The organism is Pseudomonas sp. MRSN 12121, from assembly GCF_000931465.1.
Lineage (GTDB): Bacteria > Pseudomonadota > Gammaproteobacteria > Pseudomonadales > Pseudomonadaceae > Aquipseudomonas.
Window position 1 is genome coordinate 3,954,113 of sequence record NZ_CP010892.1, and the last position, 109,547, is coordinate 4,063,659.

Sequence of the window (109,547 nt, forward strand, 5' to 3'; positions counted from 1 at the left end):
TCCCTACACGTCCAGCAGCGGCCTGTGCTTGATGTGCCGGGCGAAGACCTGCATGAACTGCGGATCGACGCGAGCGCCCCACACGGCGAGCGAGTGGCCGACGATCCAGAGCACCAGCCCCGGAATCCACAGTTGCAGCCCCAGGCCCACGGCGGCGGCGAGCGTGCCGTTCGCAATGGCGACGGTGCGCGGCGCACCGCCCATGAGGATCGGTTCGGTCAGCGAGCGGTGTAGCGGCACCTCGAAGCCCGGCAAGTCGTTGGCGGTGCTCATACGACCGCCCCGCCGGAGAACGAGAAGAACGACAGGAAGAACGAGGACGCGGCGAACGCGATGCTCAACCCGAACACGATCTGGATGAGCTTGCGGAAGCCGCCCGAGGTGTCGCCGAAGGCCAGCGCCAGGCCCGTGGCGATGATGATGATGACCGCGACGATGCGCGCGACCGGCCCCTGGATCGAATCGAGGATGGATTGCAGCGGGCCTTCCCACGGCATCGAGGAACCGGCGGCCTTCGCCGTGCCGGCCGTCATCAGCATGACGGCGGCCAGCAGCAGGCCGTGGTGCGTCGGCGCGGCCAGCCGCCGCAGGCGGGCGAAGGCCGAAGCCGGATTTACGGAAAGGCGCAAAGCATGGGCGTTCATCTGCGTCATAGCAGTTCTCCAGGTTGGTCAGGGGACGAGGAAGAAAGCGGCGGCAGCTCGGGAAACGGCGTTTCCAGCACGTCCGCCAGGCGATAGCCCGCAGCGTCGAAACCGACGACGCGGACGATGGTTTCGACATGGCGCTTGCGGCCACGTCCGGCGATGTGGATGACGACGTTGACCGCTTCGGCGATCAGTGCCCGCGGCGGATTCACCGCGACTTCGAGAATCAGTTGCTCCAGGCGCAGCAGCGCGCCCAGCGCGGAACCGGCGTGGATCGTGGCAATGCCGCCTGGGTGGCCGGTGCCCCACACTTTGATGAGGTCGAGGGCTTCCCCGCCGCGCACTTCTCCGACGACAACGCGATCCGGGCGAAGGCGCATCGTGGCGCGCACCAGCTCCTGCATCGACACCACGCCGGCCCGCGTGCGCAGCGGCACATGGTCGCGGGCCGCGCATTGCAGCTCGATGGTGTCTTCGAGCACCAGCACGCGGTCGCCGGTGGCGGCGATCTCGGCCAGCAGCGCGTTCGCCAGCGTGGTCTTGCCGGTGCTGGTGCCGCCGGCGATCAAGACGTTCTGCCGCTCGCGCACCGCGCGGCGCAGGAAGTCCGCTTGCCCGGCGGTCAGGATGCCATCGGCCACATACTGATCCAGGCCGATGATGTTCACGGCGCGCTTGCGCAGCGCGAACGCCGGGCCGGGCGCGGCAGGCGGCAAGATGCCCTCGAAGCGTTCGCCCGTCTCCGGCAGCTCGGCGGTCAGCAGCGGCTGACCGCGATGCACTTCCGCGCCGACGTGGGCCGCGACCAGGCGGATGATGCGTTCGCCATCGGCTTCGGGCAGTTCGACGCCCAACGGCGCACGGCCCGACGACAGCCGATCCACCCATAGCGTGCGGTCGGGGTTGAGCATGATTTCCACCACGTCCGGGTCTTCCAGCGCGGCGGCGATCAGTGGCCCCATCGCTGTGCGCAGCATCTGGATGCGGCGATCCAGCGACGTGGCGGCGGACGAACGAGGCTCGGGCGGAAGTTGGGGAACGGCGCTCATGAGGCACGCTCCTGGGCTTCGGCCAGCGCCGCCGCGTCATCCATCCGTGCGGTGTCCGGGTGCAGTTCTTCCACCACGTCGCGCACGAGGCTGCGGCCGCGCAGCAGGTGCCGGCCGAGCTGTTCGACGAATTGCTCGAAGCGGGCCTTGCCTTGGGCGCGGGCCGCGTCTTGGTGCGCTTCGGGAACTGGCGTGCTGACGGTCAGGAAGTAGCGGACGAACAGCGCCAGCGTTTCGATCTGGATGTTCTGGTCACGCTCCAGGCGTTCGGCCTGCCGCGACAGACGATCCAGCCGCTTGGCGATGGCCGCCTCGCGCTGGTCGCCGGCATCGGGCGACAGCCACGATGCGAGCGCCGCCGCGACGATGCTGGATTTCGACACGCCTTTCTTGGCGGCCAGTTCTTCCAGGCGCTTGGCGTGCTCCTGCTGGATGAACAGATTGAGTCGGTATTGGCTCATAGCTCGATTCCGTCGTGTTGGTCGAGGGAAGCCAGCCGGGCCATGCGCTGCATGGCCGGGTCGAGCTGGCCGGGAAGCGGCAGCGGCAGGTCGTCGTCATCGAGCAGCGCCAAGTCGTTGGCGGCTGGCGCTTGTTCGGGGTGGTACTCGGCGACCTCGGGTAGCTCCGGTTGCCGGCGTGGGCCCCCGTCGTCGGCGCTGCCCAGGTCATCGACGGATGCCGTGGCCAGTGCGGTGGGAACGGCGGGAATCGCCAAGCCGCTCCAGTCGTCGGGACGAGTTGGCGGCACGTCGGCGTAGCGCCCGGCGGCGAGCGCAGGCGGCGACAGCACGCGCCGCTTGAAGTTGGCGTCGGCGTAGTAGCGCAGCTTCTTCGCCTTGATCGGTGGCAGGCTGGATACCATCACCACCGACTCGTCGGGCGGAAGCTGCATCACTTCGCCTGGTGTCAGCAGCGGCCGGGCCGTTTCCTGCCGCGACACCATGAGATGACCGAGCCAGGGTGCGAGCCGGTGGCCGGCGTAGTTGCGCTGGGCGCGAAGCTCGGTGGCGGTGCCGAGGGTTTCGGAAATCCTTTTCGCCGTGCGTTCGTCATTGGTCGCAAACGTCACGCGAACGTGGCAGTTGTCGAGGATGGAATGGTTCTGGCCGTAGGCTTTGTCGATCTGGTTGAGCGACTGCGCGATGAGGAAGCTGCGGATGCCGTAGCCGGCCATGAACGCCAAGGCAGTCTCGAAAAAATCCAGGCGGCCCAGCGCGGGGAACTCATCGAGCATCAGCAGCAGCTTGTGGCGGCGCTGTATGCCGTCGCTGCCATCGAGAGATTCGGTCAGCCGCCGCCCGAGCTGGTTGAGGATCAGCCGGATCAGCGGCTTGGTGCGGCTAATGTCCGAAGGCGGCACCACGAGGTACAGCGATACCGGGTGCTCGGCGGAAATCAGGTCGGCGATGCGCCAGTCGCAGCGCGAGGTGACTTCGGCCACCGTGGGATCGCGGTACAGGCCCAGGAACGACATGGCCGTGGACAGCACGCCCGACCGCTCGTTGTCCGACTTGTTGAGCACTTCACGCGCAGCGGACGCGACAACCGGGTGTGGTGCATCGCCCAGGTGCTTCGTCGTCATCATCCGATGCAAGGTCAGCTCGAACGGGCAAGCCGGATCGCTGAGGAAGTTGGCGACGCCGCGCAGCGTCTTGTCTTCGCCCGCGTAAAGCACATGCAGGATGGCGCCGACCAGCAGCGCGTGCGAAGTCTTTTCCCAATGATTCCTGCGTTCCAACGCTCCGTCAGGATCGACCAGTATGTCCGCCACGTTCTGCACGTCGCGCACCTCATGCGCGCCGCGCCTAACCTCCAGCAGCGGGTTGTAAGCCGCCGACTTCGCATCGGTTGGGTTGAACAGCAGGCAATGCGAGAAGCGCGATCGCCAGCCGGCGGTCAGCGTCCAGTTCTCGCCTTTAATGTCGTGGACGACGACGGACGCGGGCCAGCTCAACAAGGTGGGAACGACCAGGCCGACACCCTTGCCAGAGCGCGTGGGCGCGAAGGTCAGGACGTGTTCCGGGCCTTCGTGCCGCAGGTACTGGCCGCGATGCAGGCCGAGGAAGATGCCGGCGGGCTGTGTCAGCCCGGCCTTGCGAATGTCGGCGGCATCGGCCCAGCGTGCGGAGCCGTAGGTGGTGACAAGGCGCGATTGCCGCGAGCGCCACACCGACATGGCAATGGCGACGATCACGGCCACCAGGCCGCTGCCGCCCGCGATGGCGCCGCCTATGTCGAAGACATGCGGCGCGTAGGCATCGAAGAAGAACCACCACTCGAACAGCCGCCAGGGGTGATAGACCGGCGTTCCGAAGAAATCAAACCAGGGCGAGCCAAGGCGTACTTGATAGGCCAGAGCGGCGGCTGTCCATTGTGTTGCACTCCATACACCGGCGATCACGATGCCGAAGACGGCGGCGATCTGCCCGAATAGCACGCCCTGAGCTTGCATGACTGGCCTCCGATTCCTGCGCTGATTCCTCGTTCACGCGCGGCACAAGGACGTGCCGCATAGCGTGAGGATCAGTGCCGGGTCAGTGCCGGTCAAAGGCCGTTTTCAGAAGAAAGGGCGAGAAAAAAGCAAGATTTCGCGCAGGAGCGCAGGCAGAAAAAACGCCACAAGCGATGGCGCGTTGCGGCGTGTCAGGCAAAAAAGCCGAAAATTTGTGTCGAAGTGCCGACGATCAGAACTTAGGCGGTTCCTTCCGTGGCGTATAGGGCGTGTTGCCATCGCCATAGAACCGTTTGCGCGTGGCTTCCGCCACGCGGTTGCACAGCACGTCGCCCAGCGTGGCGCGATCGGTCTTGCACTGTTGGCGCAGTTCTTTAAGCCGCTCGGGATTGGATGCCAGTTCTTCAACTGTCAGGATAGCTGTCGTTTGGGGCGTTTCGGATTGACCGCAAGCCGTTAATGCCACGGCCAGCAAGAAAGGAATGGTCTTCTTCATGGCCTGAGTTCCTCCTGTGGTTCGGGATCAATACTCGGGAAGTGCCGGCTGATTTCGGGGGACTCGATGGCCTGTACCCGCTCGATGAAGCGAAGCAACGTATCCGATGGCTCCTCGTCCAAATACAACAGATAGGTCGTAAGCATTGGCGAGCGGCCAGTCAGTGGTCGTGCCACGATGCCCTGTTCTCGGCTGGCCACGATGTGCGCGGCTCCAGTCAATCCTAGGGCGAAGCCTGCGGATACCAGCGCCATCATCAGATCACAGGAAGTGACTCGCTCGGCAACGATCGGCTCCATGTCCACACGCCGAAGGACTCTCTCAACCTGCTTCGCATGCCCCTCGCACGCTTGTGGATCGCATAGCACCAGTGGATAACGCAGTAATTCGTCCAAGGGGATGCGCTTATGGATCAGCAACGGATGACGGGCCGGCACAGCCACCATCATCGGGTCGTTCCAGGCAGGCAAAGCCGTGATGACTTCCCCAACTTCGTCAGATTGAGCGAATCCTACGTCGTACAGGTCTTCTTGTAGCCCCTTGAGCTGCTGAGAAAGTGGCACCTCAAACAGCCGGATTTCGACTTCGGGTTCTTCTTGTCGGCAAAGAGCCAACAGGGCAGGCAGGCGCGACGGTGTAAAGCCATCGGACAGAGCGATACGCAACTGACCGTGAAAGCCATTAGCCGCTGCTTTGACGCTATCGCGGGCCTGCTCCAAAGTGGTAAACACACGCCGCACATGCTCTAGAAAAAGTCGCCCGGCGTGGGTCAGTTTCGTACTGCGTGTGGTTCGGGCGAACAGCACCGCGCCAAGTTCTTCTTCTAGCTCCTTGATGGCACGCGACAGAGCCGACTGATCGACGTGCAATCTCTCGGCAGCACGGGCGAAGCGGAGTTCTTCGGCTACTGCCAAGAAGCAGCGAAGATGCCGAAGCTCCATGAGTCACCCCCTTCTTGGGTATCGTTTCCAATTAACAGGCAGAAGGCATCGTCAAGGATTGAGAAATATTTATAAAGCTTCTCACTCACTCTTCTCGCCTCTTTTTAATATAAATACTAGCGATAACATCGCTAGCGATGTATATGCCCTGCACTAACCTGCATCAAATATAAATACTAGAAATTCTTTACACGCATCGCGTACGTTACCAGCAGGATAAGCGCGATCTGAGCTATCAATGCGATCCGCCGGATGGCGGTTTGATCTTGTTTGGTGAAAGTCCGTTTGGACACAGTAGCAGCGATGCCATGAAAGACAAATACCACCAAACCCACGTAGGGAAATATCATGGTTCGCCAGGGGCCAATGAACGTAATTGCCAAACCGGTAATGGCTACTAAGCCGGCGACTGCCCGGTGGGAGATGTAGATCGCTTTCGCTCTACTATTCATACCGCGACTACCAGTAGCATCCCCCTTCCATGCCAAGAGTGACCAAATTCCCGTCATCAGTATGGATAAAACGGCGGTTAAGATGTGCAAGTGTTTGAAGGCGATATACATGGAATTTCCTATCTTTTCATCGTAGGTGGTCTTCATTCGGATGAGCGCTTAGAACTCAACGTTGAATTTTGGTATCTCTTGTTGGTCAGGACACCAACCAGAGACTTCACGGCATTTCGCAATTCCGCACCAGCGACTTCATCAATACCCAACTGACGAGACAGCATTTCTGGAATATGTTTTGCAGCATGACGCAATTCATCTCCATGTGGTGTTAGTGCAATAAGCACCCGTCGCTCGTCTCCAGGGTCACGTTGTCGAGTAATGAATCCTCCATGCTCCATGCGTTTAAGCAGGGGGGTTAGCGTGCCATTTTCAAGATGCAAACAATCGCCCAAATCCCCAACTTTGACTGGCGATCTTTCCCATAACACCAGCATGACAAGATACTGTGAATAGGTCAGCCCCAAAGGCTCCAGCATGGGTCGATAAACTCGCGTCAGCAGGTTCGTCGCAGCGTAAAGTGGGAAGCAAAGCTGGTGATCTAGCAGTAGTGGATTATTTTCTGTTTTGGGAGGTTTGGAGTTCATGATTTAGCACCAGCTCTTGGATTTGGATTGGCTACTGTTTAACAGATGGTCGCTGTCCGCCAGATCGGACAAGTTGAGCATGCTGTCGAGTAAATATTGGTTCCAGGCAAGATCCAAGAATTATGCCTTTCTAGCGATTATATCGCTATCCAACAAAAATTCAAGAACAGAAACTTTTCTTCGGCCCTGCTAGAAGCCAGATTGACCAAAGGTACTTCAATAGCCAAGGCTGAGGCTCCAGCACAAGGAACAGCCTGAACCCGCGACAAGAGAGCTTGCGCTGCGGGACAGGCCACAAAAATCCTCCTGCTGGAGACTGTTCACTCCGCCTGCAATATCACTTTCATGGCTTTCTCACGCGCTGCGTTGCCGAACACTTCATAAGCTTGGACTACGTCATGCAGAGCAAAGCGATGGGTGACAAGTTGCTCCGGCTTCACCTTGCCAGCCTTCACCGTCTGTAGGAGCATCGGCGTGCTGTAGGTGCTGACCAGACCAGCCGAGAGCGTGATGTTGCGACTCCACAACTTCTCCAGATGCAACTCCACGGGCTTGCCATGCACGCCGACGTTGGCAATACGACCACCGGGAGCGATGATCGACTGGCAAGTGTCGAAGGTAGAGGGAATGCCCACCGCTTCCACCGCCACGTCCACACCCTTACCGCTGGTCAATGCCAGGACTTGCTCCACCGCGTCTCCGGTACCAGCGTTGATGCCGTCGGTTGCGCCGAAGCGGCGTGCAACCTCCAGTCGAGCCAGATCGGTGTCGATCATGATGATCCTTGATGGCGCATAGAACTGTGCGGTCAGCAGCACCGCCATGCCGATGGGGCCGGCACCGACGATCGCTACCGTGTCGCCCGGCCGCACCTGGCCTGCCAGCACACCGATCTCGAAGCCGGTGGGCAGGATGTCGCTGAGCATCACCAGCGCTTCGGGGTCTACGTCTTGCGGTGCCGGATACAGACTGTTGTCGGCATGTGGTATACGGACGTACTCGGCTTGGGTGCCGTCGATCTGATGGCCGAGAATCCAGCCGCCATCCGTGCAATGTGCGTAAAGTTGCTTCTTGCAGTATTCACAGCGACCACATGAGGTCACGCAGGAAATCAGCACCTGATCACCTTTTTTGAAGTTGCTGACAGCCTCGCCAACTTCCTCGACGACCCCTACACCTTCATGCCCCAGAACCAGGCCATCGACCGCCTCGGGCAGGTCACCTTTGAGGATATGCAGGTCGGTACCGCAGATGGTGGTGTGGGTGATGCGGATAACCGCGTCAGTGGGATGAGAGATGGTCGGCTGGGGCTTGTCCGCCCACTCCTTTTTGCCTGGGCCACGATAGATGAGCGCTTTCATGAACAGACTCCGTAGAAATGTTGAAGGTAGTGAAACCGCCGCTGCTGATTTCAGCCCAGCCGCCGTGCAACGGCGGCTGGATTGACGGCACAGAAAGAGCCACTGACCACAGCGGTACACCCGAAACGGCAGGCTATGTTCCGACCTGAGCGGCAACAGGTCAAGCCGTGAGGGCACACAGTCGCGACGACAGTCAGCGTGTATGCACCGAAAGCGTGACGTCGATATTGCCTCGGGTCGCATTCGAGTACGGGCATATCTTGTGTGCCTCGGCCACAATCTCCTCGGCCTCGGCTTGGCTGACGCCAGCGATGGTCACGTCCAGTGCGACACTCAAGGCGAACCCGCCGCTACCGTTCGGAACCATGCTCACAGTGGCGATCACATCGATGTCGTTGTCGCGGATCTTGGTCTGCTTGTTGCGCGTGCCGTGAATGACGGCATTGCCGAAGCAGGCCGCGTAGCCGGCCGCGAACAGTTGCTCCGGGTTGGTCGCACCACCCTTGCCGCCGAGTGCTGAAGGCAGGGCCAGAGGCAAGTCCAGCAAGCCATCGTCGCTACGCACGGTGCCGCTACGGCCGCCGACGGCGGTGACTTTCGTGGAATACAGCGTACTCATAGTGTTTCTCCTAGATGATTGATCAAGTCCACATGGACGCTAGCGATTATATCGCTAGCTAACAAATAAGCAACAGGCTTGATCGAAGTGTTCAGATCGACAATCTCCCCGACCTCCCACCTGGTGCGACCCGCCCACCGCAGATGTGCTGCCATCTTGGTGGCCATCGGCACATCGGCTTTATTCCGTATCCAGCGAACCTGTGTTCGCCGTCTGAGTGTTCGTTGGAGCAAGGATCGGAAATCCTAGGAGTACTAAATCAGCCTATGCTGGGGCCTCTTGGCCTCCCCAGTTCCCAGGACACGGCGCTAGCACTCACGGTTGCGGCGAGCTGCTGCCCTAGCCGCCGTTCGATCACCGGACGCCACGGCACCAGGCTGAAACCCATGCCGTCATCGAGCATCGCGTAGCGCCCGCTGGCGAGCATGACCGAGCGCCGGTAGATGCCGGCCACGCGCTGCCCGTCCGTGACGGGCCGATGCTCCAGGCCGGTGTCGGCGGCAATGTCCTTGGCGGCCTGCGCCAGTTCCCGGTTGCGCAGCGTCCCCAGCAGATTGCGGGCGAGGATCACGCGCTGCCCGCGCCGCTGGGCCAGCCCCTGTTCTTCGAGGAAGTCGGCGCGCTGCTGCAAGGCTGCCTTGGCATCGCCACCAAAGCCCAGGTCGCCCAGCCCTCGGCCGCCGCCGATCAGTTGCTGGTCGAGCCAGGTGGCCCCGATCACGCGCGCCTGCCGTTCGATGGGTAGATGCGATTTCAGCTCCACCGCCACGCCGCCCAGGCGTTGTGCGTCGTACTGGCGGCCACGCTCGGCCAGGTCGTCCGGCACCTTCCATAGTCCATCGGCCACGCGCTCCACGATGCCAGCCCGGCGCAGGGCTTCCAGCCGGCGAACGTGCGCCGCGACGACTTCCTGCGGATCGCGTCCAGCCGTGGCCCGGCCTTGTTCGATGGCAAGGTGATGATCGGCGCGATACAGGCCATTGCTCGCCAGCGCGGCGATGTTCTTGTCGGCCGCCCGCACCTCGGCGGAACCGCGCACTTCCACTACCGCGCCGGTGGGGTAATTCGCCAGCTCGTCGCGGGCGTTCAAGGCGACGTAGTGGGCCTTGCCGTCCACGCCGTCGATGACCAGATAGCCGCGGTCGTGCAGCTCGTCGGCCAGCCCCTTGCCGGCCACGCGGCCGACAATGGCGCGGCCGTCGTCGCCCGGCTCGAACACCGCCAGCTCGCGCGGCTGGCCGCTCATGGCACGCTGCATCGTTCGGATAATGTCGCCACGCTCGCCCAGGGCGCGCAAGGTCTTCTCGGCATCGGCATGGACGGCCCAGGTGCCGGGCTGCGTCTCGTCGGCCAGGCCCAGGCGCTGCAAGCGTTGCAGGCGGCCGATCAGCAGCAGGCGCTGGCGCTGCAACGTCGGTTCGTTGAAGCGTTCGATCTGCACCCGGCCATCCTCGCCGGCCTCGCGCTGCAACGCGCGGTCGAGGCTCGTCCACCGCTCTTGCTCCACCTCGCGCTGCAAGGTCTGCTGGATCTCCAGTTCGGTGCGCGGCCCCAGCCATTCCGTCGCCAGTTCGGCGGCACGATGGCGGAAGCCGTGGGCGATGTAGTCCCCGGCGATGATGAGGTCTTTGCCGGTGTCGTCGCGCCCGCGCACGATCAGGTGGGTGTGCGGGTTGTCGGTGTTCCAGTGATCGACCACCACCCAATCCAGCCGCGTCCCTAGGTCGGCCTCCATGCGGTTCATCAGGTGGCGGATGTAGGTGCGCAGGTCGTCCAGCTCGGCCCCGTCCTCCGGGGAGACGATGAAACGGAAATGGTGCCGGTCGTCCTGGCAGCGTTCCTTGAAGGCATCCAGGTCGGCTTCGTCGGCCTGCGGCCCGTAGGCCCGGCCAGGTTCGCCATCGCGGCCCGCGCCGTCGCGCTCGATGTAGCGCAGGTGCTTGGCGAGCGATTGCGGGCTGGCGTTGCGCTGGTTGACCAGCAGGGTCTTGATGGTCACGCGTCGCGACATGGGCGTCAGCTTCGCGCCGGCGAAACGCGCCGCCGTGTGGCCGCGCCCCAAGCGTGAGCCGGGCCGCTGGCCGGCGCGCTGACCGCTGCCGCCAGCGATAGGACGGTGTACCGCTGACTTGCCGCTGCTGGCTTTGCCGGCCTGCTTGAGCACCTTGGAAACGAAGCTCTGGCCCTGACCCTTGCCCCGGTTCTTCGGGGCGCTGGGGCGCACCCGGAAATCGTCGTCGCGGCGGTCGGTCATGGCCGCGCTCCCTGTAAGCTCTGGCGTGTCCTGTCGTGCGAAGCACGCGGACATGCCTGCATTGGCGCGGGCCTCGCGCCGAACGCGGCACGGCGGCGAAGCCGCTCCGTGCCGCGCCCCCCCCATGTGCAGACTGGCTTTGCGTTCGGCCGCGTGCCGAACCCTTTTGTCTTGCCTTCCGCCTTTGCCCTTCGCTCCCGCTCCGGGCCTCGGCGGCCCGGCGGCGCTGCTGTACCCGCAGCCAGCCCGCCGGCGAACGCGCCGATGGCCGCAGGCCAGGCACGTTCGAGGCAAGACGCCTGCACGTTGGACGGCTGCGCCGGATGTTGCGCGAGGCGCGGCGCGAATGCGCCCGCGCTGCACGCGCGACGACACGGCAGCAGCAGCGAGAACGACATGCCCGATGGCACGCCGGAGCGCAGCGAATCGGCGGCCATCATGGGCGTGTCTCCAGCCAAACCGGGTGCGCAACGCCGATCACGGCGGATGCGCTGACCGGGCCGAAATACCGGCTGTCGAACGAGGCCGGATTCGTCACGCTCAACAGGAACAGTTCGCTAGCTTCAAGACGGCGGCAAAGCTGCAACGATGGCAGCGGCCGGCCCAGCCGGTCGACAGGCAGCGCGGCGGCCGCAGGCACGCCGTCGATGCGAACCTGACCGGCGACGATGCAAACGTGTTGCGGCGCGACTGCGCCCACACGTTTGAGCAGCGGCACGCGGGCCGGCAGGTAGCCGCGCTGCGCAGCGAGCGCGGCAGCGTCGGCAGGCAATCGGGTCAGGACGATGCTGCCGACCGGCAGCGAGGCCGCCCGATGGTCGAGCGGCTGCACGCGATACCAGCCGACCGCCACGCTGTCGGACGGGTTGTAGATCAGGCGCGGCAGCGGCTGCACGAACGCCGCCCAGGCCAGCGCAGCGAGGCCGGCGGCGGCGAAGCCCGCCAGCACGATGCGAGCGCGCAAACCTGCGCGGGGCGAGCGAGGACGCGGCGCGGGGCCACTCGTGGAAATCGCGGTCATGGGAATGTCCTCCCGGCCAGCCAAGCGGCGTGCCGTTCTGCGGTGTATTCGGGCAGCGGCGAGCGCGCCGCGAGCCGGTTGGCGAGCGTGCGCCAGTACGCGGGCGACACGTCGATGGCGGCGATGCCCTGCGCGTCGATTGCGTCGATGCGTTCCAGCACGGCACGCACCGCGTTCTCGCCTTCGGCGTGCAGCAGCAGGCGTGCGCCGGGCCGCACGCCGGGGATGCGCTGCACGGCATCGAGCGGCGTGGCGGCCTGCATCACCATGAGCTGCCAGCGCACGGTGCCGTAGTCGTTGGCCTGCCAGCGGATGCGGCAGAACATCGCGCCCGGCAGGAACACCGCGCAGCGCCGCCAGCGGTCGAGCCGCAGCGTGCGCGCCGGCTCGCCGAAGCGCAGGTAGAGCTTGAAGTGCGGTTCGATGTAGGCGAGCGATACGCGGGTCAGCGGTATGTCGCCGGCCTGGCCGGCGAGCGTCGAAAGCGCAGGCAGCGGCGCAGCAGCCGGTGCAGCCGTCGCCGCGTGAGCGGCAGGCAAGGCGGATGCGTTCATGGCAGGTTCTCTGGGCGCTTGTCGGGAAACTCCCGCTCCAGTAAGCCGCGCAGCAGTTCGGCCACGGTCACGCCTCGCGTGAAGGCCGACACCTTGATGCGCGCCCGCATGGCGGGCGTAATGTCGAGCGTCAGGCGAGCGGTGTAGAGGTCGCCCTTGTTGAGCGCATCGGCGTCGCCCTGGCGAATCCACGCCTCGGCGTGCGGATTCGTGGGCGGACGCGCGCCGATGCCGACGCGCTTGCTGCGTGGGCTGCTCATGTCGGCCACCGCAGCAGTTCATCGGTGAGCGCGGCAATCTCGCGGGCGGCGGTGCTGTCGGGCGCGGTTTCGCGGGCGAGCCGGCCAGCGGCCACGCTGTCGGCGAAGACGATGCGCTGGTGGATCTCCGAGCGCAGCGCCGGCAGCGGCTGTTCGGCCAGCGATTGCCGCGCCTCCCTGCCGATGATGGTGGTGCTGACGCGCCGGTTGATGACGAAGGCCGCTGCTAGCTGCGGCCGGAACACCTGCGCTTCGCGGATCAGCGAAACCATCTCGGCGCTGGCCCACACGTCGTAGGGACTGGGCTGCACCGGGATCAGCACGCGCTCGGCCGCCAGCAGCGCGGAGCGCGCCAGGGCGGCGATGCGCGGCGGGCCGTCGATGATGACGTGATCGGCGCGGCGGGCCAGCTCTGGCGCTTCCTGATGCAGCGTTTCGCGGGCGAGGCCCACGGCGCTGAACAGCCGTGGCAAGCCTTGCTGGCTTCTGCGCTGCGTCCAGTCCAGCGAGGAACCCTGCGGGTCGGCATCCAGCAGGATGACGTGCAGGCCGCGCATCGCCAGCTCGCCGGCGATGTGCGTGGCGAGCGTGGTCTTGCCGACGCCGCCTTTCTGGTTGAGAAACGCGAAGATCATGGCGCGGCCCTCCGAGCTGGAAAGCCGGCCTGGCCGTGCCGTTTCGTGGTTGTCCACCGAAACGGCGCGCTTCTACCAAAAGTTATGTATTTCTTGTTAGGTAAGTTAGAGGGAACGCAAACCCGCGCTGTTATTGGCTTTGCGGCGTTTTCGTACTCCTGATAGCACGAGGGTCGTACTCCTGATAGCACGATACCCGGTACTCCTGATAGCACGAGGCCATTCACAGGTTTTCCCGCAGTTATCCCCGTGCCGTGGGCGGCACGGGCCGGAAGGTCAGCAGTTCGGCGTTGTCGTCCGGCATCCGCTCGATGCCGAGGACGTAGCCGGGCAACGACTGCCGCGCCACCAGGGCGCGCAGGTCGTAGGCGAAGTCCGAGAAGCGGGCCGCGCTGCCCGATTTGCGGTACAGGTGCCGGAAGTCGAATTGCCAGCCGTGCTCCTGCCGCCCGCCGTGCTTGCGCACCAGTCGGTAAAGCCACCGCTCGATGCCGCCTTTGAGCCGGAAATACGCGGGGTCGATGGTCAGCACCAGGGCGGCGTCGAGCACGCCGGCATAGAACCAGTCCGGCAGGATCAGTTCGATGCCCAGCGGCGTGCCGCTGGCATCGGCCAGTTCCTTCCATTCGTTGATCCACGAGAAGCGATGCAATCGCCTTCCCGTGGTTTCGCGGATGGACGTGGCCACCGTGGTCGATTGCAGCCGGTCGAGCGCGGCTTTGAGGCGCAGGTAGTCGTGAAGCGACGTGCCGCGCCCGATGAAGCGCAGCACTTCGTAAGGCGTGGCGCGTATCCAGCGCGACGGGCGCAGGCCCGCGTCGCGCGCCTCCACGATCTGCGAGGCGGCCCATATCAACAGGTCGGCATCCCATATCGTGGCGATGCCGTGCTCCTGCGTGCCCTCCACGCGGATGGCGATGTTCCCGCTGCGGAAGTCGATCGGCGCGACGCGCCGCGACTTGGCGAGCGAGAAGAACGGAAAGGCCATCAAGTCCTGGCTGTCGCGGGGTGCCATGTCGCCCGGCAGCGCGCGGAACAGGTCGAGCTGTTCGCGCTGCAAGGCTTGCCCTGGCGGGCTGGACATGGCGACGGCCACCCACGCGCCAGCGATCAGCGGCCATCACGGTAATCGCCCGCGTGGCGTTCGGCATATTCCGGGTCGGAAGTCGCCTCGTAGCTGCGCTGGTCGGCCCAGGCATCGAGGTCGGCCACCGCGTACATGACGCGGCGGCCGAACTTGCGGAACTTGGGGCCGCCGCCGATCACGCGCTGCTTCTCCAGCGTGCGCGGCGACAGCCGCAAGTATTCGGCGGCTTCGTCGTTGGTCAGGTAGCGTTGGGGCTGCGCGGGCGCAGCGACAGCAGCGGCGGCAGGCCGCAAGGGAGCGGGTCGCATCGGATGTACCTCCATCAAGCCCGGCAGCACCACGCGGCCGGATAGAGGCACTTTCGAGAAAGCGAGGCTTCTTGCTAAGGGACGTTCTTCAAGGGACGCGAAACGTCCCCCCTAGTGCAAGGGTGGCGGAAGCTGTGCCAGGCGGCGGTAGCCGCCGCGCATCAGCGCATCGCCCCGGCGCACCAGCCGACGTACACGGGCACGCAACGCGCTGTCCTTGTGCCAGTCGGCCGCGACGGCATCCGCGCCGAACAGCCCTTCGGCCACCACACGCAAGGACGCGCCCGCGAGGGTCGCGTCGAGCGCCTGCAAGGTGTGCAGTTCCAGCAGCGCGGCAGGCGTGGGCCGCGAGCGGGTCGCCGCCGTAGGCGCGGCTCCGGTTGCGGTGGACAGCGCATCCAGCCCGGCCGCCAGCGCGCGGTAGCGCGCGCAGGGCGTGGCGCAAGCGCGGATGGCATAGAGGTAGGCCATGCCGTCTTCCAGGCCCGGCGCAAGTGCGAGCCGCACGCAGCAGCCGGGCCAGCGCGATACCAGCACCAGGCGCGTGCCATCGTGGATCAGGTGTTTGCGTCCTGGGACGTTCCAGAACTCGAAGGCATCGGCATCCGGCGGCGGGTCGGCATCCGGGTAGAGCTGCACCACGCCATCGTGATCGGGAAACCAGGCCGGATGCGCGTCGCGCGCATCCAGGGCCGGGTCTTCCAGCAGGCGCAAGCCCCACGCCTGCGCCACGTCCGGTCGGCGGCGACGGCGCAGCCAGTCGCGGCGGTAGTCGGGATTCCTGCGCAGATACTCCCACGCCAGCGCAGGGCCGTCGAGGTGCAGCGCGTAGAGATACGCGGCGGTTGGATACCAGTGTGCGGCGCTCGGTTCGGCCATGACGCAACCTCCTGACGATCAGCAGGAACGTCGCCACGGATTCCGCGGTGCGGGAGCTATCGAATCGCCATCAAGTCGCCATCGAAATCGAGGTAAGCTGTAACTGCTGGTATCAAGACCGATTCGCTCCGGGGCATTGCTGAAATCGTCTGAATGCGACGGCTGAAACGCCGAGGGATCGGCGTGCAGCATCGAACACCCTGCCGTATCGCGCACCAAGCATCATTGCCGTTTGCGCCAGAAGTGCACCGCTTTGGGGCAAGAGTGCGGATTCAGGACGAATGGGTCTGGAGTAAGGCCGAAATAGCCACAATGCGCTCTCTTTCGCTTCACGCGCCTTTCACGGCCGCCGATCAGTCCATGATCGAGCCGTTCTCCTGCGCCAGTCGGACGTATTCCGACAGCGGGCGCACCGCCTGGAAATAGCGATCACGCATCACGGACTGCTTGTGCAGCCCGACGATGGACGCCAGATCGGACAGCTTCACCGTTCCCAGCGCCGGCATACCAATCCCGAGGTCGATCAGTCCCCAGGCCGTATCGCCATCGGTCGGATCGAGCGTGGCTAGTAGCCAGGTCACATGCGCGTCGGGGGTGAACAGCCGCACCACGGGCAGCGGGTCGAGGTGCTGGCCAGCGGCGAGCGCCGCTCCGTGGGCGAGCAGCCGGGCGCGTTCGTCAGCGGTGACAAGTGGCAAGGTCATGGCCGGAACCTCCACGAAACCAAGGATGCGCGGATGCGCTTCTGCGTCGAAGCACGGAACCGCCAAACCGTCTCCGTGCTTTCGTGCGCAAGCACGGATGCGCAAGCCATTGCATCCTTGGAAGAACGCAAGCGCAGAAGCGGAATTGTAGGAAGCCGGAAAGACACGGATGCGATTCCCCGGTTCTGTTTGTATCCGTAGATACGGATTTCCGTAAATGTCGTTTTCCGTTAAAGGCTGGACTGAGGAAAGCCACGACTCCAGTTTTTTCAGTCACTTACGGACCTTCATGATTTCCGTTAATTCTGGAATCAGGCCGAAATTTCCGCTGAAGCTGGACTGGCTGAACAGCCAACCAGCCGGCGGCCTGACCGCCTTAGACCAACCACCACGTCTTCGAACGTCAATCATGAACACCCCTTCATGGCACGGTTCTGATCCCGCACATCGCTCGCATCCTCGCCCGGAGTCCGGGAATTAGCGGGCGAGTCCAGCTTTAACGGGAACAGTCCAGCCTTTAACGGAAAACGACAGTAAAAGCACGGAACAGCGTTTTTTCGCCAATGAGTTAAATATAACGTGGTTTTAATTGTCCTTAGATTCGACGCTTCTGTCTATGCAGAAGCGAACTGTCCAGCCCGGCCGCCCGGCCGGCTCCGCCACCTTCGATGCCGAGCTGGCTCAAGCCTTCGGCGCGGCGGTGCGTGTGCTACGGATGGAGCGAGGGATTGCGCAAGAATCGCTGGCGCACCTGGCTGGTATCGAGCGTTCGCACATGGGCAAGGTCGAGCGTGGCGAACACATGCCCACGCTGGCGGCCATCTTCAAGATCGCCCGCGCACTCGATTGCAGTACGGCGGTGCTGATGGCCGAGACGGAAAGCCAGATCGCGGCGTCCGAGACATAGCCGCAAGGGAAGCGCGGAGCGCCGCCAGGCGCGAAGGCGTGAGGGATTGAAGCCGCATGGCCGTGACGACGAAGGCGGCACGGGGCGAAGCCCGAAAGCCCGGCGGCGCTTGCAGCGCCGACACGCCATCTTGGATTTGCCTCTACGGACGCAAAATCCGCCAAGCATGGCGACTGCCATACCGGGTCTGAAAACGATCAGGCAAGAGCTGAGGCCGATGGCCTCCCGCTGCCGTGCGTTCGGGGCCGCGATGAACAGCATCGCACCCCGCCGCAATGGGCGGGGAGCGGTGGGCGGCCGTCAGGCCGCCTGGGGCTTGCTGCGCGACCAGATTAGGTCGTGCGTGCCGTCCTCGCCTTCGATCAGGCGGGCATAGACCGTCGCCGGGAACGAAGGATCGTCGAGGGTCACGGAGACGTAGGCCCGCCCGGCCTCGCTGGTCTTCTTCCACGCCGCGCCAATGTCATGGCCTGCCGCCTGAACGCGGAAGTCGGGGGCTTTCTCGTTGTCGCCCTTGTCGTTGGAAACCAACTTGACCTTGACGTTGAGGGTCAGGGTGCGGAGCTGGCCGGTGAAGCCGTCTTTCTCTGCGGTGAAGGTGCCGATGTTAGCCATGATGATTCTCCTTTCGGGTTGAACAAGGTCGCGCCTATCGCGTCCTTGTTGTGAACCGGCCGGCGGGGGATGGGCTGGCCGCACCGCTTGCGGTCGAAGCGCAGCGGAGAGCCTGGAAGCGAAAAGAATTTGTCCCGCGAGGAATGCGCGCAGCGCAGGGGAAATTGTTTCCGCTGCAAGGTTGCGGCCATGAAGCCCAAGGCGCAGCCGTGCCCTCGCCAGGATTCACGACAAGCCAAGGACGCAGGGGCCGCCCGCTCCCGAAAGGAGATATGGCCGACCTCGACATCCCCGCATGACGGCTGCGCCGGCCTGTGCCCTGACGCGGGCCAGGTCAAGCACCAGCGACAAGGCAAGAACGCCCCTGCCGCAGCCTTGGGCGGCAGGGCGCGGTGTGGAAGCTCCATAGCAAAGCCGGGCGGCGTATCCGTGGCCCGTCCTTCGTGACGTGGTTGCTCTGAACCGCCAGCGTCAAGGACGGCACGCTTTCGTGCAACCTGCCGCAGCAAGCTGGGGCGTAGCCCCACAAGCCCCGCTCATTGTGGCGGGGCGCTGTCGGAATGTCGGCGGCGCGTGCGCCGCCGCACTTGTGCGGCTTCAATGGTTTCTGCGCACAAGGCGGCTTGTGCGCGGCCCCTTCGCCGTCTGACCGAAGGCGGCGAAGGGGCGTTTGGGATTTGAGCATTGAAACCGGGCGCGGCCATCGCCGCGCCCGGATTTTTGGCATTCCCCGCGCCCAAGACGGAACGACTTGGGCGCGGGGCTGCTCCCTATTCTTTGGTTTCGATAATCCACCACACGGCACGCGGCAAGGCGCGGCCCGTGATGGGGTGCAGGTCGGTCAGGTCGGCGCGAGCTGTCCAGCCGCGAGGCGGGCGGTAGCCGCGCACGTCGCCATCGCCATGCCAGCGTCGGGCGCGTACCGTGTCAGGGGCATAGGTCGCGGCCATGCGGGGGCGGTTCGTGGTGTCGTGGCTCATGGGGGGGAATCCTCGGCATGAAGCGCCCCGGTTCGGAACCGGGGCGCTATCTGTGGGGCAAGGTCACGCGGCCAGTACCTCGGCCTGCGGCTGCTCATCCGCCACGGCGGCGACTGCCTCCGGCGCTTCGGCTTCCTCGTCCGTCGCTACCTCCTGCGTGGCTTCGGCGGCGAAGATGGCGGGCATCCAGCCGGTGCCATCGGCCAGCCGTTCGGCTTCGCTGGCAATGTCGCCCTTCTTCAACTTCGCCAGTCGGGTGACGTTCGATGGTGCGAACGCGCCCACGGCTTCCAGAATCGCGGGCTTGGCGATGTGGCGGAAATAACCCTCGGCGGTCGGCTTCCACCATGCGGCCATGTCCAGCCCCACGGCCTGCGCCAGTTCCGCGCCCGGTTGCTGCGCCGTAGCGCGGGGCGTCACCACGTCCACCGTGGACGCCACGCACACGGCCAACAGGCGAACCAGTTCATCCTGCGGCTTCGCCAGCAACGCGGCGAACAGTTCGGCGCTGTCCTCCGGCAAGGCTTCGCCCGCCACCTGTTGCAGTTCGCGTAGTGCCACGGCGGCGGGCGATTCCGGCCAGTCCGGGGCCATGCTTTCCAGCCGATCTTGCAGTTTCAGGCCCACGCCCAGCGGCAAGTCGTGGCCGTAGTGGCTTTCCTGCAAGACGGTCTGCACCATGCCATGCACCACGGCGGCCAGCGCGGCCTGCGGATGCCTGGCAACTTCGATTTGCAGCGCGGCGGTGCGGTGGGCGCTTAACTGCTGCGCCAGCCTGTCGGACATGGCGGCGGTCTTGGGCTGCACGGCGTCCTCGCCTTCGTCGTCGTTCCCGGCTTCGCCTTCGCTGCCGAAACCCTGCCGCAAGCGTTCCAGTGTGCGCAGCGCCTTGGCTTCCGCTTCGCGCAGCAGCCCGCGATGAATCACGGCCTGCCCGTCGCGGTCGATGGTGACGATGGCACCGGCTGCGGCCTTCACGTTGGCCGCATAGTCCAGCAAGCCATCTTCCAGCGCCTGCAACTGCTCGCCCAGGCGTTCGCCTTCTTCCTGCAAGGCATCGGCCTTTTCTTCGTCCTCGTCGTCCAGCGCGGCATCCACGGCTTCGGCCACTTCCTGCATCTTGGCTTGCAGTTTCTCGATACGCTGTGCGTCGCGCTTGTTCGGGCTGCGGCGATCCCTCGGCGCACGCTGGAAGGCTTGCAGGTCGGCATGGGTCATGCCCGGCGTGGCATCCACCCACGCCCAGCCTTCGGCTTGCACCTCGGCGGCGATGCCTGCCAGCTTGTCTTGCGCCAGCCGTTCCAGCAGCGCGGCATCGGTCAGATATACGCCCTTGTCGCCTTCCGCGAACAGGTCGCGGCGGATGCCGCCGCCTGCCTGCTGGTAGCTGTCCATCCCGACGAAGCGCACCAGCGGATGCCGGTGTGCGTCAATCTCGCGCTCGGTGAGGCGGTCGCGCAATTGGGAAGGGTTGCGCTGCCACGTCGGCGCATCGTAGAACGCGGTTTCCTGCGCGGCGTGGTCGTCGGTGATGGCAAGGGCCATCAACTGGTCAAGGCTCACGGCTTCGGCGCGGTAGTCGGCCAGCAGTCGGGGCGAGACGTTCGCCAGCTTCAAGCGGCGCTGCACCACCAGCGGGGACACGCTGAAATCCGCCGCTATGTCCTCGATGGGTCGGCCTTCGGCCACCAGCGCGGCGAATGCCTCGAACTGGTCGGCGGGGTGCATGGCTTCGCGCTGCACGTTCTCGGTGAGGCTGGCCGTGCGAGCGGTGCCATCGGCCACCAGCAGGCAAGGCACTTCCCATTCCTTGCTGATGCGGTGCTTCTTCGCCAGCAGTTTCAACGCTGCGAGGCGACGGCCACCGGCCACCACTTCGTAATGTTCACCATCGGCGGACAGGATGACGATGAGGTTTTGCAGCAGGCCGACACGCTGGATGCTGGCGGCGAGTTCGGGAATGGACATGCGCGGGGTCTTGCGCACGTTGCGGCCTGCGGGACGCGACACCAGCCGCGACAGCGGAACCAGAATCAGGTTCTTGGTCGGGTCGGCGGCTTCCAGCGGGATAGCGGCGGCGGTATTGACGGCGCGGGCTTCGGTTTGGGTAATGGCGTTCATGGTGATAACTCCTATCGGTTCAGGGATGCAGCAGCGAAGAAAGCGGCAAGGGCTGCTGCCTGCCCCTGCCGCGTGGGGAATCAGGCTTTCAACTGGCGCATGCCATCGGCCAGCAGCCAGAGGGCGCGATTCAGTCGGATGTTTTGGTCGATGCCCTGCACCGGGCGGGTTTGCTGGCGGCGACCGTTGGCGCTGCGGCCATGCAATCCGCCTTGGGTCAGGTTTTCTTGCGTGCGGTTGAACACGCTCCACAAGTCCGGGCGGCGGTCGTCGAACCGGCGCGGCATCAGGATTTGCGATTCGGTGATGGGCGCGGGCTTGTCCGGGTCGTCGTACTTGAGGGCCAGCGCGGCGCGGGCGAAAACTTCGGATTCGCCATCATTCAAGGTGATGCCGCGCATGGCATCGCGGGATTCCTTCACTCGGTCGAAGCCGCTCAACACCTCGTAAGCGCCTTCAATGACCAGCCCGGCCACGTCGCCTTTGTGGGGCACGCGCACATCGGCCACGGTGTCGCCGCAGACAAGGCCATTGCTGCAAACGAACCGGAACATTCCGGCCAGCATCTGATAGCTGCTCGTCCCGTCATGGGAGTTCAGCAGCACGATTTCGTTAGCCTCCGCGCCGTTGATTTGGCTGGCGTGGCGCAGGCGCAGCATGTGTTTGGTGTGTTCGCGCTTGCCTTCGTCGCGCACGCGGGTTTGCGTCACCATGAAGGGCTGGAACCCTTCTTTGCGAAGCTCGGCCAGCACGGCGGCGGTGGGGATATAGGCGTACCGCTGCGAACGGCTCTCATGCGGCGCGTCCGCGAAGATGGATGGCGCTACGCGGTGAATCTGGTCATCGGACAGCGGGTAATCGCTGCGCAGCGAGGGGGAGCGGGAAGCAAAGCGGGATGCGAGTTGCATGGTCGTTTCTCCTGACAAAGAAAAAGAGGTTTGCTGTTCACACCGCACCGGATTCCTAGATTCGGAAGCCCAGCCTTTGACTTCCGGTGCGGTCGGCGCGAAGAACCCGGTCGGCCTTGTTGCCCCGTCTTTCCTGAGTTCATCGCCCGCGAAAGCCGGGCGCGTGCCGAAGGGCCGTCAAGGAAGAAGTGCGGGGTTGGTGCGGCCCGCAGCCGCAGGCGAGGACACGGCCACGCACGCCTTGACGGCACGCAGGCACGCGCTACGGTCGCGGGAATGGCGATGAAGGAGAGGAAAGACGAAGACAGGCAACGGGCGACCCTGTGCGCAGACCGCACGCAAGCGAAGCGCGCAGGCCCGAAGCTGGAAGCCGGGCCGTAGGCGTCAGCCGAGCGGAGCGAGGGAACGATGGAAGCCCGTCAGGGGCGAGACTCGCGCAGCGAGGCTCGATGCGCAGCACGACAGCGCGACCGGCCATGTGTCTTGGCCGGGGACGCCCATGCAGTTGTGAAGATGCGGCGTGGATCTCCTGCACTGAGCGGTGAACTGCCACGGCTTCGGTAGGGCCGCGCCGGCGCAGCCGGGGCGGTGGGCTTGCAGGGGCGCCAAGCAAAGCGCGGCGGGGATGTGCCGAAGGCACTTCCCCTGGAGTGCAAGCGCAGCGCGCAGCGCCGCAGGCGCGAAGTTTCGGCACCAGGGCGCAGCAGAAAAAAGGTGCGCCGCCCGCAAGGGGCAGCGCACCGGATGGCACCAGGCGCGATCAGTTCGCCGGTGTCATCGTCTGCAACTGCTCGATCACGCCCGGTTCGACGAAGACGCACGGCTGGTCAGCCGCGATCGGCACGTTGAATACCTGCGCGAAGGCTTCGCGCTTGAGGTGCGCCAGGCGGCCCGTGCGGTACGCCTGCTCGGGCTTCATGCGGGCAGCACCCGCCGATGCGTCGCTGCGCTGCGGGTCGCACTCGACCAGCGCGACAAAGCCATCGTCGGACAGCTTCTGGTGTTCGGCGCACAAGCCCCAGCCGGTCGCCGTGTGATGCTCCATGCTCGCGCGCAGGCGGCGATCCAGCAGGATGGTGCCGGTGTCGAAGCGAGTGCCGCAGACAAGGCAAACGTGTTGTTCGAGAGAAACATGCGATTTGTCGTTCATGACGATCTCCGGTTGCACGGGCGGAATTGCCCGGAACCGTCGCCAGCACGGCGCAGCGCAAGCCGTCAGGGGGCGCAGCCGGCCACGGCCGCAAGCGCCGAAGGCGCGCAGCCCTTGACGGCGAGAACGCCGTGGCACGATGAAGGGGACAGCAAGACCGCCCCATACCTCCATGCAGGCCCATGAATTTCCGAAACGCTGTCTCGGATTTCCGAGGCAGCGTTTTCGCCCGGCCCGCGCCGGGCGCAGCAAAAAGGGGCCGAAGCCCCTTGGTCAGATCAAGCCGCGTTCGGCAAACGATGTGGTGTCGGTGCCTGCGACGATGACGTGATCGAGCACGCGCACGTCCACCTGCCCCAGCGCCTGCTTGATCTGCGAGGTCAGCGCCCGGTCGGCCGCGCTCGGCTCCGGGTTCCCGCTCGGATGGTTGTGCGAAACGATGACTGCCGCCGCGTTGAGCCGCAGCGCCTCCTTGACCAGTTCGCGCGGATACACCGATGCGCCGTCGATGGTGCCGCGGAACATCTCGGCGTATTCGATCAGCCGATGTTGCGTGTCCATGAACAGCACCGCGAACACCTCATGCTCGAAGCCGGCCAGCTTGGCGCGCAGGTACTCCTTGACCGCCGCCGGTGAAGTGAACGCTGTCCCGCGCTGCATCTTGCGCTCGATGGCCTGGCGCGCGGCTTCCAGAATCTGCTCGGCAGTCGCCAGCAGATAGCGGCCCTGTGCGTCACGCACCATCAGCGAGGAATCGAACGAGGAAAAGGACAGTTGCGACATGATCGTGCTCCGGTTGCTCGGGCGGAATTGCCCGGAACCGTGTTCAGCACGGCGCAGCGCAAGCAGTCAGGGGTCAACGACGGCCGCCAGGCCGCAAGCGTGCAAGCACGCGCAGCCCTTGACGGCGAGAACGACGTGGTACGGTGAAGGGAACAGCAAGACCGCCTACACCCGCCTAATGCACATACCCGCCTTTGGCAAGCGGAGCGCGCAGGCCCACACGGGCCGAAGGCGTCAGGGGTCAAAGCCGGATGGCCGCGATTCGGCACGAAGCGCGGGGCGCAGCCCGCGAACCCGACGGCGGCACGCCGGGACGCACGGATGCTGCTGTCAGGACTTCTCGCCAGGCTCCCGCTGCTCGATCTGCAACCGCGCCCGCTCGGTCGCCTGCTGCAACTTCTCGCCCAGCACCGCTCGCGGCGGCAAACTGGTCAGGTACTCGGCGACGTGGATGCCTGACTTGTCTAGCTCCAGCAATTCGATCTGTTCGCGCTTCTTGCCGGTGCAAAGGATAATCCCCAGGGGAGAGGCTTCTTCCGGCTCTCGCTCGTGCTTGTCCAGCCAGCGCAAGTAAAGCTCCATCTGTCCCTTGTAGGCTGCCTTGAACTCACCGATCTTCAACTCCACCGCCACCAGCCGCCGCAGCTTGCGGTTGTAGAACAGCAGGTCAAGGTGGAAATCCTCGTCGTCGATCTGGATGCGTTTCTGACGGGCGACGAAGCAAAAGCCCGCGCCCAGCTCCAGCAAGAAAGCTTCCATTTCGCGGACGATGGCAGCCTCCAAATCGCTTTCCTGCCAGCTATCCCGCAACCCCAGGAAGTCGAGGATGTACGGGTCGCGCATGACCAGCGCCGGCGTCATGCGCTGCGCATCGCGCAGTGCCGCCAGCTCCTGCGTGATGGTTTCCTCTGGCTTCTGAGACAGTGCTGTGCGCTCGTACAACATCGAGTCGATGCGCTCGCGTAGCGTCCGCACGCTCCAGCGCTCGGTGCTCGCCATCTGCGCGTAATAGTCCCGCTGGAGCGGATCTTTCAGCGGCAGCAATGCCACGAAATGCGACCAGCTCAATTGTCGTGACAGCGTCACGACAATTGGCTCTTCGGGGTAAGTGGCCGCGAACTGCACCATCCGGCGCAGGTTCTTATCCGCGAAGCTGCGCCCGTAGTCGCGGACAAGCTGCTCGGCCAGGGATGGCATGATTTCCTCGCCGTACTCGGCCCGCTGCCCGGCCAGCACCTCTGTATGGATACGCTGGCCGATCCTCCAGAACAGCAAGGTCAGTTCAGCATTGACCGCCGAGGCGGTGCGCTGGCGCGCAGCCTCAATCAGTGCCCGAATGTCACCCAACAGTGCCTTCGGCGCTGCTGGTGAAGGGGTGGACACCTTGCGCCTGCTCATGCCGTCACCTCCGCAGGGGATTTCTTAGCGCCGGTGATCGCCTTGCGCCGGTTCGCCACCAACTCGGCCGCCTCTCGTACCGGCTTGTCCTCGGTGTGGACATAGCGCATGAACATCGCTACGGTCTTGTGCGCGGTCAGCGCCATGCCGACCTTGACCGGAACACCCGAATTGGCAATGTCGGTCGCCGAGCGGTGGCGGATGCCGTGCGTGCCGACATGCGGCACGTCAGCCGCCTTGAGCGCACGGCTCCAGCCGCCGTAGTGCTCGCCATAGGTCAGGTGCTTGGCCGGGTCATTGGGCGACGGCAGGACGTAGGGGCAGCCTTCCCGGCGAGGCGCAGTCGAAAGCAGCCGGTGGGCTTCTTCGCTCAAGGGCTTGGACATGCCGCCGGTCTTGCTGTCCGGCCATACCACGCGCCGGTTCCCCAAGTCGATCCAGTCCCATTCGAGCGCGCAGATTTCGGAGCGGCGACCGGCGAACTCGAATTGCAGCCGGATCGCCAGAGGGATGACGTAGTTTTCCAGTCCCTCGGCCTCCAAATGCTCCAAGTGGCGGAAGATTCGCGTCATTTCCTCGTCATTGATGAGACGGGTGGCCTTGCCCGCCGGGAACATGGGGACATGCCGGCAGGGATTGGTGCCGTCCGGGCGGAAGCCCCACACTTCGGCCATGTTGAACATCTTGCGCAGCACGCCGAAGGTGTGATTCGCGTCGGCCGGCTTGTAGGCCAGCTTCTCCATCAGCCCGGCAATGTCAGGGCGCTTCACATCCTGAACCTTCTTGCGGCCCAACAGCGGGACGATGTTGCGGTCGATGACGGCCTGATAGCCTTCCTGCGTGCTCGGCTTGTTGCGCTTCTTGGAGTAGTCCTCCATGAACTTCTTGCACAACGCTTCGACCGTCGGTGCTTTGCGCGCCTCGGCCTTGGCACCGCCAGGGTCGCCGCCCCGACGAACCTCGGCCAGCCAGTCCTGCGCCATGACGCGGGCCTGCTCCACGGTCAGCTCGCCGAACAGGCCCAGGGCGGGCTTGCGGCGCTCTCCGGTGTTCGTCCGGTACTGGAGCATGAACACCTTGCGGCCCGCCGGGGTAATCTTGCACAGGAAGCCGGGCACCACGGTATCCCGTAGTTCGACAGCCTGCGCCTGGGGTTGCGCCGCATCCACGGCGGTCTTGGTGAGCTTGATCTTAGCCATGATGACTCCTCGAAAAGACCCGTTTCCAAGAGCCACATGGGGGCCAAGCGGACGGAAGCCGGGTCAGGTTTCAGAAAGCACCGGCATATGTTGAACCCGCGTAACCTATTGATAAACCTGCTGTATCGGGTCTGAGCGCAGTCCAGCGAATTTCGGTGCTGGAGTCATCGTGAAATAAAAAAACCGCCTCTCGGCGGTTTGGATGATCATGCTACAGGCACGACCTCACTGATTTTTCAATCGCTGAACGCCCCATCATGGCCGACCAGGGCATCCTTTGTCGGAGAACGACAGAGCTGCCATCTGGCTTCGCCTCAATATCGAGTAGTTCGTCTGTCATGCTATTACTGGCGACCCACAAGCGGTATCCGTTTTCCGTTTCCACCATCGATGAATCAGCACGCGCGGCCTGCCATTTTGGGAATACGCACAGCGCATACCTCTTCGGGTCCTTGCCAGTCTTTGCAGTAATTGTGGGCTCATTGCTCTCCAGGTCAGCAGGAGATACACACCCGGCCAGCACAACGAAACCCAAGGCCACCATCAGAATTCGCATGTCATCCCTCCCTTGAAAGGGCCGAATGTATCACTTGGCGCCTCGATGGCGCAGCACCAGGCGGGCGCGCTCTTGCCAAGGTCCGCCGAAAACGATGATCTCGCTGGGTCGCCCGTACAGGTGGTGCAGCAGAAACGGCCCGGGGCCGAACACCTCGGAAGACTCCCCAGGCAGCTCCGGCTCGACGCCGAGGTAGATCCCGGCATGGTTGGGGTGCGCCGTGCGGCCCACGGCCATGACGATCATGTCGCCGCGCTGGGGCTGGTCCACCTGGTAGAACCCGGCCGCCTCGTAGGCCTGTTCGTAAAGGCTCGGGCTGGCCGGGTCCTCCCACCAACCATCCGTGCGCTGGAATGCCTCGAACTCAAGCCCCCATGCGCGCTTGTACCAGTCCGCGCAGACCTGCCAGCAGTCCCAGGCGCCATGTAAGAATGGCCGGCCCAGCAGCGCCGTCTCGCCGGTCGGCGTGATGGTGCGCAGGTCCCCCTCCGGCCAGGATAAAATGTGCCAGGGCAGCGCCGTGGCCTCGCACATTGCCAGATCCCGCGGCGAGGGCCGACTGGTCGCGTCCGGGTGCGAGTGAACGATGCCGATCACCTCGCCCTGGTCTTCCGCTTCGGCGTATTGCTCGGCAGCGATGCGAAATTCCTCCGTTGGCTCAGTGGCCGCGTTGGCGCAGGGGTAGTAGATCTGCTTGCGGCCGACCGCCAGGATCAGCCCGCAGCACTCGCGCGGGTACTCCACCGCGGCGTGCTGCTGCACGGCGGCAAGGATGTGTTTCAGCATGATCAACTCCTGGCGATCAGGGAGACACCCGGGAAGCCCCCGAATGGCAAGACGTTCCTTTCGCCAAAGCGCGGTTCGCAGCCGGTCCCCAGGCACCCATCGCATTCGTCCAGCTCGGGGTTGTCTGTGAGGTTGCCGTCCTTGTCGCGGTATGGCCCTGTGTATCCGCAGTTGGGCCCGCGGTAGCCATTGGTCATAGCCCAATGACACAGCGTGGTCATCTGCCGACCGATGGTCTCGCCACCCACGTCGCCGGGGCTGGCCAGCTCCCAGGTCACTGTCTGGCCGTTCTCCGACATTTTCTGGTCGATATACCAGACCTCGATGCTCTCCTGGGTCGGGTCGGCCTCAGCGTTGCCGCCTGGGAAGTTGGCCGCGTCCAGGAACTGGCCGAGCGTGTTGCGGATGGTCAGCTTGAACTCGAGCAGGTTGTCGAAGGCGAAGCACAGGGCGGTAATCCGGCCATTTACGTTGCCGACCGATATCGTCGGGCGTACAGCTGTGCCGTCCGAATTCGCCTCGATGCCATCAACCTGCATCGGCCAGGCGCCATATTCATTGCCCTGCCACCAGATCGACTTGGCCGGAAGCTGGTCAGCATTGGCGCCGGCCGCGGCCAGTTCAGCGGGCGTGTGCGGAATCGCATGCCCGTGGAAGCGTAGGATATCGGCCCCGAACTCCGAGCCGTCGAGCTCGAACAGCAGCACCTCGGAGCCCGGTTCGAGCTTCTGGATCTGTGAAATCAGGCTCATGGGTGATACGCCCTCTCGAAGGTCAGGTTGATGACGACAATGCCGCCAGGGCGGCGCTGCTGGCGGATCGCTTCGCAGCGATACAGGCCCAGCTCGCCGCCGGGCGGCGTCCACAGGAACGAGCGGAAACCGCGATGGCGGCGGATGAAGTCGACGATGGGCTGCACCTCATCGGCAACACCGCCGAATGACAGTGTCCAGCTGTCGGTCTCGGCGTTGATCCCGTCGCCCACCACCTGGACGTAGTTGTCGCCAAACTGCGACTTGCGGGTCCTCAGCGTGCTCTCGCCGCTGGCCTCATCGTCAGGCTCCCAGGTGAATGTCTCGATAGCCACGGCTACCTCCCTTTCATGTTTCGATAGCTGGAGCCGCCTGGGCGCCAGGAGGCCGCAATCGCGCGATCGGCAACACCCTGCATTTGTTGCTGTAGGTTCTGCTCAAGCGCGGCCGTGTCGAGCTGCATGCCCTCTGAACTGCGGTCCTCCACAGTGATGTTCATGGGGGCATTGACCTGCACCACCGTTCCGCCGCCCTGGCTTCCGCCGACGACCTGCACGCCGAGCGATCCGTCGGAACCGCGGGCAAGCGGCATGATTGCCTCGGGCCCCGCCTCGCCAGCCACGCCCAGCCCGCCGTTAGCCATGGCAAATGCCGTTGGCTGGTTCAACACGCTATTGGTGAAGGCGGCACCCTTGGCAAACATCTGCACCCCGCCCTGCCAGGCGCCGCCCAGCGCCTGCGGGAAGTAGGTGCTGGTGTATCCGGCCTGAGACGCCCCCAGGCTCGACGACGATCCGCCACTGAAGGCATTCACCCCCACCCCGATTAGGCCGCTGAGCAGAGAGCTGGCGGCCCGCTGGCTGGCTATCCTGGCCATGTCGGTGATGACGCTGGTGGCGAAATCCCTGAACTTCATCTTCCCGGTCATGGCGAAGTTCGACAGGGCCGTGCTGGCTGAATCGAAGCCTGCGGAAAGAGTGCGATCCGTCGCGCCGGCGATGTCCGCGGCATCGGCCTGGATGTTGGCCCAGGCGCGTTTGGCGCCGTTGCGGTAGTCGCGCTGCGCCTGGAGCCTGGATTCGTGACCGTCCACTTCCATCTGCAGCTCGCGCGCCTGGTAATCGGCCAGGTCGGCCAGCCGCTGCTCGTAGGCGGACTGGCTCAGCCGGCGAGACACGTCTTCCTGCTGTTCCTCGAGCTGCCGGCGGGCATCGGCGTACTTCTGCCGCACAGCGTTCAGGCGGTCGGCCTGCTCGCGCTGATCGTCGCCCATACCCACACCGGCCACATCCGCATTGATCGCGTCCTGGCGGGTCTGCAGCACGACCTCCATGGCCTTCCGATAGGCCTCGGCGCTGTTGCGGCGCTGCTCGGCCAGCTTGCGCTCCTCCTCAGCACGCTTCTGGAGGGCCGGCTCGGCGTAGGCCACGTTCAGGTTCTTGATGCCGAGTTCCATCTCGGCAGCAGTGATCTTCCCCTCCGCCTGGGCCTTGCGCAGCCCCTTCATTCCTTCGGTCAGGTCCTCGAGGCGCTTTTTCTCGGGAAGCGCCCTGTCGATGATGGCGTCCAGCGCCTTGATCTCGTCCTTGAGAGACTTGGCCCTGTCCTTGCTGCCGTCGGAGGCGTCCTTGTTGGCTTTCTTCTGCGACTCGATCGCGTTGGCCGCCGACAGGATTGCCAGCCGGTCGGTCTCATTGAGGCTGGTGTTTTCCGCGATATGCCGGTTGGCGATCTTGATCGCGTCGCCGTTGTCCTGCAGGCCGGCCAGCTGCTTCTGCAGGGTGTCCAGGTACGACTGACCCGAGGTCGTCATGCCGGCCTTCGCCGCATTATTCGCCTGCGTCGAGGCCGTATTTTCGTTCGTGACGCCGGTCAGCACCCGCAGCGTTTCGGCAATCAACGCAGAACGCTGGTCGGCATCGCTGACCGCGCCGGCCTGGGTAATCCATTGCTGCACCGTGCTGGACGGCAGGCTCAGGCGCTCGCCTACTTCGCGAAGCACTGGCGAAAGGTCTGCACTGGTCGACCTGGCCTCTTTCAGCTTGTCGACCACCTCCTGGAAGGCGCGCAGCTGCTGCCCATACTGCCCGCCGGAGTCGCGCGCCGGAGCGGTGACCATTGCCTGGCGGATCGATTGGGCAAGCTCGCCGTAGGCGTCCTTCACCTTGTCGGTCGCGTTGACTTGCTCTTGTTGCCACTTCACCAGCGACGCCTCGCGCTGGTCGCGGTTCAGCTTGGAGAACTCTTCCCGCAGCTGAGCAACCGGCTTCTGCAGGTCTTCGACGCTGACGCTGGCCTTGTCGGCGTTGTCACTCAGCAGCAAGAAGCTGGCGGCCGCTGTACCGGCAAGCAAGGCCAGGCCCATCGGGCCACCCAGGGCGGCCAATAGACCGCCAGTCGCAATGCGCGTCAGGTTGCCCTGGGCAATGGCCAAGGCATCCGTGGAAGCCTTGAGTGCCGCTTGCTTGGGGATAAGCTGGGTCTGCACCAGGGACAGTCGCTGTAAGCCGGTGGCGGACGCCACCGAGGCCTGGGCCTGCATCAGCTGCGCCTGTGCGTAGATGCGTTGGGCATCTGCGGCACGCAGTGCGGCGCGGGCGTTCTCGATCTCGGCAGCACGCTGGGCCAGCGCAGCCTTCAGGGCCAGGCCAGCCTTCGCGACGTAGTTGGTCAGGGCAGCAGCCCCCACACCACCCATGGCGACGGCGACCAGGTCGACGTTGTCCGCCAGGGAGAGCAGCACCTTCGACAATCCCCCGACGATACCTGTGCGCTCCTCCATGCCGCCCAGAAAGGTGCTGATGGCGTTGTTGATGTTGACCATGGCGTCTTGGACGCTGGTCGACATATCGGCGGCCGCCTTGCGGTTGACCTCGACAGTGCGCAACAGGCCGGTGTTGAGGTCATCCAGCGAAAGCTTGCCCTCGACACCGAACTTGCGGATTTCCTTGGCGCTCTTGCCGGTCGCACTGGCGATCGCATCGACAATGGTCGGCATGGCCGTCTGGATGGAAATCCAGCCGTCGGCCTCGACCTTACCTGTCTGCAACGCCTTGGAGTAGGCGTCCAGCGCCGAGCCTGCCTTGTCGGCCGTGGCGGCGTTGGTCACCAGCAAGAAGCTGAAGCTGTCGGTGATCTCCAGGGCCTGCTGGGTGTTGAAGCCCAAGGTCTTCATCACGTCCGCGGTGCGAATGTACAGCTCCTGGGCCTCGGCCAGGGGGCGATAGGTCTCCTGGGAGGTGCGCAGCAGGTGCTCCTGCACCACCTGGTACTCGGCGGTACTCCCTGCAGCTGCCTTCATGCGGTCGGCCATCTGCCCGTAGGCATCGACCTGCTTGATGATCCCACCGATCAGGCCGGCGCCGGCCACCGCGGCCATCGCGCCGCGGATCAGTGTTCCCGCACCTTGCGCGGCAGCGCCTGCCTTGTCGAAGGCCGAATCCACGGTTGCCAGGCTCCGGTCGATCGCCTTACTGCTGCGCGCTACAACCTGTTCAGCGCCTGCCAGCTCGCGGCGCAGTTGGGCGGTTGTCGCCTCGATCTGAACCAGCATCCCCTGGACTTGTTGATCGGCCATGCCTTTCTCCACGCACAAAAAAACCGCTCAGGGCGGTTGATGGTCACTCTTTCGGTCGCCCTCGCAGGAAGGCTTTCAGCTTGTCCGCAACGCCTTCGCGCTTCTGGGGGGCGGCCTGCGGTGTGGCCTTTCCGCGCCCCGTCCAGTCAAGGCGCGCATCGAGCGCCAACATGATCTGCGGAACTGGCGTGCGCCATGCGGTTTCGGGCGGCCAGCCCAGCCAGCCAGTCGCCACGCCGAACAGATAATCGACGTAGCTGCCATTCTTCACTGCGCTGTGCTGTCCGCCTCGGGCTTTCCCCGACCGGCAACACTCGGCGGCACCGGGTTGAGCAGCACAGTGAGGTAGTCGGTCAGCTCGGCCGAGACCTTCGCCACGCCAGTCTGAAACACGCCAGTCGCCACCTCGGCGTGCTGATCAGCCTTGAGCCCGGCGCCGGCAACGATGATGTCCGCGCTGGCCGCAATACTCATCAGGCGCATCGACTCCAGCGCCCCGCGCAGGCCGCCAAAGCGGGTCTCGATACGCAGCGCCGCGTCCAGGGTTGGCTGCAGGGTGTAGGTTCGCGCACCGACCACCAGGGTGGTGGTGCCATACAGGGCTTCACTCATGAGGTTCTCTCAACAGAGGATGGGGCCGAAGCCCCACCGATCACGGGGCGGCCGGGCCGGCCAAGATTTCGAGGATGGCAGTGTTGATGCCGAGGGTGATGTTGCGGCGCACCACGTTGTCAGCGGAGCCCGCGGCCACGGTGTTGTTCATCACCTTCACCGCGAAGTAGAACGTGGTCGGCAGAATCGCCGGCGTCGCGCCAGGGTCGCCATCGTTGAGCGTGACCTTGATGTTGTAGTTGCCCTTGGTACGGTCCTTGTGCGCGGCAGCGACGGCCTTCTGGCCGAGGTCGCCGTTATCCAGGCCCACGGTCAGGGTCATGTTGCCGGCGTCGGCAGTGCCCTTGTACTTGCGCACCCGGCCGTCGGCCAGGGAAGTGAAGTTCACCGGGTTGAAGGTGTCGCCGAACTCGCCCAGGTCTTCGATCTCGCCCACATCGACGTAGGTGTCGGCCTTGTACTCGGTTTCGGTGTCGGCACCGGTCTTGCCGCCAATTGCGAGGCGGCAGCCGGCGGCTGTGTTGAGGTTGTCATCGGCCATGGGGGTTCCTCCAAAGGCACATTGGATTGAGCCGCGGCGCGGCCGGTTGGGTGGATCAGTGGGTGGTGATCACGCGAACGGTGATCGATCCCTGGTAAGTAATGCCGTCAGCGTCTCGCTGGGCATCGGCTTGCTGTACTCGGACGGATACGGCGCGCCCTTCCGCCAGGGGCAAGCGGCGCTCGTCCAGGGCGGCGATCACTTCGCCGTTGATCCGCTTCACCTCGGCCTGGCCGACAGCATCGGACCACACGGACAGGTACAGCAGGCGCTCCTCGCGCTTGCGTCCTGCAATGGGCCGCATATTGGTCGAGATCTCGCGATCGATCGACACATAGGGCTTCGGGGTGTTGATATCGGCGCCGTCATGGACTGGACAGCTGACCTCAGCCCGAAGCCGAGCAAACAGCGCAGCCTGCAGCGCAACAGATGGATCAGCCATTGCCTACCCCCTGACTCGCCTTGCGCAGCGTTGCCCGCACCGCGGCTTCGATATCGGCCATCACGTACTCCCTGTTCACATCAATAGACGGGCGCAACCACGGATGCGCCGGCCTGGCCGGAATGTCCGGGTACTTCCCGAAGAAGTTCTGCCCGTCGGACTTGTTCTTGGTGTCGCGCTGGCGAAGGGCATTCCGGCGCCCGCGCAGCTGCGACTTGTCGCGGTTGTTGGTATGCACGCCGCCTACCGCATTGCGATCGGCGCGCTGGTACATGGAGCCGGAGTACCCCTTCGTGCCGTACTCGATGAAACGCAGGTAGTAGAAACGTCGGTTGTCCCGCTTCCCGCGTATGCCGATCTGCGCATCCAGGCCGCTGGGAGCGACGTACACCTTCAGCGCCGCGGCAGCGGCCCCTGTGTCCTTCGGAATCAGCCGCTGCTGGGCGGCCAGCACGCGACCCGCTGCCTTTTCCATGGCGGGCTTCAGTTCGTTGTCCATGAACTTGTGGATGTTTCGGAGCGTCCGGCGCAGTCGGATATCGCCCCGAATGCTCGAGCGTCTGGCCATGGCCTATTCCTTGGACGGGTTGGTCTTGCCTGGCTTGCCAGCCTTCTCCGTGGCGGCCTCTATCACCTCCACGGCATAACCGCGGGCGATCAGGCCCAGGCCGTACTCCCTGTCGACAACAAACTCTTCGCCTTTTTCACGATCGCCAGAGGCGCCGGTAAGGACGCCCAATGCTCGAATCTTCATGGTTCACCTCATGGGTTTGGGACGCTGGAGCACAGCAGGCGCAGCATGTCCCGTTCGTTATTGAGCAGTGCCGCCTCGACCTTGTAGGTCACGCTGGTGCTGATTTCAGTGAATCGCCAGCCTGCTGCAACGTCGGTTCGGGGCCTGATGCGGATCTCTGCGCTAACCACTGCTTGCAGCTGTTCAGCTACCGGAGAGACCCGGCCAGTGGGCATGGTGATCTCGGCCCAGACCTTGCCGACGTCCAGCCACGTCTCATCGAAGCCGCCTGTGTCGTTTTGCTCTCGCTGAGGCTTGCTCAGGCGGCCGCGGTGGCGCATCGGTCCTGCTCTCATCAGAAACGCTTCCTGTACCAAAGCAGCCTTTCGACTGCGAGCGGAACGGCCGACGGCGCGGCGCCGATCACCACCGCTTCGCGGTTGGCGTACCAGTGCCCGACCAGCAGCAGGATGGCCTGCTCGACATCAGGGGTAAGCCCCATCTGTTCGGGCTCCACCGGGTCGGCCTCGACCAACACCCGGTCGCAGTGCATGGCCACGTGAGACTTGGCCGACTCGAGGTAGCCCCCGATGAGCTGGTCCTCCTCATCGTCATCCACCTTCAGGTGGATCTTCACGCGGGCCAGATCGAGCATTTACTTTCCCCCTTTGGGCGCTGCCGGCTTGGTTTCCTTGGGCTTGGCTACCTTTGGCTCGCCACTGGCGTCGACCTCGACGGCCAGGCCCTTGCCGATCAGGGTGTGGGCATACTCATCGTCGGCCTCGTCGAATACCACGTTGGCCTTGATCTTGTTCGAGTCAGCGCCCAACAGCGCGCCATTGCCGACGAAGCCCCACAGAGTCTTGATTTTCATGCTGCCTCCAGAAACGAAAAGGCCGGCGATGTGCCGGCCCTCAGTGGGTTTGAATTATGGAGCGACCGGGAAAGTGCCCTTGACCAGCGCTTCCTTACGACGCACACCCAGGCCCAGGCGCTCCTCGACCAGCAAGGCGCGTTCGTTCTTGATGAATTGGTCGTTGATCAGGCCCATCTTGAACACGAACGACATGCGATCGAACAGCGTGGTGGACCGCGCAAAGTTCGCCACCAGGAGCTCGCCGCCAGTATCGGCATCGCCCTCGTCCATGCTGTCGGAGGTGATCACCGGACGGCCCCACAGGATCGGGGTTACCAGTCCCTGCAGGTTGGCGAACAGGTAGCGGTTCTCGCCGTCTTTCTGCAGCTCGATGTTCATCCAGTCGAGTTCGGTCATCACCACGCCATCGGCCGACATCTGCGATTGCTTGCGCACCTGGTAGACGGCGCGGCGCACCATGTCGATGGCGGTGTCACCGGCTTTGCTCAGCGCAGTGTTGTAGGCGGTTGCCTGGGTCATCAGGCCATTCAGGTTCTCGCCGGTGCCGTCGCCCTTGAGAATCTGCGCCTCTTCCTCCAGCTTGAGGTCGTAGCGCAGCAGCTGCTGCAGGTAGGCGAACATCTGAGGAACGTCATCCAGCGCCTCGTCGGTCACCGGCATCCAGACCGCAAGCTTTTTCACGCGATCGGTAACAGTTTCGAACGTGACGTTGCTGGTTGGCTTGAGACCGCCTTCGGCAACCGGAGCGGCGCCGCGAGTGTGCAGCTTTTCGCGGAAGTAGGTGTACTGCTGACCAGTGACCGGGATCGCAGTCAGCAGGTCGCGGATGCGCAGCTCCTGACGAATGCCCGGCTGGATCACCGGATCGTAGTTCGGCGCGACGATGCCGGCGCTGGTGACCTTCATTTCCTTCATGCTAGCCATGTCGGACTTGGTCACATCGAGCTCAGCGACACCGCCGCCCTTCTTCAGCGCCTTGTAACTCTCATCACCCTTGATGAGATCGATAAAGCTCTTGCCCTCGCCCGGCTGGCTGCGGAGCTTAACGCCCTTCTGCTCCAGATCCTGGACCTGGTCGATGACTCGCTGCAGCTCGCCCTTCTGGTTCTCGATTTGAGACTTCAGGTCAGTGGTGACCTGGTTGCCTTTCTCGACTTCTGCGATGGCAGCGTCGTACTTCTTCTGCAGGCCGTCGAAGCCGCTTTTCAGTTGCAGCTCCAGAGAGTCTTTCAGTTCTTTCACTTCGCTCATGGCGATACTCCAAAATGGTGGGTGAACAGGGTGGAAATTTCTTTCAGCTCTTCCACGATCACCGTGGCCTCGCTGCCGCCATCACGGCGGAGCGCGGAGTAGCCGAGCGAAGCGACTGCCGCCGCCTCCTTCTGCGAGAGGCCCATGCGTTCGCGCAGGGCATTCTCGAAAAGCCTGATGTCCGACTTGACGCTGAGGACCTGGGCCTCGGGGTTCATGCCGAACGGTACGATGGAGGCCTCCCACAGCTCAGCCTCCTTGATGAGGCGCACGCGCCGCCCGGCGCGGTCCTCGAAATCTGCTTTGATGGTGTTGAAGCCGATCGACATGCTGTCGAGAACGTCATCCTTCATCAGCTCATAGGCATCTCGGGCGTAGCTGACATTGAGGTTGACCTTTCCCTTGAGGTGCAGGCCGTGATCGTCCTGGGTGTAATCTGCCTTCCCGATCAGGCGGGAGAGGTCGTGATAGATCGCCAGCTTGAGCTTCCCATTGCGGGTAGCCTTCACCCGGGTGAAGGCGCCAGGCAGGATCACGTCGTCGCCCAGGTCAACGTTATTGAAAACCGCGGCGTAGCCCTCGAAATTGCCGGCTTCGTCCACGGCTTTAAGCTCGAACGGAACTTCAAGACTCGCCATTTTTTTCCATCTCCCACCGGGTGACCCGGTTGTATTCGTCGCCTTCCAGGGGAGGCAGGTTTTCTTTCTGGCGGACTTCATTGATGAACATCCAGCCGGATCCACTAGAGCCGCCAAGAGCCGCTTGGTAATACGTGGCGCGGCCGGCGCTATCAGCGCGCAACAAACCCTCGACCGCGAACTCCACGAAGCGGGCGCCGGAGCCGAACAGCTTGTTGTTGAGCTCGTCCTCGACAGTGTCGATGTAGGGCTTGAGGCCGAACGTGATAAAGCCGGTCAGTTGCTGCTCCAGGTTGGAGCCCATGATTGAGGTCTTGCCGGCGCGGTTGGCCAGCCACAGCGGAACGCCGTAGATGCCCGCCAGGGCCTCCTCCTGGAACTGCTGAGACTCGATGAACTGGGCATCTTTCTGGCTGATGCCGGCCGGGACGATCTTGGGGTTCCCTTGCAGGATCGCCATCTTGCCGATGTCGTCGGCATCGGCTTTGCGCACATCTGGAAACTTCTTGAGGATCTGGGTCTGCTGGGCATCGGTCAGGAACTGCTCGTAGATGACGTAGCCGCCAGTGAACCCACCCTTGCGCATGAAGCGCGCCGACCACTGCTGACCGGCCTTGGCCAGGCCCATGGTTTCGGCCTGGTGCTCAATCGGTGACAGCCCGACGACGCCGTCCAGACTGAACAGCTTGAAATGCAACATGTTTTCCGGGGATACCGGGAATGGGTCGCCCTCGCTTGGAGTAACCAGATAGAGCAGGTCGCCATCGGTATCGATCTTCACTGCCCTGCCATCCAGCGGCACCAGACCTATCGGTTCGCCGTGAATGTTGCGCTCGATCAGGGCAAACGCATTGCCGCGCAGCGCCATGTTCACGACCACGAACTTTAGGAAGTTCAGCATGGTCATGTAGGGGTTTGGCTTGCGCAGCAGCTTAAGCATCCGGTCAGCACCGGCCACCAACTTCCGCCCGCCCTCCTTGTCCTCGTACAGCTTGAGCGGCAGACCGCTCAGGGACTCGGAGAGGATCTTGACGCAGGACCAGACCATGCTGATGGACAGGGCCGTCTTGACGGTGACACGCACGCCGGCTTTGGTGCGCCTGCCACCGACCTCGAGGTCAACCTCGACATAGTCGCCCGTGGTCGGGTCGGTGTAACCGAAGAAGCCCCAGGTCATGGGGTTGTACCATTTGAATGCCATGGTCAGCCTATAAGTCCAAAGAACCCGTTATCCAGGTAGTCAGCCATTCCGCCCTGGGCTTCAGGGTTGAGAGCCAGGAGCGTCACGGCGTTGAACAGCGCCATCAGCGGGTCGATCTTTGCCGAGCCGCTGGCCTGCTTGGTGATGAGGATTGCGTTGCCGCGAGGCTCGACGCGGGCATTACCACAGCACCACGCCATCATCGGCTGGCCGCCATGCCACAGGCCGCCTTCGGCCAGCTTTCGCTCGGCGGTCTTGATCGCACCGCCCAGCGTGTAGCCCTGTTTCACGCCGCCGATCTTCTCGCGGGGAATGCCCCGGGCTTCCAGGGCGTCGAGAATGGCGCCAATGCCGACCGGGTCGAGCCCCACCTGATCGAGCAGACCGGCCTCCTCCACCAGGGCAACCAGCTCGGCGATCTGGTCCACGTCATCGCCGATGCGCTCAACCAGGGTCAGGTGGCCGTCGTTTGCAAAGTCACGGATGCGCGGCGCTTCGGCTTTCCGACGTTCCAGCACGGACGGGTGCGCCCAGGCGTGCGTCCATGCCAGCCAGCGCCTGGTGTCCCGCTCGCGCCCAACAGCGGCGAAACCAAGCAAGTCATCAAGACCACCACCGTCGATACCGATGTCGATCACCTCGCAGCGCTCGAGCAGGTCCTGCAAGGTCCTGCAATCGGCCGATACCTGCTTCTCCCAGAAGTCAGCGCCGGCCCAGCGGTCCGACAACAGAGCCAGGCCGATCTCGACATTGAGGTGTTTGGCCAGGAAGCCGCGGAACGACTCCTCGCCATCCATCTGGGCCTGCGCATACCCGCGCTCGAGGAACGGCTCGTCCACCGACAGCCCCAAGTTGGGGTTGGTGATGTAGGCATTGGCGAAGTCCCGGTGCGCGCCGGCATCGAGCATCGCTTTCGGAAACTCGTACAGCACCGGCAGGAACGACTTGTCGACGATCTCGCCGTCTCGCACCTTGCGGGCGTACAACAGCTTCTGCCGGAATACCCCAGCGGGCGGCGCATCAGACTGGGTCGTTGCCCAGATGATGAAGCCCTCAGGGCGAGAGGCCAGGCCGCCAGTGGCCTCCCGCAGCATTGCCTCGGCGTTGGCACGTTTGCCGAACACCCAGAGTTCGTCGATGAATACGCCGATAGCCTTCTTGCCGGACACCGTCTCACTGTCCGCCGCTACCACCTTCAAGGTGGCGTTGGTCTGGTAATGGGTCACCGTGCGCAGGTGATCCTGCACCTTCAGCAGCGCCGAAAGCTCGTCGTCGGCGCGCACCATGTCCCGGATCGGGATATAGGAGTTGTCGGCGATCTCCTTGGTCGGCGCCAGGATGATGAACTCGCCCGACGGGCGCCAGTTGAGGATCAGCGCCGTGAGCATAATGCCCGCGGCAATGGTCGACTTACCGTTCTTCTTGCTGATCAGCAGCATGAACTCGCTGACCATGCGCCGCCCTTCGTCCGGGTCATAGGCGCCGAAGATGGCCGCCACGAACTGGTTTACCCAATCGCGGACCGTCTCGCACATCAACGGGCTGCCGGTGGCGTCCACCATCCGCAGGGCGCCGAATACTTCCAGGGCCTCCTCGGCCTCAGTCGGGAACAGCGGGTCGAACGGGATCAGGCCCTGGCGCGCGACGATGCGCCGCTCCCAGTCCGGGCATGCAGTGGTCCACTCCATCATTTCACCGATCGTAGTGGGCCGCGGCGGGCACCGAATTTACCGGACGCTGCATCGGCAGCCTTCTCTTTCGCCTGCTCCTTCTTCCCGTTATCCCCCTTCCGGGGATGAACAAAGGGCATCAGGGCCTTGGCAGCATCGACGCGCAACTTGGCATCCGTCTCCAGGTCGTTCATCACCGCGAGGAGGAAGTCCTTCGGGTCCTTGTGGGACAGCGCGCGGGACAAGTCGAAACCGGCCGGCTCCCACTCGCCTTCCAGGCTCTGCGAGGCTTCAGCAGGCTGAGCGGACGGCGTTTCATCGGTAGGTGCTGGACCACCACCTTTAACACTTTCTTTAACATCAGCTTTAACATCGCCGGGCAGTTGGCCGAGAGCCCGCTGCTTATTCAGCTCGGCGACGACATCGGGGTCCTTAGCCAGTCGCGACCCAGCTGCGGACGCTGATTTTTCTGGGCATCCGGCCGCAATGGCTGCGTCTCGATTGGACGCACCTCCCCTGAGCGCCGCGATGAATGCGCGCTTCTTGGGTGTTAAAGCCATTTAACAAAAATCCTATGAGGGAAAAAAATCTGTGCGTGGGGTCGAGGGCGGTCTAGCTACGCGGAAGCTCCAAAATTTTTGCCCCCCCCGGGTCCGGCGCCGAAGCGCGCACCAAGTCGGTGCAAAGGCCATCAGGCGAGTCCTGATGCCTCCTCGGCCTGCTTGACCGAGTCGTGACAGGGCTTGCACAGCGGCTGCCAGTTCGATTCATCCCAGAACAGCTCCTGATCGCCGCGGTGCGGGATCTTGTGGTCGACCACGCTGGCCGCGGCAGTAACGCCTTGCCTCGCGCAGTACACGCACAGCGGATGGTCGAGCAGGTATCGCTCTCGCGCCTTCTGCCACTTGTAGCCGTAGCCGCGCTGCGTGCTGGTCTTGTCGCTCCTCCAACTGCCCGGGGTGATGACCTTGAGGCGAGAGCCCGCACTCTCCTTCATTCGGGAGCCAAGCGTCTTGAGCCTGGCCATCAGCCTTCAACCCGGCGAGCCGCTGCGCGCTCGTAGTAGCCGCGCACCTTCTCCACGCCAAGGAAGCCAACGGCGCCGCCGGCAAAGGTAGCCATGCTCTGGGGAAGGCCAAGCCATTCGAGCAGCGGCACCAGAGACAGCGTGACCAAGCCGCAGAGGGCTCCTTCCAGGTACATCTGACGACGCGTACCGCCGCCATACATGACCCTCAGTACGGCGATGCCGACGGACAGGCCAGCGGCATAGAGTTGAGGCTGATGCATAACCAGCCAGGCGAGCACAGCGGCCCACAGACCAGGATCCTTGTCAGGCATGTTTGGCATCTCGATTCCTCCCTTTCGGGGAGTGCATTAGGTTCGGCCCCAGCAGCACACCCAGCTCGGAGCAATGGGCGTGGTGGAGCCGAAAACGAAAAAGCCCCGGCGGATGCCGAGGCTTGGTATGGGTGCAGATGACCGGTGCTGAACTCCGGCATAAGGCTCATGAGTACGAATCGCTAGCGCATCAGCCTACGCATCCACCTGCATTGCAGAAAGCAAAAAGCCCATCGTGGCGACGGGCTTTGCACGCGGAAAAACCGCAAAGTAACTGAAATCTATAGGCAGTCCCCGGGCCTGTCAAGCGGCCTGACGTCGAATGTCGAGCGCACCATCAATCCAGGCTACTCCGGCCTTCCAGAGCTGGCGGGTCTTCTCTTCGCCGAACTTCATCTTCTTGCCGACTTCCATCAGCGAGGTATCACGACTGGTGTAGTAGCGCATCAGCACCTGGCCGCACTCGGGATAGCGCTTCAGTAGCCGACCCATCATCCCATCGATCATTAGCGCGTCATCATCGGTAATCATCGGCGACAGGATCGTGTTCTCGCGGGAAGCGCAGCAGGACACGCCAGAGCCCAGCACGACCCAACGACCCCAATGCTCCAGCAGATCCTCGGCAGTGCGCTCTTTAAATGTTGGTGTGAAGGCCATGGCTCAATCCTCCTTGGCGGCAGGTGCCGCCGAATGAAAAGCACGGCGCCCTGCCCGCCCGAGGATCTTGTCCTGGCATGCATGGATAGCTGTGCAAAACTCTTGGCGCTCCATCGGGTGCTCGACGGGCAGTTTCACGTATGCATTCCAGGCATCGCCGAGCATCTGCGCTACCTTCGCTTCTTGTTCGGTCAGTTCTGCGATTCGCATGCTCAATCCCCCTTGAACGACGAGCCACCAGGCCCGCGCGAATTGGTTTGCTGGTACAGCTCTGCCATTGAGGTCGGCGCGCCTGGCGGCAGAATCGCAGGCCGGCCACCCTGCCGAACCAGCATGCCGAGCTGGACGATCAACTCATCCACCGGCAGCGGCTCCAGCGTCTCGGCATGTACCAGGCCAGATGCATGGCAGCCGATGCAGTCGAGCTGGTGAAACACGCCCTTGATCAACCCCTTCCCGGTACAGGACGGGCAGTCGGTGAGTGGGATCTGGCGGCGCTCAAAGGCGGGGCCATGGCTCTTTTTGGTCATTTTGAATCCTCGCCTATGGTTGTTTCCTGAATCTCGCTGCAGCCCTTGTACTGCGTGGTTTGTGGGCCATTACCAGAATCTGCGTTTCTACCCTCCTTCATCCCGTGGATTCGCTCGAACCCCTTGGTGTCGAGAAACGCATGCCACTGCTCCAGTGCGGCACGCTTACGCTCCTCGGCCGTGGTCTGGATGTACACCTGCACGTTGTGGCCCATGGCGTGATTGATCAGCAACTCTCCGATTAGGAAGTCGATGCCCTGGTCCGCCCAGCAGCCCCTGGCCAGTTTGCGCAGGTCGTGACTTGTCCACTCGCCTTGGCCCAAGCGGGTGAAAACCTCGGCTGCTTGCTTCTCGCTCAGGCAGCGCCCAGACCTGCCCGGGAATAGGAAGCGCCCGGTGTAACCCTCGGCCTGCTGGATCTCGCGATACCGGGCCAGCAGCGCGCACACCTGGGCGGTCAGCGGCAGAGAATGCTCCACCCGGGTCTTGGTGTTCTCGGCCGGCAAGTACCAGCGCCTGGTTGCCAGGCTAATGTGCAGCCACTGCGCCATGCGGGTCTCGCCGACACGGTTTCCATGACACAGCATCAGCAGGGCGAGCATGGCGTCGGCGGGCGCCTTGGTGATGGATTCGGCCAGCGCGGTCAGCAGGTCTTCAATCTGCTCCGTACGCAACCGGGCCGCCTTTGGCTTAATACGCGCCTTGGTGAAGTCGCCAAAGCGCATCCCCGCCATGGGGTTGGTCGCGACCAGACCCAAGGACCGGGCCTTCTTGAACGCATCAGCCAGCAGGCCAAACACCAGACGCACGTATTCGAGCGACAGCTGCTCCTGCAGCGGCCACACCAGATCGCGGTCCAGCGCGCTGCGGCTCACGTTCGCCAAGGCCATGCCGCCCAGGCGCGGAATCAGGTGACGGGTGATGGCCGACTTGGCTGTGGCCTTGCGCTTGGCCGACAGGCTGCGGTTGCGCTCCAGGCGATCGACGAACCAGGCCAGCATCTCGCCAACGTGCTCCCAGCCCGAGACGGTGGCTGCACTGTCGGAGGCCAGGCGCTGGCGGATACCCGGCAACGCGGCCAGCACCACCTTGGCGGACTGGTCGGGGTAGGCGCCGATCCGATGCCAGCGCTTGCGCACCACCAGGTACCAAGTGCCACGCGGGCGGGCTTCAGTGAAGCGGAAGCGCAGGCCGGGATAGCGCGGGTCGCGCAGCAGCACGGCAGACAGATCGTCACCACGACGGCGCAGTTCGGCGTCGGAGAACGCGATAACCGACGTCATGCGGCCACCGTGGCGGGCTGCAACAGATAGTTGCGGATGGTCTGCACTGCGTCGATGCTGCCGCGGCACACCACTGCCAGGTAGCCCTCGCGGTGCAGCTTCTGCAGGTAGGCGTCCTGGCTCGGCGACACCGGGGCATCGAACGGCGGGTTGGCCTTGAACTCGATGTACAGGCCGAACCAGCCGCCGCGGGCCATTGGCAGGACCAGATCCGGGATGCCTGCCTTCACCCCCTGAGCTTTCAACTTCGCCGCAACAGCCTTCACCCGGTGCCCGCCGTTCGGCACGTGATAGATCAGGTCGGCCACCGCCGGCAGACGAAGGCGTAGCTCGGCCATCAGTGCAGCCTGCTCCAGCCCCTCGCGGTCGATTCGTGGCGCACGGCGTGCCGGCGCCTTTAGCACCCTCATGGCCTGCGGCTTCATTCCAAAACCCTCGCTTTCTGCTCGAGTTCAATCAGCAACTCAATGAAGTGCTTGGCCTTCTCCAAGTCAGCTATGCCGCCCTTGTCACGCCACCGGGTCACATACTTAATGACACTTCCCTCGGCGAAGGGGATGCCGTTTGCGTGGATATACTCGATTGGCTGAATTTTCAGCGCTTTGTAATGACTTCCAGACACTTGCTTTTCGAGCGCACTCATCAGATTTTTTCCTTTTTCGCATAGCGTTCAGCGAGGGGTCTTGCGACAGACGCAGGCGCCTTCACTGGGGCGCTCCAATTGGCAGAGAGGTTTTCAAAGCGGTTGTACTGCCCCAGGAAAGCGGCGCGCACGGTGCCGGTCTCAATGTCCCGGCCCTTGCCGATGATGATCTCGGCCACGCCCTTGAATTCGCTGTTCTCGTGATAGACCTCGTCGCGGTAGACGAACATGATCACGTCGGCGTCCTGCTCGATAGCGCCGGATTCCCGCAGGTCGGAGTTCACGGGGCGCTTGTTGGGGCGCTTCTCGCACTCCCGCGACAGCTGGCTCAGCAGCACGACCGGAATGCCGAGTTCGCGAGCAAGCAGTTTGCAGCCACGGCTGATGCTGCTCACTTCTTCTGTGCGATTGCCGCCGACGCCATCCATGAGCTGCAGGTAATCGATCATCAGGATGTCGAGGCCGTAACGCAGCTTGTGCCGGCGAGCCAGCGAACGTATGCGCCCGACAGAGGCGGCGGCGCGATCAGCAATGAAGAGATTTGCATGCTGGATCTTCCCGGCCGCAGCGCAGAGTTCGGCGCCATGCGACTGGCAGGCCGAACCGTCTTTGATCAAGTTGAGCGGGACCTTGCCCGTCGCCGCTACAGCCCGATCCATCAGCGCGCCCTTGCTCATCTCCAGGCTGATGACCAGACCCGACTTCTTCTGGCGCACCACAGCATCCAGAACGAAGCCCATCGCCAAGGTGGTTTTGCCCATTGCTGGACGACCGGCCACGATGATCAGTTGCTCTGGCTGCAGGCCGCCGGTTTTCTCATCGAGATCCGCCAGGCCCGTCGAAAGGCCAATCAGGGTTTCACCGCGCATCAGGCGGTCGTGGCGCTCTTGCCAGACCTCGAGCTGTTCGGCCATGAGATCACCGGCTTTCACAATCTCCTCGCCATCGGCGCCCGAGTCGATCGCCATCGCCGCCGCCTGCACCGCGGCGATTTTTTCCTGGATGTCGCCACCACCCTGCACAATCTCCAGCGTGCGATCGCTCAGGTCGTACAGGGCGCGCTCCACTGCACGCTCTCGCACAATCCCGGCGTAGGTTCCGGCACTGGCAACACTCGGCGTGTTGTTCACCAGCGCTGCGCAGTGGCCCAGGGCGCGGTCGCCGTTGTCGAGCATGCCGATGTGATCGGCCACGGTCAGCATGTCCACCGCCTTGCCTGCAGCGCGCAGAGCCATGATTCCGCGGAACACCTCAGCGTTCTCGGCGAAGTAGAACGACTCCGGCGACAGGTCGTCCGACAAGGTGTCGATCAACTCGGGGCGCTGCAGCATCGCGCCCAGCAGGCCGTGTTCGGCTTCGAGGCTGTAGGGCTCACGCATGGTAGTTGCCTTCCACCACTTTCACGAAGTTGGTCGGGGCAATCAGCCAGTCGAAGGTCGCGCGGAATGGCGCGCCACCGAACTTGCCGGCAAGGCGCCCCATCAGGAAATCCGACTTGGCAACTGAGGCGAAGTAGTCAGCCCAGAATTCCAGGCTCTGGTGAACATCGCTCTGGCTCCACCGGGCCTTGAGTTGTTTCTTGCGCACCTCCGACACCAACACGACGGCTGGGAGGGCTGGAGTGAGCAATCGGTTGAACAACTCGACGATGTCCTGAACCGGGCAGGACGGCGAACGCGAAACGCGATCGCCATCAGGTGACGGTTCAATTGATGGTTCCTTTACGGTTCTGGGGGCACCTGGTGCCGGGGTGGGGGGCATTTCCTGCCGGGGTGATGGGGCATCTGGTGCCGGGGGGCATATCGTGCCGGGGGCATATGCTGCCGGGGTCAGGGTGTACCAGGTCGAACGGCCGAAGCGCTGATGGCTTGTCAGTAATTGCACTTCTTCAAGCCAGCGCAGTGCGTTGCGCACAGCTCGCTCCGAAAGGCAGGTGCGTGCCCCAATAGTCGCGATGGAAGGCCAGCAAACGCCGTCGTCGTTGGCATTGTCGGCAAGGGAGATAAGAACCGCTTTCTGCGCGGGGCTCATGCCCTGGAGCGCCCAGCATGCAGTCATGATGATGGTGCTCATTGATACGCTCCAGACGGAAGGCCAGGACGCGACAGCTTTTGGCTTACAGCAAAATCTGACGCAATAGGCTGGGTGTTGCGTGCATCGATCGCGGAATGCATAATCGACCTCGTTGTTGTTTCAGAAGACCGCCCTGCCAGGCGGTTTTTTTATGCCTGCGATTTTTCCCTACTGGTTAAATTCACAGCCAATTCAAGTGGCTACTGGCAAGACATCAGAGGGCGGACAATTCATCTCACCCCTTGCCCCCCTTCTGCTGCTCGAAAGGGTTAATCGGCTGGCTTCTGGGATGGAAACGGGCGCTGCTCTTGTGCTGACAAGCTGCCATCCTCTTCGATGGTCACGTACACATCACGACCTACGCGTATCGCCTTGCTTAAGGCGCCCTGAGTACAGCCGAGAAGCTGCGCGGCCTTTGTGTGTCCGCGCTCCTTGGCAAATTCGGTAAGTGGGATTCGGCGCATTGCGGCGGCCTCTACATAGATTTCGCCACAAGTATGACCGGCGGTATTGTTTGCAGTCAATACCGGCGATATTGGTTAAGTAAATACCGTGGGTAATAACATCACTCAATGAAAAAAGATTCCCGACGGCTACCGCTATCAGACTGGCAGCTGCAAGACAGCGTCCGCCTGAAAACCCTCTTCCAAGCAAAACGCGGGGAGCTGAAGCTCACTCAAGAGAAACTTGCAGCCGAACTCGGTGATGGCGTAACCCAAGGCGCTGTGAGCCACTTCATGAACGGGCGCACCGCGCTCAGCGTTAACGCAGCGGTGGTTTTCGCAAAAGCGCTTCAGGTCCCTGTGTCAGATATCAGTCCGACTTTGGCCGCCCAGATCGAGAAGATGGCCGCATCGCTCCCTGATGTGCGACCCTCCTATCAAGGGGTAGAGGAAATCCGCATTCCTCCGCGAAGTTTCGATCTTCGGAATGATCCTGGCTATACGGGCGTACTGCAGTTGACCGCGAGAGGATCTACCGGTGATGGAGATGACAATCCCCACGTCGAGATTCGCGGCATTATGGCTTTCAAGTCTTCCTGGCTGCGCGCCAACAACCTCAACCCGCGCCACTTGGACGTCATTTATGCGAACGGCCACAGCATGGAGCCGACCATCAATGACGGTGACGTGCTACTAGTGGATGAGTCGAAGATTGAACCGAAAGACGGGCAGATCTTTGCAATGCAGAGCGAGTCGAAAGGGACGATTGTTAAGCGCCTGGTGAAGTCCGACTTCGACGGCTGGATAATTCGAAGCGACAACCAAGATAAGGCGCGCTACGGAGATGAGATCCTGAGAGACGGGGAAATAAACGAGATGCGCATCATCGGTCGCGTCGTCTGGCGCGGGGGAATGCTTTGAGAATGAATCTTGCTAAGTATTGTTCACCTGCCAATTTGAAAGGGATTTCGTAATGACTGTGGAAAATGCCAAACCTAGAATCAATATAGGGAAAGTCGCGGATTGGCTGAGTGAGCGCGCCACCACTACCAAGTGCCCGTTCTGCGACTCCGAACACTGGTCGGCTGTCAATGGACCCGGCTTCGTCGGGTCTGCCCTGCCCTATGGAGATGGCAAAGGTGACATGTATATGGGCGGATACCCGGTGTTAGCTCTATTGTGCAGAAAGTGTAACTTTGTCCGAAATATTGCTTTAACTCCGGACTTTCTAGAGCAAGTGATTGAGGACGCCCCAGTTGCTGCAGAATGATGGGTTAGCTGTAAAAGCCGCAGACCTAACACCGTGGCGCTCTAGAAGAGCAGCTTCGTCCCCAGACTGGACTGGGCTTGCTCTTGACGACTCACAGTTAACCGACTTACCGGCCTATACTAAAAAAATGAACGACATAACTCGCGAAGAATTCAACGCAAAACTCGAGACCATCGAAGCAAGGATGGATGCTCGGGTTGAGTCTGTGTCATCAAAAATTGATGCGTTTCTTGCTACCCAATCTGCTGTTCAGATTGAGCGGGATAAAGCGCAAGCTGAGCGCGACAAGCGGTTCGAAATTCTCGCCGAGCGCGCCACAAAGGCTGCCGAGGGTGCCGAGGAGGCTGCCAAGCAATCGGCGACCGTTAAAGCAAACTACTGGGCCGCGGTCGCCGTCCAGCTTCTGGCGGTCGTAGCGATTCTGGTTGGTGCTTACTACGCGAACCAAGCCAACGTTTTTGGTGCGATGCAAACGACTATGTCTGCATACCAGGCTGGCAAGGAGTCGACCAAGGCAGCAGAGGCGTCACCGTCATCGCTGCCGAAATAGCCATCCAAAATCATCGAGCCCGGCCCAGCGCCGGGCTTCTTGTTTATGCTCCCCCTAACAGGTCTAATTTCCGAGCAATGCCAAGGAATGCCATGAGGATAACTCTCACGCACGCAATTATGGTTGCCGGCTTCGCCGGTGTTTGCCTGTGCATAATCTACGTAGGGCGCGAAATAAATTCCGGCCTCAGCCTCGTCTACAAACAGATCGACTCTCAGCCCAAGCGAATCGCGGACGAAATCAAACTACCCCTCGCCAGCCCAATCCCTGCCGAGCGTCCTGATCTGAATGACCTGCCGCCACAGTTGATCCAACGAATAATTCAGAAGCGCTGACCCCTTGGCGCCCCATCTCTAGCCCGCAACTGAGCGGGCCTTTTCTTTTCCTTCAAAAATACATGACCGGCGGTATTGACCGCAAACAATACCGGAGGTATTGTTCATCAAAGGCAGCGATGAACCGGCCTCAACGGTTCAGAGGGTTGGCAACTGACCCGGGTGCGCAGCGTAAAGCGCCACAACCAGTTTTCCGGCGGACAGGGGTCGCGGCCGGAGAAACAACACGAAGATGGCCGGCGAGAACGAAGCCAGTAGCTGATCGCCGGCCGCCAACACGGATCTTTTCACTTCTGCCACCGCATCGGTGGCAGCGGGAAAACAACCGGGAGTCACAACGATGGAAGCCACACTCAACAGCGGCGCATGGAAGGGTCACCTCGGACGCGGCCTTGCACCGCGAGAACTTCAGTTCCTGCTCTGGGTTGCCCAGGGCTTCACCGCAAAGGAGATCGCCAAGGAGGCTGGCATTGCGCCGGGCACGGTGGTCAAGCGCATCTCCAATGCGATGTTCAAGCTCGGCGTGACGCGGCGCACCGCACTGGTGGCCGAGGCCATGCGCCGCCAGATCATTTCGCCGATGTGCGTCTTCCTTGCGGCGCTGATCGCCATGCACTCGATGTTCGACGACAACTCAATGCGGCGTGATCGTCGCGTGCCGGAGCGCCGAACAGCGCAAGTGCGCATCGTCCGGCGTGCCGAGGCGCCCGATCTGCTTTCTTGATTCACAACCCAGAGGAACACCCCATGGAACACGAAGCCGCCATTGCAGACCTGGACAGGTTCGCCACCACCGCCGAAACCAACGCGCCGATCCAAGAGGCCGAGGGCGACCTGGAAGGCGCCGAAAACAACCGCAAGAACGCGGCGCACTACCGCACCGCCATCGCCCTGCTTGAAGTCGCCTGAGCATCACCTCTGCCCGTTCGTGTAGCGGGCTTTGGGATGCGGATGAGCACACACCGGCAGAGCCGCCCCCCTGCATCACAACCAGCTGGAGAATCCAATGTTCCTTCTAATTCTGAGGGGCTGTACCAGCGGGGTCGCAGCGCTCTGACGCGGCTTCCCCGCCCAAAAACCCGTGTGGCGTAGTAAGCCTGAAGGCTACGCCCATCACCTGGACAGGCAGCGGAAAGTGGGCCGCCGATGTCGCCGCGCATCAACCGGGTAACCGGTAGGCCACCCCAGCGTATACGGACAATTTGGCGCAACAAACCCAGGCTGTCGCCAGAAGCGGGCCTGGGTGTCGCTCACGTAGGGTGGTGCCAGTGAGCAACAGGAAAGCCCGGTCAATGATCGGGCTTTTTTTCACCTGCCTTTACTCGCCAGCACTCTCCCCTGCGCCCAACGGCAACCGGCAGGCGGCCAGAGTGCTGACGAGTGAACGCAACCCCACTACCGAGGGATAAGCCATGCACCCTGCAATGCAAGCTCGTATCGACGGCAATATCGCACTTCACATTCGCGCAACCGCGGCCACTGCCGAGTTCTACGCCATGATCGGCAAGGACGCACCCGCCAGCAAAGTTCGTTTCCAGGTGATCACGAAAGGCCCGAGCGCCTACCACGTGATCGAGCGGTCCACCGGAAAGGTGAAGGGGTTCCGCTTCAGCTGGAAGGCGGCGATCAACTTGGCCCAGGTGCTGGAGGCGCGCGCCGACGGCGCAAAGGTCAATTTCGAGGGCTGGGCGAAATGATTGGGGAGCCAATGCCGCATCCGCGGGACAGCATCATCGACGACCTGAACCGCAAGCTGGACCAGTTCTTCGGCCGCGGCGGAGTGGCGCAGCAGATTGCACAGGGCGTCAGCGGCGAAACGATGGACTACGGCGCGAAAGGCCATCAGGAGCGCCTGCGGATCGAACGCGCTCGCCTGGCGCCAGAGGTTCGCAAGCACGCCGAAAGCGGTCTCAGCTCCACGCAGATCGCCGCGGCGATGTCCATCAGGGTGAAGCGGGTGCAGATGATCGCAGCAGAGAACAGCATCCAGATCAGAGGGCTACCTTGAAGCGCTCAGAAGAAGCGCGCTAATTCAAGGTTATACCCACACCACAATCGCGCATTGCTACTGTCGAGCAAGTATGCAAGCTCTTTCCATCCATAGAGATTCGCAAAGAGTCCTCGTCTCCCTGCAAGAAATATCCCTCGAATTGCATGTCGATTCGTTCGATAGAGATTGCATGCGGAGGTATTGCCCGGACCTGCAGCGCTATGTCTCCAGGGCCACGCCGAATTGTTATAAGAGGTCCAACAACCTCTACATCCCAATTGCTGTCGCCTGCAGACCACACGTTATCAACGATCTTCAGTGTGGTTGCGCCGGTTGCATCGGCAAGAAACCCCGAGAGCAGAAATGGTGCGCCGGGCTCCTCAGGGGGGCTAACCGATAACATGTCGACACCACGGACCTGAACAAGAACTTTGCAATTAATGAAGCTCACGCCCGCAAATTTCACTTCAATTGGTTCAGGGCCAAAATCAAACAATTCCGAGGCAAAGCCCTGCTGTTTGCACTTTGGGTTCTCGTTCGCCCTGGCAACAGTTGCAGCTGACAAAGTCCCGCGCGCGCGCTTCTGATTGCACTGCATGCAAAGTAGAGTCATTCCATTTGGATTGTGTTCTTTGGCGTCCTTGAAGTCAGGGTCGAAGTGCTCGTAGTCATAGTAAGCCAAACCACACTTAACGCATCCAAACCCGCAACGTCTTCGAACTTCGCGGCGGACATCCTGCGGTACGTACCGACCAAGTCCGTACTGGTTTCGCTCGGCCATAGCTCCTCCTAACTGCCTATACCGACCCCATGCCGGTCATCCGTAATACCCCATCCAAACCCAAATTGCCACCATGCCGCCACCAGTACGGAGGGCGGCGCATGCTTGGAGAAAGCCATGAGCAACTACAACTGCGACTACGTTCGCCGCCACTACGACGTGCCCGCCGAGATCGGGCGCCGCGTGATCGCCAACGGTGAGCCCGGCGTCATCATGGCAGACCGGGGCCAGTACATCGGCGTCATTCTGGACAGCGACCCGAAGAAGCGCATCCGCAACTACCACCCTACCTGGGAAATGCAGTACGGCGAGATGGCCAAGAAGCTGCCGCTGAAGCGCTACCAGGTGCTCGTCGCGGGATGGGACTGGTGGGACATCACCAATCGAGCCATTGTCGATGTGTTCGCCAGCACGCCGTCGCAGGCCAAGTACAAGGCCTATGAGCGCTGCGAGTACCACGACATCGAGTGCATGTTCGGCTTCAAGGTTCGCCGGGCCTGACCCTCCGGCGCTGCCCGCCAGCGCCTTCCCCTCTCAAACGATGAACGCCAGCCAGACCAAGCCATCGGCTGCCCGGAGAAAACCATGCACGCAATCATCTATGCGGGTCTGCGTAATGGCGCCCGCGACCAGCAGATCCACGACGCCCTGACCTACAAGCACGTTGCCGAGGTTGCCCAGGACTTCAAGCTCTCCCCGAACACGATCCGCGCGGCGTCGAAGCGAATCGCCAATGCCACTGTGTACGAACTGAGCCTGTTGGGGGGGGGGGGGTAGCCCGATGTCGATTGGCCGGGTCGCCGCCGACTCGTTCCGGAAGGCAACGCTCGGCGCATACCGCAGCTACCACGGCACATTCCGCAACCTTGAGCTGCCTTGCTGGGTGATCACCGATGGCACGCAGCGCATCGAGGTAATGGAGCTACGCAAGATCGACACAGGCGAGATAGACCTGTAGTCGCCTCAGTACCTTGCTCCTCCTCCAAATTTCAACGAATCACGCCACCTAGGCGAGGACCGCCCATGTCTGCATTTCGGAAAAAGAACCCTCTCGACTTCAAAACCCAGTACGGCCTTGGTTTCGTTCCACAAGACGACGAAATCGTGGTGGACTTCTTCTGCGGTGGCGGCGGCGCTGGCACCGGGCTGGAGATGGGCCTGGGCCGCGCGGTGAATGTGGCGAAGAACCACAGCCCTGCGGCGATCAGCATGCACACCGTGAATCACCCGGGCGCCGTGCACTACACCACCGACGTGTTCGACGGTGATCCGGATACCGAGTGCGGCGGCAAGGCCGTTGGCTGGTTCCACATGTCGCCGGACTGCACGCACCACAGCCAGGCCGCCGGCGGCCAGCCGCGCAAGCGCGAGATCCGGAACCTTTCGTGGATCGGCTTGAAGTGGGCCGGAAAGAAAAAGCCCCGGGTGATCAGCCTGGAGAACGTGAAACAGATCCTGCAATGGGGGCCGCTGGTTGCCAAGCGCGACAAAGTCACCGGCCGCGTGGTGAAGCTCGACGGCGGCATTGCGGCACCCGGCGAGGTTGTGCCGGTCCACCAGCAGTTCCTGGTGCCCGACCCGAAACGCCGCGGCCAGACCTGGGCGGTTTTCGTCGCCGAGCTGCAGCGCCTCGGCTATGCCGTTGAATGGCGGGTGCTGAAGGCCTGCGACTATGGCGCACCGACCAGCCGTGAACGCCTGTTCATGATCGCCCGGTGCGATGGCCAGCCCATCGTGTGGCCAGAACCGACCCACGCCAAGAACCCGGCCAAGGGCCAAAAGAAGTGGCGCACCGCCGCCGAGTGCATCGACTGGACGATCCCGAGCAAGAGCATTTTCGACCGTCCGAAACCGTTGGCCCCTGCAACCCTGCGCCGGATTGCCAAGGGCATGAAGAAATTCGTCCTCGATACCGCCGACCCGTTCATCGTGCCAATTGCGAACTGGTCCGGCGACAGTGTGCAGTCAGCGCATGAGCCTCTGCGTACAGTGACCTCATGGCCCCGCGGCGGATCGTTCGCCATGGCTAGCCCGATCATTGCACCGGCCACGCATCAGGGCAGCGACCGGATCAACGACCCGACCGCCCCGCTGCCAACCGTCACCTGCGCGAATCGCGGCGAGCTGACGCTGATCAGCCCGACCCTGATCCAAACGGGATATGGCGAGCGCACGGGCCAGGAACCACGTGTACCGGGCATCGATCAGCCTCTGGGTACTGTTGTCGCTGGAGGGGTGAAACACGCCCTCACCGGCGCGGTGCTGGTTGGTGCAGGTGGCCCTGAGTATTCCGGCAAGCCAGCCGCCGTAGATCAGCCTGCCGGGACGTTGATGACCCAGAACCACCGCGCAATCGCTGCGGCGCACCTGGTGAAGTTTCGGTTCGAGGACGAAGGCAAAGCGCTCGACAAGCCGCTGCCGACCATCACCAGCGGCGGGAACTACCAGCGCCCAGCCGGCGCGGCCCACGCAATGGGCATATCCACGGTGTTCATGGCCCAGATGAACGGCGGCTTCACAAACACCGGAAGCCAGCAGCAGCTGGTGACAGCCACACTGATGACCAACACCACCGGACATAGGCCGTCCTGCGTTGATGGACCGGTTCCAACACTCACTACGGGACAGCAGCAGACACTGGTGAGCGCCAATCTGGCGACGTTGCGCAAGCATTGCGTTGGCCGGGCGATGGGTGAACCGGTGCCAACCATGACCGCCGGCGCCGAACATCACGCACTGGTCCAGTACACGCTCTCGCAGGAGCATGAAGCCAGTGCGCTGCGTGTCGCCGCTTTCCTGATCAGTTACTACGGAACCGAAAACATCAGCGGAGCCGACGCACCTGCTCCGACCATCACCACCAAGGACCGCCTGGGTCTGGTCACCGTAACCATCAAGGGGACCCCTTACGTGATCGTCGACATTTGCTTGCGGATGCTGCAGCCGTCGGAACTCTACAAGGCCCAGGGCTTCCCGGCCGACTACATCATCGATCGTGGCGCCGACGGAAAGCCCTTCACAAAGACCCAGCAGGTGCACATGTGCGGCAACAGTGTGAGCCCACCTCCTATGGCAGCGCTGGCCAGGGCCAACGACCCATGGCGCGCAGCTGATCGACAAGCAGAAGCCGCATAACCCCCCCTCAACGCCGGCCTACCCGGCAAGGACTCACCATGCCCGAAGTAAAACGCGTGTCAGCTAACTGGAATATGCAAGAGTTCTACCCAAGCCCGCACGGCACTCACGTAGCAGCTGAAGACTTCGAGCACGTAAAAGCCGAGCGCGACGCCCTACAGCAGCGCCTGAACGACCGGGATCAGCGCGTAGACGAGCTGGAGCAAGAGCGCGACAGCCTACGCGACCAGTTGGCAGCATGGCAGGCTCTGGCGGCTGAGCGCCTGGAGTTAATGGCCGAGCGGGATGCGCTGATGAATCGCGCGGTTCAGGCATGGGCGGCGGCGGACAACATCAAGGATATGCACGCAGCAATGGCCGCATTGCGCGACGCCCTATCCGCCAGCGCAGAGCATATGTGCAGTTTCTGCCAGGGGCGCCTCAGCGTGAGCGCTGACCACATGAATATGAGGCCGTGCCCTAAGTGCAGCGCAGAGCCGAGCACGCCGGAGTACCCGCGAGTGCAGATGGTCAAAGCTCATTCCTACACCTGCGCCAGCGTGAAAGACGGCGACGCCTTTGGGCTGTGCGACTGCGGCGCTGTGGTTGACGGTGTGGCTGTAGAAGTCAAAACCGCCGTTGACTACGCCGAGCCAGGGACCGAGATCCGCACCGTAGGAGCGAAGCCATGAGCAACCAGGACGCTAGTCATTGCCTTGGGCGTCTCAAGATGCCTGAAGGCTACAAGCTGCTCCAGCTAGACAGCGGCCACTTCATGTGGCGGCACGATGAAAGCGATGACGAGTCATGCATCCACTGGAGCAAGTGGGCCATATATCACGGCGCTCATGCCGACAGCAAAGAACGGAGTAAGCCATGAGCAATAGCGAAATGATCAGCGTGCCGCGTGAGCTGCTGGAGCGCGTTGCAAACGAGGCAGACCGCATGCTTGGGTTCACCTATGCCTCGAACTGTGACGAATGCCGGGCTGCTGTAGACGAGCTTCTGGCCCTTCTCGCTGCTCCTGCTGAATCCTGCGGCGCCTGCGGTGGTTGTGCGAACGGTTGCCGCCTGGACCGGGAAAGCCCGCCAGCCGCCCAGCCCCAGGGCGAGCCGGTGGCGTGGCTCGACCCAGCCCACGGACTGAGTTGGCTTGCAGACCGAATGAGCGTGATGCCCGGAACGAAGCTCTACACCCGTCCAGCCGAGCAGCCAGCCCCGGCCGCGGTGGTGCTGCCCGATCGCAAGCCTGAGCCGTCCTGCATGACTGCGGTCGATGATGACCGAGAGGCAGAAATCTGGAACGCCTGCCTCGACGCCGTAGCCCGCCTCAACAAGCAGTAATCCCTCTCCCCTCTATCACTCAACACTCACTGCCGCAACCGCGGCGGAGGAATCGTCATGCCTGAAGAAAAGCTGATTGGCCCCATCGAAGTCGTGCGCGACGAGAGCGGGTACTGGTATCACCCGGACATTCCGGAATTCGATGAGGACGCCGAAGCCTACAAAGCATGGCTCGATACCCAGGGCCTGAAGGTGGTCGGTTGGCACATGGATTCCGACTTGGAGTCCCACCCCTACTGGGACGCCGGTGAGCCGCACTGCCTTGGCTGGGAGCCAGAAACACCACCGGTATACGACTGGTTCCTACTCGGAATCTTCGATACCGATGACGGCCCGTATGTGCAGTGGGCGCGCCGCGAGGTGACGCCATGATCTTCCTCGCCCTACCCGCCCTGCTGTTCATTGGCTGGAACATCTACAAGGGGCCGAAGCGATGAAAGCTCGCATCGAGAAGAAACTCAGCAAGCGCCTGGTCACTCTCCTCCCGAGCTTGTTCGGAAAGGCCTGGGTAGACAGGGAGCCTTCCGAGCTCGCGTATGAGCAGAACTCCTGCATCAACAATGTCATGTCAGTGGGTGGCGGCGTCGACTATTGGGGAGAGGGCCAGGATGCCTACACCTGCTGGGCATTGTGGCGCATGAACTGGATGTGGCATGGGCCGTTCGAGTCGTACCCTGAAGGGCACCGTCACGAGTACTACCCCAACACCGAAGGGTTCAAGCCGACAACGCGAAACCTGCTCAAGCTGGCCGCTGAATGTGAGCTTACGAGCCGGAAGTAAGGGAGTTCGCCGCGGCCCGCATAGGTCGACGGATAGCCAGGACAACGAGCCGGGCGAACACGAAGAGGCGAAGGCCTTCGTCGGCCATCACTACGGAACCCTCCGCTTCGAGCGCGAGATCCCGCATATCTCTGTCGAAATCGCCACACAGTTCGAATACGACAACGAGTGGTTTCCGGCCAAGGCCTGACCATCCCCCCCTATCCATCACCCCGGCCGGAGACGGCCGGCGAGGAATCCCTATGAACGCGAAAAAACTCTTCGAGATCCTGGTGGGCATGCTCGCATTCCTGCTGATCACCCTCGGCTGGTTCTTCTACGCAGTCCCGGCAATGTGGGAAAGCGGGACCGATGCCGCCCTCATCGCCGCGTTCGCTGGTTCGATGCTGTGGCTTGCCGCAGTCGCCAGCTGCGTCGTTTACATCATCCAGCGGGCCAGGCCCTGACTAACCCTCTGCCGCCGACGGCGGCGCGGAGCATTACATGGAAACTCAAAGCGAGACACTCGCCGACGAAGAGCTGGCGGCAATCACCGGCTACCACAAACCGACCAAACAAATCGCATGGCTGGCAAATAACGGATGGCAATACGCTCTCACCGGAGCCAGGAGGCCGGTAGTGGGAAGGGTCTACGCCCGACTGAAGCTGGCCGGCTTGAAACCATCGGCAACGAATGCAGTCGCCGAAACCTGGACTCTGGACCTCTCGAAGGTAAGTTGATGCGAAAAAGGAAAGCCGCAAACCTGGATCTGCCGCCACGGATGATTCGGCGGATCAGGAAGATGAAGAGCGGGAAAATTTTGGTTTGTTATTACTACTGCGGCAAGACCTCAGAGGGGAAAAGGGTTGAAATCCCACTGGGGACCGATCTGGATGACGCAAAGATCGAATGGGCGCGGCTTGACCGAAAGGTCATGCCAAAGCCTATGCACTTGATGGCTCGCCTGTTCGACGAGTACGAAGACAAGATCATGCCCAGCCTGAAAAAAGGCACCAGGGATGACTACACAAAGGGGATGAGGCAACTCAGGAAAGCATTCGAGTCGGCTCCCGTCGAGGCTATTACCACACAAGTTCTTGCCCAGTATCGTGACACTCGAACCGCAAAGGTCCGCGCCAACAGAGAACTGGCCCTGCTTTCGACAATTTTCACGCACGCACGCGAATGGGGCCTTACCGACCGAGCCAATCCTTGCCTAGGCCTTCGTCGAAACAAAGAGATCCCTCGCGACTTCTATGCAGGCGATCTGGTTTGGGATGCTGTTTACGAGGTAGCTCCTCAGGAGCTGAAGGACGCTATGGATCTCGCCTACCTTACCGGCCAGCGGCCGGGGGACGTCATCAAGACGTCAACACTCGATCTGAACAATGGCTTTCTCAATGTCGTGCAGGGAAAAACGGAGAAGCGCTTGCGAATCAGACTGCGCGATGGAGAATCAGCTTCCGGCTTGAGCCTCTTCATCGACGGGCTTCTTGAGAGGAAAAATCTCGCCGGCATCAAAAACTCGATTCTGATAACGAATCAGTCAGGCCTTCGCATGAGCTACCCCATGCTGCGCAATAGATGGGATGAAGCAAGAGAAAAGGCCGCTATGAAGGCGACGGCCTCTGGTGATGATGAGCTTGCAACAACAATTCGGAAGTTCCAGTTCAGGGATATTCGACCGAAAGCAGCCAGCGAAATCGAAGATATTGGCCATGCCAGCAGGCTCTTAGGGCACTCGAAAGAAGAGATGACGAAGAAGGTCTATCGCCGGGTCGGCGAGATCGTCAGCCCTACGAAATGACGTCGAGTTGCGGAAGCGGCATAGATAGTTGTGGAAGCGTTCGTCAAATCGCAGGCAATAAAAAACCCCGTAGATCATTGATCTACGGGGTTTTCAGTTTGGAGGCCGAGGTCGGAATCGAACCGGCGTAGGTGGATTTGCAATCCACTGCATAACCATTTTGCTACTCGGCCAAACTTTCGATGCTTTACAACTGCATCAAAGGCGTACAACTCGAAGCTGGAAAGCCGATCTTGACCTGAATCTTGATCTACCATCCAACCCTTTGAATTCTAAGGGGTTTTTCGCCTTCCTGAATCAGGAATGGACGCAATTCTGGACTTGTTCGCAGGGCATGTCAAGGATAGAAATGAAATAATTCAACATCTTAGTGGCGCCTGCCCCGCCCTCGCGGCCACGCAGCATAGTGGTTGTGTGGCTGGCTGCAAAGGGGCGAGCGATCCGGCATGGCTTCCCCGGGGTAAGACTCGATGAATCGGCAGCTTTCCAGCGGATCTGTTTGCCAACTGCTGCACTGCATGCAGCAGTCATATGCATCGGGCCTGATTGTTGACGCCAAAGCACAGCCCCTACTCTGGATACCCAACCCAAGGTTCCAAGGAGATCGAGCATGTTCACACGGGTAAAACTTCACAAAGTGGGCGGCCCGCAGGTGTTGCAGTTCGAGCAGGTGCAGGCGCAGGCCCCGGGGAGCGGCGAGGTCTGGCTGGAGCAGACGGCCATCGGCGTCAACCCGCTGGATCTGAGCCAACGCAGTGGTGCCGTATCGGTGCCCCTGCCCAGCGGGCTCGGCCTGGAGGGTGCGGGGCGGGTCATGGCGGTGGGTGCCGGGGTCACCCAGGTCCAGGTGGGCGACCGGGTCGCCTACGCCACCGGGCCCCTGGGGGCCTATGCCAGCGGCCGCCTGTATCCGGCCGAGCGTCTGGTCAAGCTGCCGCCGGAGCTGACCTCGGAGGCGGCCGCGGCCTTGCTGTTCAAGGGCATCACCGCGCAATACCTGCTGAAAACCACCTACCCGGTCGGGCCGGGTAGCCGGGTGTTGATCTACGGCGCCGCCGGCGCCCTGGGCCAGTTAATGGTGCCCTGGGCCAAGCACCTGGGCGCCACCGTGATTGGCGTGGTGTCCAAGCCGCAAAGCGTCGAGCGGGCCCGGCAAGCCGGCTGCGACACGGTGCTGGTCTTCGAGGCCGCCACCCTCGCCCGGCAGGTTGTCGAGGCGACGCACGGGCACAAGGTCGACGTGGTGTACGACCCGATCGGCCGGCTGTCTTTCGAGGCCTCGCTGGACAGCCTGCGCCCACGTGGTGTGCTGGTGTCCTTCGGCGCCGCGTCGGGCGTCCCCGAGCCGGTGTCGGTCGGCACCCTCAATGCCAAGGGCTCGCTGTTCCTGACCCGCCCGTCCCTCGCCGCCCATACCGCCACCGTCGACGAGTACCAGGAGCGCGCCGCCGATGTGCTCGCCGCTTGCGCCGCGGGTATCATCCAGCCACGGATCTGGCAGCGTTATCCCCTGGCCGAGGTGGCCCGGGCCCATGCCGACCTGCACGACGGACGCGCACAAGGCGCCATCGTGCTGCTACCTTGAGCCTCCCCTTCTTCCGCTCCCACGACGAGGCCCCCAGGCACATGGATCTGTTCGACAGCCGCCAGGCCGATGAGCTCGCCACCTTGCTGGCACTCTTCGAGCACGGCTCTTTCGCCGCCGCGGGGCGGGCCTTGCAGCGCCACTCTTCGGTGCTATCCAAGCGCCTGGCGGCACTGGAGGACCGCCTGGGCATTCGCCTGGTGCAGCGCATCACCCGGCAACTGCGCTTCACCGACGCCGGCGCGCGCCTGGTGGAGCGCCTGCGCCATGCCGCGGGCCTGATCGGCGAAGCCGAGCAGGAGGCATCCCGGGGCGCGGCGCAGGTCCGTGGCCGCCTGCGCCTGGCCTTGCCGGCGGCCATGGGCCGGCGCTGGCTCAGCCCGATCCTCGCCGAGTTCGCCCTGGCCCATCCCGAAGTACAGCTGGAGACCGAGTATTCGGATCGTTTCGTCGACCTGGTCGGCGAAGGTTTCGATGCCGCGATCCGCATCGGCGAACTGGCCGACAGCCAACTGGTAGCGCGCAAGCTCTGCGCCCACCGCCGCATCCTCTGCGCCGCCCCCGCCTACCTGCAACGCCATGGCCAGCCGCAGGTGCCCGCCGATCTGGACCAGCACAATTGCCTGGGCTTCACCGGCCTGCGCTCCTGGCCCGACTGGCGCCTGACCCGCCAGGGCGAGCAGGCAACCGTGCGCGTGCGGGGCAGCCTGCAGAGCAACGACAACGAGGCGCTGCTGGTCGCCGCCCGGGCCGGTGTCGGCATTCTCGCCGGCGGCGACTGGCTGATGCACCAGGACCTAGCGTCGGGGCGACTGCTCAGGGTATTGCCGCAGTGGCAACTGGACAGCGACTCGGGAGTCTTTCTGCTGCGTCCCTCGGCGCGCTTCGCCAGCGCCAGCACCCTGGCCTTCAAACAGTGGATCGAGGCACGTTTCGCCCAGGGCGCGCCGTGGGAGACACCGGAGGCGTCCTGACGGCTCACAGCGCAGCGACGATAAATTCGCGCAGCCAGCGGTGAGCCGGATCGCGATGACTGCGCTCGTGCCAGAGCATGACCATCTCGTAGCCCGGCACCGCCAGCGGCGGCTCGACCACCTTCAGCGCCGGGTTGTCGCGCACCAGCCGCGCCGGCAGCATCGCCACCAGGTCGGTGCTGGCCAGCGTCGAGAGCACGAACAGGAAGTGCGGCACCGACAGCACCACCCGCCGTGCCAGCCCCGCCTGCGCCAGCACGCTGTCGGTGATGCCATGGAAGCCACCGCCATCGGGCGAGACCACCACATGATCCAGCTTGCCGAACTGCGCCAGGCTCGGACGCCGTCGCAAGCGCGGATGGCCGGCGCGCCCCACCAGCACATAACGTTCGCTGAACAGCACCCGGTGCCGCAGCCCCGGCGGCGCGTCCTCGCGGGTATGCAGGGCCAGGTCGATGACGCCCTGCTCGACCTGCCGGACCATCTGCGCGGGATCCAGTTCGTGCACCGCCAGCCGGGTGCCGGGCGCCGCCGCACGCAGGCCGGCCAGGGCCGGCAGGAGCACCGTCGATTCGCCATAGTCGGAGGCCGCCACACTCCAGGTCTGCGTCGCGGCGCCCGGGTCGAACGGGCTGGCCGGCGCCACCGCCAGCTCCAGCGCCTCCAGCGCCCGGCGCAACGGCTCGCGCAATGCCTCGGCCCGGGCGGTGGGCCGCATGCCCCGAGGCCCCGGCAGCAACAGCGGGTCGTCGAAGAGCTCGCGCAACTTGGCCAGGTGCACGCTGACCGAGGGTTGCGACAGGTGCAGGCGCTGCGCCGCGCGGGTCACGTTGTGCTCCGCCAGCAGCACATCCAGGGTCAACAGCAAGTTGATGTCCAAGCGCCTTAAATTATTCACGACAATACCTGGGATATTGGATATTCATTTCCAATATACCTGGCAAGCATCGATCCTGCTGTCTCCCACCGTTGGAGACCCTGCTATGAATGTGCTGTTGGTATACGCCCACCCCGAACCCCGCTCCTTGAACGGCTCGCTCAAGGACTTCTCGATCAAGCGCCTGGAAGCCGCCGGCCACGCGGTCCAGGTGTCGGACCTGTACGCGATGAACTGGAAGGCGCCGCTGGACGCCGCCGACAGCCTGGGCCGGCCGGCGGATGCCCGCTTCGATCCGTCCCAGGACTCCCAGCGTGCCTTCGCCGAGGGCCTGCAATCGGCGGACATCGTGCACGAACAGGAAAAGCTGCGGTGGGCCGACACCGTGCTGCTGCAATTTCCCCTGTGGTGGTTCTCCATGCCGGCGATCCTCAAGGGTTGGGTGGAACGGGTCTACGCCTACGGGTTTGCCTATGGCGTGGGCGAACACTCGGATGCACGCTGGGGCGACCGTTACGGTGAAGGCACCCTGGCCGGCAAGCGCGCGATGCTGATCGTCACGGCCGGCGGCTGGGAGTCGCACTACAGCCCGCGGGGCATCAACGGGCCGATCGACGACCTGCTGTTCCCGATCCACCACGGCATCCTCTATTACCCCGGCTTCGACGTCCTGCCGCCCTACGTGATCTACCGCACCGGGCGCATCGATCCGGCGCGCTACGCCAGCCTCTGCGAGGAACTCGGGCAGCGCCTCGACCAGTTGCAGCAGGTCGCGCCCATCCCCTTCCGCCCGCAGAACGCCGGAGCCTACCGGATTCCGGAACTGACCCTGCGCCCGGAGATCGCCGAGGGCCAGTCCGGTTTCGCCGTGCATCGGGTCTAGACCGAAGTCGGGTTATCCTTGCCGGCCGTACAACCACTGAAGGCATTCGAGATGACCCGCCCGCCCCGAGTGAGCATCGACCTGGACGCGGTGACCAGCGCCGCCGAGTTGCACGCCGTCCTGCGCGATGCGCTGGGCTTTCCCGCCTGGTACGGCGCCAATTGGGACGCGTTCTGGGATGCGATCACCGGACTGGTGGACATGCCCGAGTACCTGCAATTTTCCGGCTGGGCCGGGCTGGCCACGCGCTTGCCCGGGGAGGCAGCGCTTCTGCGGCGCTGCCTGGCGAACATGACCTCGCTGTATCCGCAACTCGCGCCGCAGGTGGCGTTCGACTGAATGCTTAGGACTGCTGGCGCGTCCACGCGTCCCGCTGGTCCTGCTTGACGATATCGACGAAGTGCGCCGGCAACAGGTTGCGGAAGGCCCCGCCGTCCGCCTCCACCACCTCGACCATCTTCGCCACCATCTCCTCGGGGTCGTACTGCTCGAACGGGAATTTCAGCCCGGCGTGATCGGTGAAGTGCTTCTGCGGGTCGTACCAGCTTTTCCAGGTTTCCATCATCCGGTCGTTGAAGCCGGTGGAATAGGGCCCGGGGTTGATGGTCGCGACCTGGATGCCGAACTCCGCCAGTTCCATGTGCAGCGCTTCGGCGATGGATTCCAGGGCGTGCTTGGAGGCGCAGTAGGCGCCGGTGAACGGCCCGGTGAGCAGGCCGGCGATCGACGAGACGAAGACGATCTTGCCCTGGCGCCGCTCGACCATCTGCCGCACGAAGCCCTGGGTCAGTTCCAGGTTGGCGAACACGTTGGTCTCGAACTGCCCACGCAGGATATCCATGGGAATCTCCGCGATCGCGCCGGTCTCGGCGTCGCCGGCATTGTTCAACAGCACGTCGATCTGCCACTGCCAGGCATAGGCGCGGTCGCGCGCCGAGGTGATGTCCAGCTTCTCGACCCGCAGCGTGAGATCCAGGCTGTCGGCGAGCTGGCGCAGCTCGGTGACCTGCGGGGTGATCTGCACCCCGGCGATCACCTCATGCCCCTTGGCCGCCAGGCGCAGCGCCACTTCACGGCCAAAACCCGAGCCGGCGCCGGTCACCAGAATGCGTTTGGATGCTTGCTTCATATGCTTTTTCTCCAGGGAAATGTCAGGAACCAGGGCGCTGGCACAGGCCCGGGCAATGCTCTCGTCTTCGGCCGCGGTCGCGCCGGAAACCCCGATCGCGCCCAGGCAGTTACCGTTGCGATCGACCAGGGGCAAGCCGCCGGCGAAGCTGGTCAGCCCGCCATTGCTCTGCTCGATCGACCACAACGCCTGGCCCGGCCCCGACAGCGCGCCGAGGCTGGCGCTGGCGGTGCGAAACAGCGCCGAGGTGCGCGCCTTGCGCTGGGCCAGGTCGATGGCGCCGGGCACGGCGTCGTCCATGCGCACGAACGCCAGCAGGTTGCCGCCCGCATCGACGAGGGCGATGCACACCGCCAGCCGCCGTTGCGTGGCGCTGGCAATGCCCATGTCGAGCATGAGCCGGGCGGATTCGAGGGTGACAATGCAGGGCATGGCGGGGACTCCTTCGCGGTTGAAAAGAGTCTATGAAGCCCGTAGCGTTAAGAGAATCCGCATTTCCCCGACAACACTTTCAAGTATTTCTAACAATGAGCCGACGCGATCCCTTGGCCGGGCTGCACGTCTTCATGGCGGTAGTCGAGACCGGCAACTTCACCCGCGCCGCGGCCGTACTGGGCGTGACCCCGGCGGCCGTGAGCCTGGCCATCGGCCAGCTGGAAGGCGAACTGCGCAGCAAGCTGTTCCACCGCACCACCCGCGGCGTCAGCCTGACGGAAACCGGGCAGCGTTTTCACGACGCCAGCGAAGCCGGCTACCGCAGCCTGTTGCAGGCTCGGGACGAGTTGGGCGAAAGCCAGGGCGAACCCTCGGGGCACCTGCGCATCAGCGCCCTGCACATGGCCCGGCACCTGATCGTCGCGCCGCTGCTCGAGGATTTTTTCCAGCGCTACCCCAGGGTCACCCTGGAAATCCGCTACGAAGACCAGCTGGTGGACATCGTCAGGGAACAGCTCGACGCCGGCATCCGCCTGGCCGACGCGCTGCATCCGGGCATGCTCGCGGTACAGATCACGCCACCGTTGCACTGCGCCCTGGTGGCCAGCCCGGATTACCTGGCACGGCACCCGGCGCCGCGGCGCATCGACGATCTGCGCGAGCATGCCTGCATCCGTTTTCGCTTTCCCAGCAGCGGGCAGCTGCACAAATGGCACCTGCACGACGGCCAGCAGGAGGTGAAGCTGGATGTACCCGGGCGCTTCATCAGCACCGACACCCAGGCGGTGATAGAGGCCGCCCGCGCCGGCGTCGGCATCGCCCATGTGTTCATCCGCGAACGCATCGCCGCCGACCTCGACAGCGGCCGGCTGGTGGAGGTCCTGCCCGGCACCTGCCAGCCCCTGCCGCCGATGTGGCTGTACTACGCCAACCGCAAGCACGTCCCGCTCAAGCTGCGGGCCCTGATCGACGTGCTGCGCGACTGGAAGCAGGTGCCAGCACACTGAGTCCGGCGCGCTCCGGGCGAGCCGCGCCGGTCAGCCCTGGGTATCGATGAGGATCACCGGTTTGAGGGTCAGGCCCGTTTCGCTGTCGTGCGCGGCCTGGTTGATCTGCGCGAAGGGATAGAAGCGGATCAGCCGGTCGAAGGCGAAGTGCCCCTGCCGGTACAGCTCGATCAGCTGCGGGATGAACACGTCCGGCACGCTGTCGCCTTCGACGATGCCGAAAATATGCTTGCAGTTCTGCATCAGGTCGTTGGCGTCCAGCTCCAGGTTGGTCCCCGGCCTCGACGCGCCGACGATGCCGCAGCGGCCCCGTGGGCGCAGCGCCGCGACCGCCGAACGGATCACCGCCGGGATGCCGGTGGAGTCCAGCGCGAAGTCGACGCCCGCCCCCGTCACCTCGCGGATGACCGCCACCGCGTCCTGCTCGCGGCTGTCGACCACATGGGTGGCGCCCAGCTCCCTGGCCAGTTCCAGGCGCGAGGGCAGCACATCGATGGCGAAGATCGTGGTCGCCCCCGCCGCCCGGGCGGCAAGGATCGCGCTCAGGCCCACGGCGCCGCCACCGAAGGCGGCGAAGCTGGCCCCGGCCCCGACTTTCAGGGCATTGAGCACCGCCCCGGCCCCGGTCTGGATCCCGCAGCCCAGGGGCCCGAGCAGCTCCAGCGGCACATCCTGGCGGACCTTGACCACGTTGCGCTCGTTGGCCATGGCATAGGCGGCGAACGACGACTGGCCGAAGAAACGGTCGTTGAGCGCCGTGCCGCTGTGGTCGCACAGCGCATGGGAACCGTCGCTGCGCTGGCCGGAAAAATTTAGTGGGTTGAACTGCTCGCAACTGGCCGGTGCGCCTTCCAGGCAGGCCCGGCATTGGCCGCAGGAGAGAAAGGTCAGCACCACGTGATCGCCCGGCGCCACCTTGGTGACGTCGGCGCCGACGGCCTCGACCACCCCCGAGCCTTCGTGACCCAGCACGATCGGCTGGGGCACGGGATAGACCTGGTCGCGCGCCACCATGTCGGTGTGGCACATCCCGGCCGCGACGATCCGCACCAGCACTTCGTCGTGCCGCGGGGCGCCAATCCGGATGTCTTCGAGTTGAAACGGGCCGCCCTGCTGGCGCACGACGGCGGCGGTAAAGGCATTGGCAACGATGCTCATGATGGTGGCTCCGACAGTCATGGAATCGGCCCCTGCGGCGCCGTCTCGGCAACGCCGCAGGGGGGACAGGTCACGCCAGGCGCGCGGCGAACTCGGCGACCCGCTTGCCCAGCAGCACGGCGGTCTGCAAGTCACCGGCACGTGGTGCTTCGTCAGGCGAGGCATCGGACGGCGAAACCGCCAGCGCGCCGCCAAAGCCCGCGGTCCAGTTCACATCGGCCGGGCCATGGGCCTTGGTGTTGGCCGGCAACAGGCCGGTGCCGACCCAGACCTGCCCGTGCTGCTGCGACAGCGTCCAGAAATACTGGATGGTCGAGAACTTGTCGCCGTTGACCGAGGCGGAGTTGGTGAACCCCGCCGCCACCTTGTTCTTCCAGGCCTGGCCGAACCAGGACTTGGAACTGGCATCGGCGAACTTCTTGAACTGCCAGGCCGGGCCGCCCATGTAGGTGGGGCTGCCGTAGATGATCGCGTCGGCGTTGCCGATCTCGGTCCAGGCGCTTTCCGGCAGGTCGCCGTTGGCATCGATCTGATAGAGCCTGGCCTGGGTCCCGGCGCTGGAGGCGGCGCCTTCGAGCACGGCTTCGGCCTGCTTGGTGGTGTGGCCGTAGCCGCTGAAAAACACAATCGCAACGGTGGTCATGGGTCGATTCCTTACAGAAAAATGCAGAACGGGTTGAGCGTAACCAGGCAAATCCGCAAGATCGGTATCTTCCCGCCACCTGGTTTCCGCAAGAAACTATAGGGGCTCGACCTGGCGTCGAGAAGAACGCACCCCCGGCCCACTTGGTTACCTCGAGGAAACCTGCCCATGAATGCCCCCGCCCACTGGAACCCCTACGCCGCCCAGTGCCCGACCCGTTGCGTGCTGGACCGGATCGCCGACAAGTGGACGGTGCTGATCCTCGGCCTGCTGCAGCAACGGACCTGGCGCTTCAACGCCCTGCTCCGGCAGATCGAGGGTCTGTCGCAAAAGGTCCTGTCGCAGGCCCTCAAGCGCCTGGAGCGCGACGGGCTGGTCAGCCGCACGGTGTTCGCCACGGTGCCGGTCACCGTCGAATACGCGCTGACGCCGCTGGGCACCACCCTGTCGCAATCCCTGCGCGTGCTGATCGACTGGTCGGAGGCCAATATCGAAGCGATCACCGCGGCGCAACGGGCCTACGACGCCAACCTGGGAAAAACCGCCGCGGGCGCGCAGGCTGGCGAAACCGCCGACGCTCGCTGAGCGCTACGCCCAAGCAACGGCGCCCGCGCGGCAAACAGCCAGCGGCGCCGTCGCGCATGTCTCTTTCAGAGCAATTCCCTGCGCATTCGGACAGGCGCGCCGGCGCCGCCTGCTGCAGAATCGCCCTCTGACCTGAACCGGTGTCCCGCCCCATGACCCTGCTGAACAAGGCGCTGAGCGAGCAAAGCTTCGTCTGCATCCTGGAATTCGTGCCCAAGCCCGACGCCCGGCGGTTCGCCGCCGTCGAAGCGCTCATGGCCCGCTCGCAACTGTGCGACTGGCCCTTGACCCTGGCCATCGCCGACCGCGTCGGCAACCCGCTGGAGATGTCGCCGCTGGAGGCCTTTCGCAGTCTCGGGCAGCCCGTTCCGGCGCTGCTGCATTTTTCCGGCAAGGACCGCGAACGCCAGGACCTGCTCGCGCAACTGCCGCTGATGGACGCGGCCGGGGTGCAGCAACTCCTGTTGCTCACCGGCGACCGTCTGTCCGGCCATCGGCCCGGCCAGCGCCCGGTGCGCTACCTGGAATCGGTCGCCGCCCTGCAGAGCGTGCGCCAGGCCCGCCCCCATTGGTGGCTGGCGGCCGCGCTGAACCCCTTCAAGTACCGCGAGGAAGAAGGCGGCGCGCAGTATTTCAAGGCCGAGAAGAAGCTCGCGGCCGGCGCCGACTGTTTCATGCTGCAACTGGGCTTCGACGCGCAAAAACACCTCGAAGCCATCGCCTGGATGAACCGCCAGCCCAACCCCAAGCCGCTGATCGCCTGCATCCTGGCCCTGACCCAGGGCCGCGCGAGGATGCTCGACCAGGTGGCGGGCGTGGTGGTCACGCCCTCCATGCGCGCCCTGGTGGACGCCGAGGCGGCCGTCTCCAAGCACTACGCCCGGGAACGCAGCATCGAGCGCCTGGCCCTGCAAGCGATCGGCCTGAAACTGATGGGCTACGCCGGCATCAACCTGTCGGGCATCCATGACCTGGACCAATTGCTCGCGCTGGAACAGGCCATCAATGCCTGGCAGCCTCGCGTACCGTCGCTGGAGCAGTGGCGCGCGGCCTGGGACGCCGCCTGGCGGATGCCCGGGCTGGGCCCGGTGAGCTTCCACCCGGTCGAAGCGAACTGGCAGCTGGGGGAGTCCCGGGTCGGCGCTTCGCCCAGGGAACGAGCGCGCTATCACCTGCTCCACGGCATGCACTCGCTGCTGTTCGACCGCAGCACCTGGACCAGCCGCGCCTTCGGCTGGGCGGTGCGCCGCCCCCTGTGGTCGAGCACAACCGGCGCGCTCTGGCTGCATCGCCTGGAACGCGGCCTGAAACGGCCCCTGCTGGGCTGCGACACCTGCGGCAGCTGCCGCCTCGAAGACACCCTCTACATCTGCCCCGAGACCTGCCCCAAGGGGCTGGCCAACGGCCCCTGCGGCGGCACCTCGCTCAACCGCTGCGAGTTCGGCGACCGCGAATGCATCCACAGCGTCAAGTACCGCACCGCCAAGGCGGTGGGCCAGAGCGCAGTGCTCAGCCAGCGCCTGATTCCCTGCGTGGAGGTCGGCAACCGCCATCGCAGCTCCTGGCCGCGCTGGTTCGACAACCCGCCGTCAACAGCACAGGCGCCACGGCATGAGCGTGACAATGCCGGCACCGTGGCGGTTTCCAAGGACTGACGAAGGCGCCAGCTCAAGCGCCAAATGAAAGGGACACTTCCAGCCTTAAACAGGATGAGTCTGATTTACGCCAAACATTAGGCGGAGCAAGACTGTTCGCCCTTTTTTTGGCCGGATCGACATGCATCGCTCATTCCTTTACGGGATCCTCGCCGGTCCCTGCGCGAAACACCGGGCAGCTGCATGAGCGGTACGCTTTACCGCCAGGAGGCGCTGCACGCGAATCGGCGCAGCACCCTGGGCGGCGTCGCGCTGTATGTCGGCGTACATCACCGGTTACTGGCCGCGGCCGCGCTGCTGTTCGTCGTAAGTGTGGCGATGTTTCTCTACAACGGCAGCTATACCGCCCGGGAACGCGCCACCGGCGACCTGTTGCCGGAACAAGGCGTGCTGAACGTCGTGCCTGCGACCGCAGGTGTGGTGACCCATGTCTTCGTGCAGGACGGCCAGCAGGTCGAGCGCGACGCGCCCTTGCTTGCAGTATCCACTGAAGTTGCCACCGAACTGGGTGAAACCCGCGCGCTCATCGCCCGTCGCCTGCGCCAGCAACGGGCAACCCTGGAACTCGACCTGGGCGCCCAATCGGCGCTCGCCCTGGGCGTGGTCCACGAGTTGCAGGCACGCATCGCCTTGCTCGAAGGGCAACGGCTTGAAGCCACTCACGAGATTGCCCAGCGCCGCCAGCAGGCCGATCTGGCACGGGAAAAGCTCGCCCGCTGGCGTACCTTGCGCGACAAGGGATTTGTCTCGGACGGCCGGCTCGCCGACGAGCAAGCCACGGTACTCGAGGCGCAAGTCCGGGTTCGGGAAGCCACCAGCCGCCGGCTCGAGGTCGAGCAGAAACTGGCCAGCGCCCGTCAGCAACTGAGAGAGGCGCCCATCGCGGCCGATCTGCGACAGCGCGATATCGAACGCCAGCTCAACCAGCTCAACCAGCAGATCGCCGCCAACCAGGAGCAGCGCGAAACCCTGCTGCGCGCCCCGCAGTCCGGCACTGTCGCCGCGCTGCTGGCCATTCCCGGGCGCGCCGTCGCCAGTGGCGAGACGCTGGTCGCCTTGCTGCCCAAAGACTCGCAGCTGCAAGCGCGGTTGTTCGTCCCGAGCCGGGCGATCGGCTTTGTCCGCGAAGGCGATCGGGTCGTGCTCCGCTACCAGGCTTATCCCTTCCAGAAATTCGGCCTGCAGTACGGCCGGGTGATCGACGTCTCCCGTACTGCGCTGTCTGCGCGCGATGTCGCAGCGCTTACCGGCAATCCTGCGGTGCAGGGCCAGCATTACCGGGTCATCGTCGCCCCCGACCGGCAGGACATCGACGCTTACGGACGCAGCGAGCGCCTGCGGGCGGGCATGGCGGTCGACGCCGACATCCTGCTGGAGCGGCGACGCCTGGTCGAATGGCTGTTCGAACCGCTGTACGCCATCGGCCGCCTTGCCCAATGAAGCCAGCCCCGCACCCAACGTCCTGCCCACGCACAGGAAGCCCGCCATGATGAAGCTTCTCGACAAGCTGCCTGGCGTCGGGCGCAAACGCCTGCCGCTGATACTGCAAGCCCAGATGGCGGAATGTGGCCTCGCCTGCCTGGCCATGATTGCCTGCTATCACGGGCACGACACCGACCTTGCCGGGCTGCGGCGCCGCTTCATGCCGTCGGTGCGCGGCGCCAGCCTGAACGACCTCGTCGCTCATGCCGCTCAGCTGGGCCTGGGTGCCCGGGCATTGCGCCTCGAACTCGATGAGCTGAGGCATTTGTCGCTGCCGTGCATGCTCCATTGGGAGATGAATCACTTCGTCGTCCTCAAGCAAGTCGCCCGTGACCATGTGGTGGTGCACGATCCGGCGCGCGGCCTGCGACGCCTGACATTCGCCCAGCTCTCCCCCTGCTTCACCGGCATCGCCCTGGAGCTGCACCCGGTGGCGTCGTTCGCACCGGTGGGCGACAAACCCGTCCTTTCCCTGGGCAGACTGATAGGCCAGGTGAGCCGCATCGGGCAGGCCCTGGCCTTGATGCTCGCCCTGTCGCTGGCGATCGAAATGGCCGGCATCCTGACCCCGCTCTATCTGCAATGGGTAGTCGACCAGGTGCTGGTCTCGGCGGATATCGATCTGCTGTCGCTGCTGGCGCTCGGTTTCCTGCTGCTCACGCTGTTTCACAATCTGTTCGACGGGTTGCGCGCCTGGGCCCTCAGCAGCTTCTCCAGCCAATTGAACGTGCAATGGAGCACGGCGGTGTTCGCCCATCTGCTGAGACTACCGATCGGCTACTTCGAACAACGCCATGTCGGTGATGTGGTCTCGCGCTTCAATGCGGTCCACGAGATCCAGCACACCCTCACCTCGCGCTTCGTCGGCACGCTGCTCGATGGCCTCCTCGCCGTGGTCACCCTGGCGGTGCTGTTCGCTTATGAAGCGACGCTGGCCGGGTGGATCCTGGCCTCCTTCTGCGCCTACGCCCTGGTGCGCTACCTGGCGTTCCGCCCGCTGCGCAACGCGCAGGAAGAACATCTGGTGCATGCCGCGCGCGCCGAGACCCTGCTGCTGGAGTCAATCCGTGGCGCCCGCGCGCTGAAAATCGCCAACCAGCAGGAGCCACGCACCCACGCCTACGCCAACGCGGTCGTCGATGCGGCGAACCGCCAGGTCAGGGTCCAGCGCCTGTCGATCTGCTTTTCCTCGTTCCAGCACCTGCTGATCGGCGTGTCGCGGGTCGTGCTGATCTGGGCCGCAGCGCGCCAGGTGCTCGATGGCGGGTTCAGCGCCGGCATGCTGATGGCCTTCATCAGCTATGCCGACCAGTTCATGACCCGTGCCTCGGGCCTGATCGATGCGCTGATCGAGATCCGCATACTGCGCCTGCATGGCGAACGTCTCGCCGACATCGTACTGAGCGAAGTCGAAGCGCAGAGCGGTGCCGGTCCTGCCCCAGTGGCCCCCCGTACCGAGCCGGCCCCTGGGATAGAAGTGCGTGGAGTGCGCTACCGCTACGCCGACAGCCAGCCCTGGATACTCGACGGCTGCGGATTTGCCGTTGCCCCCGGTGAATCGCTGGCGCTGGTCGGCGCCTCGGGGCAAGGCAAGTCCACCTTGACCAAGCTGCTGCTGGGGCTGGTATCGCCGCAGGAAGGCTGCGTGCTGGTCGACGGCGTCGACCTGCGGACCATTGGCCCGCGTGCCTACCGAGACAGGATCGCGTGCGTCATGCAGGACGACATCCTCTTCGCCGGCACGATCGAGGACAACATCAGCTTCTTCGCCGCGGAACCGGACCGCGCCCGCATCGAAGAAGTGGCACGGCTGGCGCAGATCCACCACGACATCGGCGCGATGCCGATGGGCTACCAGACCCTGGTCGGCGATATGGGCGATGCCTTGTCCGGCGGCCAGCGGCAACGGGTGCTGCTGGCGCGCGCGTTGTACCGGCGACCGTCGATCCTGGTATTGGACGAGGCGACCAGCCATCTGGATATCGACTGCGAACGGCGGGTCAACGCGGCCATCGCCGAATTGCCGATCACCCGGATCATCGTCGCGCACCGCGCGGAAACCATCTTGAGCGCGGATCGCGTGATCGAAATCGAAGGCGGCCAGGCGCGCGAGGTCGTCGACGCGTCAGCCAGCCTGCGCAGCCACAAGGCCTGCGACCCCATTCGGCCGGATTGGCCGGCCGAAGCGGACGTGCCGGCAGACGGCCGGCACGCCACACCCAAGGAGTAATCTCTATGCGCACGCTCACTCAAGAGGAAATGACCGTGGTCACCGGTGGTGGCTTCAACGGCATGAGCAATATCAGCGGCAACACCGGCAACGGCAAAGGCAATGGCTCGGTGGGTATCGGCCTGAACATTCCCGGCACCAGCACCGGCACCGGTAAAGGCGGCCAGGGAACCGGCAGCAATATCGGTGGCAAGTCGTCGGGCATCAAGTAACGCGCCCAATCGCCAATCATAAAAAACGGCAACGGCCCGGCAGCCAACGGGTTGAACCCCCTGGCTGTCGCGGCTGGCAACACTTGCCAGATACCCCCGGGTACCTGGCAAGCCTGATCAGGACCACGACTCGATCTGCGGGCAAAGACCAAAGCGGATCGACCTGTAGCTCCCCTCTCTCGCCTGCACTGCCATTCCCCTGCCGGCAAAGCCCGCGAGGCGCTGGCGATCGGCCTGGTCAAGAAGGTCGTGACCAAGGGCTGCGCCCTGGAGCGCAGCAGCGCCTACGCCAGGCAGTTATCGACATTCCAGCCATACAGCCATTGCACCGCCTCGTAGAACTGCGCCTGGCTGCGCCCCTGCCACAGGCTGTTGCGCACGCTGCGCTCGACGCCCTGGGCGTGGTAGAGCCGGCCCATTTCCCGGGTCGACCAGACCACCCGCGCGGTCCGCGGGATCCGCACCGACTCGTACAACCGGAACGCCGCCTGCAGGTCGTGACCGCAGGCCTTGACCGCTTCGCCCAGGGTCACCGCGTCCTCCAGGGCCATGCAGGCGCCCTGGGCCAGGTACTGGCTCATCGGGTGGGCCGCGTCGCCGAGCAGCGTCGCGTGGCCCTGGCCCCAGCGCTCCACCGGCTCGCGGTCGGCGGTGGCCCAGCGGCGCCAGGAATCGGGAGTGTCCAGCAGCCGGGCCGGGCTCGGATGGATGCCCTGGAAGTAGGACAGCACTTCTTCCTTGCTGCCATCGCGCACGCCCCACTCTTCCGGCTCGCGGCTATGGAAGGTGACCACCAGGTTGTACTGCTGGCCGCCGCGCAGCGGGTAATGCACCAGGTGGCACCGCGGGCCGGCCCACAGCACCGGGGCGTTGACCCGCAGCTCTTCGGGCATCTGCCGTTGATCCACCACCGCGCGGTACACCACATGCCCGGTGACCCGCGGCGCATCGCCCAGCAGGTGGTCGCGCACCACCGACTTGACCCCGTCGCAGCCGACCACCGCGTCCGCCTCGTAGCGCTGGCCCTGCTGGTCGACCAGCACCACGCGCGATCCTTGCAGGTCCATGTGGCTGATCCGGGTCGAGGTCTTGAAGCTGATCAGCGGGTCCTGCTCCACCGCCTCGAGGATCGAGCGGTGGATGTCGGCGCGGTGAATCACCCCGTAGGGGTTGCCGAAACGTCGCTGGAACGCTGCGCCGACGTCGATGCGCAGCACCTCGCTGGCATCCACCGCATCCATCATCACGATGTGGTCGGTGTACACCGAACGCCGCCGCGCCGCCTCGCCGGCGCCCAGGGCATCCAGCGCGGCATAGGCGTTGGGCCCGAGCTGGATGCCGGCGCCGATCTCGCCGATCTGCGCGGCCTGCTCCAGCAGTTGCACGCGGATCCCCTGGCGCGTCAGGGCCAGCGCCGCGGCCAGGCCGCCGATGCCGCCGCCGACGATGATGATTTCTTGTTGTTGTTTTTTAGCGTGGTTCATTGCTGCTACCTCTGTGGAACGATGCGCTCGGGAAGAGCAATCAGGGGATGTAGTCCGGTTGCCGGTCCGGGGCGGCCTGCTGGAACGCCGGCTGCGCCAGGCAGTGCCGGTAGATCGCCAGGGTCAGCTCGCAGCGCTCCAGGTCGCAGCCCATGCGCAGCGCATTGGCCACCTGGGGCACCAGGCAGCAGTCGGCCAGGGTCGGCTGCTCGCCAAAGCAGAACGAGCCGTGGCCATGGCGTTGCAACAGGCTCTCCAGGGCCTCGATGCCTTGTTCCGCCCAGTGGCGGTACCACTGGTTCTTCTGCTCGACGCTCACCCCGAGCCGGTCGTGCAGATAGGCCAGCACCCGCAGGTTGTTGATCGGGTGGATGTCGCAGCCGATCAGCTGGGCGACTTCCAGCACCCGCGCCCGCGCCAGCGGCTCGCGGGGAATCAGGCGCACCGCGGGATGCAACTGGTCCAGGTAGTCGATGATCGCCAGCGACTGGCCGAGGCTGACCCCGTCGTCCGTCACCAGCAGCGGCACGCTGGCGCTGGGGTTGAGCGCGCGGTACTGCGCCGAGCGCTGCTCGCCGCCGCGCAGGTTGACCGGCACGCAATCGAACGCCAGGCCCTTGAGCGCCAGGGCGATACGTACCCGATACGACGTCGAACTGTTGAAGAAACTGTAAAGCTGCATGGTTGCGCTCCTGGCACATCGAACGGGAAATCAGGGCTGCGCCGGAGCTTCGACTGGCGCAGCCGGGGCCGGGCGATAACGGCGGCCCATGAGGTACATCGCGCCGGCGGCGATCAGCGCCGGCGCCATCAGCAGGCTGAAGATGTCGTTGAACCCCAACCCCAGGCTGAGCATCAGGCCGCCGCCCAGGGTCCCGGTCACCGAGCCGATACGCCCGACGCCATGGGCCCAGGCCACCCCGGTGGCGCGGCTGGCGGTGGGGTAGAAAGCCGAGGCCAGGGCGTTGGCGCCGACCTGGGTACCGCTGATGCAGGCGCCCATGCCGGCCACGCACAGCACCAGCGGGTAGAACGACTGGTAGTACTGGCCGATGGCCCAGAGGAACCCCGCGCCGCACACATAGGCCAGGGTCAGCACGCGCCAGGGGTCGAGGCGATCCATGGTGGCGCCCAGGCTCACCGCGCCGACCGTGCCGCCGATCTGGAACATCGCGCTGATCAGTGCCGCCTGGCTCAGGCTCAGGCCGGTGTCCTTGATCAGCAGCGGCAGCCAGTTGGTCATCAGGTAGATGATCAGCAGGCTCATGAAGAATGCCGTCCACAGCAGCAGGCTGCCGCGGCTCAGGGGTCCGCGCAGGATCTGGCGCACCGGCGACACCGCCGCGCCCCCCGCCACTCCCGCGTCGCCCAGGTCGAAGCGGCCGTTCCAGCCCGCGGGCAACGGCCCGATGCGCCGCAGGATGGCACCGACCCGCTGGTGCTGCCCGGGCTTGCGCACCACCAGGAAGCGCACCGACTCCGGCAACAGCCAGACCAGCACCGGCACCAGCAGCAACGGCAGCACCCCGCCCAGCAGCAATACGCTGCGCCAGCCATGCAGCGGCACCAGGTGCGCCGCGACCACCCCGCCCAGGGCCGAGCCCAGGGTGAAGCCGCAGAACATGCTGGTGACCATCAGCGAGCGGCGCCGTTGCGGGCAGTACTCGGACGTCAGGGTGATGGCGTTGGGCATCGCCCCGCCCAGCCCGAGGCCGGTGAGAAAACGCAGCACAGTGAGGCTTTCCAGGTTGCTGGCGAAGGCCGCGGCGACGCTCCAGCCACCGAAGAACAACACCGAGCCCAGCAACACGGTCTTGCGCCCCAGGCGGTCGGCCAGCGGCCCGGCGGCGAAGGCACCGAGCATCAGCCCGAGCAGCGCCGCGCCCAGCACCGGGTTGAGCTGGGCCGGGCTCAGCCCCCACTCCTCACGCAGGGCCGGGGCGATGAACCCCACCGCGGCGGTGTCCAGCCCGTCCAGCGCGGTGACCAGAAAGCACAACAGCAGAATCAGCCACTGGAACGGCGCCACCGGCTGCCGGTCAATGAAATCCTGTACATCCACACTGTTGTTGTTATCAGTGGAAGACATGCTCGAACTCCAGCGGCCAGGGCTGGCGCCCGGGCCGCATCAGCAAGGAAGGAAGGTTCAGATAACCCGCACGCGCAGCTCGCCCAGGGAGTCGATGCCCCCCAGCATCAGCTCGCCGGCCACCACCGGGCCGACGCCTTCGGGAGTGCCGGTCATGATCAGGTCGCCCGGTTGCAGCTCGAAGAAACGCGACAGGTAGGCAATGGTTTCCGGTACCGACCAGATCAGCTGGTCGATGTCGCTGCGTTGCTTGTCCTGCCCGTCGACCTGCAGCCAGATCGCCGCGTGTTCCAGGCCCGCCAGTTGCGCGGCCGGGGTCAGCGCGCCGATCGGCGCCGACTGGTCGAAGGCCTTGCCCAGTTCCCAGGGCCGGCCCATTTCCCGGGCCTTCATCTGCAGGTCGCGGCGGGTCATGTCCAGGCCCACCGCGTAGCCCCAGACGTGCTCGTTGGCCCGCTCCAGGGCGATGTCGCGCCCGCCCTTGCCGATGGCCACCACCAGCTCGATTTCATAGTGGTAGTTGGTGGTCTCGGCGGGATACGCCAGCTCCAGGGTCTGGCCGTTGCCGACCGGCACCACGGCGTCGGCCGGCTTGCAGAAGAAGAACGGCGGCTCGCGGTCCGGGTCGAAGCCCATCTCCCGGGCGTGGGCCGCGTAGTTGCGACCCACGCAGTAGACGCGGCGCACGGGAAAGCTCTGGTCGCTGCCATTGATCGGCAGCGCGGTAACGGCAGGCGGGGTAACGACGTAAGTCATGGTCGGCTCCAAAGTCTGGGCTGGAAGGTTCAAGGGGTCTGGCGGGATTCGCGCAGGATGCCCAGCGCTTGCTGCACCGGACGGTCGGAGAAGCTGAACAGCACGCACTCCTGCTCGCACTGGAAACGCACCGGCGCCCAGCTGGGCACCACGAACAGGTCGCGGGGTTCGAAGTCGAAGCGCTCGGCGCCGATGAACACGCTGCCCTGCCCCTCCACCACGCTGAACACGCTGGCATCGGTGGCGCGGTAGGTCTGGCCGCGAAAGCCGCGCGGCAGGATCTGCATGAAGGTGGCGATGGTCGGCATCGGCCAGCCGCCGGTGGCCGGGTTGACGTAGCGCAGCTTGACCCCGTCCCAGGGGTCGATCTGCTCCTGGCGCAGCAGCGTGTCCAGGGCCTCGCGGGTGCGGCTGTAGGGGTAGCTGAAGATCGGCGACGTGGACGATTCGACCCGGTGCCGCACCGGCAGCATGTTCATGCCGAAGCGCGCCAGGCTGTTGCCTTCCGGACGCAGGATCGGTTGCTCCGCGACCTCGTCGTTCTCGGCGAAGCCGGCATCGAAAAAACGCACCAGGGGAATGTCCAGGCCGTCGAGCCAGATCACCGGCTCGCCGCCGTCGGCCGCACCGGGGTTGCCGTGGTCATGCCAGGTCCAGGACGGGGTGATGATGAAGTCGCCCGGCTCCATGGTGGCGCGTTCGCCATTGACCGCGGTGAACGCGCCGCGGCCCTCGACCACGAAGCGCAGGGCCGACTGGCTGTGGCGGTGGCTGGGGGCGATCTCCCCGGGCAGGATCAGTTGCAGGCCGGCATACAGGCTCGACGTGATCGACGCCTGGCCACGCAGCGCCGGGTTCTCCAGGACCAGCACGCGGCGCACCGCCTCCTGTGCCGAGATCAGCCGCCCCGCCTCGCTCAGGTAGGGGCGCAATTCGCGGTAGCGCCACAGGGCGGCGACGCAGGCGCCGGCCGGTTCCCGGGGCACCAGGTTATGCAGTTGCTCCCACAGCGGGAACAGGTGGTGTTGATCGATGCGCTGGTAGAAGTCCGCGCGCAGCCCGTCGCTCTTGTTATTCATGGGGACACCCTTGCCGGTTGTGTGGCCTGATTATCGAACCGATACCTATGCATGAATAATGGTATTTATGGATCAACCCATACCCGAAAACACATGGCATCAGAAAGACAGCGGGTACTCGACTATGACCCGCCATTCGTCCAGGTCCGGCAGGTCCGCGCGCTGCACCGCGGCATCGGAACGCAGGGTGGCCTGGCGCACCCGCAGCGATAGGTCGCGCGCCGGCCCGCTCTGCACCACGTAGCGCAGCTCCAGGTCGCGCTCCCAGCGGCTGCCGTCGTCGATCGCCTGGAAGCGCTGATAGGCGCCGCCGGCGTACCCCGAACCGTCGATGCCGGCACTGCGCAGGTAGCGCCCCATCAGGCTCAGCCCGGGCACGCCGAACTCGGCCAGGCTCAGGTCATAGCGCAGTTGCCAGGAACGCTCGTTGGGCAGGTTGAAGTCGGCGTTCTGCGACTTGTTGGCGAGAAAACCGATGGCATCGCCGGGCATGGCGCCGAACCCCAGGTAGTCGAACGGCTCGTCGCCCTCGATCACCTGCCGGGCCAGGGTCAGCTTGTGCGGGCCGAAGGCGTACGCGAGGCTGGCCGACCAGGCGCGGTTGTCGATCGGCCCGGCCAGGGCCTTGCCACTGTCGCGGGTGCGATAGCCGGTCAGGGCCAGGCTCAGCGTATGGCGCGCGTCGATCGGCCAGCGATAGTCGGCGCTGACGAAATGCTGCTGCCACAGGTCCTGGTAGTCCGCGCTGAACGCGCCGAGCTTGAGCCGCGGCGTGGCCTGGTAGAAACCGCCGAGGTAATCCACCTGGCGCACGTCCAGGCGCGCGTAGAAAGCGCTGAGCGGGCCGTCGCGGTTGGTCGAGTCGACGCCGTTGCCGGAGGTGAAATGCCCTGCGTCCAGGCTCAGCCCGGGCCACTCGCCGCTGAGCAGTTGCAGGCCCTGGGCGGACGATGGCAACAGCCGCGCCGTGGCCATGGCGAACACCGGGTTGCTGGGCATCAGGTCGCCGTACTTGAGCTCGGTGGCCGACCAGCGCAGCTTCAGCGCACCGCCTGCCTCGGCCCACTGCCGCTGCGGATCGCCGTGGCTGTCGGTGGGCATCAGCATTAGCGGCGAGCGCCGGCGGCTGCCATCGAGCCGCAGGCCGAGCATGCCGAACGCATCCACCCCGACGCCGACGTCGCCCTGGGTGTAGCCGGAGCGTAAGTCGAGGATGAAGCCCTGGGCCCATTCCTCGCGCACATTGGCGGGCCCCAGGTCACTGCGGAAATCGCGATTGAAGTAGAAGTTGCGGCTGGTCAGCCTGAGGTGGCTGTCTTCGATCAGGCCGGCCGCGGTGGCCTGGTCCTGAGCCTGGAGCAGCGCGCTGGCGCCCAGCAGCGACACGCCCAGGACGGTAGTCGGGTAAGGCATTGGCATGGCGGTTACACCCTGTCTTGTTGGAATTGTTCAGGTGGTGCGGGGCGATTATTCCGGGCTCATGCATATGCGAATAATGCTATTTTCTGATCAACCCATACATCTAGAGGTATACCCATGGCCGCCGACTGGACCCGCCGCCTGCGCATGCAGCACCTGCAATTGCTGGTCAGCCTGGAAGAGACCGGCAGCGTCAGCGAGGCGGCGCGGGTCACCTTCAGCACCCAGCCGGCGCTGTCGAAATGGCTCAAGGAACTGGAAGACGACGTCGGCGCGCCGCTGTTCGAGCGCCATGCCCGGGGCCTCAAGCCCACGCTCCAGGGCCTGATGCTGCTGGGGCATGCGCGCCGGGTATTAAGCGAGATGGACCGCGCCCAGCAGAACCTCGCCGCGCTGCAAGATGGCAGCTCCTACCGGGTGGCCATCGGCACCTCGCCGGCCTCGGCGCCGAACCTGGTGCCGGCGGCGATCATGAAGTTCCTCGAAGGCCACCCCCGGGCCCAGGTCGAACTGCACGAAGGCACCATGAACCACCTGCTCGACCGCCTGGAGCTGGGGCAACTGGACCTGGTGGTGGGCCGCCTGGACAACTACGCGCCGCGCAGCAACCTGCACAGCGAACTGCTCTATGACGAAGCCATGCGGGTAATCTGCCGCCCCGGCCATCCGCTGACCGAGCGCGAACATCTGGACTGGCCGGACCTGCGCGGCTACGACTGGATCGTCTGGCCCCAGGGCACGCCGATCCGCAGCAAGCTGGACATGGCCCTGACCAGCGTCGGCCAGGGGCCGCTGCCCTATCGCATCGAGTCCTCGTCGCTGATCGGCAACCTGTGGCTGCTGCAATACAGCGACATGCTGTCGATCGCTTCCGAGCGTGTGGCCGAGCACTTCACCCGGCGCAAGCTGGTGGTGCCGCTGGCGTTCGAGCTGAACGCGATCGGCTCGCTGGGCATGTGCTGGCGCGACGAACCGCATCCCGACCCGAGCCTGCCGGCGCTGCTGACCAGCCTGCGCTTCGCCGCCGAGCGCCAGTCATCGGACTACGCGGTGCCGCCCGCGACCCAGGGCTTGGACTAGCCGGCGCGGGGCGTCATGGCCTGCGCCGAGCCGCCCGCTGGCGCCGCCCGTTACCAGGACAACGCCTGGGCAATCCGGCTGGCCTCGGCCTCGGTCTGGCCCGTGCGCAGCAGCGGTGCCCGCAGCAACGCGCGCTGGTCCTGGCGATCCACGACCCAGAACGCCATGCCGGTCGGCGTTGGCCGTTGGGCACCGGTGAGCGGGTCCACATCGGCCTCGGTGTCGTCCCCTGTCCGCCCGGTGACCTCGAACAGCCATTTGCGGCCGACGGCCGATGCGGCCTCGGGCCCGGTCGATTGGGGCACGAACGTGGCCTTGCGCAAACGTCCGGCCTGCAGGTGCAGCGTGTCGGCCATGAAGCGCCGCAGCGTCGACTCGAGCTCATCGTCGGCAGACACCTTCAGGCCCGCGCTCAGGCCCAACTGCCCGCCGGTCTGCACATTCTCGTAGTAGAAACGATTGGCGGCGCCATAGCTCAGGCGATAGGTGCCCACGCGCATCGGCAACTGCATGCCCGTCGCCCTGTTGACCAGGGCATCCGTGCCTTCGGGCATCTGCCATCCCCACAGGGCATCGCTGTATTGCCACTCGAGGAAGGCCCTGTTCAAGGCGACGGCCTCGCGGTTGCGGCCCTGGCGGTAGGCAATATCGGCGGCGTGGTCCAGCGCCGTCTGGTAGAGCCCGCCATCGGGATCGCCACCGTTGTACCGCCAGGCAGAAAGCGCCCGTTCCAGCGAGCGACGGGCGTCCTCCAAGGCCCCGCGCCGGTACTGTGATACACCGACAACGGTATTCAGGCGGGCGACTTCCAGGGCAAAGAACCCGTCGGGCAGCGCCTGTTCCGCCAACTCGCCGGCCTCGCGCCAGCCCCCGGGCATCGCCCACAGCCGATCGATTTCCCGGTCCTGCTCGGCCAGGGTGCGCTCCCGGAACAACGGATGCTCGCCCTGCCAGCGCAGCGTGGCGAACAAGGTGCCGAGCTGCTCCCGGGCCCGGGCCTCGTCCTGCACGTTGAACTCGACGGTCGCCTGCAGGCGCCAGTCGCCGTTGAGTGCGGTCCAGATCCCTTTGAAAACCGCCTCGCCCTCGTCCTCCCACTGCGCTCCGCCCTTTGTCGACATCAGGCCGTCGAAAGGCAGGTCCGGCATCGCCGACACCCGTGCCTGATTGTCCGGCGTTCCGTGATAGCGATTGAGTACCTCCCGGCGCTGGGTCGCATCGCGTGCGCGCTGGGTTTCGTCGTAATACACCGTGATCTCGGCGCTGAGCGGACCGTTCGCCAGCGCCTGGGTATAGCGCACGCGAGCGCTGGCGTCGCGCTTGGCGGCCGGTTCGAACTGCGTCAGCTTCCACTGCCCCACCAGCAGCGGCAGCGCCAGGCCGGCAAGCTCATAGCGCAAACGCGGCTCGTCCGGTGCCAGGCGCCAGAGCCCGGCATAGGGATTGGCCAACGTGAAGAGTTTTTCCTGCAGGCGGGTCACCTGCGCCCGTTCACCTGCCAGCATGCTCGCCTCGATGGCCACACCCAGCAGCCCGACGCCGTGGTAGTCGCGAATACTGCTCGCCGGCGCCTGGGCGGCCGACGCGGCTTGATACGCCAGCTGCTCTTCGGCGGCGGCACGGGCTTCGGCGTATTTCCCCTGTTTGAACAGCACGTTCACTAGCAGGGTGCCGCCCTCCAGCATCGCGCGGATGCCGTTGACGCCCTCCTTGCGGCCGGCCTCCATCGCCACCCGCGCCGCGACCGCGGCCTCTGCGAGGGACTGCTCGCGCTCCAGGCCCTGGGCCTTGAGCAAGAGAATGTAGGACGTCTCCTGCTTCGACTGCGCAGCCCAGGCGGTGCTGCACAGTGACAACACCAGGGCCACCCAGAACGAACCGTATCGATTTCGCTGTCGGCGCGTCACGCCAGTTCCCTGGACAGACGCCATACAGGTGCGACTCATTGTTCAACTTCTCCATAAGACAGGGCTGCTTGAGCCGTTCACTCTTCCTGATCAAGGGGGCCTTGACGCTACTGGCCGGCGGCTCCCGAACCCGACTCGAACAGCCCGACCTGCTTGCCCGCCCCACGAGCGGACGCAACTCTATCTTTTCTTGCCGCCAGGCGCCCGCATTCCGCTGCCGGGCAAGCGCCTTTTGTTCAACCCATCGAGCACAGCAGCCCGAACAACCGATCTGCATCGCTGCCAAAACACCACGAAATCATCTGCCGAAACCCCGCCTCCGTAGCCGCTGCCGAGCCCCAGCGAGGCTGCGATCGAGGCCGAAGGACTCGCCAACCAAACACCGCGTTTTTCCAGATTCAACGCGGCGCCAGGCTTGGCGGCCCTGCGGGCCGATCGCAGCCTCGCCAGGGCTCGGCAGCGGCTACACAAAGCCTGTCGGTCGGAAGAACCGATTTGCATCGATGCCAAAAACACCACGAAATCACCTGCCGAAACGCCGCCTCCGTAGCCGCTGCCGAGCACCAGCGAGGCTGCGATCGAGGCCGAAGGACTCGCCAACCGAACACCGCATTTTTCCAGGTTCAACGCGGCGCCAGGCTTGGCGGCCCTACGGGCCGATCGCAGCCTCGCCAGGGCTCGGCAGCTGCTACACACAGCCTGTCGGCCGGAACAACCGATCTGCATCGATGCAAAAAAACACCGCAAGTCCACCTGCCTGAAAATCGCTCCCGTAGCCGCTGCCGAGCACCAGCGAGGCTGCGATCGAGGCCGCAGGACTCGCCAACCGAACACCGCGTTTTTCCAGGTTCAACGCGACGCCAGGCTTGGCGGCCCTGCGGCCCGATCGCAGCCTCGCCAGGGCTCGGCAGCGGCTACACACAGCCTCTCTCGGTCGGAAGAACCGATCTGCATCGATGCAAAAAAACACCGCAAGTCCACCTGCCTGAAAACCGCTCCCGTAGCCGCTGCCGAGCCCCGGCGAGGCTGCGATCGAGGCCGAAGGACTCGCCAACCAAACACCGCGTTTTTCCAGATTCAACGCAGTGCCAGGCTTGGCGGCCCTGTCGGGCCGATCGCAGCCTCGCCAGGGCTCGGCAGCGGCTACGGGCCGTGCATGATTTGGGCATTTCGTCGGCCGTTGTAGGAGCGAGGCTTGCCCGCGAGGGTCGTCACACGATGGCGTGAGCAGCCCGCTATTTGAGCCGCAAGCGCCGGGCCAGTTTGTGCAGGTTGCTGGGATCGACTTCCAGCAGTCGCGCGGCGCGGGCCCAGTTGTCGCGGCAGCGGCTCAGGGCCAGGCGGATCTTCTGCCGCTGGCAGTCGTCGACGGCTTCGCTCAGGGGTTGGAACGGTCCTTCGTCGTCCACCGCGGCGGGCGGTTCGAGGGGCGGCGCGGTCTTGAGCGGGCTGTCGAGATCGAGCACCTGCGGCTCCAGGGTCAGGATCAGGCTGCGATTGCCACCGCGGCCGAGCTGCTTGAGCGCGGCGCGGCTGATCACGTGTTCCAGCTCGCGCACATTGCCCGGCCAGGGGTATTCCAGCACCGCCCGCTCCGCCGCCGGCGACAAGCGCAGGCCGCGCAGGCCCAGGCGAGTGCGATTGAGTTCGAGGAAATGCCCGGCCAGCACCAGCACGTCGGGGCCACGTTCGCGCAGCGGCGGAATCGGCACCGGGTACACCGACAGCCGGTGGTACAGGTCGGCGCGAAACAGCCCCTCACGGATGTTGTCCGGCAGGTGGCGGTTGGTCGCGGCGATGATACGCACATCCACCTGCAGCGGCTTGCCCGCCCCCAGGCGCTGGATCTCGCCGCTCTGCAGGGTGCGCAGCAACTTGGCCTGCACGCTCGGCGGCAGCTCGCCGACCTCGTCGAGAAACAGCGTGCCGCCGTTGGCCGCGTCGAAGCGCCCGGGCCGGTCGCAGGTGGCTCCGGAAAACGCGCCTTTGACATGGCCGAACAATTCGCTCTCGGCCAGGGATTCCGGCAACGCCGCGCAGTTGACGTGCACCAGCGGCTTGTCGGCGCGCCGGGACTGGCGGTGCAGGCGCCGGGCGAACAGCGCCTTGCCGACCCCGGTCTCGCCCTGCAGCAGCACCGGCAATTCGGCATCGGCGAGCACCTCCAGCTCGCGCAGCAACTGCTGCAAGGCCTCGCTCTGGCCGAGGATCTCGCCGTCCTCCAGCGGCGCCCGCGCATCCTGCGGGTCGCTGCGGGACAAGCGCAGGCCGCGGTTCTCCTGCTCCAGACGGGTCATCCGCACCGCGGCCTCGATCTGCCGGGTGCAGCGTTTGAGTTCGTCCCGGGCGCTGTCGTCGAAGGTCCCGGCCTGCAACGCGTCGAGGGTGATGGCGCCCCAGGCCTGCCCTTCCACAGACAGGCTCACGCCCATGCAATCGTGCACCGCCAGGGGTGCGCCGAGCGGGTCGTCGAGCAACCCGTCGTAAGGGTCCGGCAGGCGGCTGTCGGGCTCGAACCAAGTGGGCTCGCCGGACGCCATGATCGCCGCCAGGCGCGGATGCCGGGCGATCACGAAACGCCGTCCCAGGGCTTCGTGCACCAGGCCCACGGTCGCCACCGGCCGCAGGCTGTCGCCGTCCAGGCGCAGCAGGCACACCGCCCCGGCCTTGAAGTATTCCCGCAACGTCTGAACCAGGCGCTGCAAGCGCAGCGCATTGGGCAGCTCGACAATCAGGTCGGCCGCCAGACTTTCACGCAACATGGTTGTCATCACCCTTTGCGGTGCCATCGACCCTGGCGATTCAGGGCGATACGCACCACGTCAAAAATCAGTCCATTATTTTCAAACGGTTACATCTTACCTGGCGGATGCGACGCGCCAGCCCCGGCGCCTCAGCCGGGCCAATAGAACATCGCCTTGGCCAGGATCACGATCAGCAGCATGTGCCCGAGGACGCTGCGGCGGATCCAGCAGGCCCGGCGCGCCGTCAACCGCAGGCGCTTGAGCCAGTACGCCAGCAGCAGGTAGTGGCCGACGATGCTCAGCGCCAGCAGGATCTTCAGGCTCAGGAGCAGGCCGAAGCCGCTGCCCAGGGGCTGGCTCAACACCCCGCGGTGATGCCAGGCCAGGCCGAGACCCGCGCCGTACAGCAACAGCACCACGCCATGCAGGACCCTGCGCGAGCGTGCGGCGATGGCCTGGTCGGCCGCCACCTGCGCGCCGGTCGCCAGGTGCCGGCGCGCCGAGTGCCAGATGCACACCTCGAAGAACAGCGTGCCGACGAAGCCGATGGCCGCCAGCAGGTGGATGACCTGTAGCCAGGGATAGATCATTGTCCGTTTCCTTCTTCAGCCCGGATGCCCGTCGACCCGCGCCCGCAGCAGCATGGGCGCGTAACGCCAGGCGTACAGGGCGAAGGCCAGGGTCCAGCACAGCCCCGCCAGCCATAGCGCCGCCACCGGCCACCAGAGCACCAGCAGCACCCGGCTGAGGCAGGCCAGGTTGAGCAGGACGAACGCCAGGCTGATCCCCGTCGGCGGCTGCAAGGGCCGGCCGGTATGGCCCAGGCTGACCCGCGCGAGCATCGCCAGGATCAGCCCGGCCATGGCGCCGATGGTCAGGCCATGCACCGCCAGGCTGGGGTTCAGCGGCACGCCGAAATGCCACAGCGCCATGCCCAGGCACGCCAGCGCCAGCCAGCCGTAGGCCAGGTGCAGCGACCACAGCAGCGGTACGCGCCACAGGCCGCGGTCATGCCAGAGCCACAACCGCAACAGGTGTGCCCCCGCCAACAGCAGGAACAGCGCGCCGATTCCGCCATCGGCCGCCAGCGCCAACCCGCTGGCATAGGCCAGCGCCACCAGCGCCGAGCCCACCAGCACCAGGCGATCGAGCCACGGCCAGGGCACCACGGGCGCGGTCCGGCCGAGGCCGCGCTGGGTGAAGAACGGGATCACCCGGCCACCGATCAGGCCCATCATCGCGGCCACCAGCCACAGGCCGCTCAGCACGCCCTGGCGCTGCCAGCCTTCGTGGCCGGGCAGCAGGCCGGCCAGCGCGAGGCCGTCCGCCGCGGCCAGCAACAGCAGCACCAGGACAATCGGGTAGTTGCGACGCTGGCGCACCTTCCACAGCGTGGCGCCCATCACCCCAGCCAGCGCCAGGGGAAAAGCCAGTTCCAGCACCGCCAGCAGTGGCCAGGGTGCGTTGCCCAGCCAGGCCAGGCGCGCGGCCAGCCAGACCAGGGCCAGGGCCGCCAGCGGCTTGCCGCAAAGGCCCGGCTGGCCGGTCCAGGTCTGTACCGCGGTGAGCAGGAACCCGGCGATGATCGCCAGGCCAAAACCGAACAGCAGTTCGTGGCGGTGCCAGCCCAGCCAGCCTCCCGCCGGCTGCCAGTCGCCCAGGGTGCCGTGCAGCGCCGCCAGCCACAGCGGCACCACCAGCAAGGCCAGGACGCTACCGGCCAGGAAGAACGGGCGGAAGGCCAGGCGTAACAGCGGCACGATCGCCAGCGCCGCGTGACGGTCAACTACTTGCATGAAACCACTCCTGTTATCCGGCGCCCGGCGCAGTGAATCCCCGGGGCATCATCGACCATCTGCGGCCTGTTGCCTTTGTCGCAAATCAAGCTGGCCAGAAACCCGGGGCAATGCGGTGAGCCTGGTCGACTCAATCGTCTGGCCTGGCGACTGCTTCGCAGTCGATCGCAGCCTCGCTGGCGCTCGACAGCGGCTACACCCGCCCCCTGTAGCCGCTGCCGAGCCTACGGCGAGGCTGCGATCGAGGCCGCAGGACTCGCCAGGCGGACAGCGCCTTTTCCAATTCCTGCGCGGCGCCAGGTTTGGCAGCCCCGCAAACCCAGGCAATGCGGTGTGCCTGAACGACTCAAGCGTCTGGCCTGGCGACTGCTTCGCAGCCGATCGCAGCCTCGCTGGTGCTCGGCAGCGGCTACACCCGCCAATCCTGTAGCCGCTGTCGAGCCTTGGCGAGGCTGCGATCGAGGCCGCAGGACTCGCCAGGCGGACAGCGCCTTTTCCAATTCCTGCGCGGCGCCAGGTTTGGCAGCCCCGCAAACCCGGGCAACGCGGTGTGCCTGGTCGACTCAATCGTCTGGCCTGGCGACTGCTTCGCAGCCGATCGCAGCCTCGCTGGTGCTCGGCAGCGGCTACACCCGCCAATCCTGTAGCCGCTGCCGAGCCTTGGCGAGGCTGCGATCGAGGCCGCAGGACTCGCCAGGCGGACAGCGCAAACCCGGGCAACGCGCTGTGCCTGGCCAACTCAGTCGTCTGGCCCCGCGCCCGCTTCGCAGTCGGTCGCAGCCTCGCAGCGCCAGCCGCGACAGGTGGCCAGCTGGCCGAGGTCCAGTTGCTCCAGGTAGTGGTCGAGGCGCTCGGTATTCTGCGTGTACAGCTCGTCGAACTGGCTGATGGCGCCCAGCCCGAGCCCCACATGGTCGCAATAGCCGTGGCAGGTGAAACCCTGGCAATTGCGCCGCAGGCAACCGCGCTCCTGGGCCATCATCAGGTCGTCGTCGGGGCGCACGAACTGGCCCAGGCCGATGTACTGGTAACCCGCCCCCGGCAAGCGCTCGAAGCAGATCCGCCGCATCGCTTCCCTGGCGTCCCGGCCGCAGGCCTCCCGGCGACCGTCCGGCCCCGGGCGCCGGTAGCGCACGGGTGGCCGGGCACAGTCGAACACCTGCAGGCGGTCGGGCTCCAGCTCGATCAGGGTGTCCAGCTTCAGGGCGAAACTTTCCGCGGTCTGCCAGGCGTGGCCATACCCCAGGTCGACATTCACCGAGCGAAAGCCGAAGGTGCGCGCCGCATCGATCAGCGAATGCAGGAGCGCCAGGTTCTCACGGCAGGCCACCGTCCGTTGGCGGTCGGCGAGATCCGGCCCGCCGATGCTGACCCGGTTGAAACCCTGCTCGCGCAACAGGCCCATGGTCGCCCAGTCGGTGTGCTGCAGGTCGACGTCGATGCCGTAGTCGCCGCAATCGTGGTCGAGGAAATGGAAGCGCTGGCGCAGTTGCGTCATCAGCTGTTGCAGGTGCGCCGCGTGCGGAGTCGCGCCGCCCAGGTGGAACTGCTCGACCCGCTGCTCCGGCCCCAGGTGGCAGCCGATCATCTCGATCTCGCGGCTCAGCCGCCGCAGGTAGGCCTCGGCGGCGTGGCGCGCGTCTGTGGGTGTGCAGGAGCGGGCCGGGAACTGCACGTTCAAGGACAGCGGGCGGCGCCTCTGCCGGCTGCCGCGCAACGCCCGCAGCAGATCCAGGGAACCGATGCCGCCGTGAAAGCGCCGGGTGTCGGCATGGCAGTCGGGGTCGAGCACGCCTGGATCGCGTCGCACGACCGGCTCGCTGCGGTGCTGGAGTGGATCAGGCATGACGGGGCTCCGGGGGTGGCTGGGGGCTCAGTGTCCGGTGTTGCCGGCCAGGGCTCCTTGACCTGCATCAAACAGCGGCCCGGCGGCTCACCAACTCAGGTAGAACATGCCCTTGGCCAGCAACACGATCAGCACCATGTGGCCGAACAGGCTGGCGTGAATGGCGTGCGAATAGCGGGCATTCATCCGCCCGCTCCTGAACAGCAGCATGGCCACCAGGAAATGCCCGAGCACACTGGCGGCCAGGAGGATTTTCAGCAGCAGCAAGGTGCCGAAGGACGACGCCAGAGGCGCCGCCAGCAACGGCAGGTAACGCAGCCAGAGCATGCCCAGCCCGGCGCCGAACAGCACCAGCAGCACCCAGGGCATCAGCCGCCGGGCCCGCCGGGCGATGCCCTGTTCGAGCAGCACCCGCAATCTGGCCGGCAGTTGCCGGCGGATGTGTTGCAGGAACAGCACTTCGAAGAACACCGTGCCGATGAACACCAGCGCGGCGAACAGATGCAGCGTGAGCAACAGTGGGTAGAGCATGCGCGCCCGGCCTCGGCAGCCATTGATGGAATGCGAGACTAGCGCCGCCGCCCGCTGCCGCGCTTGATGCCCATCAACAAACACGCACACCCGCCGCGCCAGTTTCCCGCGCGGCCCCGGCGCAGGTAGCATGGCGGCACCTCGACAGCCCGCCCCCAGGAAACAGCAATGACCACCCTCATGGACCCCACCTTGCACGGAACCGGCAGGATCACCCGAGCCTTCTTCAACCCGACGGGGGATATCGCCGCCGTGGTCTCGGAGTTTCCTGCGCTGGTCAATCCGCCCGCGCGGGCGACGTATGGCGGGGCGGCGCTGCGTTATCGGGTCGGCTTGTACCGCCGTGGCAACCCGGTGCCCTTCGCCGTCTTCGACGAGGCGTGCCTACCGATCAACGACCTGGGGTTCCACCCTTCCCAGCCCCGGCTGGTGATCGGCACCGGCACGTACGACGGCGGCTATATGTTCGAAGGCGAACTGCTGGTCTGGGACTGGCAGAGCGGCCAGCACCGCCAGCCTTATGCCGATATTCCCGAAGTGGTGCGCTGCCGCTACGACGCCAGCGGCGAGCGGATCGAAGCCTGGGTCCGCCCCTGGAACGAGGAATGGGACGGGCTGGACGACAGCGACTGGACCAGCATCATCAGCACCCTGTTCCGCGTCCACAGCGACGACGGCGCGGCAGCCTGGGCCGGTGCCGAACCGGCGGTGCTGGAGCTGGACCCGCAGGCGATCTTCCATCACCCGCCGCCACCGCCGGCCGATGGCGCCGCCACTCTCCTGGCCGAGTGGCTGGGAGTGCCGGCGCTGGAATGGCGCGGCGCCATCGGCGATATCGCCTGGCTCGACGCCCAGCGGATCGGCGTGGTCCATGACCAATGCCTGCTGGAGATCTACAGCAGCGCTGGCCACCGGCTCGCGCACTACCAGCCCGAGGCCGGGGCCGGCAGCGGCCATGGCGTGGAGATCCTGCGCGGGGCCGGTGTCCATGTGCATGGGGTGCGGATCGACGCCCAGGCCTATAGCCGCAATTCCTGCCTGTACCGGCTGACGGAGCACGGCCTGGTCCTGGTGCAGGACTACGACGACGAATACACCTTCAGCGCCTCCCGCGACGGCCACCTGCTGGGGCGCCGCAACCGCCTGCGCCATCGCGAGTCGAAGGCCGGCGACCTGCTGCTGGGGCCCGACGGCGACAGTGTGTGCGGCATCGACCTGGGCCACTACGACTGCTTCAACCACTACCTCGGCATCAGCGGCGCCCCGCAGCTGTTCGCGCTCCAGGGCACGCCCGCCAGTTCCCACGAACACAAGTACCTGTGCCGGGTGCAGCCCGACGGCGCGGTGCACAGGCTGTGGCCGCTGCTCAAGCCGGACCGCACCCCGGCCAGCCATGCCATGGAATGCCGCGGCGGTTATCTGGAGGATGCGCTGGGCGCCGGCGTGGTCATCGCCGGGCAACACTACAGTCCGTCCATCAGCGAGCCGTACCGGGGCTTCATCTATCGCCGCCAGTTGCAGCGCGGCGAGGAGCTGTGGCGCCACCCCACGTCGGCCTCGCCCAGCTCGATCGTCCATCTGCCTGAAACCGACTGGGTGGCGGCGGCCTTGCTCGATGGCAGCCTGATGCTGATCGACGCCCGCAGCGGCCAACTGCGGCTCAAGGCCAAGGTGCGTCTCGACGGCTGGCCGACGCAGATCCGCGCGATGGATGCCCGCAACGGGCGGCTGGCGCTGGGCACGGTGGAGGGGCGCATCGTCGTGCGACACATCGACGAACTGCTGGCCGCGGGCGATGCCGCTCCCTGGCTCGATCTCGCCTGAGATGACCACGGCGTGCTTGCTCGGGGCGGCAAGGGAGTCACGCCGCCCGCCCCGCCAAACGCTCGAGCACGCCGGTTAATCGCGGCTTAATCCACGCCGCCAAAAGTATCCCCGCCGGTCCTTTCCCGGTCCCCTGCCGAACCTGCCGCCTTTCCACCTTGCCCCCCCTTCGATGGACGGCCATTGAGGGTGGGTGCCTGAAAAAAACGGACTCATCATGAACTACACAGCAACGGCAAAATGGTTTCACTGGTCGATGGCGCTGATCTGGCTGGGCGCCTTCGCCCTGGGCATGGTCGCGGTGTACGCCCGCGAGTTGTTCAACAGCGAGCATCAGTTGACCTACCTGCACAAGGCCCTGGCCAGTTCCCTGTTGTTTCTGCTTCCGCTGCGGATCTATTGGCGCCTGACCCACCCCACGCCACGGCTGCCGCAGAGCATGTCGCCCCTCGCCCAAAACCTTGCCCGGTACGCCCACTGGGCCCTGTACGCCGCGGCCCTGGTGGCCCTGCCCGTTTCCGGCTGGTTCTGGAGCTCGGTGGCCGGCAAGCCGATCATGGTCCTCGGGCTGTTCCAGTTGCCGCCGCTCAGGGCCCCGGACCAGGGCCTGTACGACACCGCCAAGGCGATACACGTCTACACCTCGTGGTTCTGCGGCGCGCTGGTCGGCGCGCACCTGCTGGCGGCGCTGAAACATCACTTCGTCGACAAGGACGCCGTGCTGCGCCAGATGCTGCCGCAGAAGGATTCGCGCGCTTAAAGCCCCACGTCCCGGCCGGACGGCGGTGACTCGCCAAGGCGGCGCTCTGTCCCAACATCGACAGCAGCGATTCGATGCCCGGTGCCATGGCGCACCCGGGCCTCGAGCGCCAGCGCCAACAACAATTCCAACACGGCCAGACCCGCATGCATCCGCAACGACAAAGCTTGCACAACGAGCTTCACGCACGCCCCTCCCTGTATTTCGACGAACCGGCCCAGGTGTTCCACCTGGCTTTCCTCGGCGCCGGCCCGGCGTGCCACGCGCTGTTGCAGCGCTGCTGCCCCGGACCGTTCGACCCGCATGCCGCCCAGGGCATTACCCAGCTGGACGGCCACCCGCTGAAATGGGAACGTCACGCCGAGTTCTTCACCCTGACCCTGGTGGTCGCCGCGCCCGACGCCGAACCGTCCTGGACCGCGCTGCCGGCGATCCTGGAAGACCGGATCGAGGCGCTACGCCCACAGTTGATCAACTCGGTGCAGATCCTGGTCCGTGGCGAAGCCGGCCTGGATCTCGCCCGCTATGGTTTCAAGGACCCCTGCGGCTCTGCCGTGGGCGGTGGCGACGCGGCGGTCTGGAGCGACTTTCGGCTCGACGAGGACGGCAGCAATCGCCTGCTGTTCATCAACCGGCGCCTCAACGCCTACCGCCAGGGACGGATGATCCGCCGCCTGCTGGAGATCGAGACCTACCGGATGATGGCCTCGCTGTCCTTGACCACCGCCAAGGAGCTGAGCGTGCAGCTGGATGCCTTCGACAAGACCCTGGTCGGCCTCTCCGAGCGTAACGCCGAGGCCGGCAGCGGCGATGCCAGGGCCCTGCTGGCGGACATCTCCAGCCTCTCGGCGCAGGTCGTCAGTTGCACCGCGAAGAGCCGCCATCGCTTCAGCGCCATCCAGGCCTACGCGCAACTGGTGTTCGAGCGCCTGGGCGAACTGCGCGAAAACCACCTCGGCGACTGCCAGCGCCTGGGGGTATTCATCGAACGGCGCTTCAAGCCGACGGTGCGCTACTGCGCCGCCACCGAACAGCGCCTGGAGCACCTGGCCAAAAGCGTGGCCAACCTGGGCGACCTGCTGCAGGCCCGGGTGCAGGTGGAAATGGAAGAGCAGAACGCGGAAATTCTCAACAGCCTGAACGCCCGCGCCGATGCCCAGATCAAGATCCAGCGGGCGGTGGAAGGCCTGTCGATCATTGCCATCACCTACTACCTGCTGAACCTGCTGAAGCTGGTTTATTCCGGCGTCCACCTGCTCGGCGTCGACATCGACCCGCGGCAGGCAATGCTGGGCATGGCGCCCCTGGCTCTGGCGATCCTGGCGCTGATCCTGCTCAGGATCAGGCAGGCCAAGGCGCACTGACGCGCCGCACCGGCGTTCAAAGGTAAGAGAGGATGAAGGTCAGCGCGCCATCGGCCTTGCCGCCCGTGACGTTGCCTTCGACCTGGATGTAGCGGGCGGCCAGCGGGATCGATTTGGCTCCGCCTTGCGCCGTCCCCAGGGCCTGGCGCTGGCCCAGCGGGATGGGCTGGGGGGTTGCCGTGGAGGCATCGAGGACCTGGATGCCCACGCCCTTCGCCGCCTGCGGCGAGGGCGACAGGCGGAAGGTGCCCGGGTAGCCGTTGACCTGCGAGGAGTCGTCGAACGTCAGGTTGACCCGGGTGCCCGCATCGCACCGCAAATCGATCGAAAAGTTCTTCTGCGGCGTGCCGCTGCCCGGACCATGGAAAGCGCCGATGTCGACCCGCCCCATCTTGACCGCGATCGTGTTGTTGACCAGGGAACAGGAAGCGACCGCGACATTCACCAGCGGGAACGCGAAGCTGTTCAGCTTCTGCTCATACATACCGCCCAAAGCGGAGTTGGGCCGGGTCATGACCGAGAACTCCGGAAAGCGGAAGCTGGCGCCCGTTATGGTGCCTAGCTTGATCAGGTCGAAGGTGTGCTGAAACATGTAGTACTTCTCCCCGCCCAGGTAGGGAAAACCCACCCCGTACTCTGGCGAAGCGCTGTTGAGGCTGGTGCTGCTGAACAGGTACTGGCCGTTGGGGCCGCCCACGTTCCAGCGCAGGCCCACGCCGTTGACCGCCGTCAGGAATGCCCCGCTGCTGGTGGCGACCATCTGGTTGGAAGGCGACTTGAAGTACTGCGCCATGCCCCCGGTGGGAAAGAACAGGTTGTTGCAGCTCATGCCGGTTTTGACTTCCACCGAGGCGAGCACGCCACCGACGGGAAGGTCCCGTTGCGCGGTTATCGAAGCCGGCAGCGGCACGCTGACGACAGAGGGGCCGACAGGCCGACAGACATCAAAAAGGCCCGCCATCGAGGGTTGGGAATACACACTGCCCGCGCTCAGGAACAGCACTACTGCCTTATCGAATCGACGCACGTTCAACAGGACGCCCCGCACACTAATAATTATTCGAGGGGCGGATTTTTACTGATAGTTCCTGCGGTTGATATCGGATCTATCCGAAAGAAATCTTCATTTTTCGCAATCTTAAAAAGTGCCTTGACGCCATTTTCCGGACTGGCGGCGATGCCTCGCCGCGTCCGGGAACGCCCGGGCCAGACAGCTCGCCGCTGCCTTCCCGGTGCCCACGCGCCAGGGCCGGTGCCGGGCGGCGCTAACCGCCGACCGGCGTCCCGCCCGGTTTCCTACCAGTTGTAGGCCACCTTGGCGTAGTAGAACGCCCCGCTGTAGCCGTAGGGCGAAAAGGTGCTGTACGCCAGGTTGCCGCCGCTGGAGGCATAGGCATTGAGCTTCTCCGGGTACTGGTCGGTGACGTTGTCGCCCCCCAGGGTGAACAGCCAGTTCTTGAGCTTGTAGTCGACCGCCAGGTCCAGCAGCCAGGCAGCGCTGAAGGTCTGGTCGTTGACCTTGTCGGCCTGGTAGCTGGTGTACTCGCCATAGCGCACCAGGTTGGTGTGCAGCGCCCAGTTGCCGTACTCGAAGTCGTTGGCCAGGCTCAGCTTGTGCTGGGGCGTGGTGTCGCCCAAGAGGCCGATGCGCTCGCGCCGGTCGACCCGCACCAGGTTGACGCCCAGCTGGTCGAGGATCGCCGGGTTGGCTTTCACGTCGGTGACTTTGGTGTGGTTGTAGTTGTAGCCCACCGTGCTGTCCCAGCGGATGCCGTTGTCCAGTTGGTAGCGGTAGTGGGCGACCAGGTCGACGCCGTCGGTGCTGGTGTCGGTGGCATTGGTGAAGTAGCGCGCGCTGGTGTAGTTGATGTTGCCGACGCCGTTGGCCTTGAGGTAGTCGATGGCGTTGTTGTTGAGCACCAGGTTGGACGACAGCGACACCCGGTCGCGGATATCGATGCGATACAGGTCCAGGGTCAGGGTCAGGTTGTCCAGCGGCTCCAGCACCAGGCCCAGGCTGTAGTTGCGCGACTTCTCCGCCTTCAGGTCTTGCGCCCCCAGCAGCCTGGCCACCTGGCTGTCCGCGGCGAAGGTGCCGGCCTCCTGGACGGTGTTGCCGATCAGCTGCGACGAGGTGTAGGTGAAGTTCTGCTGCGCCAGGGACGGCGCGCGAAAGCCCGTGGATACGCTGCCGCGCAGGGCCACCTGCGGGGTGAAGTCATAGCGTGCCGACAGCGAGCCGCTGACGTTGGAACCGAAGTCGCTGTAGTCCTCGTGGCGCACCGCCGCCGACACCGCCAGTTGCTCGGTGAAGTTCGTCTCCAGGTCCAGGTACTGGGCGAAGTTATGCCGCGAGAAACTGCCGGCGTCGGACGCGCGAAAGCCGCCAAGCCCGGAACTGCCGGTCTGGTAGTAGGACTCGGGCTGCCCGGCCTCGATCTGATAGCCCTGGCGCAGGTACTCGGTGCCGAACGCCACGGACACCGGGTACGGCAGCCAGCCCAGGCTGAACTCCCGGGACAGGTCCAGGCTCAGTTGCCGCTGGTCGTTGGTCAGGGTGCCGTTATCGAACGCATGCGGCGATGCCAGGCCCAGCGAAGTGTTGAGGGTCTTGGTGCGCAGCTCGTAGGTGTTCTTGCCGTAGTTGGCCGACAGGTCGTAGTGCCAGTTGTCCGGCAGCTCGCCCCGCAGGCCGAGCACCAGGCTGGTGTCTTGCAGGGTGCCGTTGATCAGCGGCAGGTAACCGTTGGGGTGCAGCGCCGGGATATTGTTCGAGGCATTGCTGGCCCGGTAGAACGCCGCGGTTTCGCCGCGGCGCTTGCTGTAGCCGCCAAAGCCGTACAGCTCGGCGGCGTCGTTGAAGCTGTAGGCGCTGTTGAACTGGAACTTGCCCTCCTCGGTCTCCGGCTCGCCCTGGCGGAACACATGCTGGCCGTAGGTGGTGGAGCCGATGCTGGCGGCCCGGTAGTCCTTGCCGGCGCGGTCGGTGTAGTCGTTGTTCGCGCCCTCGCCGGAGAGGCTGACAAACCCGTTGTCCCCCAGGGCGAAGCCGCTGTTGCCGGCGACCTGGCGCTGGATGCCGTCGCCCTGCTTGTATTGCCCGTACTTGGTGGCGATCGAACCGCCGTGATCGGCGCTCTTGAGGATGATGTTGATCACCCCGGCGATGGCGTCCGAGCCATAGCGCGCCGAAGCGCCGTCGCGCAGCACTTCGATATGGTCGATGGCCGACAGCGGGATCGCGTTCAGGTCCGCCGGTGCCGAGCCCCGCCCGACCGCCCCGCCGAGGTTGACGAAGGCCGAAGTGTGCCGGCGCTTGCCATCGACCAGTACCAGCACCTGGTCCGGCGACAGGCCGCGCAGTTGCGCCGGCCGGGTCAGTTCGGCGCCGTCCACCAGGCTCGGGCGCGGGAAGTTGATCGACGGGATCAACTTGGCCAGCACCGTGGCCAGCTCGCTGGAACCCGAACTGCGCAGGCTCTCGCCGGAAATCACATCGATGGGCGACAGCGAAGCGCTGGCCGTGCGTTCCTGGGCCCGGGTGCCGGTGACGATCACCGTATCGAGCCGGGCCGTCGGGCTGTCTTCGACGGCCTGGACGCCGCCGCTGCAGAGCAGCGCGCCCAGCGCATTGGCCGAGACGATGGCCGTGGACAGAAGGTGTCGTGTGTAGCTCCCCATACCGCTCTCCTTGACTGCACATCCAGGCACTGCCTGGTGTTTTGGACGAGCGATCCGTGCGGCGGACGGTGGCGGTCATCGATTCCGTTTGAAAAGGGCTCCAGTGGTCCGGCGCATATAATCTAATGCGCTATGCAGATAATTTTTAAATACCGATATCGAATAACTGAAAGCATAAGCCGGGTCGCCGTCCCCGCCGACACTTCGTCAATAACGAACCCAGGATCAGGAATAATCGATTTTTCTTCCGCCCACGCTCGCCGCTAGCATGACCCGTCGCCTCCAGCACCAGCCCCGAGCGGGAGAACAGCATGCAGCCTGTGAACATCGGCGAACCCTGGATGTGGTCCGCCTTCATCGTCTTCGTCCTGGCCATGCTCGCCGTGGACCTGTTTGTCTTCGGCGGGCGCAAGGCCCATCGCGTGTCGGTGCGCGAAGCCTTGTGCTGGGTGATTGCCTGGTGCGCGCTGGCGCTGGCCTTCGCCGGATTGCTCTGGTGGTACCTGCAGGGCGAGTTCGGGCCCGCGATCGCGCAGCGCAAGACCCTGGAATTTCTCACCGGCTATCTGATCGAGCAGTCGCTGTCGATCGACAACATGTTCATCTTCGTGATGATTTTCGGCTACTTCGCCGTACCGCCGGAATTGCAGCGCCGGGTGCTGCTGTACGGGGTCCTGGGGGCGATCGTGATGCGCGGGGTAATGATCTTCGCCGGCGTGTGGCTGGTGTCGCAGTTCGCCTGGCTGCTGTATGCGTTCGGCGTGTTCCTGATCGTCACCGGGGTCAAGATGCTGCTGTTCGCCCAGCAGCAGCCCGACCTGGCCAACAACCCCTTGCTGCGCTGGGTACGGGGCCACCTGCGGATCACCGAAGGGTTCCACGGCGAGCGTTTTTTCGTCCGCCAAGCCGGCCGGCGCTGGGCCACGCCGATGTTCCTGGTGCTGGTGCTGATCGAGGCCAGCGACCTGATGTTCGCGGTCGACAGCATCCCGGCGATCTTCGCCATCACCACCGACCCGTTCATCGTGTTCACCTCGAACATCTTCGCGATCATGGGCCTGCGCGCCCTGTATTTCCTGCTGGCCGACATGGCCGACCGCTTCCACCTGCTCAAGTACGGCCTGGCGATCGTGCTGGTGTTCATCGGCGGCAAGATGACGCTGATGCCCTGGTTCCACATGCCGGTGGAGTGGTCGCTGGCGATCGTCGGCGGGATCATCCTGGCTTCGGTGCTGCTGAGCCTGGCCAGCAGCCGGCCCGGCGCGCCCGACGAGCAGCGGACGCGCCCGCCCTAGCGACACCCGCGCGGCGCCGACCTGTTGGAGGCCGGCGCCCCGCCTGCTAACGTCAGTGCCATCCATCCTCCACCACCCCGGACCTCGCCATGCCCACTGCCGAATCCCTGCTCCTGCAAAGCTGGCACCACAACGCCCAGGCCTGGATCGAGGCGATCCGCAACGACGCCATCGCAAGCCGCGTCGAGGTCACCAACCAGGCGATCCTGCTGACGGTGCTGGGCCGCCAGCCCGGGCGGGTGCTCGATCTCGGCTGTGGCGAAGGCTGGCTGTTGCGGGCCCTGGCGCAGCGGGGTATCGAGGCGGTCGGGGTCGATGGCGACAGGACGCTGGTGCACGCGGCACGGGCGGCGGGCTCGCCCGAGGTGCACCTGGCCAGCTACGAGGAACTGACGGAGGCCGCGGTGGACATCGGCGACGGCTACGAGCTGATCTGCGCCAACTTCGCCCTGCTGCACCAGGACATCATCCCGCTGCTGGCCGCCATGAACGCCCTGCTCGCCCCTGGCGGCGCGCTGGCGATCCAGACCCTGCACCCCTGGGCCGCAGCCGCCGGCGATTACCAGGACGGCTGGCGCGAAGAAACCTTCGCCGGCTTCCAGGGCCAATGGCAGCCCATGCCCTGGTATTTCCGCACCCTCTCCAGCTGGCTCAATGCCCTGGACCTGGCCGGCTTTCGCCTCGCCGGCCTGCAGGAACCGCAGCACCCGCAAAGCGCGCTGCCGCAGTCGTTGCTGCTGGTGGCCGAGGCGCGGTGAGCTTCAGAGCGACAGGACAAAGCCGCGTTCGGCAGCGGCCTGCCGCTCCACGGATTCCGCCAGGAACCCGCTGCGGAGCAGGACCTTTTGCGAACCGATGTTTGCCGGGTAGACATACGCCACCAGCTGCCGCAGTTGCCAGCGCGTCCGGGCCTGCTCGATCAGGTGCCCCAACGCCCGGGTCGCCAACCCCTGGCCGCAGGCGCTGCGGGCGATCCGATAGCCGACTTCGGCAGAGCGCCGGGCGGCGTCGATGCCCTTCAGGTTGGCGCGACCGACAATCTTTCCATCGGCGTCTTCGATAACGAACGGATGCCAGGTGCCGCAGGCCAGGCCGGACAGATAAGCCTCGATGTGCTCGGCGACCCCTTGCACCGAGTAGAAGGCCGGTTCGCGGGCGTCGATTTGGGATTCGAACCACTCACGGTTATCGACTTCGAAGGCCAGCAAGGCGTCGACATCCGTACTGCTGAGCTCGCGAACGCTGAATGATTTCATCTCTCACCTCCTCTGTGATGTGGGCCGCGGGGCGGCAGGAAGCTTGGCAGCATGGCTTACCCCGGCGCAATCCCTGGGGCAGCCACCCGATGCCGTCATTCCGCTGTAGGAGCGAAGCTTGCTCGCGATGGTCGTTAACGATGACGCCTATTTACTGGATTAACGCGGCGCTCTTGAGTCCATCGCGAGCAAGCTTCGCTCCTACAGTTGTCCTCGGTATTTCAGGGGACAGAAAAACGCCGGGCGCAAGGCCCGGCGTCTGATCGACAGCGTGCAGCGTCAGGCCTTGGGCAGCGGCGCGTGCGCGGCGATCAGCCCCTGCTCGCGCAGTTCGCTCCAGAACGCGGCCGGAATCACCGCCTTGGAGGCCGCGAAGTCCTGGTCGGCATGCCGGGGACGGGTCGCCCCCGGAATCGCCGCGACCACCGCCGGATGGGCCAGGGAGAATTGCAGCGCCGCCGCCTTGATGTCGACGCCGTGACGGGCCGCCACTTCGTTCAGGCGCTGGACGCGGGCCCGCACCTCCGGGCTGGCCTTCTGGTACTCGTAGTGCTCGCCACCGGCAATCACCCCGGAGTTGTACGGGCCGCCGACGACGATCCCGACGTTTTGCGCCAGGGCGCTGGGCATTACGCGCTGCAGCGCACGCTCGTGGTCCAGCAGGCTGTAGCGACCGGCCATCAGGAAGCCGTCGGGACGGGCTTCTTCCAGGTCCAGGGTCAGCTCGATCGGCTCGACCCGGTTCACCCCCAGGCCCCAGGCCTTGATCACGCCTTCTTCGCGCAGGCGAGTGAGGACACGGAAGGCGCCGGTGCGGGCGATCTCGAACTGGCCCAGCCATTCGTCGCCGTAGAAGTCCTGGGCGATGTCGTGGATCCAGACGATGTCCAGGCGATCGGTGCCCAGGCGCTCGAGGCTGTCCTCGATGGAGCGCAGGGTGGCATCGGCGCTGTAGTCGTTGACGATACGGTTGCGGTTGCCGTGTTCGAACAAGCCGCTCTTCTCGCCCAGTTCGCGAGCGGCTGGGTCTTCCAGTTCGTCGAGGATGATCCGGCCGACCTTGGTGCTGAGCACGTATTCATCGCGTGGACGCTGGGCCAGGGCCTTGCCCAGGCGGATTTCCGCAAGGCCGGCACCGTAGAACGGCGCAGTGTCGAAGTAACGCACGCCGTTGTTCCAGGCGGCGTCCACCGAGCCCTGGACTTCGTCTGCCGGCACGGCGCGGAACATGTTGCCCAGGGGTGCGGTACCGAAGCCCAGGGGGTTGGCGATCAGGTCTTTCAGGTTCATGGAACTACTCCAGTGCGGTTAGGTAAGGTCGTCAGCCGACGACGTGAGCGCATCCTAGGCTGGGCAAATACAGACCGTCCAAGTCATAATTCGACCTACTTAAGTCCCTGGAGGTCTCATGCAGGATCTACGTCAGTTGCGCTATTTCGTCGCCGTCGCCGAATGCGAAAACGTCGGCCGTGCGGCGGAACAGCTGCACATTTCCCAATCGCCCCTGAGCCGGCAGATCGCCCAGCTCGAGGAAAACCTCGGCCTGGCGCTGTTCGAACGACGCAACCAGCGGCTGTTCCTGACCAACGACGGGCGCACCTTCCTCGGCGAGGCCCGCGGCCTGCTCAAGCACGCCGAACGCCTGGAGTCCCTGGGCAAACGCCTGGGCCGTGGCGAGGAAGGCGGCCTGTGCATCGGTTATGTCAACCACGCCATCCATGCCGGGGTGCTGCCCGGCGCGGTGCGGGCGATCCGCGGCGAGCGCCCGCAGATCCATATCGCCCTGTACAACATGACGCCCAACGAGCAGTTCGAGGGCTTGCGCCAACGCAGCCTGGATATCGCCCTGGTCTGCGAGCCGCCACCGCGGGACGATCCCGATCTGCGCGGGCATCCGGTCCTGAGCGATCCGATGCTGCTGGCCATTCCCGCCGAGCACCCGCTGGCGCAGAAGGCCGAGCTCACCCCCGCGGACCTGCATCAACAGGAGTGGATCATCACCGGCGGCCAGCCCGATCAAGTCAGCAAGCGCGACGATTTCATCGCCCGCTGCGGCGATGCCGGCTTTACCCCGCGCCTGTCGCTGGAGGCCACCGACCCGCTGAGCGTGCTCGGCCTGGTGTCCGCCGGCCTCGGCCTGGCCATGGTGCAGGGCAGCCTCAGCGCCAGCGCCGGGCCGACCGTGGTGCTGCGCAAACTGGAGTGGTTCCAGCCCAGCGTGCAACTGTGGGCGGCCTGGCACCAGGTGGACCTGCGGCCGATCGTGGGGATTTTCCGCGAGCGGGTGCTGGCATTGGCCGAAAAGACCGCTTAAAAGACCTCAGAGGTCTGAACTCAGTCGAATTCCGTCTTTTACAGTCTTACCCTGCGCTACTAGGATGACTCCATCGATACCACTCACCACAGGAGTCATTCCATGAACATCGACCTCGGCGGACGCACCGCCATCATCAGCGGCTCGACCGGCGGTATTGGTCTGGCCATCGCCCGCGGCCTGGCCCGCGCCCATGCCGACGTGGTCATCGCCGGCCGCAGCCAGAAGTCGGTCGACGCCGCCCTGGCCGAACTGCGCGCCCTGGGCGGGCATGGCCAGGTCCACGGCGTGGTCGCCGACCTGGGCACCGCCGCCGGCGCCGACCTTCTGTTCGCCGCCCACCCGCAAGCGGACATCCTGGTCAACAACCTGGGGATCTACGACGACGTCGACTTCTTCGAAGTGGCCGACAGCGAGTGGCTGCGTTTCTATGAAACCAACGTGCTGTCCGGCGTGCGCCTGGCCCGCCACTATGCCCCGGGCATGGTCGACAAAGGCTGGGGGCGGATCCTGTTCATCTCCTCCGAATCGGGCATCGCCATTCCGGCCGACATGATCAATTACGGCGTGACCAAGAGCGCCAACCTGGCGGTGTCCCACGGCCTGGCCAAGCGCCTGGCGGGCACCGGCGTGACCGTCAACGCCGTGCTGCCCGGCCCGACCCTGACCGATGGCGTGGCCGCCCTGGTGGCCGATGCCGCCCAGGCCTCCGGCCGCAGCATCCGCGAAGAAGCCGATAACTTCGTGCGCACCGCCCGCCCCAGCTCGATCATCCAGCGCGCAGCCGAGGTCGACGAAGTCGCGCACCTGGTGGTGTACCTGGCTTCCCCTTACTCCTCCGCCACCACCGGCGCGGCCCTGCGGGTCGACGGCGGCGTGGTCGACAGCCTCGCGATCTGACACCCCCATTGCACAGGAGACACACCCCATGGCCAACGCCTACGCATCCCTGAAAACCTCCCACAGCCCGGACCGGGTCTGGGCCCTGATCGGCGGCTTCGACAGCCTGCCCGACTGGCTGCCGTTCATCCCGCAAAGCATCGCCAGCGAAGGCGGCCGCGTGCGCTCGCTGCAAGACCCGGAAGGCAACGCCATCGTCGAGCGCCTGATGGCCTTCGACGAACAGCAGCGCCGTTACAGCTACGCCATCCTCACCAGCCCGTTCCCGGTGACCGGCTACCTCTCCACCCTGCAGGTCAAGGCCGACGGCCAGGGCAGCCTGGTGGAATGGTCCGGCGAATTCACCCCGACCGGCGTCAGCGATGCCGAAGCCGAAGCGCTGTTCAAGGGCATCTACGAAGGCGGTCTCGAAGCCCTGGCCACAAGCCTGGGCTAAAAGACTCCCCGCCCGACGTAGCTGCTGTCGAACCTAGCGGCTAGCAATCGGGCAACGCGGTGTGCCAAGCCGACTCAATCGTCCGGCCTGGCGACTGCTGCGCAGTCGATCGCAGCCTCGCTGGCGCTCGACAGCGGCTACACCCAATCCCTGTAGCCGCTGCCGAGCCTGCGGCGAGGCTGCGATCGGGCGCAAAGCGTCCGTCAACCAGGCGCCTCGGCGCTTCAGGTAGATCCGCTACACAGGCCCCGCGCAGCGCGGTGTGCCTGGCCGGTTCAATCGTCCGGCCTGGCGACTGCTGCGCAGTCGATCGCAGCCTCGCTGGCGCTCGACAGCGGCTACACCCCATCCCTGTAGCCGCTGCCGAGCCTGCGGCGAGGCTGCGATCGGGCGCAAAGCGGCCGTCAACCAGGCACCTCGACGCTTCAGGTAGATCCGCTACACAGGCCCCGCGCAACGCGGTGTGCCTGGCCGGCTCAATCGTCTGGCCTGGCGACTGCTGCGCAGTCGATCCCCGTAACCGCAGCCTCAGCTCAACACCCCTTCTGCACTCCCGCCCGCCAGTTCGCGCATCTGCGCGATATCGCGCTTGGGCGGCACGCCGAACAGGCGGCTGTATTCGCGGCTGAACTGCGAGGGGCTTTCGTAGCCGACCTTGAAGGCGGCGCTGGAGACGTCCAGGTGTTCGTTCATCATCAGGCGCTTGGCTTCGGCCAGGCGCAGCCACTTCTGGTATTGCAGCGGGCTCATGGTGGTGAGCTGGCGGAAGTGATGATGGAAGGTCGGCGTGCTCATCTGCACCCGCGCCGCTAGTTCGTCGACGCGCAATTGCAGCATGTAGTTCAGTTTCAGCCAGTCGATGGCCCGGGCGATGCGGTGGCCCTGGCCGTCGACGGAGGCGATCTGGCGCAGCCGCGCCGACTGGTCGCTCATCAGCAGGCGGTAATGGATCTCGCGCTGGATCAGCGGCGCGAGCACCGGGATGGCTTCGGGTTCCTCCAGCAGCTCGACCAGACGCAGGAAGGAGGCCAATAGCGCCGGCGTCACCGTGCCCAGGCCCACGCTCTTGCCCGGTGCCCGCTCGCGCGGCGGCAACAGGCTGCCCTGGGCGGTCAGTTCGGCGAGCATCCGCTGGTCGAGCTTGAAGGCCAGCCCCAGGCAGGGTCGCTCGAGGCTGGCGGTGATGACTTCCGAGTTGGCCGGCAGATCCAGCGAGGTGGCGAGAAAGCGCGAGGTGTCGTAGGGAAAAGCCTCGCCGCCCACCCACAACTGCTTCGCCCCCTGGGCGACCAGGACGATGGACGGCTCGACCATGCACACCGAAGGGGGCGCAGGGACTTCGCGGCGAAAGAAGTAGAGGCCGGGAATCGCGGTGACGCAATCTCCCGAGTGGTCGATTTGCCCGCCGATAAGGCGCGCGAGCCGTTGTTGAGGCGTTCGCCCCGGGGCGGTGGTGTCGTGTGTCATGGCGGTTGGGCCCTCCTTGCCGAACGTTAACCCGGCCATCGCGCCCCTGCTAATGAAAACCCCAAGGTCCAGAGAATCGGGCAAGAAATCCAGCGTATTGCACTACAGGGCGCCTGGCCCCACCCGGAAAATGCCCAGCAACCAATCCGGCTGGAGAGTGCAATGTCTATCAACGCCTACGGTGCCCATGCGGGCGACCGTCCCCTCGAACCGCTGCAGATCACCCGGCGCGCCCCTGGCGCCCATGACGTGCAGATCGATATCGCCTTCTGCGGCATCTGCCACTCGGACCTGCACCAGGTGCGCGGCGAATGGCAAGGCACGCAGTTTCCCTGTGTGCCCGGCCACGAGATCGTCGGCCGGGTCGCCTCGGTCGGCGCCCATGTGCGCGATTTCGCCCTGGGCGACCTGGTCGGCGTCGGCTGCATCGTCGACAGCTGCAAGCACTGCGCCGACTGCGACGACGGCCTGGAGAACTACTGCGCCGGCATGATCGGCACCTACAACTTCCCGACCCCGGACGCCCCCGGCTGGACCCTGGGCGGCTACTCGCAACAGATCGTGGTCCACGAACGCTACGTGCTGCGCATCCGCCACCCCGAGGCGCAACTGGCCGCCGTGGCGCCGCTGCTGTGCGCGGGCATCACCACTTATTCGCCGCTGCGCCACTGGCACGCCGGCCCCGGCAAGAAAGTCGGCGTGGTCGGTATCGGCGGCCTGGGCCACATGGGCATCAAGCTGGCCCACGCGATGGGCGCGCACGTGGTGGCCTTCACCACCTCCGAATCCAAGCGCGAAGCCGCCAGGGAACTGGGCGCCGATGACGTGGTGATCTCGCGCAACGCCGAGGAACTGGTGGCCCACGCGCACAGCTTCGACCTGATCCTCAACACGGTCGCCGCGCCCCACGACCTCGATGCGCTGCTGGCGCTGCTCAAGCGCGACGGCAGCATGGTGCTGGTGGGCGCACCGGCGACGCCACACCCCTCGCCCAATGTGTTCAACCTGATCATGCAGCGCCGGACCCTCGCCGGCTCGATGATCGGCGGCATCCCCGAGACCCAGGAGATGCTCGACTTCTGCGCCGCGCACGGCATCGTCGCCGACATCGAGCTGGTGCGCGCCGAGCAAATCAACGCGGCCTACGAACGCATGCTCAAGGGTGAGGTGAAGTACCGCTTCGTCATCGACAATGCCACCCTGGGCGCGTGACGCCCGTCACAAGGGCGGGCGCCCGCTCATTTCACCAGGCGTTTTTCCCTGGACGGCCGGTAGCCGAAATACGCGCTGTAGCACTTGCTGAAATGGCTCGGCGAGACGAAGCCGCAGGCCACCAGCACCTCGACCTGGGACAGTTCGGTGTGCTGCAACAGGCGGCGCGCCTCGGTGATGCGCAACTCCAGGTAATAGCGTTGCGGGGTGGTGCCCAACTGCTCTTTGAACAGCCGTTCGATCTGCCGCCGTGAGCGCCCGGCGTACTCTGCCAGCTGGTCCATTTGCAGCGGCTCTTCGAGGTTGGCGTCCATCAGCTTGACTACCTCGCGCAGCGGCGCGCTCAGCGACACCTGCGCGGTCGGCTTGATGCGCCGGTAGCGCGACTCCTCGAACGACAGGATGTCTTCGATCCCCTCCACCAGCGCCTTGCCGTGCAGGCCCTTGATCCACTCCAGGGCCATATGGAAGGCGCCGGCGGGGCTGGACGCGGTAAGCCGGTCGCGGTCGACGACAAAGGCCTCGCTGGTGACCTGGGTGGCCCTGGAGATTTCCGCCAGCGCCGGGCGGTGCTCCGGGTGAATCGCGCAGCGATAGCCTTCGAGCAGGCCGCCGATGCCGAGGAACCAGGCGCCGTTCCACAGCCCGGCCAGGGCGATGCCGCGTTCGGCGGCGGCCTTGAGCAGGCCGACCAGCTCGGGCCCGGCCTTGAGTTCGGTGCGGTAGCCGCCGCAGATCACCAGCAGGTCCAGGTCCTTGAGCGCTGCCAGCGTCAGCGGCGCATCGGGGCGGATCACCAGCCCGAGGTCGCTGGTGACCTCGCCGCCCTGCAGGCCGAAGGTCGTCGAGGCAAACAGCGCCGGCCGCAGCAGGTTGGCGGTGACGATGGTATCCAGGGCCTGGGTGAAGGCCGGCAGCGAGAAGTGTTCGAGCAGCAGGAAACCGGCCCGGGCATGGACCGTGGGGGTGGCCCGCGCCTCGTCCAGATAACGCAGGTTCTTGCCCTTCATGCCACCGCTGAAATCCCGTCGCTGCACCGCCATACGCCTGTTTCCCGTTCCGAACGTCGGTGCAGTGTAAATCACCGCCGGATCGCTCGTTCGTCCTCTTTCGCGGGGAAACATCCCGGGCTGCAACCGCCTCAGCCCCGATAGGCCGGATTCTCGATCAGCAGCGCCATGCCCTGCCCGCCGCCGACACAGGCCGAGGCGATGCCGTAGCGCAGGTTGTGCTCGCGCAGTTGCCGGGCCAGGGTCAGCACCAGGCGCAGGCCGCTGGCGGCCAGGGGATGGCCGAGGGCGATGGAGCCACCGCGGCGGTTGAGGCGCTCGCGGTCCAGTTCCAGCACCTGGGCCACCGCCAGCACCTGGGCTGCCTGCGCCTCGTTGATTTCCAGCAGGCCGATATCGCCCAGGCTCAGCCCGCTGCGTTGCAACAGCAATTGGATCGCCGGAGCCGGGCCGATGCCCATGAATTCCGGGGCCACCCCCACCACGGCGCTGGCCAGCAGATGGGCCAGCACCGGCCCACGGGTGCTGGAGGCGCGCGCCACCAGCGCGGCGGCCGCGCCGTCGACCAGGGCGCAGCTATTGCCGGCGGTCTGCACGCCGTCGGCATGCACCGCGCGCAGGCGCTGCAATGCCGCCAAGTCCGTGGGCCGCGGGTGGCTGTCGTGGGTCACGCGCTCCACGCCCCGTGGCAAATCCAGCTGGCGTGGCTGGTAGCCGGCCAGCTCGAAGCGCTCATTGCCCAGCGCCACCAGCTCAGGCTCGAACCAGCCCTCGCCCTGGGCCTGCAGCGCCCGCTGATGGCTGTCGAGGGCGAAGCGGTCCACCGCTTCGCGACTCAGGCCATGGCGGCGAGCGAGGTTGTCGGCGGTGGCGATCATGTCCAGGCCCGCGGCCGGGTCGTAGAGGGCTTCCCACAGGAAGTCCTTGAACCCCACCTGAGCACCGAGGCGGAAACCGTCGCGGTGGCTGTAGGCGGCGATGGGATTGCGCGACATGGATTCGCTCGCCACGCACAGGGCCAGTTGCACGCCCTGTTCCAGTTGCCAAGCAGCCTGGTGCAGCAGTTCGAAACCGGTGGCGCAGATGCGCTGCACCGCCAGCGCCGGCACCGCTTGCGGCACGCCGCTGTAGAGGCCGATGTGCCGCGGCAGCATGTAGGCATCGAAACTGGCCTGGGCCATGGAACCGGCGAGCACGCTATCCACCGCGGCGGGGTCTAACGCGGCCCGGGCCAGCACCTCGCGCCCGACCTTGATCCCCAGGTCGATCGGCGACACCTGGGCCAGGGCCCCGCCGAGATCGATCCACGGCGTACGCACGGCCTCGACGATTGCCACATCGGTAAAGCTCGAATACTGCCCGGAATGGCTCATCGGCAAGGCTCCGCCCGCAGCATCGACGGGTCTTCACCGCGGTACAGCGCCTCGACTTTGGCCGCGCGCCATTGCAGCACCGCGCGC

Annotated in this window: 121 protein-coding genes, 1 tRNA gene and 2 pseudogenes (1 of these 124 cut by a window edge); 38 read left to right on the plus strand and 86 right to left on the minus strand. The window is 64.9% G+C overall.

Going from position 1 to position 109,547, the window contains the following annotated elements; all coding sequences use genetic code 11:
• Positions 1–3: 3 nt before the first annotated feature.
• From TO66_RS17900 to TO66_RS33775, 20 genes are all read right to left on the minus strand, one after another.
• Positions 4–273: a VirB3 family type IV secretion system protein gene (locus TO66_RS17900; RefSeq protein WP_023104058.1), complete on the minus strand. Its 270-nt coding sequence runs from the start codon at positions 271–273 to the stop codon at positions 4–6.
• Positions 270–653 (minus strand): TrbC/VirB2 family protein, encoded by a 384-nt coding sequence (locus tag TO66_RS17905; RefSeq protein WP_023104059.1) that lies wholly within the window; start codon positions 651–653, stop codon positions 270–272. Before TO66_RS17905 ends, TO66_RS17900 begins: the two co-directional genes overlap by 4 nt.
• Complete coding sequence (gene trbB / locus TO66_RS17910) at positions 650–1,696, minus strand: P-type conjugative transfer ATPase TrbB (RefSeq protein WP_023104060.1); 1,047 nt, start codon at positions 1,694–1,696, stop codon at positions 650–652. The genes TO66_RS17905 and trbB overlap by 4 nt, the downstream gene beginning before the upstream one ends.
• The gene (locus TO66_RS17915; RefSeq protein WP_023104061.1) at positions 1,693–2,157 is read right to left on the minus strand and encodes a ribbon-helix-helix protein, CopG family; all 465 of its coding nucleotides are present in this window, start codon (positions 2,155–2,157) and stop codon (positions 1,693–1,695) included. The genes trbB and TO66_RS17915 overlap by 4 nt, the downstream gene beginning before the upstream one ends.
• Positions 2,154–4,151 (minus strand): conjugal transfer protein TraG, encoded by a 1,998-nt coding sequence (locus TO66_RS17920; protein WP_044463534.1) that lies wholly within the window; start codon positions 4,149–4,151, stop codon positions 2,154–2,156. Before TO66_RS17920 ends, TO66_RS17915 begins: the two co-directional genes overlap by 4 nt.
• A gap of 232 nt (positions 4,152–4,383) precedes the next feature.
• Positions 4,384–4,647, minus strand: coding sequence for an EexN family lipoprotein (locus TO66_RS17925; RefSeq protein WP_023104063.1), 264 nt, complete (start codon positions 4,645–4,647; stop codon positions 4,384–4,386).
• A complete protein-coding gene (locus TO66_RS17930) occupies positions 4,644–5,588 on the minus strand; it encodes a LysR family transcriptional regulator (protein WP_023104064.1) in 945 nt (314 codons plus the stop codon). Before TO66_RS17930 ends, TO66_RS17925 begins: the two co-directional genes overlap by 4 nt.
• Positions 5,589–5,764: 176 nt before the next feature.
• Positions 5,765–6,187 carry a hypothetical protein gene (locus tag TO66_RS17935; RefSeq protein WP_099589311.1) on the minus strand — a complete coding sequence of 141 codons (423 nt, stop codon included), beginning with the start codon at positions 6,185–6,187 and terminating at the stop codon, positions 5,765–5,767.
• Positions 6,184–6,681, minus strand: coding sequence for a MarR family winged helix-turn-helix transcriptional regulator (locus tag TO66_RS32675; protein WP_071536860.1), 498 nt, complete (start codon positions 6,679–6,681; stop codon positions 6,184–6,186). Before TO66_RS32675 ends, TO66_RS17935 begins: the two co-directional genes overlap by 4 nt.
• Before the next feature lie 320 nt (positions 6,682–7,001).
• Entirely contained in the window at positions 7,002–8,042 is a 1,041-nt protein-coding gene (locus tag TO66_RS17940; protein WP_023104065.1) for a zinc-dependent alcohol dehydrogenase family protein, read from the minus strand.
• A 193-nt stretch (positions 8,043–8,235) separates the two neighbouring features.
• Positions 8,236–8,661, minus strand: a complete 426-nt coding sequence (locus tag TO66_RS17945) for an organic hydroperoxide resistance protein (protein ID WP_023104066.1) — start codon at positions 8,659–8,661, stop codon at positions 8,236–8,238.
• Between the two features lie 259 nt (positions 8,662–8,920).
• Positions 8,921–10,915, minus strand: a complete 1,995-nt coding sequence (locus TO66_RS17950) for a relaxase/mobilization nuclease and DUF3363 domain-containing protein (RefSeq protein ID WP_044463535.1) — start codon at positions 10,913–10,915, stop codon at positions 8,921–8,923.
• A gap of 436 nt (positions 10,916–11,351) precedes the next feature.
• The gene (locus TO66_RS17955) at positions 11,352–11,936 is read right to left on the minus strand and encodes a S26 family signal peptidase (protein ID WP_079389507.1); all 585 of its coding nucleotides are present in this window, start codon (positions 11,934–11,936) and stop codon (positions 11,352–11,354) included.
• A complete protein-coding gene (locus TO66_RS17960) occupies positions 11,933–12,490 on the minus strand; it encodes a DUF2840 domain-containing protein (RefSeq protein ID WP_044463536.1) in 558 nt (185 codons plus the stop codon). The genes TO66_RS17955 and TO66_RS17960 overlap by 4 nt, the downstream gene beginning before the upstream one ends.
• Positions 12,487–12,750: a hypothetical protein gene (locus TO66_RS17965; RefSeq protein ID WP_044466077.1), complete on the minus strand. Its 264-nt coding sequence runs from the start codon at positions 12,748–12,750 to the stop codon at positions 12,487–12,489. Before TO66_RS17965 ends, TO66_RS17960 begins: the two co-directional genes overlap by 4 nt.
• Positions 12,747–13,385: a ParA family partition ATPase gene (gene parA / locus TO66_RS17970; RefSeq protein WP_044463537.1), complete on the minus strand. Its 639-nt coding sequence runs from the start codon at positions 13,383–13,385 to the stop codon at positions 12,747–12,749. The genes TO66_RS17965 and parA overlap by 4 nt, the downstream gene beginning before the upstream one ends.
• A gap of 241 nt (positions 13,386–13,626) precedes the next feature.
• Positions 13,627–14,469 carry a replication initiator protein A gene (locus tag TO66_RS17975; RefSeq protein WP_044466078.1) on the minus strand — a complete coding sequence of 281 codons (843 nt, stop codon included), beginning with the start codon at positions 14,467–14,469 and terminating at the stop codon, positions 13,627–13,629.
• Between the two features lie 26 nt (positions 14,470–14,495).
• The gene (locus TO66_RS17980) at positions 14,496–14,780 is read right to left on the minus strand and encodes an AlpA family transcriptional regulator (RefSeq protein WP_033938359.1); all 285 of its coding nucleotides are present in this window, start codon (positions 14,778–14,780) and stop codon (positions 14,496–14,498) included.
• A gap of 111 nt (positions 14,781–14,891) precedes the next feature.
• The gene (locus TO66_RS17985; RefSeq protein ID WP_044463538.1) at positions 14,892–15,659 is read right to left on the minus strand and encodes a DUF2285 domain-containing protein; all 768 of its coding nucleotides are present in this window, start codon (positions 15,657–15,659) and stop codon (positions 14,892–14,894) included.
• Positions 15,660–16,012: 353 nt separating this feature from the next.
• A complete protein-coding gene (locus TO66_RS33775; protein WP_044466079.1) occupies positions 16,013–16,363 on the minus strand; it encodes a DUF2958 domain-containing protein in 351 nt (116 codons plus the stop codon).
• Positions 16,364–16,979: 616 nt separating this feature from the next.
• Here TO66_RS33775 and TO66_RS17995 point away from each other — a divergent pair.
• Positions 16,980–17,270, plus strand: a complete 291-nt coding sequence (locus tag TO66_RS17995; RefSeq protein WP_044463539.1) for a helix-turn-helix domain-containing protein — start codon at positions 16,980–16,982, stop codon at positions 17,268–17,270.
• 300 nt (positions 17,271–17,570) lie between these two features.
• Here TO66_RS17995 and TO66_RS18000 read toward each other — a convergent pair whose 3' ends face one another.
• From TO66_RS18000 to TO66_RS32695, 38 genes are all read right to left on the minus strand, one after another.
• Positions 17,571–17,885 (minus strand): DUF736 domain-containing protein, encoded by a 315-nt coding sequence (locus TO66_RS18000; RefSeq protein WP_044463540.1) that lies wholly within the window; start codon positions 17,883–17,885, stop codon positions 17,571–17,573.
• 770 nt (positions 17,886–18,655) lie between these two features.
• On the minus strand, positions 18,656–18,865 hold the full coding sequence (locus TO66_RS18005) for a hypothetical protein (protein ID WP_044463541.1): 210 nt from the start codon (positions 18,863–18,865) through the stop codon (positions 18,656–18,658).
• A 63-nt stretch (positions 18,866–18,928) separates the two neighbouring features.
• The gene (locus tag TO66_RS18010) at positions 18,929–20,986 is read right to left on the minus strand and encodes a ParB/RepB/Spo0J family partition protein (protein ID WP_044463542.1); all 2,058 of its coding nucleotides are present in this window, start codon (positions 20,984–20,986) and stop codon (positions 18,929–18,931) included.
• Positions 20,987–21,066: 80 nt separating this feature from the next.
• Positions 21,067–21,894, minus strand: a complete 828-nt coding sequence (locus TO66_RS18015) for a DUF932 domain-containing protein (RefSeq protein WP_044463543.1) — start codon at positions 21,892–21,894, stop codon at positions 21,067–21,069.
• 760 nt (positions 21,895–22,654) lie between these two features.
• Entirely contained in the window at positions 22,655–23,044 is a 390-nt protein-coding gene (locus TO66_RS18020) for a hypothetical protein (protein ID WP_044463544.1), read from the minus strand.
• 273 nt (positions 23,045–23,317) lie between these two features.
• A complete protein-coding gene (gene radC, locus TO66_RS18025) occupies positions 23,318–23,827 on the minus strand; it encodes a RadC family protein (RefSeq protein WP_044463545.1) in 510 nt (169 codons plus the stop codon).
• 330 nt (positions 23,828–24,157) lie between these two features.
• Positions 24,158–25,225, minus strand: a complete 1,068-nt coding sequence (locus TO66_RS18030) for a YhcG family protein (protein WP_044463546.1) — start codon at positions 25,223–25,225, stop codon at positions 24,158–24,160.
• On the minus strand, positions 25,222–26,424 hold the full coding sequence (locus TO66_RS18035) for a site-specific integrase (protein ID WP_044463547.1): 1,203 nt from the start codon (positions 26,422–26,424) through the stop codon (positions 25,222–25,224). Before TO66_RS18035 ends, TO66_RS18030 begins: the two co-directional genes overlap by 4 nt.
• Before the next feature lie 211 nt (positions 26,425–26,635).
• On the minus strand, positions 26,636–26,980 hold the full coding sequence (locus TO66_RS18040) for a hypothetical protein (protein ID WP_044463548.1): 345 nt from the start codon (positions 26,978–26,980) through the stop codon (positions 26,636–26,638).
• A 30-nt stretch (positions 26,981–27,010) separates the two neighbouring features.
• Positions 27,011–27,766 carry a C40 family peptidase gene (locus TO66_RS18045; protein WP_044463549.1) on the minus strand — a complete coding sequence of 252 codons (756 nt, stop codon included), beginning with the start codon at positions 27,764–27,766 and terminating at the stop codon, positions 27,011–27,013.
• A gap of 2 nt (positions 27,767–27,768) precedes the next feature.
• The gene (locus tag TO66_RS18050; RefSeq protein WP_044463550.1) at positions 27,769–28,518 is read right to left on the minus strand and encodes a phage minor tail protein L; all 750 of its coding nucleotides are present in this window, start codon (positions 28,516–28,518) and stop codon (positions 27,769–27,771) included.
• Complete coding sequence (locus TO66_RS18055) at positions 28,515–28,853, minus strand: phage tail protein (RefSeq protein WP_044463551.1); 339 nt, start codon at positions 28,851–28,853, stop codon at positions 28,515–28,517. Before TO66_RS18055 ends, TO66_RS18050 begins: the two co-directional genes overlap by 4 nt.
• A 2-nt stretch (positions 28,854–28,855) precedes the next feature.
• The gene (locus TO66_RS18060) at positions 28,856–32,095 is read right to left on the minus strand and encodes a phage tail tape measure protein (protein WP_044463552.1); all 3,240 of its coding nucleotides are present in this window, start codon (positions 32,093–32,095) and stop codon (positions 28,856–28,858) included.
• Between the two features lie 43 nt (positions 32,096–32,138).
• Positions 32,139–32,366 (minus strand): hypothetical protein, encoded by a 228-nt coding sequence (locus tag TO66_RS18065; protein ID WP_044463553.1) that lies wholly within the window; start codon positions 32,364–32,366, stop codon positions 32,139–32,141.
• Entirely contained in the window at positions 32,363–32,707 is a 345-nt protein-coding gene (locus TO66_RS18070) for a hypothetical protein (protein ID WP_044463554.1), read from the minus strand. The genes TO66_RS18065 and TO66_RS18070 overlap by 4 nt, the downstream gene beginning before the upstream one ends.
• Before the next feature lie 40 nt (positions 32,708–32,747).
• Positions 32,748–33,248, minus strand: a complete 501-nt coding sequence (locus TO66_RS18075) for a hypothetical protein (protein WP_044463555.1) — start codon at positions 33,246–33,248, stop codon at positions 32,748–32,750.
• 55 nt (positions 33,249–33,303) lie between these two features.
• The gene (locus TO66_RS18080) at positions 33,304–33,690 is read right to left on the minus strand and encodes a DUF3168 domain-containing protein (RefSeq protein WP_044463556.1); all 387 of its coding nucleotides are present in this window, start codon (positions 33,688–33,690) and stop codon (positions 33,304–33,306) included.
• Positions 33,683–34,258, minus strand: coding sequence for an HK97 gp10 family phage protein (locus TO66_RS18085; protein ID WP_044463557.1), 576 nt, complete (start codon positions 34,256–34,258; stop codon positions 33,683–33,685). Before TO66_RS18085 ends, TO66_RS18080 begins: the two co-directional genes overlap by 8 nt.
• A 3-nt stretch (positions 34,259–34,261) precedes the next feature.
• Positions 34,262–34,444: a hypothetical protein gene (locus TO66_RS18090; RefSeq protein WP_044463558.1), complete on the minus strand. Its 183-nt coding sequence runs from the start codon at positions 34,442–34,444 to the stop codon at positions 34,262–34,264.
• 8 nt (positions 34,445–34,452) lie between these two features.
• Entirely contained in the window at positions 34,453–34,779 is a 327-nt protein-coding gene (locus tag TO66_RS18095) for a head-tail adaptor protein (protein WP_044463559.1), read from the minus strand.
• Entirely contained in the window at positions 34,779–35,078 is a 300-nt protein-coding gene (locus tag TO66_RS18100; RefSeq protein WP_044463560.1) for a head-tail connector protein, read from the minus strand. The genes TO66_RS18095 and TO66_RS18100 overlap by 1 nt, the downstream gene beginning before the upstream one ends.
• A complete protein-coding gene (locus tag TO66_RS18105; protein WP_044463561.1) occupies positions 35,079–35,297 on the minus strand; it encodes a hypothetical protein in 219 nt (72 codons plus the stop codon).
• 54 nt (positions 35,298–35,351) lie between these two features.
• On the minus strand, positions 35,352–36,551 hold the full coding sequence (locus tag TO66_RS18110; RefSeq protein WP_044463562.1) for a phage major capsid protein: 1,200 nt from the start codon (positions 36,549–36,551) through the stop codon (positions 35,352–35,354).
• Positions 36,548–37,189 carry an HK97 family phage prohead protease gene (locus TO66_RS18115; RefSeq protein WP_044463563.1) on the minus strand — a complete coding sequence of 214 codons (642 nt, stop codon included), beginning with the start codon at positions 37,187–37,189 and terminating at the stop codon, positions 36,548–36,550. Before TO66_RS18115 ends, TO66_RS18110 begins: the two co-directional genes overlap by 4 nt.
• Complete coding sequence (locus TO66_RS18120; RefSeq protein ID WP_044463564.1) at positions 37,176–38,390, minus strand: phage portal protein; 1,215 nt, start codon at positions 38,388–38,390, stop codon at positions 37,176–37,178. Before TO66_RS18120 ends, TO66_RS18115 begins: the two co-directional genes overlap by 14 nt.
• Positions 38,391–38,392: 2 nt before the next feature.
• Positions 38,393–40,081, minus strand: a complete 1,689-nt coding sequence (locus tag TO66_RS18125; protein WP_044463565.1) for a terminase large subunit — start codon at positions 40,079–40,081, stop codon at positions 38,393–38,395.
• On the minus strand, positions 40,078–40,620 hold the full coding sequence (locus TO66_RS18130) for a terminase (RefSeq protein WP_044463566.1): 543 nt from the start codon (positions 40,618–40,620) through the stop codon (positions 40,078–40,080). The genes TO66_RS18125 and TO66_RS18130 overlap by 4 nt, the downstream gene beginning before the upstream one ends.
• A gap of 131 nt (positions 40,621–40,751) precedes the next feature.
• Positions 40,752–41,087, minus strand: a complete 336-nt coding sequence (locus tag TO66_RS18135) for an HNH endonuclease (RefSeq protein WP_044463567.1) — start codon at positions 41,085–41,087, stop codon at positions 40,752–40,754.
• A complete protein-coding gene (locus tag TO66_RS18140; protein WP_044463568.1) occupies positions 41,087–41,410 on the minus strand; it encodes a phage holin, lambda family in 324 nt (107 codons plus the stop codon). The genes TO66_RS18135 and TO66_RS18140 overlap by 1 nt, the downstream gene beginning before the upstream one ends.
• A gap of 294 nt (positions 41,411–41,704) precedes the next feature.
• Positions 41,705–42,058 carry an antiterminator Q family protein gene (locus tag TO66_RS18145; protein ID WP_044463569.1) on the minus strand — a complete coding sequence of 118 codons (354 nt, stop codon included), beginning with the start codon at positions 42,056–42,058 and terminating at the stop codon, positions 41,705–41,707.
• 3 nt (positions 42,059–42,061) lie between these two features.
• On the minus strand, positions 42,062–42,268 hold the full coding sequence (locus TO66_RS18150) for a hypothetical protein (protein ID WP_044463570.1): 207 nt from the start codon (positions 42,266–42,268) through the stop codon (positions 42,062–42,064).
• Positions 42,269–42,270: 2 nt separating this feature from the next.
• A complete protein-coding gene (locus TO66_RS18155; RefSeq protein WP_044463571.1) occupies positions 42,271–42,588 on the minus strand; it encodes a hypothetical protein in 318 nt (105 codons plus the stop codon).
• The gene (locus TO66_RS18160; RefSeq protein WP_044463572.1) at positions 42,585–43,871 is read right to left on the minus strand and encodes a site-specific integrase; all 1,287 of its coding nucleotides are present in this window, start codon (positions 43,869–43,871) and stop codon (positions 42,585–42,587) included. Before TO66_RS18160 ends, TO66_RS18155 begins: the two co-directional genes overlap by 4 nt.
• On the minus strand, positions 43,868–44,296 hold the full coding sequence (locus TO66_RS18165; RefSeq protein ID WP_044463573.1) for a VRR-NUC domain-containing protein: 429 nt from the start codon (positions 44,294–44,296) through the stop codon (positions 43,868–43,870). The genes TO66_RS18160 and TO66_RS18165 overlap by 4 nt, the downstream gene beginning before the upstream one ends.
• Positions 44,293–44,514, minus strand: a complete 222-nt coding sequence (locus TO66_RS18170) for a DUF3310 domain-containing protein (RefSeq protein WP_044463574.1) — start codon at positions 44,512–44,514, stop codon at positions 44,293–44,295. Before TO66_RS18170 ends, TO66_RS18165 begins: the two co-directional genes overlap by 4 nt.
• On the minus strand, positions 44,514–45,893 hold the full coding sequence (gene dnaB / locus TO66_RS18175; protein ID WP_044463575.1) for a replicative DNA helicase: 1,380 nt from the start codon (positions 45,891–45,893) through the stop codon (positions 44,514–44,516). Before dnaB ends, TO66_RS18170 begins: the two co-directional genes overlap by 1 nt.
• Positions 45,886–46,587: a helix-turn-helix domain-containing protein gene (locus tag TO66_RS18180; RefSeq protein ID WP_256240629.1), complete on the minus strand. Its 702-nt coding sequence runs from the start codon at positions 46,585–46,587 to the stop codon at positions 45,886–45,888. The genes dnaB and TO66_RS18180 overlap by 8 nt, the downstream gene beginning before the upstream one ends.
• A 269-nt stretch (positions 46,588–46,856) precedes the next feature.
• Complete coding sequence (locus tag TO66_RS32695) at positions 46,857–47,051, minus strand: Cro/CI family transcriptional regulator (protein WP_082061110.1); 195 nt, start codon at positions 47,049–47,051, stop codon at positions 46,857–46,859.
• 108 nt (positions 47,052–47,159) lie between these two features.
• On the opposite strand from TO66_RS32695, the gene TO66_RS18185 reads away from it, so the two are divergent.
• The 6 genes from TO66_RS18185 (at position 47,160) to TO66_RS18210 (ending at position 51,193) form a co-directional block, all read left to right on the plus strand.
• A complete protein-coding gene (locus tag TO66_RS18185; RefSeq protein ID WP_052506137.1) occupies positions 47,160–47,951 on the plus strand; it encodes a LexA family transcriptional regulator in 792 nt (263 codons plus the stop codon).
• Between the two features lie 335 nt (positions 47,952–48,286).
• Positions 48,287–48,850, plus strand: coding sequence for a hypothetical protein (locus tag TO66_RS18190; RefSeq protein ID WP_256240633.1), 564 nt, complete (start codon positions 48,287–48,289; stop codon positions 48,848–48,850).
• A 675-nt stretch (positions 48,851–49,525) separates the two neighbouring features.
• Positions 49,526–49,909 (plus strand): response regulator transcription factor, encoded by a 384-nt coding sequence (locus TO66_RS18200; RefSeq protein ID WP_044462325.1) that lies wholly within the window; start codon positions 49,526–49,528, stop codon positions 49,907–49,909.
• A gap of 23 nt (positions 49,910–49,932) precedes the next feature.
• Positions 49,933–50,094, plus strand: a complete 162-nt coding sequence (locus TO66_RS33685) for a hypothetical protein (RefSeq protein ID WP_177330409.1) — start codon at positions 49,933–49,935, stop codon at positions 50,092–50,094.
• A 515-nt stretch (positions 50,095–50,609) separates the two neighbouring features.
• On the plus strand, positions 50,610–50,882 hold the full coding sequence (locus TO66_RS18205) for a hypothetical protein (protein ID WP_256240638.1): 273 nt from the start codon (positions 50,610–50,612) through the stop codon (positions 50,880–50,882).
• A gap of 11 nt (positions 50,883–50,893) precedes the next feature.
• Positions 50,894–51,193: a hypothetical protein gene (locus TO66_RS18210; protein ID WP_052506138.1), complete on the plus strand. Its 300-nt coding sequence runs from the start codon at positions 50,894–50,896 to the stop codon at positions 51,191–51,193.
• Between the two features lie 19 nt (positions 51,194–51,212).
• Here the strand turns inward: TO66_RS18210 and TO66_RS32700 are convergent, their stop codons facing one another.
• Positions 51,213–51,956: a hypothetical protein gene (locus tag TO66_RS32700; protein WP_082061111.1), complete on the minus strand. Its 744-nt coding sequence runs from the start codon at positions 51,954–51,956 to the stop codon at positions 51,213–51,215.
• 117 nt (positions 51,957–52,073) lie between these two features.
• On the opposite strand from TO66_RS32700, the gene TO66_RS18215 reads away from it, so the two are divergent.
• From TO66_RS18215 to TO66_RS18265, 11 genes are all read left to right on the plus strand, one after another.
• Complete coding sequence (locus TO66_RS18215; protein ID WP_044463580.1) at positions 52,074–52,457, plus strand: hypothetical protein; 384 nt, start codon at positions 52,074–52,076, stop codon at positions 52,455–52,457.
• An 84-nt stretch (positions 52,458–52,541) separates the two neighbouring features.
• On the plus strand, positions 52,542–52,733 hold the full coding sequence (locus TO66_RS18220; RefSeq protein WP_044463581.1) for a hypothetical protein: 192 nt from the start codon (positions 52,542–52,544) through the stop codon (positions 52,731–52,733).
• 4 nt (positions 52,734–52,737) lie between these two features.
• Entirely contained in the window at positions 52,738–52,914 is a 177-nt protein-coding gene (locus tag TO66_RS33405) for a hypothetical protein (RefSeq protein WP_156162077.1), read from the plus strand.
• A gap of 65 nt (positions 52,915–52,979) precedes the next feature.
• Positions 52,980–55,091 (plus strand): DNA cytosine methyltransferase, encoded by a 2,112-nt coding sequence (locus TO66_RS18225; RefSeq protein WP_044463582.1) that lies wholly within the window; start codon positions 52,980–52,982, stop codon positions 55,089–55,091.
• A 38-nt stretch (positions 55,092–55,129) separates the two neighbouring features.
• A complete protein-coding gene (locus tag TO66_RS18230; RefSeq protein ID WP_156162078.1) occupies positions 55,130–55,762 on the plus strand; it encodes a hypothetical protein in 633 nt (210 codons plus the stop codon).
• A gap of 184 nt (positions 55,763–55,946) precedes the next feature.
• The gene (locus TO66_RS18240; RefSeq protein ID WP_044463585.1) at positions 55,947–56,414 is read left to right on the plus strand and encodes a hypothetical protein; all 468 of its coding nucleotides are present in this window, start codon (positions 55,947–55,949) and stop codon (positions 56,412–56,414) included.
• A 57-nt stretch (positions 56,415–56,471) separates the two neighbouring features.
• Positions 56,472–56,786 (plus strand): hypothetical protein, encoded by a 315-nt coding sequence (locus tag TO66_RS18245; protein WP_044463586.1) that lies wholly within the window; start codon positions 56,472–56,474, stop codon positions 56,784–56,786.
• 61 nt (positions 56,787–56,847) lie between these two features.
• Positions 56,848–57,195 (plus strand): hypothetical protein, encoded by a 348-nt coding sequence (locus TO66_RS18250; protein WP_044463587.1) that lies wholly within the window; start codon positions 56,848–56,850, stop codon positions 57,193–57,195.
• A gap of 242 nt (positions 57,196–57,437) precedes the next feature.
• Positions 57,438–57,641 (plus strand): hypothetical protein, encoded by a 204-nt coding sequence (locus TO66_RS18255; RefSeq protein WP_044463588.1) that lies wholly within the window; start codon positions 57,438–57,440, stop codon positions 57,639–57,641.
• A gap of 37 nt (positions 57,642–57,678) precedes the next feature.
• Positions 57,679–57,915: a DUF4224 domain-containing protein gene (locus TO66_RS18260; RefSeq protein ID WP_044463589.1), complete on the plus strand. Its 237-nt coding sequence runs from the start codon at positions 57,679–57,681 to the stop codon at positions 57,913–57,915.
• Complete coding sequence (locus TO66_RS18265; RefSeq protein WP_044463590.1) at positions 57,915–58,982, plus strand: tyrosine-type recombinase/integrase; 1,068 nt, start codon at positions 57,915–57,917, stop codon at positions 58,980–58,982. Before TO66_RS18260 ends, TO66_RS18265 begins: the two co-directional genes overlap by 1 nt.
• Before the next feature lie 99 nt (positions 58,983–59,081).
• Here the strand turns inward: TO66_RS18265 and TO66_RS18270 are convergent.
• Positions 59,082–59,155: transfer RNA gene (locus tag TO66_RS18270), tRNA-Cys, on the minus strand.
• Between the two features lie 437 nt (positions 59,156–59,592).
• On the opposite strand from TO66_RS18270, the gene TO66_RS18275 reads away from it, so the two are divergent.
• Together TO66_RS18275 and TO66_RS18280 are read left to right on the plus strand one after the other, a co-directional pair.
• Positions 59,593–60,567, plus strand: a complete 975-nt coding sequence (locus TO66_RS18275) for a quinone oxidoreductase (protein ID WP_044463591.1) — start codon at positions 59,593–59,595, stop codon at positions 60,565–60,567.
• A gap of 41 nt (positions 60,568–60,608) precedes the next feature.
• Positions 60,609–61,541, plus strand: coding sequence for a LysR family transcriptional regulator (locus TO66_RS18280; protein ID WP_044463592.1), 933 nt, complete (start codon positions 60,609–60,611; stop codon positions 61,539–61,541).
• Positions 61,542–61,545: 4 nt separating this feature from the next.
• Here TO66_RS18280 and TO66_RS18285 read toward each other — a convergent pair whose 3' ends face one another.
• On the minus strand, positions 61,546–62,439 hold the full coding sequence (locus TO66_RS18285) for a LysR family transcriptional regulator (RefSeq protein WP_044463593.1): 894 nt from the start codon (positions 62,437–62,439) through the stop codon (positions 61,546–61,548).
• Positions 62,440–62,524: 85 nt separating this feature from the next.
• Here TO66_RS18285 and TO66_RS18290 point away from each other — a divergent pair, with 85 nt between their 5' ends.
• Positions 62,525–63,301 carry an NAD(P)H-dependent oxidoreductase gene (locus TO66_RS18290; RefSeq protein ID WP_044463594.1) on the plus strand — a complete coding sequence of 259 codons (777 nt, stop codon included), beginning with the start codon at positions 62,525–62,527 and terminating at the stop codon, positions 63,299–63,301.
• Between the two features lie 51 nt (positions 63,302–63,352).
• Complete coding sequence (locus tag TO66_RS18295) at positions 63,353–63,640, plus strand: barstar family protein (RefSeq protein WP_044463595.1); 288 nt, start codon at positions 63,353–63,355, stop codon at positions 63,638–63,640.
• A gap of 4 nt (positions 63,641–63,644) precedes the next feature.
• Here the strand turns inward: TO66_RS18295 and TO66_RS33780 are convergent, their stop codons facing one another.
• On the minus strand, positions 63,645–64,430 hold the full coding sequence (locus TO66_RS33780) for an SDR family oxidoreductase (protein WP_044466082.1): 786 nt from the start codon (positions 64,428–64,430) through the stop codon (positions 63,645–63,647).
• A 36-nt stretch (positions 64,431–64,466) separates the two neighbouring features.
• Positions 64,467–64,862: pseudogene (locus TO66_RS33785) on the minus strand (GlcG/HbpS family heme-binding protein); the annotation flags it as partial.
• Positions 64,863–64,957: 95 nt separating this feature from the next.
• Here TO66_RS33785 and TO66_RS18305 point away from each other — a divergent pair.
• A complete protein-coding gene (locus TO66_RS18305; protein ID WP_044463596.1) occupies positions 64,958–65,872 on the plus strand; it encodes a LysR family transcriptional regulator in 915 nt (304 codons plus the stop codon).
• A 30-nt stretch (positions 65,873–65,902) separates the two neighbouring features.
• On the opposite strand, the gene TO66_RS18310 is transcribed toward TO66_RS18305, so the two are convergent.
• Complete coding sequence (locus TO66_RS18310; protein ID WP_218187720.1) at positions 65,903–67,051, minus strand: NAD(P)-dependent alcohol dehydrogenase; 1,149 nt, start codon at positions 67,049–67,051, stop codon at positions 65,903–65,905.
• 49 nt (positions 67,052–67,100) lie between these two features.
• Positions 67,101–67,673 carry a flavodoxin family protein gene (locus TO66_RS18315; RefSeq protein WP_044463598.1) on the minus strand — a complete coding sequence of 191 codons (573 nt, stop codon included), beginning with the start codon at positions 67,671–67,673 and terminating at the stop codon, positions 67,101–67,103.
• A 168-nt stretch (positions 67,674–67,841) separates the two neighbouring features.
• Here TO66_RS18315 and TO66_RS18320 point away from each other — a divergent pair, with 168 nt between their 5' ends.
• From TO66_RS18320 to TO66_RS18340, 5 genes are all read left to right on the plus strand, one after another.
• Complete coding sequence (locus TO66_RS18320; RefSeq protein ID WP_044463599.1) at positions 67,842–68,258, plus strand: helix-turn-helix domain-containing protein; 417 nt, start codon at positions 67,842–67,844, stop codon at positions 68,256–68,258.
• Between the two features lie 152 nt (positions 68,259–68,410).
• A complete protein-coding gene (locus TO66_RS18325) occupies positions 68,411–69,913 on the plus strand; it encodes a methylenetetrahydrofolate reductase C-terminal domain-containing protein (protein ID WP_044463600.1) in 1,503 nt (500 codons plus the stop codon).
• 183 nt (positions 69,914–70,096) lie between these two features.
• The gene (locus tag TO66_RS18330; RefSeq protein WP_044463601.1) at positions 70,097–71,353 is read left to right on the plus strand and encodes an HlyD family secretion protein; all 1,257 of its coding nucleotides are present in this window, start codon (positions 70,097–70,099) and stop codon (positions 71,351–71,353) included.
• A 49-nt stretch (positions 71,354–71,402) separates the two neighbouring features.
• Positions 71,403–73,625, plus strand: coding sequence for a peptidase domain-containing ABC transporter (locus TO66_RS18335; RefSeq protein ID WP_082061172.1), 2,223 nt, complete (start codon positions 71,403–71,405; stop codon positions 73,623–73,625).
• A gap of 5 nt (positions 73,626–73,630) precedes the next feature.
• Positions 73,631–73,837 carry a hypothetical protein gene (locus TO66_RS18340; RefSeq protein WP_044463602.1) on the plus strand — a complete coding sequence of 69 codons (207 nt, stop codon included), beginning with the start codon at positions 73,631–73,633 and terminating at the stop codon, positions 73,835–73,837.
• 284 nt (positions 73,838–74,121) lie between these two features.
• Here the strand turns inward: TO66_RS18340 and TO66_RS18345 are convergent, their stop codons facing one another.
• The 6 genes from TO66_RS18345 to TO66_RS18370 all read right to left on the minus strand — a co-directional run bounded on the left by TO66_RS18345 (position 74,122) and on the right by TO66_RS18370 (position 80,664).
• Positions 74,122–75,321 carry a 3-hydroxybenzoate 6-monooxygenase gene (locus tag TO66_RS18345; protein ID WP_044463603.1) on the minus strand — a complete coding sequence of 400 codons (1,200 nt, stop codon included), beginning with the start codon at positions 75,319–75,321 and terminating at the stop codon, positions 74,122–74,124.
• A gap of 40 nt (positions 75,322–75,361) precedes the next feature.
• Positions 75,362–76,003: a maleylacetoacetate isomerase gene (gene maiA / locus TO66_RS18350; RefSeq protein WP_044463604.1), complete on the minus strand. Its 642-nt coding sequence runs from the start codon at positions 76,001–76,003 to the stop codon at positions 75,362–75,364.
• Positions 76,004–76,033: 30 nt separating this feature from the next.
• Positions 76,034–77,410 (minus strand): aromatic acid/H+ symport family MFS transporter, encoded by a 1,377-nt coding sequence (locus tag TO66_RS18355; RefSeq protein WP_044463605.1) that lies wholly within the window; start codon positions 77,408–77,410, stop codon positions 76,034–76,036.
• A gap of 57 nt (positions 77,411–77,467) precedes the next feature.
• Complete coding sequence (locus TO66_RS18360) at positions 77,468–78,166, minus strand: fumarylacetoacetate hydrolase family protein (RefSeq protein WP_044463606.1); 699 nt, start codon at positions 78,164–78,166, stop codon at positions 77,468–77,470.
• Positions 78,167–78,195: 29 nt separating this feature from the next.
• Positions 78,196–79,245 (minus strand): gentisate 1,2-dioxygenase, encoded by a 1,050-nt coding sequence (gtdA, locus tag TO66_RS18365; RefSeq protein WP_044463607.1) that lies wholly within the window; start codon positions 79,243–79,245, stop codon positions 78,196–78,198.
• Positions 79,246–79,344: 99 nt separating this feature from the next.
• Positions 79,345–80,664 carry an OprD family porin gene (locus tag TO66_RS18370; protein WP_044463608.1) on the minus strand — a complete coding sequence of 440 codons (1,320 nt, stop codon included), beginning with the start codon at positions 80,662–80,664 and terminating at the stop codon, positions 79,345–79,347.
• A gap of 117 nt (positions 80,665–80,781) precedes the next feature.
• Here TO66_RS18370 and TO66_RS18375 point away from each other — a divergent pair, with 117 nt between their 5' ends.
• On the plus strand, positions 80,782–81,744 hold the full coding sequence (locus tag TO66_RS18375; protein ID WP_044463609.1) for a LysR substrate-binding domain-containing protein: 963 nt from the start codon (positions 80,782–80,784) through the stop codon (positions 81,742–81,744).
• Positions 81,745–81,794: 50 nt separating this feature from the next.
• Here the strand turns inward: TO66_RS18375 and TO66_RS18380 are convergent, their stop codons facing one another.
• The 7 genes and pseudogenes from TO66_RS18380 to TO66_RS18405 all read right to left on the minus strand — a co-directional run bounded on the left by TO66_RS18380 (position 81,795) and on the right by TO66_RS18405 (position 90,568).
• A complete protein-coding gene (locus TO66_RS18380; protein ID WP_156162079.1) occupies positions 81,795–83,603 on the minus strand; it encodes a hypothetical protein in 1,809 nt (602 codons plus the stop codon).
• 228 nt (positions 83,604–83,831) lie between these two features.
• The gene (locus tag TO66_RS33410; RefSeq protein ID WP_156162080.1) at positions 83,832–84,278 is read right to left on the minus strand and encodes a hypothetical protein; all 447 of its coding nucleotides are present in this window, start codon (positions 84,276–84,278) and stop codon (positions 83,832–83,834) included.
• Between the two features lie 608 nt (positions 84,279–84,886).
• Positions 84,887–86,413, minus strand: a complete 1,527-nt coding sequence (norR, locus tag TO66_RS18385) for a nitric oxide reductase transcriptional regulator NorR (RefSeq protein WP_044463611.1) — start codon at positions 86,411–86,413, stop codon at positions 84,887–84,889.
• Positions 86,414–86,544: 131 nt separating this feature from the next.
• Positions 86,545–86,985: a membrane protein gene (locus TO66_RS18390; protein ID WP_044463612.1), complete on the minus strand. Its 441-nt coding sequence runs from the start codon at positions 86,983–86,985 to the stop codon at positions 86,545–86,547.
• Positions 86,986–87,000: 15 nt separating this feature from the next.
• Positions 87,001–88,191 carry an NnrS family protein gene (locus TO66_RS18395; protein ID WP_044463613.1) on the minus strand — a complete coding sequence of 397 codons (1,191 nt, stop codon included), beginning with the start codon at positions 88,189–88,191 and terminating at the stop codon, positions 87,001–87,003.
• Between the two features lie 778 nt (positions 88,192–88,969).
• A pseudogene (locus tag TO66_RS18400) lies at positions 88,970–90,037 on the minus strand (coproporphyrinogen III oxidase); the annotation flags it as partial.
• An 87-nt stretch (positions 90,038–90,124) separates the two neighbouring features.
• On the minus strand, positions 90,125–90,568 hold the full coding sequence (locus TO66_RS18405; RefSeq protein WP_044463615.1) for a membrane protein: 444 nt from the start codon (positions 90,566–90,568) through the stop codon (positions 90,125–90,127).
• Positions 90,569–90,736: 168 nt separating this feature from the next.
• Between TO66_RS18405 and TO66_RS18410 the strand changes: the two genes are divergently transcribed.
• From TO66_RS18410 to TO66_RS18420, 3 genes are all read left to right on the plus strand, one after another.
• Positions 90,737–92,392: a hypothetical protein gene (locus tag TO66_RS18410; protein ID WP_044463616.1), complete on the plus strand. Its 1,656-nt coding sequence runs from the start codon at positions 90,737–90,739 to the stop codon at positions 92,390–92,392.
• A gap of 217 nt (positions 92,393–92,609) precedes the next feature.
• The gene (locus TO66_RS18415) at positions 92,610–93,152 is read left to right on the plus strand and encodes a cytochrome b (RefSeq protein ID WP_044463617.1); all 543 of its coding nucleotides are present in this window, start codon (positions 92,610–92,612) and stop codon (positions 93,150–93,152) included.
• Between the two features lie 146 nt (positions 93,153–93,298).
• On the plus strand, positions 93,299–94,516 hold the full coding sequence (locus tag TO66_RS18420; RefSeq protein WP_044466084.1) for a DUF3422 domain-containing protein: 1,218 nt from the start codon (positions 93,299–93,301) through the stop codon (positions 94,514–94,516).
• 16 nt (positions 94,517–94,532) lie between these two features.
• Here TO66_RS18420 and TO66_RS18425 read toward each other — a convergent pair whose 3' ends face one another.
• Both TO66_RS18425 and TO66_RS18430 read right to left on the minus strand, forming a co-directional pair.
• Positions 94,533–95,519: a fimbrial protein gene (locus TO66_RS18425; RefSeq protein WP_256240660.1), complete on the minus strand. Its 987-nt coding sequence runs from the start codon at positions 95,517–95,519 to the stop codon at positions 94,533–94,535.
• 293 nt (positions 95,520–95,812) lie between these two features.
• A complete protein-coding gene (locus tag TO66_RS18430; RefSeq protein WP_044463618.1) occupies positions 95,813–98,197 on the minus strand; it encodes a TonB-dependent siderophore receptor in 2,385 nt (794 codons plus the stop codon).
• 311 nt (positions 98,198–98,508) lie between these two features.
• On the opposite strand from TO66_RS18430, the gene TO66_RS18435 reads away from it, so the two are divergent.
• A complete protein-coding gene (locus tag TO66_RS18435; RefSeq protein ID WP_044463619.1) occupies positions 98,509–99,492 on the plus strand; it encodes a TerC family protein in 984 nt (327 codons plus the stop codon).
• 89 nt (positions 99,493–99,581) lie between these two features.
• The gene (locus tag TO66_RS18440; RefSeq protein WP_044463620.1) at positions 99,582–100,250 is read left to right on the plus strand and encodes a bifunctional 2-polyprenyl-6-hydroxyphenol methylase/3-demethylubiquinol 3-O-methyltransferase UbiG; all 669 of its coding nucleotides are present in this window, start codon (positions 99,582–99,584) and stop codon (positions 100,248–100,250) included.
• Positions 100,251–100,253: 3 nt separating this feature from the next.
• Here the strand turns inward: TO66_RS18440 and TO66_RS18445 are convergent, their stop codons facing one another.
• Entirely contained in the window at positions 100,254–100,748 is a 495-nt protein-coding gene (locus TO66_RS18445) for a GNAT family N-acetyltransferase (RefSeq protein WP_044463621.1), read from the minus strand.
• Positions 100,749–101,027: 279 nt separating this feature from the next.
• Positions 101,028–102,038 (minus strand): aldo/keto reductase, encoded by a 1,011-nt coding sequence (locus TO66_RS18450; protein WP_044463622.1) that lies wholly within the window; start codon positions 102,036–102,038, stop codon positions 101,028–101,030.
• Between the two features lie 118 nt (positions 102,039–102,156).
• Here TO66_RS18450 and TO66_RS18455 point away from each other — a divergent pair, with 118 nt between their 5' ends.
• The 3 genes from TO66_RS18455 to TO66_RS18465 all read left to right on the plus strand — a co-directional run bounded on the left by TO66_RS18455 (position 102,157) and on the right by TO66_RS18465 (position 104,398).
• Entirely contained in the window at positions 102,157–103,062 is a 906-nt protein-coding gene (locus TO66_RS18455; RefSeq protein ID WP_044463623.1) for a LysR family transcriptional regulator, read from the plus strand.
• Between the two features lie 102 nt (positions 103,063–103,164).
• Entirely contained in the window at positions 103,165–103,962 is a 798-nt protein-coding gene (locus tag TO66_RS18460; RefSeq protein ID WP_044463624.1) for an SDR family NAD(P)-dependent oxidoreductase, read from the plus strand.
• A gap of 28 nt (positions 103,963–103,990) precedes the next feature.
• Positions 103,991–104,398, plus strand: a complete 408-nt coding sequence (locus tag TO66_RS18465) for an SRPBCC family protein (RefSeq protein WP_044463625.1) — start codon at positions 103,991–103,993, stop codon at positions 104,396–104,398.
• A 528-nt stretch (positions 104,399–104,926) separates the two neighbouring features.
• On the opposite strand, the gene TO66_RS18470 is transcribed toward TO66_RS18465, so the two are convergent.
• Positions 104,927–105,865 carry an AraC family transcriptional regulator gene (locus TO66_RS18470; protein ID WP_044463626.1) on the minus strand — a complete coding sequence of 313 codons (939 nt, stop codon included), beginning with the start codon at positions 105,863–105,865 and terminating at the stop codon, positions 104,927–104,929.
• Between the two features lie 162 nt (positions 105,866–106,027).
• On the opposite strand from TO66_RS18470, the gene TO66_RS18475 reads away from it, so the two are divergent.
• The gene (locus TO66_RS18475) at positions 106,028–107,077 is read left to right on the plus strand and encodes an NAD(P)-dependent alcohol dehydrogenase (protein ID WP_044463627.1); all 1,050 of its coding nucleotides are present in this window, start codon (positions 106,028–106,030) and stop codon (positions 107,075–107,077) included.
• A 26-nt stretch (positions 107,078–107,103) separates the two neighbouring features.
• Here the strand turns inward: TO66_RS18475 and TO66_RS18480 are convergent, their stop codons facing one another.
• The 3 genes from TO66_RS18480 to TO66_RS18490 form a co-directional block, all read right to left on the minus strand.
• Positions 107,104–108,120 (minus strand): GlxA family transcriptional regulator, encoded by a 1,017-nt coding sequence (locus TO66_RS18480; protein ID WP_044463628.1) that lies wholly within the window; start codon positions 108,118–108,120, stop codon positions 107,104–107,106.
• Between the two features lie 98 nt (positions 108,121–108,218).
• A complete protein-coding gene (locus TO66_RS18485) occupies positions 108,219–109,460 on the minus strand; it encodes a thiolase family protein (RefSeq protein WP_044463629.1) in 1,242 nt (413 codons plus the stop codon).
• Positions 109,457–109,547, minus strand: partial view of a feruloyl-CoA synthase gene (locus TO66_RS18490; RefSeq protein WP_044463630.1) — the 3' portion only. It continues 1,808 nt past the right edge of the window; 91 of the gene's 1,899 nt are visible here — the last part of the coding sequence; the start codon falls outside the window, past its right edge — the gene reads right to left on this strand; its stop codon occupies positions 109,457–109,459. Before TO66_RS18490 ends, TO66_RS18485 begins: the two co-directional genes overlap by 4 nt.

Excerpts from the sequence above, each read along its gene's own strand:
- TO66_RS17900 (WP_023104058.1), bottom strand. The coding sequence starts at position 273 with ATGAGCACCGCCAACGACTTGCCGGGCTTCGAGGTGCCGCTACACCGC.
- TO66_RS17905 (WP_023104059.1), bottom strand. The coding sequence starts at position 653 with ATGACGCAGATGAACGCCCATGCTTTGCGCCTTTCCGTAAATCCGGCT.
- trbB (WP_023104060.1), bottom strand. The coding sequence starts at position 1,696 with ATGAGCGCCGTTCCCCAACTTCCGCCCGAGCCTCGTTCGTCCGCCGCC.
- TO66_RS17915 (WP_023104061.1), bottom strand. The coding sequence starts at position 2,157 with ATGAGCCAATACCGACTCAATCTGTTCATCCAGCAGGAGCACGCCAAG.
- TO66_RS17920 (WP_044463534.1), bottom strand. The coding sequence starts at position 4,151 with ATGCAAGCTCAGGGCGTGCTATTCGGGCAGATCGCCGCCGTCTTCGGC.
- TO66_RS17925 (WP_023104063.1), bottom strand. The coding sequence starts at position 4,647 with ATGAAGAAGACCATTCCTTTCTTGCTGGCCGTGGCATTAACGGCTTGC.
- TO66_RS17930 (WP_023104064.1), bottom strand. The coding sequence starts at position 5,588 with ATGGAGCTTCGGCATCTTCGCTGCTTCTTGGCAGTAGCCGAAGAACTC.
- TO66_RS17935 (WP_099589311.1), bottom strand. The coding sequence starts at position 6,187 with ATGAAGACCACCTACGATGAAAAGATAGGAAATTCCATGTATATCGCC.
- TO66_RS32675 (WP_071536860.1), bottom strand. The coding sequence starts at position 6,681 with ATGAACTCCAAACCTCCCAAAACAGAAAATAATCCACTACTGCTAGAT.
- TO66_RS17940 (WP_023104065.1), bottom strand. The coding sequence starts at position 8,042 with ATGAAAGCGCTCATCTATCGTGGCCCAGGCAAAAAGGAGTGGGCGGAC.
- TO66_RS17945 (WP_023104066.1), bottom strand. The coding sequence starts at position 8,661 with ATGAGTACGCTGTATTCCACGAAAGTCACCGCCGTCGGCGGCCGTAGC.
- TO66_RS17950 (WP_044463535.1), bottom strand. The coding sequence starts at position 10,915 with ATGACCGACCGCCGCGACGACGATTTCCGGGTGCGCCCCAGCGCCCCG.
- TO66_RS17955 (WP_079389507.1), bottom strand. The coding sequence starts at position 11,936 with ATGACCGCGATTTCCACGAGTGGCCCCGCGCCGCGTCCTCGCTCGCCC.
- TO66_RS17960 (WP_044463536.1), bottom strand. The coding sequence starts at position 12,490 with ATGAACGCATCCGCCTTGCCTGCCGCTCACGCGGCGACGGCTGCACCG.
- TO66_RS17965 (WP_044466077.1), bottom strand. The coding sequence starts at position 12,750 with ATGAGCAGCCCACGCAGCAAGCGCGTCGGCATCGGCGCGCGTCCGCCC.
- parA (WP_044463537.1), bottom strand. The coding sequence starts at position 13,385 with ATGATCTTCGCGTTTCTCAACCAGAAAGGCGGCGTCGGCAAGACCACG.
- TO66_RS17975 (WP_044466078.1), bottom strand. The coding sequence starts at position 14,469 with ATGTCCAGCCCGCCAGGGCAAGCCTTGCAGCGCGAACAGCTCGACCTG.
- TO66_RS17980 (WP_033938359.1), bottom strand. The coding sequence starts at position 14,780 with ATGCGACCCGCTCCCTTGCGGCCTGCCGCCGCTGCTGTCGCTGCGCCC.
- TO66_RS17985 (WP_044463538.1), bottom strand. The coding sequence starts at position 15,659 with ATGGCCGAACCGAGCGCCGCACACTGGTATCCAACCGCCGCGTATCTC.
- TO66_RS33775 (WP_044466079.1), bottom strand. The coding sequence starts at position 16,363 with ATGACCTTGCCACTTGTCACCGCTGACGAACGCGCCCGGCTGCTCGCC.
- TO66_RS17995 (WP_044463539.1), top strand. The coding sequence starts at position 16,980 with ATGCAGAAGCGAACTGTCCAGCCCGGCCGCCCGGCCGGCTCCGCCACC.
- TO66_RS18000 (WP_044463540.1), bottom strand. The coding sequence starts at position 17,885 with ATGGCTAACATCGGCACCTTCACCGCAGAGAAAGACGGCTTCACCGGC.
- TO66_RS18005 (WP_044463541.1), bottom strand. The coding sequence starts at position 18,865 with ATGAGCCACGACACCACGAACCGCCCCCGCATGGCCGCGACCTATGCC.
- TO66_RS18010 (WP_044463542.1), bottom strand. The coding sequence starts at position 20,986 with ATGAACGCCATTACCCAAACCGAAGCCCGCGCCGTCAATACCGCCGCC.
- TO66_RS18015 (WP_044463543.1), bottom strand. The coding sequence starts at position 21,894 with ATGCAACTCGCATCCCGCTTTGCTTCCCGCTCCCCCTCGCTGCGCAGC.
- TO66_RS18020 (WP_044463544.1), bottom strand. The coding sequence starts at position 23,044 with ATGAACGACAAATCGCATGTTTCTCTCGAACAACACGTTTGCCTTGTC.
- radC (WP_044463545.1), bottom strand. The coding sequence starts at position 23,827 with ATGTCGCAACTGTCCTTTTCCTCGTTCGATTCCTCGCTGATGGTGCGT.
- TO66_RS18030 (WP_044463546.1), bottom strand. The coding sequence starts at position 25,225 with ATGAGCAGGCGCAAGGTGTCCACCCCTTCACCAGCAGCGCCGAAGGCA.
- TO66_RS18035 (WP_044463547.1), bottom strand. The coding sequence starts at position 26,424 with ATGGCTAAGATCAAGCTCACCAAGACCGCCGTGGATGCGGCGCAACCC.
- TO66_RS18040 (WP_044463548.1), bottom strand. The coding sequence starts at position 26,980 with ATGCGAATTCTGATGGTGGCCTTGGGTTTCGTTGTGCTGGCCGGGTGT.
- TO66_RS18045 (WP_044463549.1), bottom strand. The coding sequence starts at position 27,766 with ATGCTGAAACACATCCTTGCCGCCGTGCAGCAGCACGCCGCGGTGGAG.
- TO66_RS18050 (WP_044463550.1), bottom strand. The coding sequence starts at position 28,518 with ATGAGCCTGATTTCACAGATCCAGAAGCTCGAACCGGGCTCCGAGGTG.
- TO66_RS18060 (WP_044463552.1), bottom strand. The coding sequence starts at position 32,095 with ATGGCCGATCAACAAGTCCAGGGGATGCTGGTTCAGATCGAGGCGACA.
- TO66_RS18070 (WP_044463554.1), bottom strand. The coding sequence starts at position 32,707 with ATGAGTGAAGCCCTGTATGGCACCACCACCCTGGTGGTCGGTGCGCGA.
- TO66_RS18075 (WP_044463555.1), bottom strand. The coding sequence starts at position 33,248 with ATGGCCGATGACAACCTCAACACAGCCGCCGGCTGCCGCCTCGCAATT.
- TO66_RS18080 (WP_044463556.1), bottom strand. The coding sequence starts at position 33,690 with ATGGCTGATCCATCTGTTGCGCTGCAGGCTGCGCTGTTTGCTCGGCTT.
- TO66_RS18085 (WP_044463557.1), bottom strand. The coding sequence starts at position 34,258 with ATGGCCAGACGCTCGAGCATTCGGGGCGATATCCGACTGCGCCGGACG.
- TO66_RS18090 (WP_044463558.1), bottom strand. The coding sequence starts at position 34,444 with ATGAAGATTCGAGCATTGGGCGTCCTTACCGGCGCCTCTGGCGATCGT.
- TO66_RS18095 (WP_044463559.1), bottom strand. The coding sequence starts at position 34,779 with ATGAGAGCAGGACCGATGCGCCACCGCGGCCGCCTGAGCAAGCCTCAG.
- TO66_RS18100 (WP_044463560.1), bottom strand. The coding sequence starts at position 35,078 with ATGCTCGATCTGGCCCGCGTGAAGATCCACCTGAAGGTGGATGACGAT.
- TO66_RS18105 (WP_044463561.1), bottom strand. The coding sequence starts at position 35,297 with ATGAAAATCAAGACTCTGTGGGGCTTCGTCGGCAATGGCGCGCTGTTG.
- TO66_RS18110 (WP_044463562.1), bottom strand. The coding sequence starts at position 36,551 with ATGAGCGAAGTGAAAGAACTGAAAGACTCTCTGGAGCTGCAACTGAAA.
- TO66_RS18115 (WP_044463563.1), bottom strand. The coding sequence starts at position 37,189 with ATGGCGAGTCTTGAAGTTCCGTTCGAGCTTAAAGCCGTGGACGAAGCC.
- TO66_RS18120 (WP_044463564.1), bottom strand. The coding sequence starts at position 38,390 with ATGGCATTCAAATGGTACAACCCCATGACCTGGGGCTTCTTCGGTTAC.
- TO66_RS18125 (WP_044463565.1), bottom strand. The coding sequence starts at position 40,081 with ATGATGGAGTGGACCACTGCATGCCCGGACTGGGAGCGGCGCATCGTC.
- TO66_RS18130 (WP_044463566.1), bottom strand. The coding sequence starts at position 40,620 with ATGGCTTTAACACCCAAGAAGCGCGCATTCATCGCGGCGCTCAGGGGA.
- TO66_RS18135 (WP_044463567.1), bottom strand. The coding sequence starts at position 41,087 with ATGGCCAGGCTCAAGACGCTTGGCTCCCGAATGAAGGAGAGTGCGGGC.
- TO66_RS18140 (WP_044463568.1), bottom strand. The coding sequence starts at position 41,410 with ATGCCAAACATGCCTGACAAGGATCCTGGTCTGTGGGCCGCTGTGCTC.
- TO66_RS18145 (WP_044463569.1), bottom strand. The coding sequence starts at position 42,058 with ATGGCCTTCACACCAACATTTAAAGAGCGCACTGCCGAGGATCTGCTG.
- TO66_RS18150 (WP_044463570.1), bottom strand. The coding sequence starts at position 42,268 with ATGCGAATCGCAGAACTGACCGAACAAGAAGCGAAGGTAGCGCAGATG.
- TO66_RS18155 (WP_044463571.1), bottom strand. The coding sequence starts at position 42,588 with ATGACCAAAAAGAGCCATGGCCCCGCCTTTGAGCGCCGCCAGATCCCA.
- TO66_RS18160 (WP_044463572.1), bottom strand. The coding sequence starts at position 43,871 with ATGACGTCGGTTATCGCGTTCTCCGACGCCGAACTGCGCCGTCGTGGT.
- TO66_RS18165 (WP_044463573.1), bottom strand. The coding sequence starts at position 44,296 with ATGAAGCCGCAGGCCATGAGGGTGCTAAAGGCGCCGGCACGCCGTGCG.
- TO66_RS18170 (WP_044463574.1), bottom strand. The coding sequence starts at position 44,514 with ATGAGTGCGCTCGAAAAGCAAGTGTCTGGAAGTCATTACAAAGCGCTG.
- dnaB (WP_044463575.1), bottom strand. The coding sequence starts at position 45,893 with ATGCGTGAGCCCTACAGCCTCGAAGCCGAACACGGCCTGCTGGGCGCG.
- TO66_RS18180 (WP_256240629.1), bottom strand. The coding sequence starts at position 46,587 with ATGAGCACCATCATCATGACTGCATGCTGGGCGCTCCAGGGCATGAGC.
- TO66_RS32695 (WP_082061110.1), bottom strand. The coding sequence starts at position 47,051 with ATGCGCCGAATCCCACTTACCGAATTTGCCAAGGAGCGCGGACACACA.
- TO66_RS18185 (WP_052506137.1), top strand. The coding sequence starts at position 47,160 with ATGAAAAAAGATTCCCGACGGCTACCGCTATCAGACTGGCAGCTGCAA.
- TO66_RS18200 (WP_044462325.1), top strand. The coding sequence starts at position 49,526 with ATGGAAGCCACACTCAACAGCGGCGCATGGAAGGGTCACCTCGGACGC.
- TO66_RS33685 (WP_177330409.1), top strand. The coding sequence starts at position 49,933 with ATGGAACACGAAGCCGCCATTGCAGACCTGGACAGGTTCGCCACCACC.
- TO66_RS18205 (WP_256240638.1), top strand. The coding sequence starts at position 50,610 with ATGCAAGCTCGTATCGACGGCAATATCGCACTTCACATTCGCGCAACC.
- TO66_RS18210 (WP_052506138.1), top strand. The coding sequence starts at position 50,894 with ATGCCGCATCCGCGGGACAGCATCATCGACGACCTGAACCGCAAGCTG.
- TO66_RS32700 (WP_082061111.1), bottom strand. The coding sequence starts at position 51,956 with ATGGCCGAGCGAAACCAGTACGGACTTGGTCGGTACGTACCGCAGGAT.
- TO66_RS18215 (WP_044463580.1), top strand. The coding sequence starts at position 52,074 with ATGAGCAACTACAACTGCGACTACGTTCGCCGCCACTACGACGTGCCC.
- TO66_RS18220 (WP_044463581.1), top strand. The coding sequence starts at position 52,542 with ATGCACGCAATCATCTATGCGGGTCTGCGTAATGGCGCCCGCGACCAG.
- TO66_RS33405 (WP_156162077.1), top strand. The coding sequence starts at position 52,738 with ATGTCGATTGGCCGGGTCGCCGCCGACTCGTTCCGGAAGGCAACGCTC.
- TO66_RS18225 (WP_044463582.1), top strand. The coding sequence starts at position 52,980 with ATGTCTGCATTTCGGAAAAAGAACCCTCTCGACTTCAAAACCCAGTAC.
- TO66_RS18230 (WP_156162078.1), top strand. The coding sequence starts at position 55,130 with ATGCCCGAAGTAAAACGCGTGTCAGCTAACTGGAATATGCAAGAGTTC.
- TO66_RS18240 (WP_044463585.1), top strand. The coding sequence starts at position 55,947 with ATGAGCAATAGCGAAATGATCAGCGTGCCGCGTGAGCTGCTGGAGCGC.
- TO66_RS18245 (WP_044463586.1), top strand. The coding sequence starts at position 56,472 with ATGCCTGAAGAAAAGCTGATTGGCCCCATCGAAGTCGTGCGCGACGAG.
- TO66_RS18250 (WP_044463587.1), top strand. The coding sequence starts at position 56,848 with ATGAAAGCTCGCATCGAGAAGAAACTCAGCAAGCGCCTGGTCACTCTC.
- TO66_RS18255 (WP_044463588.1), top strand. The coding sequence starts at position 57,438 with ATGAACGCGAAAAAACTCTTCGAGATCCTGGTGGGCATGCTCGCATTC.
- TO66_RS18260 (WP_044463589.1), top strand. The coding sequence starts at position 57,679 with ATGGAAACTCAAAGCGAGACACTCGCCGACGAAGAGCTGGCGGCAATC.
- TO66_RS18265 (WP_044463590.1), top strand. The coding sequence starts at position 57,915 with ATGCGAAAAAGGAAAGCCGCAAACCTGGATCTGCCGCCACGGATGATT.
- TO66_RS18275 (WP_044463591.1), top strand. The coding sequence starts at position 59,593 with ATGTTCACACGGGTAAAACTTCACAAAGTGGGCGGCCCGCAGGTGTTG.
- TO66_RS18280 (WP_044463592.1), top strand. The coding sequence starts at position 60,609 with ATGGATCTGTTCGACAGCCGCCAGGCCGATGAGCTCGCCACCTTGCTG.
- TO66_RS18290 (WP_044463594.1), top strand. The coding sequence starts at position 62,525 with ATGAATGTGCTGTTGGTATACGCCCACCCCGAACCCCGCTCCTTGAAC.
- TO66_RS18295 (WP_044463595.1), top strand. The coding sequence starts at position 63,353 with ATGACCCGCCCGCCCCGAGTGAGCATCGACCTGGACGCGGTGACCAGC.
- TO66_RS33780 (WP_044466082.1), bottom strand. The coding sequence starts at position 64,430 with ATGAAGCAAGCATCCAAACGCATTCTGGTGACCGGCGCCGGCTCGGGT.
- TO66_RS18305 (WP_044463596.1), top strand. The coding sequence starts at position 64,958 with ATGAGCCGACGCGATCCCTTGGCCGGGCTGCACGTCTTCATGGCGGTA.
- TO66_RS18310 (WP_218187720.1), bottom strand. The coding sequence starts at position 67,051 with ATGACTGTCGGAGCCACCATCATGAGCATCGTTGCCAATGCCTTTACC.
- TO66_RS18315 (WP_044463598.1), bottom strand. The coding sequence starts at position 67,673 with ATGACCACCGTTGCGATTGTGTTTTTCAGCGGCTACGGCCACACCACC.
- TO66_RS18320 (WP_044463599.1), top strand. The coding sequence starts at position 67,842 with ATGAATGCCCCCGCCCACTGGAACCCCTACGCCGCCCAGTGCCCGACC.
- TO66_RS18325 (WP_044463600.1), top strand. The coding sequence starts at position 68,411 with ATGACCCTGCTGAACAAGGCGCTGAGCGAGCAAAGCTTCGTCTGCATC.
- TO66_RS18330 (WP_044463601.1), top strand. The coding sequence starts at position 70,097 with ATGAGCGGTACGCTTTACCGCCAGGAGGCGCTGCACGCGAATCGGCGC.
- TO66_RS18335 (WP_082061172.1), top strand. The coding sequence starts at position 71,403 with ATGAAGCTTCTCGACAAGCTGCCTGGCGTCGGGCGCAAACGCCTGCCG.
- TO66_RS18340 (WP_044463602.1), top strand. The coding sequence starts at position 73,631 with ATGCGCACGCTCACTCAAGAGGAAATGACCGTGGTCACCGGTGGTGGC.
- TO66_RS18345 (WP_044463603.1), bottom strand. The coding sequence starts at position 75,321 with ATGAACCACGCTAAAAAACAACAACAAGAAATCATCATCGTCGGCGGC.
- maiA (WP_044463604.1), bottom strand. The coding sequence starts at position 76,003 with ATGCAGCTTTACAGTTTCTTCAACAGTTCGACGTCGTATCGGGTACGT.
- TO66_RS18355 (WP_044463605.1), bottom strand. The coding sequence starts at position 77,410 with ATGTCTTCCACTGATAACAACAACAGTGTGGATGTACAGGATTTCATT.
- TO66_RS18360 (WP_044463606.1), bottom strand. The coding sequence starts at position 78,166 with ATGACTTACGTCGTTACCCCGCCTGCCGTTACCGCGCTGCCGATCAAT.
- gtdA (WP_044463607.1), bottom strand. The coding sequence starts at position 79,245 with ATGAATAACAAGAGCGACGGGCTGCGCGCGGACTTCTACCAGCGCATC.
- TO66_RS18370 (WP_044463608.1), bottom strand. The coding sequence starts at position 80,664 with ATGCCAATGCCTTACCCGACTACCGTCCTGGGCGTGTCGCTGCTGGGC.
- TO66_RS18375 (WP_044463609.1), top strand. The coding sequence starts at position 80,782 with ATGGCCGCCGACTGGACCCGCCGCCTGCGCATGCAGCACCTGCAATTG.
- norR (WP_044463611.1), bottom strand. The coding sequence starts at position 86,413 with ATGTTGCGTGAAAGTCTGGCGGCCGACCTGATTGTCGAGCTGCCCAAT.
- TO66_RS18390 (WP_044463612.1), bottom strand. The coding sequence starts at position 86,985 with ATGATCTATCCCTGGCTACAGGTCATCCACCTGCTGGCGGCCATCGGC.
- TO66_RS18395 (WP_044463613.1), bottom strand. The coding sequence starts at position 88,191 with ATGCAAGTAGTTGACCGTCACGCGGCGCTGGCGATCGTGCCGCTGTTA.
- TO66_RS18405 (WP_044463615.1), bottom strand. The coding sequence starts at position 90,568 with ATGCTCTACCCACTGTTGCTCACGCTGCATCTGTTCGCCGCGCTGGTG.
- TO66_RS18410 (WP_044463616.1), top strand. The coding sequence starts at position 90,737 with ATGACCACCCTCATGGACCCCACCTTGCACGGAACCGGCAGGATCACC.
- TO66_RS18415 (WP_044463617.1), top strand. The coding sequence starts at position 92,610 with ATGAACTACACAGCAACGGCAAAATGGTTTCACTGGTCGATGGCGCTG.
- TO66_RS18420 (WP_044466084.1), top strand. The coding sequence starts at position 93,299 with ATGCATCCGCAACGACAAAGCTTGCACAACGAGCTTCACGCACGCCCC.
- TO66_RS18430 (WP_044463618.1), bottom strand. The coding sequence starts at position 98,197 with ATGGGGAGCTACACACGACACCTTCTGTCCACGGCCATCGTCTCGGCC.
- TO66_RS18435 (WP_044463619.1), top strand. The coding sequence starts at position 98,509 with ATGCAGCCTGTGAACATCGGCGAACCCTGGATGTGGTCCGCCTTCATC.
- TO66_RS18440 (WP_044463620.1), top strand. The coding sequence starts at position 99,582 with ATGCCCACTGCCGAATCCCTGCTCCTGCAAAGCTGGCACCACAACGCC.
- TO66_RS18445 (WP_044463621.1), bottom strand. The coding sequence starts at position 100,748 with ATGAAATCATTCAGCGTTCGCGAGCTCAGCAGTACGGATGTCGACGCC.
- TO66_RS18450 (WP_044463622.1), bottom strand. The coding sequence starts at position 102,038 with ATGAACCTGAAAGACCTGATCGCCAACCCCCTGGGCTTCGGTACCGCA.
- TO66_RS18455 (WP_044463623.1), top strand. The coding sequence starts at position 102,157 with ATGCAGGATCTACGTCAGTTGCGCTATTTCGTCGCCGTCGCCGAATGC.
- TO66_RS18460 (WP_044463624.1), top strand. The coding sequence starts at position 103,165 with ATGAACATCGACCTCGGCGGACGCACCGCCATCATCAGCGGCTCGACC.
- TO66_RS18465 (WP_044463625.1), top strand. The coding sequence starts at position 103,991 with ATGGCCAACGCCTACGCATCCCTGAAAACCTCCCACAGCCCGGACCGG.
- TO66_RS18470 (WP_044463626.1), bottom strand. The coding sequence starts at position 105,865 with ATGACACACGACACCACCGCCCCGGGGCGAACGCCTCAACAACGGCTC.
- TO66_RS18475 (WP_044463627.1), top strand. The coding sequence starts at position 106,028 with ATGTCTATCAACGCCTACGGTGCCCATGCGGGCGACCGTCCCCTCGAA.
- TO66_RS18480 (WP_044463628.1), bottom strand. The coding sequence starts at position 108,120 with ATGGCGGTGCAGCGACGGGATTTCAGCGGTGGCATGAAGGGCAAGAAC.
- TO66_RS18485 (WP_044463629.1), bottom strand. The coding sequence starts at position 109,460 with ATGAGCCATTCCGGGCAGTATTCGAGCTTTACCGATGTGGCAATCGTC.